We start from the raw sequence: 115,343 nt of genomic DNA, 5'->3' as shown, positions 1-115,343 counted from the left end.
ATTATCGCAGCCACGCCGAGGACATCGGCAAGCTGAAGGTTCGTTCGCAGTCGGGCGAGATGATCCCGCTGTCGGCTCTTCTGAAAGTCGAGCAAACTGTAGGTGCGGAACGCGCCATCCGTTATAACGGCTTCCTTTCCGCCGATATCAACGGCAACCCGGCTCCCGGCTTCTCGTCCGGCCAGGCACAGGCTGCCATCGAACGGATCGCGGAAGAAACCCTGCCTCCGGGCATCGCCTACGAGTGGACCGATCTGACCTACCAGCAGATTCTTGCCGGTAATTCAGGTTTCCTCGTCTTCCCGCTGGCGCTGCTGCTCGTCTATCTGGTGCTGGCTGCGCAATATGAAAGCCTTGCCCTGCCGTTATCGATTATCATGATCGTGCCGATGGGGATCATGGCCGCGCTCACCGGTGTCTGGCTGACAGGAGGTGACAACAACGTCTTCACCCAGATCGGCTTGATAGTCCTTGTGGGGCTATCGGCGAAGAACGCGATCCTGATCGTGGAATTCGCCCGCGAGCTGGAGCTGTCCGGACGAAGCGTCGTGCAGGCGGCGGTCGAGGCAAGCCGGTTGCGTCTGCGCCCGATCCTGATGACCTCGATGGCCTTCATCATGGGCGTGGTGCCTCTGGTGACATCGACAGGTGCGGGTGCGGAAATGCGCTCAGCCATGGGCATCGCGGTCTTTGCAGGCATGATCGGCGTGACGGCCTTCGGCATCTTCATGACGCCGGTGTTCTATGTGCTGATCCGCAAGCTCTCCGGCGAACGCCCGTTGAAACATGCAGGCGCCAAGATCGAAGCCCCGCATCTGGCGCCGGGGGAATAACCCCGGCGTCATTCCTTATGTTTCTAATGAGCGTCTGAATCAAAAAGCGGCAGGCCGAGGCGAAAATGGTAATTTTCGAGTACCGGAGCGCAGCGTACTTAAAGGTACGTGAGCACCGGAACGGAGGCAAATTGCCATTTGCAGACCGGCATGGCGACTTTTGGAACAGACGCTGAGGGCCGGGGCAATCCGGCCCTTCCTTCGTGCAAATTATGGACTGGCATCCGCCGTCGCCCCCAGATCTATCCGTCAATAGATCAAACTCTCTCAACCGCAAGCCCATGCGAAGAGGAGGTTTGCACCTCAGCCGGGCTGGACGGCACGTACCCGCCCGGCCCTCTTTTCCCACGCGACAAGCACAAGGCTGGAGCAAACAATCAACACCGCACCGAATGCGACGTTTGAGGCCGGAACTTCTGCCCAAATCGCATAACCATAGAGGAATGCCCAGATAAGCCCGGTAAATTCAGTTGGTGCGAGCGCCGAGGCTGGTGCATAGCGGAAACCTTCATAAAGAAGATACTGCCCGACCGTTGCGACAAGACCAAGGCCAATCATCAGGATCCACGCTGACACGTCGGGTGTCTTCCACACCCATGGGAAGGAAACCGCGCAAGCGATACCAAACAACAGGCTCGTTGCCCACATCTGGGTCAGGGTTGTTTCAGTTCTGCTGACAAGGCGGATCAGGATGGTGCTCAAAGCCCAACAGAAACCGGCAATCACGCACATGATGGCGGGGATCAGGTTTGGCGAATGGGTTGGGTTGGCGGCGATGAGTACACCCACGAACCCGCCGAAACATGCCACCCAACGTCCAGCTCCGATCTTCTCTTTGAGAATGAAGATCGACAGGAACATCACCATAATCGGCGCTGAGAAGTAGAGCGTCGTCAGTTCCGCAAGGCCGAGATGGCGAGCCGCATTATAAAAGAGCAGCCAGGCAAGCAGCATCAAACCAGCCCGCAGAACAAGCGTATTGCGATATTTGCTTTTAAAGACGGACGGGTGGCCGAGGCGCCAGGCAAGGCTACCGGTGATGATCACAATGACGAGGCTTCGCATGAAAAGAATTTGCGGAACCGCATAATCGGCAACCAGCCATTTGACGATGGCATCTTGCAGGGCGAAGCAGGCATAACCTGCGGAGGCGAGTGCAATCCCGAGGATCGGCTTCGACTCAGCGTTTCCAGAATTCATGATGACCTCACAGTGAAGCGAAGCCGCTATAGCTCACGGCGAGCCACTTGAGAAGGCTTGTTCTGAGGTGCGTCAGGCACAGTCCATCTTGCAAAGGCATAACGCGAGGAGTAAGCAGTTCTCATTCAAACATGCAGCGAGATTATCCGGCAAACTTCAGCGATGGATTTGCGCGCGAGAACGCGTTGAACCAGTGGTCGGAGCACCCCTAGATTATGAATAAAAAAGCGGCTTTAGCCGTGGGCGGCAACGCTGTGCTGGCTGGCATTCTTTTGATGTTGCTCGGCGATTTCATGTTCGCTTTGAACGACGCCATGGGCAAATGGCTTGTAGCCAGTTTCTCGGTCGGTCAGGTTTTGTTGATCCGCTCATTCGGCGCATTCTTTGTGCTCGGCCCGATGTTGTCACGACAACCAGTCAGCGCATTGTTTCAGGTCGAGAAACCTTCGCTGCAACTGGCAAGAGTCGTTTTGGCAACGGCTGACACTGGCCTGTTCTACGCAGCGGTTACATTCCTTCCGCTCGCAGACGTCATGACCTTCTACATGGCCGGACCGATCTATGTGGCGGCCCTCTCCCATTTCCTGCTCGGTGAACGTATCGGCTGGCGGCGCTGGCTTGCGGTCTTCATTGGCTTCATCGGCGTCATCATTGCATTGCGCCCGTCTTCTGCAATGCTCTCATGGCCGTCAGTTTTCGGCCTTCTAGGTAGCATTTCTTTCGCTATGACGCTTGTGCTTGGACGCGTGTTGCGTTCCACACCGGACGCGACGCTGGTAACCTGGCAGACTTTAGGCTGTCTCGTCGTTGGCGCGGTCCTTAGCATTGGACATTGGACGCCCTTTACTACAGGCGAGTTGCTGGCATTGCTCCTGCTCGGGATCGTGGCTTGCCTTGCACATCTGCTGATCACCCGCGCACTCAAACTCGCACCCGCTTCAGTGCTCGCACCATTGCAATATACGCTGTTGCTATGGGCGATCATTTTCGGATGGATGTTCTTCAACGACTTGCCCGATCAGCAAACCCTCTTTGGAGCAGCCATCATCGTGCTGGCCGGACTGTTCATCTTCCACAGAGACAAGGTCAAAAAGGTCACGCCGCTGGTGCCAAATGATGCCAGCCACGGTTAAAGCATTTCCAGCAAAAAGTGCGAAGCGGTTTTGCGTAGGATAATGCACAAAAACAAGTAGTTGCAGCGGCTCCAACGATTCAGTCTTAACTGGAGCTGCTGTACGTAGACCCATTTGTCAATTCGCAGCTGTATCAACCCGAACCACGACAGACATGCCGGGTGCCAGCAGATCGGCATCCGGTTGGCCGTCATCAATGGCGATGCGCACTGACAATCGCTGGGTAATTTTGGTGAAATTACCGGTTGCATTGTCGGATTTGATAACGCTGAATTCCGAGCCCGCTGCTGGCGCAAATGCCTCCAAGTGCCCCCTTAATTCGGCATGACGCAGCGCATCAACCGTAAAGGTCACAGGCTGGCCAACCTTCATGCCGTAAAGCTGGGTTTCCTTGAAATTTGCAATGATCCACTTGGTGTTGGGCACAAGCGAGACAAGCTGAGTGCCGGCCGTCACATACTGACCAAGACGAACACCAACTTCGCCCAGCTTGCCATCGCGCGGAGCAATGATCCTGGTGTTCTGAAGATCAATCTTCGCCAGCTCTACCGTGGCTTCCGCACTGGCAATATCCGCATTGAGGCTTTCACGATTAACAATTATGGATTGAAGGTCTTGTTTGGCGACAGCAAGAGCGGCCTCGGCCTCAGCAACTGTTGCCTGCGCCTGAAGCAGCGTGCCATGCGCAGTATCGGCCGAACTTTGTGTCGTTACACCACGGGGCAGCAAGGCTTCAACGCGCTTTGCATTGGCCTGCGCAACTTCCAAAGCAGCGTTAGCGCCTGAAATCTGTGCCTGCCGCGACTGGATTGTCGCTTCTGCAGAACGCTGGCTTTGTTCAGAATTGGCAAGGGCTGCTTTCTTCGTCGCGAGCGATGCCTCTGCCTGATCGAGCTTTTGCTGGTAGCTTCGGCTGTCGATCTCAAACAGAAGCTGTCCCTGCTTCACGACTTCATAGTCGTTCGCATCGACTTTGGTGACATAGCCCGCGACTTGTGGGCTGATGACTGTGACTTGCCCACGAACATAGGCATTATCCGTCGTCTCAACGCTGCGCTTGAATGGCGGCAATTGCCACGCCCACAGAACCATCAGCACGCCAGCAAGACCGATGATAAGCGCTAAGCCACCGCGAATATATTGCTTCCCAACTGACATTCTCAACAGACCCTAAACTAACTTGCCGTTACTTCTGAGTGGCGGCGGATTTGCATATTTTCAAAAAGCCGATAAGCGATCAGGCATCCGAGCGAGACAATCGCAATGACAGAAATCGCAAGAAATGCATCATTGTAGGAAAGCACCGTTGCCTCGCGTGTGACCTGCTGTCCCAACAGGACCAGCCCTTCGGCCCTGGTCAGTCCCTGATCGGCGAGAACCTTTGAATAGCTGCCTGAAAGCGCCTGAACACGCTGCGCGACGACCGGATTGGACATCACAAGCTGTTCGACCAGATGAGCGGAGTGGTATTTCTCGCGGATCGAAATGAATGTGCTGAACACTGCCGAGCCGATCAGTCCTCCAATATTCTGCGTAAACAGGAAGATGACGATGAAGCTCGTCATGAATGTTGGCCCTTGCTTCATCGCTTTGGTGATGCCAGCCAGCATGGCGGGAGGCAAAAACAGAGCCCCACCAAAAGCAATCAATGCCTGACTGAGATAGGCGTTGTGTGGACGTGTCAGATTGGTCGCGTGACTATCCATGAACGCCCCCACAGCGATGAAGACCAGTGCCAATCCGAAGATGGTCGTGACACGTTCGATATTCATCCACATGCCACAGAACAGGCCTCCCGCAAGTGACGCGGCGAGGATGATGAGATAAAGCCCCTGACTTTGCCCATCCTGTAAGCCAAAAGCTTGAAACAGGCCCACCGCACCTGTCGTCTGTTCAGCAAGCACAATACGAAAGACAAACAGGATCAGCGTGAAGCGCAGAATTTCCGGTGAAAATAGCCAGTGAAGATTCATCAGCGGCTGTTCGCGGTTAATTTCAATCGCGGCAGCGCAGGCAAGTGCGGCGATGGAGATGGCGAGGCAAACGCCGATCCATGGCGCTTCGAACCACCAATAATTTTTGCCCTGAACAAGAATGACGGCCAGAAGGCCGAAGCCGATGGCGATCAATCCATAGGCCACAAAATCCAGCCAATGCAGAACTTTGGCACGCGGAACCTGTGTCATCGGCAACACATATACGACAGCAAAAGCCGCCAGCGACAGGCCTATTTCGACCATATAAAGCTGCTGCCATTGCCCGATATCAAACAGCATCGGCGAAATCACGCGCGCGAATGGCCCAGCAGCCGCTGAGCATGTGAGTGCGAGGCTTAGGCCCCAGGTCATCTTCTTTGCAGGCGGAAAAGCTTCCAGCATATAGAGAAAGCCGATGGTCGAAACGGGCGCTGCGGCAGCACCCGCAATGAAGCGGATCGGAATGGCCGACCAGATATCATAGACCAGCAAATGCAGTAACGATGACACGAGAAAGATTGCGATAGCAATTTCCGCAAAGCGACGAAGCCCAAACTGCGTGCGTATCTTGACCAGCAAAATAGTGAGACTTGCATAGGGCGCCATGTAGGCCGCAATAAGCCACGAGGTTTCTGTCAGGGTTGCGCCCAGCGAACCTTGAATCTGCTGCGTATTGGCCGAGATGAAATACATGCTGAGGCCGCGCGTCGACCACATAAGAACAGACGCTGCGATATAAATTGCAGACATATAAACCGGCATATGCGGAACCGCAGGCGTAGGAACCTGCTGTTGGCTCGGCATTGTCGGTTTATCATCACCTCTCTCAGACATAGCGCATCACCTGTCTTTATCAGTGAGCGCCGTTTCAACGGTCTGGCTGATTTCCTGAAAGACAGTGAGCGCTGTTTCGAGGGCTTGCGGGGAGATCCTTTGCAATAATTCTGCACGGATGGCTTGCGTGATGGCCTGAAGCTGTTTGACCTGTGCCTGCGCTTCGTCCGTGAGCTCAATGCGCTTGGCGCGCCGATCCCCTTCTACAGCAGCACGATAGATAAGCCCCTGTTTTTCCAAACCATCGAGAAGCCGAACCACAGATGGATGCTCTATTTCAAGCGCATCTGCCAGTTCGCGTTGGTTCCAGTTTCTTTGCTCCGCAAGAAGCAGAAGCACGCGGGCTCTTGCAAGTGTCAGCCCCCGCTCGCGAACACGGGAGTCAAAAAGATTGCGCATTTTTCGGGCCGCAGTGGAAAGACCCATAGTGAATGCGGCTTCGAGCTCTTGCTTGGTCAGAGACATTGTGTAGCTATCTATAATATGAGTAGCTACATATATAACTCCCAATCAATCAATGATCAATACTGTTCTAATTTTCTGCGCGCTAATGAAAGAACCGTTCGGCCAATCTGATTATTTTTTACGCCTCGGGAATAAAATCGGCTTTCCGATTGTCTTACGTCATATCGCATGTCGCGATTGGAAATTTGTGTGAGGCAAACCATGAAAACCGCAACTTTTATGTCTGTTTTGGCAATTGCAACGGTAGCGGCATCTTCCGTGCTGGCGGCACCCGCAGTCAAGGCAATGGACACCTCCAAAGGACAGGTTCTGGCTGGTTCAAAAGATATGACGCTCTACACTTTTGACAAAGATAGCAAAGGCATGTCCAACTGCTATGATACTTGTGCAACCAATTGGCCGCCCTTCATGGCCGCAAAAGGTGCCAAGGCCTCTGGCGCATATACGCTTGCAAAGCGCAAGGATGGCAGCGAACAATGGGCGAAAGACGGAATGCCGCTTTATTACTTCATAAAGGACAAGAAAGCTGGCGATGTGACTGGAGACGGCGTTAATGGAGTCTGGCACGCCGCAAAGCCATGAGGCTGATTTGAGCCGTCCCGCTCCCGACAGTTTTGAGGGCCAGCTTCTGGCCCTCCTGCCGATCATGCGGCGCTATTCGCGCAGCCTTGCGAAATCGGACGCCGAGGGCGAGGATTTGCTGCAAGACTGCGTGACCAAAGCGCTATCCCGGCGCAACCAATGGCGTGGCCTCAATCTGCGTGGGTGGATACTCACGATCATGACCAATCTTTATCGCAACAGCTACAAAAGCAAAGCGCGCACCCAATACGAAACGCTGGACGCAGCCGAGAACATAAGCGCTGCCACTGCGGACGATGATCCATTCCAGTTGCAGCAGCTTGAAGTGGCAATCAACAGCCTGTCAGAAGATAATCGTGCCGTCTTGATGTTGATTGTTGTCGAGGGATACAGCTATGGCGAGACTGCGGGAATACTCAAAATCCCCGTTGGCACGGTCATGTCGCGCCTTTCGCGTGCACGGCAACGCCTTGGGGAACATATGAACGGCACGAATGTGGTAACGCTTCGGAGAAACAAATGACAAACCGCAATTCTCCGATAAGTGAAGTGGAACTCCTTAGTTTCGTGGATGATCAATTGTCCGACGACGAAAGAGCCCGTATCGCCAAAGCTCTTGAGAACACCCCCGAACAGGCCGCATTGGTTGAGGAATGGCGCAAACAGAACGAGGGCATCAGACAGCTATTTGGCGGTTATGCGCTCGAAAAAACCAGTGATGTCGGACTGATCCGCTCAACGACCAAACAACACAATTGGCAATATCGCGGGGCAATTGCCGCATCTATCCTGACCGCCTTGGCCATCGGTTGTATTGGCGGCTTTATGGGCTCTCGCCTCTATGACGAGCCAAGACAGATTGCAAATGTGGAAACCCTGCCGGAACAGGCACAGGCCGCTTACCTTGTCTATGCAAGCGAAGTGCGCCATCCGGTCGAAGTCTTCTCCGAGGAAGAGGCACATCTGACAACATGGCTCGGGAAAAGGCTTGATATTCCCGACTTTAAAGTTCCTGATCTCAACGCGCTTGGCTTTCAGCTCGTCGGCGGCCGACTTCTGCCTGTCGATAGCAAACCCGGGGCGTTCTTCATGTATGAAGATGCGACCGGAAAACGTCTTTCAGTTATTGTCGGCCGAAATCTCGAAAATCGTGACACGAGCTTCCGTTTTGCATCAAACGACGGGGTGGAAACCTTCTACTGGATCGATGGCGAACTCGGTTACGCAGTAAGCGGAGAAATATCGCGCGATCAGCTGCGGCAGATCGCTGAAGAGTGTTATCGTCAGTTCCCGGGCTGAAATAATAAAGACAAGTAACTATAATAGACGTTCTCTAAAGACAGGCCTCCGAAAAAGGCTATAGCGTGCAGACTGACAGAACGCACGCAAACAAAAGAACTATGGGGAACCCGTGTGCTTAAATTCCAGAACTCTGTTCTTGAGCTGATCGCAAGGGGTAAGCCTCTGAAGCAGACGCTTATGCGGCTGTGTCTTGAAATGGAGACGCTGATCGCAGATGCCAGTGCGATGGTTTGTTCTGTCGATAGCGCAGGCATGATGCATTTGCTTGCAGCACCCAGCATCCCCGACAGTTATAGCGACGTGCTTGACGGAACTGTTGTCGGACCAGAAGTAGGCTCTTGCGGAAGCGCGATTTATCATAACGCTCCCATTAGTGTTGACGACATCGAGAATGATCCGAAATGGGCAACATACAAAAAATGCGTGCTGCCATTTGGTTTGCTCGCGTGCAGTTCAGTGCCGGTGCACAACGAAGCGGGAGATGTAGTCGGCGCGCTGGCCGTCTATTTTCACAAAAAACACATGCCCTCGGCTTACGAAAGAGAAGTCATCGATACAGGTGCAACTCTCTGTAATCTCGCGATGGCGCGCGAAATGCGCATTCTCAATTATGAGCGCCGGGCGACTGTTGACGAGCAGACAGCGCTTCCCAATCGCGCCGCCTTCGACGACGCCCTTTCACAATTGCGCTGTGAATTGGCGGGTAGTTGGGCGTTGTTTGTCATCGATATCGACAATCTGAAGGTCACAAACGATACCTTTGGCCATGAAGTCGGCGATTTTCTGATTAACACCATCGCAAGCCGCATTTCAGCATCAATGGCACCAGACATCACCTTCCGTACTGGCGGTGACGAGTTTACAGTCGTCATCCAGAGCCATAACGCGCTTTATGACCTTGACCAGACTGCAGAACTGATTTTCAGTGCACTCTCCTCGCCCGTCGAATTTGACGGCCAGACAATCCTGCCCCGCGTGACAATCGGCGGCGCAGTTCTCGCTGCGCAAGACACACAACCGCTGATCGTACGACGCAATGCTGATTTTGCGCTCTATCACGCCAAAGAAAATGCGCGCGGCGGGTTTGTGCGTTATCAGCCCAATGTCGACACGCGCATCGTCCATCGACGCAATTCAATACGGGAAGTGCGTGAAGCACTCGATGAAAAGCGCATCACCGCCCATTATCAGCCTTTGATGCGGCTCGATACGAGAGAAGTTATCGGCTTTGAAGCACTGAGCCGCATGACCACAAAGTCTGGCGACATACTGCCAGCGTCGGTATTTCAGGAGTCGTTCTCGGATGTGCATATCGCATCCGAGATAACACAATATATGCTCACGATCGTCGCGCAGGACATACGGCGCTGGCTCGACATGGGACTGCCAGTTCAGCATGTCGGTGTAAACGTCACGGCGGCCGACTTCTATGTGGGCGATCTTGCGGCCTTCATTTCAAAGACCTTTGGTCGCTACGATGTGCCACTCAGCCATCTTATTATAGAAGTGACCGAAAACGCCTATATCGGCCAACGAGATGATGTTGTCGCATCAGGCATTCGAAACCTCCGTTTGCTAGGCGTCCGCATCGCGCTTGACGATTTTGGTACAGGCTTTGCCGCTTTGGCTCATCTCCTCACCGTTCCCGTCGATATCATTAAAATCGATAAGTCGTTTGTGTGCAGGCTCGCGCCGGGCGACCCGAGTGTGGCGATTGTGAAAGGCATTGTGCAGATCGCTGGCGACCTGAAAATCAAGCTGGTCGCAGAGGGTGTAGAGACCATGGCTCTCGCCGAAACGCTCCAGCAGATGGGGTGCCAGTTGGGTCAGGGGTATGCTTTTTCAAAAGCTGTCAATTACGATAAAGCCACCACATTGCTGCTCGAACGCGGCCAGTATGTTGAGCGCCATCCAATTGCGGAACCGAGACCTTTAAAAGCAATAAACTGAAGCCTCTTACCCTGCTGTGTGATCCAATTTCAGAAAGCCTTCGTATGAGGCTTCATGAATACAAACGTTTCCTTCGGCTCACAGACGTGGCACAAGAAAGCACAGCGCAATTTGCAGCTTCTGGCATTGCCACGTTTGAGCATACGGGATTCAATAGGGATGAACGAACGGACTGCTTCTGAAAATCAGCCCTCTCTGGAGGAATTGATGCTGGCGGTCAGTTCTCGGCGTGACGTGGACGCATTTGAGGCGATTTTCAAGCATTTCGCGCCGCGTGTTAAAGCCTATATGGCCAAACTGTCTGCCGATACGCAAACAGCGGAAGAATTGATGCAAGAAACAATGATTACGGTCTGGAACAAGGCAGACCAGTTTGATTTTTCCAAAGGAGCGTTGTCGACCTGGATCTTCGCGATTGCACGCAACCAGCGCATTGATGCAGTGCGGCGTACCCGCCGACCAGAGTTTGATCCCACAGACCCTGCCTTTGTGCCTGATGAAGAGCAACCAGCCGATGTGAGGATTGCGGAGCAACAATCGGCGAGCCAGTTGCGCGCTGCCATGGCAGATCTGCCGAAAGAGCAAAGCGCCTTGCTGGAGCTGGCATATTTCGAAGAGAGCACGCACAGCGCCATAGCAAAAAAGCTCAACCTCCCCTTGGGAACAGTAAAATCCCGCTTGCGACTTGCGTTCACCAAATTGCGCACCGCACTCGATAATTCGGGAGAACGCTGATGAATATCAATCATCATCTCAGCGACGAACTTCTTTCGAGCTACGCAGCCGGCACTCTCGCCGAAGGCTGGAGTATTGCTGTTGCAACGCATCTGGCGCTTTGCCCTGCATGTCGTTCCCGTTTGAATCATTTTGAGCATATCGGCGGGCAGCTTCTGGACACCGTCGAGCCACAAGAAATCAAGGAGGGTTCGTGGGACGCTATTAAAAGTAAGCTTGCAAACCCATCTCTGCGCGAACCAAAGCCAACAATAACCTCAGCTTCAATTGCAGCACCTGCAATTCTGCCTGAGCCTCTTAGATCGTATGTCGGTGGTGATCTACCAGACCTGAAGTGGAAATCGCTCGGGCGTGGTGCCTATCAGGTGCCTATTGCGATCAATGATGGTGAAACGAATGTGCGATTGCTTAGAATTCCGGCTGGCAAGCCTGTGCCGGAACATGGCCATGGCGGGCGTGAACTGACGCTGGTACTTAGCGGTAGTTTCCACGATGGGACCGGCCTCTTTGCGCGAGGCGACATAGAGGAGGCCGATGCTGATCTCGTGCATCAACCCATCGCCTCACCAGATGGGGATTGTATCTGTCTTGCGGTGACAGATGCCCCGCTCAAATTCCAAAGCTGGCTGATGCGTATGGTCCAGCCTTTGATTGGGATTTAAAAAAGAGTGGCAAGAATGCCACCTTTTTCATCTAGAGCGCATCCCGAGAAATGGGAACCAGTTTTCGGAACAAGATGCGCGTAAAAACAAAGAGATAGAGCATTTCCAATGTTTCGATTGAAACTGGAAATACTCTAGTTCAACACGATAATTGCAGCGTTCAAAGCCGTCGCAAGCGATAGCCAGACGAGATAAGGCACAAACAACAGCGCAGAGATACGATCAGGCTGCCATGCGCGAATAATGAAAAGCAGCACGCAAAGCCAAACACCAACAATAACCACCAGTCCGAGCACTGTCAGATGCGCTCCGAAAAAGACCGGTGACCAGAGAAAATTCAGCAGCATCTGACCAAACCAAGGTCCGCGACGCTGCCATCCCGTATCGCTTATCCATGTACGCCAACCGGCGATAGCTATGAAGATATATAATATTGTCCAGACAGGACCAAACGCTGCATTGGGCGGCGTAAACCATGGTTTCTGTAAAGACGCATACCATTCGCCCGGCGGAAAGCCGATACCGATTGCCATTCCTATGACAACAATGGCAAAGGCAAAGACGGCTAGGAGACCTAATTTCTGCATATGTTTATTCCGATCTATCCGCTGATCCGCGACGTTACCCAATAGCCAATATAGGCCGACACTGCAGAGAGAACAGTGCCCCAGATCAAGTCAGCAATCGTCAGAGTCCACGACCAGTTCTTTAACGTCGCCTGATTGGTCAGATCGTATGTTGCGTAGGCGACAAACCCCAAAAGCGCACCATGAATGAGCGTAACGGTGGCACTACCAGCCAGAAGGCCCGGGCGTACCGCAAAAAACACCAGTCCGAACACGAAGATCACATAGAAAACAATAGCCGGTGCCAGGCGAAAGCCCGGCACAAGCATATCGCCCATGACAGGACGATAAAACACATTTGCCATGTTGGAGAGCCAGACTGAATCAATAGCCAGAAAGGCGATTGCCGTGACCAGATAGGCCGTAAGATAGGTTTTCATCAATATCATTACTCTCTCAATTGATGCGGGACCAACCAACATTCCGGCATAAAAGACCGGCCAGAACGCAGCCATTGGTTGTCATTTTATCGCCGTCCACCTTCACGCTGATTTTGTAGGTCAGGTTGCGCTGCGGATCGAAGGCAGTGCCCGAATATTGGCCGTCCGCTGTTTGATTGATACTCATGACCAGTCGGTCACCGGTCTTTTCCTTGGCCGTTCCGGGCTTGATCCACGTGTTGGTGGCGCAGATATCCTTGCCGCATTCGGCGATGCAAACGCGCGCCTTGCCATCGCCCCGCGCCCAGTTACCACTAATATCAGTAGCCTGCGCCGAAACGGGAAATAACAGTATCATCATGGTAATCGTCAGTATCCATTTCATCGACGCCTCCTGCATCAGTGGACCCGATTTTTATTCATGCTCAATCGTATAAAGGCCGACATTGATCGCGCCTTCCTGAAACCCACCTTCGCAATAGCAAAGGTAATATTCCCACAGCCGCCGGAACCGATGATCGAAGCCCAGCTTTTCGATTTCCGACCAGTTGGACACAAAACGATAGCGCCATTCTGCGAGGGTCTGAGCATAGGAATGACCGAAGTGTTCCACTTCTTTCAGCACCAGTCCGGCCTTGGCGAGATGCCGCTCCAACACCTTGTCTGAAGGTAGAAATCCGCCCGGGAAAATGAATTTCTGGATGAAATCTGCCTTGCGGCGATAATCCTCAAAGCGGGCATCCTCTATCGAAATAATCTGCAACACGGCACGACCATCTGCCTTGAGACAACGCTTCAGCGTCGCAAAATAATCAGGCCAATAGGCTTCACCAACTGCCTCAAACATTTCGATGGAGACGATGCGGTCGAACTGACCTTCAACATCGCGGTAATCCTGAAGATGCAGATCAACTGCATCGCTTTGGCCGGTCTCAGCCACCCCTGCATTCGCCCATGCAAGCTGAGACGGAGACAAGGTGATACCAGTTACGTAGGCATCGCCATGTTCCGCCAGATAGCCCGCCAGGGCACCCCAACCACAGCCGATTTCCAGAATTTTTTCGCCGCCTTCGAGTGCCAGCTTTTCTCTAATGCACTGCAACTTATATTCCTGCGCAGTTTCAAGTGTGGGTGTCTTTTCGTTCCAGATCGCCGATGAATAGAGCATCGATGGATCAAGCCAGCGGCGATAAAAATCATTGCCGAGATCGTAGTGAGCCTCAATGTTTTTGCGGCTGCCGCGCTTTGTATTGGCATTGAGCAAATGCCCCAACCGATGCATCAGCCGCATCCAGCGTGATCCGCGCAAAGTGGAAAGCAACGTGTCGCGATTGCGGGCTGCAAAACGGATGACGGACGTCAGATCAGGTGTTTCCCAGTCACCATCGATATAGGCTTGAGCAAAACCGATATCGCCGCCGGTCAACAGACGGCGCAGCGAGCGCCAGCTTTTGATTGCAATGTTGGCTTCAGGACCGGGGACGGTTCCTTGTGCTGAAATAATTTTTCCCGAAGGCAGTGCAATGACCAAACGACCATGACGGACCTGATTGAGCAGTCGCCGCAATATGCGCGAGGATGGGCTCAAGCCTGCATGAACCGACGTGGGCGCAGCCGGAAAATGAGAGAAATCGTCTAGCTGGCTCATGCTGCCCTGTTCCTCTGCGGTGGATTTTCAGTCCGAATATGGGTGACGGGAAACTGTGGTGGCTGCGGGCGCTTACGAAACCCTATGCCTTTCGCCCAAATTTTCAGCGCTTCCCAGTGGATGCCGCCGACAACACGCAAGGTGAGAAACGGGATGGTAAAAAAGGCACGTAACAGCGCCGCATCGCTCAACTTTACCCGGCGGGCGAGATGACGTGCAGTCAGCAACAGCCCTTCATCATCGAAGCTGTTGATCCTGATCATGAGTTTGTCTGCCGGTGACAGCACTTCAAACTCATAGCGCAGCTTCATGTCCATGAAGGGTGAGACGTAAAACGCCTTGTCGCAGCTCTGAACGATCCGACCGTTCTGCTCGCCATCGACAGGGATCATATAGCCGTGGCGCTGTTTGAACGTATTGTCGACTTCCCACAAAATGGCCGTCAACTCGCCCCCGCGATTGTAGCAAAAGAAGACGCTGAGCGGATTGAACGCCCAACCAAGAATCCGCGGCATTGTGAGCAATCGAATGGCACCGCCATCCGGCTCAATGCCTGCACCGCGCATGGCATCTTCCACCTGCTCGCGAAGCGGTGTCACTGAACCGTTACCTCTGTCTTTCTCGTGGAAAGAAAAGAGATTGAAGCGATTGACCGAAAACAGCCTCAACCTGCTGTGAAGGGCTTCCAACTCGTCTAGATCAAGCAATAGCGAATAAATCTTGTAGCCAAGCTTATGAACCTTTGGCCGCAAGCGCGTATGGGTGACGTGGCCGGGAAAAAGCGCAGATTGGAAGAGCTCGGTCATCCCAGCGCCCTTTCCCTGGTGGGTACAGCATGGCGGACGATGCGTGCACTTTCCTGCTCTACCTGCCATGGACGGCGCAATCCGCCCAAGTCTTCAGCAACCGCCAATCCTGCCTGAAGACCGTCTTCATGAAAGCCTGAGCCAAAATGCGCCCCGCAGAACCATGTCCGCCGTCGGCCTTGCAAAGACCAGATTTCCTTCTGCGCGCGATCGGTCGCCATGTCGAAAATTGGATGCTCATAGATCTCGCGGCGGATGACCAGATCCTCACGCAGCGCACGACATGGGTTGAGCGTAACAAACATATCAGGAGCTGCGCCCAATGGCTGCAAGCGGTTCATCCAATAGGTAATAGATGGCTGCGATGGTCCCGTTGCTGAATTGGTCAGATAATTCCAGCTCGACCATGCTGCGCGGCGCTTGGGCATAAGCGAGGCATCGCGGTGAAGCACAGCTTCATTGCGGGAATATTGAAATGCCCCAAGAATGTGGCTTTCCTCAACGCTTGGATCGTCAAGCATTCGTAGCGCCTGATCAGCATGGGTTGCGATAACCACATCATCAAATGCATAGGAAACACCGTTTCCATCGACCAGCTCCACTGCATTTCCAGAGCGCCGCACTGTTTTAATCGGTGTTGAGAGTTTGATGTTGTCCGCATAAGGCTTCGTGATACGCTTCACATATTCGCGGCTACCGCCTTCCACCGTTCGCCAAATCGGGCGCCCCCGCAGATCAAGCAAGCCATGATTGCAGCAAAAGCGCACAAAGCTTGCAGCCGGATAACGCCCGACCTCCATGGCAGGCGTGGACCAGATCGCAGCCGCCATTGGATAAAGATGGTCCTCACGAAACGCTCTGCCATAACCATTTCGTGTCAAATAATCATCAAGTGAATTGCTGCCCATCATTTTCATATCTTTGGGCGCATTGCGATAAAAGCGCAAAAGATCGCGGATCATCGACCAGAAGCGTGGGCTTACAAGATTGGAGCGTTGGGCGAATAAACCCAGTCCCGTACCACCCGAATATTCGTAGGCGCCATTTCCGACTGAAACCGCAAAAGACATGTTCGATGAGACTGTAGGGACTTCTAGCGTGCGGAAGAGTGCTGTCAGGTTTGGATAGGTTACTTCATTATAGACAATGAACCCCGTATCAACCGCGACGCTTCCGGCGCTGCTTGCAAATTCGACAGTGTTGCTGTGCCCGCCGATGCGGTTTGCCGCTTCAAACACAGTGACATCATGGCGTTGCGAGAGGAGCCACGCAGCCGACAATCCGGAAATCCCGCTGCCGATAACCGCGATCTTGAGACGTTTAGAGCTGCCGGGATGGTTCGTGATATCCATAAGTCCCTCTCTTCGCAGTGTCTTTGCTGCATTTTCATCGTCTTACGTTTTGAGAAGGGAATTGGTTCAATCCTGTGCCGAAATTTTTTCATTTTTTCAGCGGACTAAGGAAACCAAAAGGCAAGACTGAACGTATTGCATGTAGGAAATGCACTCATGACCAAAGGTCTGTCATGCAACTCGGTCTGCTTTTGATTGTCGCGATAAGCCTGTCTGCCATCATGGTTTTTGCATGGGCGCTTCAGCAGAAGACCGGCAAAAGCGGCTGGATTGATGCGATTTGGTCGTTCTCAGTGGGTGTGGGGTCTGTTATCGCCGTCCTTCTAGCAAATGCGTCGTGGCAGCGCCGTTCAGCGATCCTGCTCCTTATTCTTATGTGGTCGCTGCGTCTTGGTTTGCACATTACCCAGAGAAGCATGGGACATGGTGAAGACCCGCGTTATGCAAAGCTTATGAAAGAATGGGGCGCTGATGCTTCAAAGCGCCTTTTCTGGTTTTTACAAATACAGGCATCGGCCGCATTCATTCTGGTTCTGGCAGTCTATCTTGCGGTAATAAGCCGACCCGACTTTCCGCATTTTTGGGACGCTATTGCGGTTGCAGTCATCGCAATAGCGCTCACGGGCGAAGCGCTTTCTGACGCGCAGCTCGCACAGTTTCGCAAAACACCAGAGGCCAAAACCGAAGTCTGCGAAACAGGTCTATGGGCCTATTCGCGACATCCAAACTATTTCTTCGAATGGCTGTTCTGGTGCGCGTGGCCACTGATGGCGATCACCACCTCGCCATGGAGTTGGCTGTCGTTGCTCGCGCCTATTCAGATGTATTGGCTGCTGGTGCATGTCTCAGGCATCCCGCCGCTCGAAGAACACATGCTGAAATCGCGCGGTGAAAATTTCCGCGCCCTTCAACATCGCGTCAATGCGTTTTTCCCCGGACCCCGAAACAATTCACACGGATCAGGAGCCTCAACATGAATATGCTGGCATATGCAATCAATGCGGCAGAACGCGTTCCTCTGAGTGACACGATCACGCTAGCCGGTATCGATTATCTCTGTGGCCGCACCAAGCGACGGCTGGCGGAAACGCCGGAAGATATCGAACAGGATTTTCTTCAAACCATGAAGAATTTTCCTGTTGCCACCCATACCGATGACGCCAATCGCCAGCATTATGAATTGCCCCCGCATTTCTTTGAACTGGCGCTGGGGCCACAGCGCAAATATTCCTGCTGTCTCTATCCCGATAAAAACACCACCCTCGAACACGCCGAAACCTATGCGCTAAGCGAAACCGTGCGCCATGCCGACCTCAGGGACGGAATGAATATTCTGGAGCTTGGCTGCGGCTGGGGTTCCCTGTCGCTTTATCTCGCTGAGAACTTCCCCAATTCCCACGTCGTTTCAGTCTCCAATTCTGCACCACAGCGCACCTATATCGAAGCACAGGCAGCGACGCGTGGTCTTAAAAACCTCACGGTCATCACAGCAGATATGAACGGCTTTTCAATCGACCAGCGCTTTGATCGGGTGGTTTCGGTTGAGATGTTCGAACATATGTCGAACTGGCAATCATTGTTTGAACGCGTCCGCGGATGGCTTCATGCGGATGGCAGACTGTTCATCCATGTCTTCACCCACCGCGATCGCTCCTATCGCTTCAATCATGAAAATCCTGCCGACTGGATTGCCCATCACTTCTTCACCGGTGGCATCATGCCCGCCTTCGATCTCCCCCACCGCTTCGGCGATCTCTTCATGGTCGAACAGGACTGGCGCTGGTCGGGCAGGCATTATCAGCAAACAGCTTTGGATTGGCTCAAGAATTTCGACAATTCGATTGATCAGATCAGGCCAATTCTGCAACAGGTTTACGTGCAGGATGCTGGCCTCTGGGAACGCCGCTGGCGGCTTTTCTTTCTCGCAACTGCCGGGCTATTTGGCCATGAAAATGGTGATGTCTGGGGCGTCGGGCACTATCTTTTGAAGCCTGTCAAATAAGGATTATTCTATGATTGCGAATGTGCTTGTCTGGTTGCGCAACGATCTGCGTCTTGCCGACAACCCTGCCCTTCATGCCGCGGTTAAGCTCGGTGGCAAGATCACAGCGCTTTATGTACATGAGACCAATCAGCAATTGCGCTCGCCCGGCGGAGCTGTGCTTTGGTGGCTGGAGCAGAGCCTTAATTCGCTTGAAAAGAGTCTCAACGAACGCAATGTCAATTTGCTTGTAGCGCGAGGCGAAGCACTCGATATCATCGAAAAACTGATCGAAGAAAACGGCTTTGATGCCGTTTTCTGGAACCGGCGTTATGCTCCGCAGGAGCGGGACGTTGATTCAATCGTCAAATCCAGATTAAAAGACAAAGGCCTCAATGTTGAATCCTTTGCTGGCAATCTTCTGTCGGAACCATGGGAGATCAAAACAGGTGGCGGCGGTCCTTATCAGGTCTTCACACCCTATGCCAGAACGCTACGTCAGCAGGGTGTAACCCGACCACTCTCCTCGTCTGACTGGAAAGCCGAGCAATCTACGGGCAGGCAAAAACGGGAAGCTTACAAGCAACCGTTCTGGTCAAAAAAGATGATTGGTTTGTGGGAAATAGGCGAAGCGGCGGCTATTGATCAGTTATATCATTTCTTCGATGAAACTACTCAAAACTATGCTGGCGATCGTGACCGGCCTGATGTCGAAGGAACCTCCAAACTCTCGCCGCACCTCCGCTTTGGAGAGATCAGCCCACGACAGGCATGGTACGCAACGCTGTCGTTGATGGATGAGCATCCAAACACCCAGACCGGTGGCGAGAAGTTTCTTTCCGAACTGATCTGGCGCGATTTCCATTATCACCAGCTCTATTATCGTCCTGACATTGCCGAAAACGATATGCGCAACACGCTTGCCGATATTCAGTGGCAAAGTAACCCGCAAGCACTGGGGGCATGGAAGAAGGGTAATACCGGTATTCCGATGATTGATGCCGGTATGCGTCAGCTTTGGGCCACAGGCTGGATGCATAACCGCGTACGAATGCTTGTGGCATCGGTGTTGAGCAAAAACATGCAGATCGACTGGCGTGAAGGCGAAAAATGGTTCTGGGATACGCTTGTTGATGCCGATATCGCCAGCAATCCTGGAAGCTGGCAATGGGTTGCTGGTTGCGGCATGGATGCGGCCCCCTATTTCCGCGTGTTCAATCCCGTTCTACAGGGTGATAAGTTTGATACCGGTGGTGCATATGTGCGCGAATGGGTGCCGGAAATCGCATCCCTGCCAGATCGCTGGATCCACAAGCCGTTTGCGGCGCCGGAAAACGTTTTACGAGAAGCGGGGATCGTTCTTGGGAAAACTTACCCACTTCCCGTCTTCAAGGCGCCGAAGGCAGGGAAATAATCCCGATCAGAACTTCTGCATTAACCGACGCGCAGCGAGCTCGCTGCGCTTTAGATCTTTGTAGATATCGCGCTTGGCAGCATGGAATTCGCTGACCAAGCCTTTCTGCGGCTCAATTGTTTCAGCAATGGCGCTCATGCTGGCTGCAACTTGAGACAAATCGCTTTTCTCAAAAGCGCTCGCACCTGCGATACCAGAGCCAAGCAGAACTGGTTCTGCTGAAGTCGGCAGGGCCACTTCCAGTCCCGTTGCATCGGCCAATATCCGGCGCATGAGCGCGCTTCGTGCAGCGCCTCCACTGACGATTATCGAGCGGATGGGAATATCCTTGGCAGTCAGTGCGTCTAGAATGTCTGCTGTGCCATAAGCCAGTCCGCAAAGGCCAGCGACTAACAGACGAACCAGATTCTCGCGGGATGCATCAAGCTTGATACCCGTGATCGTGCCAGTGGCTTCGGGATCGGCATCTGGTGCACGATTGCCCAAAAACTCCGGCACGACATGAAGCCCCTTTGCCAGAAGCGCCACTTTTGAAAGCTCCCCCGCAGCATCGATAGCGAGTTGTTCAAGATAATCGAGGAGCGACAGGCCTTTGGCTGCCGCTTCCTTCTCGGCCTCGGCCTTGTAAGGATGCATACCAACCAGATAATCAGTCGCTGCACCAAATGCCGACTGCCCGCCTTCATTGAGCCAGAGGCCAGGCATCATCGCACCCCAATAAGGACCCCAGACGCCATCCACAAAGGCAGGCTTCTCTGTAACACTCATCGTGCAGGCGGAGGTGCCGATAATCAGCGCCAGCCGTGAGCGCATATCGACAGCGCTATCGCTATCCGCACTGCCTGCAATGGTGCCTACACCACCTGCATGGGCATCGATGAGAGAGGCGCCGACAGCCGTACCAGCAAGAAGTCCAAGTTCCTTTGCAGCCTGCTCAGTCAGGCCCTGCCCCAATGGGGCCGCAATATCAACGATGTCAGTTCCTATGCGGGCAAAACCTTCATCGGCCAGCACACCAAGACCGATAGTGCGGAAATAGTCTTCATCCCAGCGTTTTTCATGGCCAAGATAGGTCCATTTGCAAACCACCGTACAGAGTGAGCGCGAATGGCTACCAGTTGCACGATAGGTGAGATAATCAGGCAAATCGAAAAAAAGGCCCGCGGTATTGAAGGTTTGAGGGTTGTTTTCCTTCAACCAGAGCAGCTTCGGTGTTTCCATTTCTGGCGAAATGCGGCCACCTACATATTTCAAAACGGGATGGGCTGTCGCGTTGATGCGTTCGGCTTGTTCGCGGGCACGATGATCCATCCAGACGACGATATTTCGTTCCGCTTCTCCTGCAGGGCTCGCGGGCAATGGATTGCCCTCTTTGTCGAGAATAACCAGCGAACAGGTGGCATCAAAACCAATGCCTTTGACGGATTCCGGGGCAATTTTTGCCTGCTTCAGCGCTGCCGCCACTGAGTTGCAAACAGCCTGCCAGATATCGTCCGAGGATTGCTCGACGATATCCGAGCCCTGCTTCCACATACGAATATTTTGCTTAGCACTCGCAAGCAATTCTCCATCGCGTGTAAAGAGCCCTGCCCGTGCGCTGCCCGTTCCGACATCAACACCCAGAAATACGTCCACCTTACGCCTCCCATGCAAGCATGGCGCGCCACAATCAGCGCACCATGCAGCGTCTTGGCTACAACATCGGCCAGAAAATCGGAACCGGTTTTTTGCTGACCTATTGCAGCGAAGAACCGTTTGCGCGTGTTCCGCAAAGATGAACCTCAATGCCCAGCTGATGCGCGAGACTGGCCTTAGTCAGCATTGCGTTATCAGCGGCTGACACATCACGCGCATAGACCACCTGAATATGGTTGGCCTTGTGACGCGCCATCATCTGATCGCGGGTTACGCCATAAAGCACGCCATGCATCATCGGCCATTCGCGATTGGTGAGATCCCAGCGCCTTTCGGTCTCTTCAGAAGAGAGCGACACCGCTTTACCGCGGCCAATATCCATTTTGAGACGCCCGTCTTCAACATAGATACGCGACCATATAAGTTCACCCGGCCTGGCAATGCCACGCAGAGTGCCACCACCTTTGGCGAAGAACATGGGTGGCTGCCGCACAGAATCCGAGCCACGATAACCGCCCTCATGATGCGCCGGTGGTGCTGCACCTGAAATCTCGAACACCCAGACGTAATCGCCCGTCGTGCCACCATGATCCGCATCGCCCCAACGCAGATCATGGAGTGTCGTTTCGACAGGTTCCCCAAGAGCGCGATGCAGACGGTTGATCATCAAAGCATCAAGACCGGCGCATTCATCCACCTCATTGAAGTGAACCACAGCCTTGCCGTCACGGATGATCTGCCCTTCCGCATTTCGCACTGGCGGGCGATCCTCATTGTTGAGCAGCCCTTCAACAAGATCGGACGCCGGGAGCAAGTCTCTCAAACCCTGCTGATATTGAATGCCAATTGTTTCGCACCCAAACTGCTCTGCCATGCGCACAGCAGCAATATAGGTCTGGCATTGACCAATCACCTGCGCTTCCGTCAACTCCTGCGCATCGTCTTTGCCAAGATGAAAGGTCATCCCGGCATCGAGCAACCATTGATAAGCCTGCCGGGCCTCATCCTGCGAAACATTGATTGCCGCATGATAAAGCGCTGACTGCGACAGGCGCTCTTTGAAGACGCCCAATGGAAACAACAGTTCGTCGGGAATGATCGCATTATACATTCCCATGCAGCCTTCATCAAAAATGCCCATAATGGATCGATTTTCAATGAGGTCTTTGGCGATGTGCGAAGCCTGTTCGACAAGATGCGGCGGCACATGCGCGTTATCAAACTGCGTCACATGCGATGTATCATGTGAGGCAATCTTGCCGGTTTTCAGCCACTCATCAAGCTTGTCGAGAAACCACTGATCCGTGAAATCCTCGCTCCAGAGCGACGCATATTCAACACCCGCCTTGGTCAGCGATCCGTTGAGATTGAGCAGCCCAACCAAACCGGGATAGGTTCCCGACCAGTTGGCAACTGTCAGGATTGGTCCGCGATGAGCAATCAATCCGGCCAGAACGTTCTGCGAATATTGCCAGACTGCCTCGGCAACAATCAGCGGCGCATAGCGATCAATCTTGGAGAAGACTTCAATGCCCTGCTTTTGCGTTGCGATGAAACCGTGGCCGGTTTTTCGATCAACGCCATGTCCGCGCGACGCTTTCCGACCCAGTTTTTCGATTGCCGCTACAAGGCGGCTTTCCATATTGGCCTGTTCGGGCCAGCATTGAATGTTTGCGCTTTCACGCAAGTCACCGTTGGCGACAAGAATGATATCCTGCATGTGGTCTCCTCCTCTGGAACCGATGCTTTGTCCTCAACAAGCAGTTCAACTGCTCTGATCAGACAGGACCGGTTGATCCCAAAGGCCAGACGCTCTGCAGCTTCTCACCCGACAAAATGCGTTCACGGCATTGGATTTCACCATCGCCATTGGCATCTGCGTCGTCCGCTATGACGGCAACCAGTTCTTCCGGGATAACCACGACACCGGAGATATCAGCGAAGATCACATCTCCCGGACGCACGCGAACGCCATTGATGTTCAGCTCAACCTGCGACTTGGTTGGCTCCATTCGTCCTGATACACCGACCGGACTTACACCGCGCGCGAACAGCGGGTAGTCGAGCTTCTTCACTTCGGCGATATCGCGTACCGTGCCATTGACGATGGTTGCAGCGGCGCCTGCTGTTTTTGCACCTGTCGACATCAGCTCGCCTGTACCCGAGCCTTCGGCACAAGACGCATCCACCAGCAAAATACCGCCATCAACGACTGAATCAATCGTGCCGTGATAGACATCCTGTGGCTGACCGGTCCGTGTGCTTTTTTCATAAAGAACAGTGTGGACGGGACCGCAAATAACCTGACCAGGCTTCAACACGCTTTGCAGGCTGAGACCCTGCAGAAAGCCATAGAAGCCGTGCTTGTCCATGACGTCCTGAATGTCGCCGGAGTACCAGCGCGAAAGACGCTTGATGGCATCCCAGTTGACGCGCGAATAATCATAGCTGCTCATTGTTTCGTTCTTCCGTTTTAGCCCGTTTCAGGCCTGTTTCTGGATTGTCTGATCGCCTGTTCGAGATAAGCTGTGCTGTTGGTGATGTGTTCACGCATTGCTTCGCGCGCATCACCGGCTTTACCTGCTGCGATCAGCCCGTAAATATTCTCATGTTCTGCAAGCCCCGCACTCAACTTCTTGCGCGGGACCCGGCTTGAAACCTTGATCACTTCTGAAATCAGCGAGTGCAGGTTTGCATGTAAGGAAGACAGAATTTCATTGCCCAAAGACTGAACCAGCGCCCTATGAAAGGCCGCATCACCCTCTGCAAAGCGGGAAAAATCATTATCCCCGGCAGACTGGCGCATGACATCGAGCGCTGCTGTGACGCCATCGCGCAACTGCCCCTCACCCGATGCAAGTCGCCCAGCCACATCCACTTCGATCAGACGACGTACATCCATCGCCTGAACGAGATAGGAGGAATCACGCGCAAAGAGTGATCCAACAGACGAGACAAGCGAATCCATGAATTCGCCCACATCATCCCGCACCACCTCGGCTCGCTCACCGTGCTTGCGGCGCACAAGACCTTTGGTCTCAAGAACCTGCATGGCTTCGCGAACGGATCGCGTGCTGACACCGAATGTCCTGCCAATTTCCGCTTCTGACGGAAGACGTTCTCCGACTTGAAGTTCCCCTGACAGAATGCGTGCCTCGATCGTTGCAACAATATGCATATGCAGCTTGCCGCGATCGACATGTGGAGAGACCGAACCTATCACCATTTTACAGCTCCGAAGCCCGAGATAAGGCACTTCTTTATAAATTAGAGTTATGACATATGTCATATGTAAAATCGCATTATATGTCAAGTTTTCGACATATTCGCAAGCAAATCCGGCTCCCATTCAGTCAGGGAAAACCTCAACAATTACCAGGCTGTAAAGCCACCATCCACCACGACATTCGAACCGGTCATGTAAGACGAAGCATCGGATGCCAAGAAACGGATGATGCCGTTATATTCATTGATCTCGGCCTGACGACGCATTGGCACGCGATCAAGGAAGGCATCGATGAATTCCTTATCGAAACTTGCGGTCTTCACACCACCAAACGAAATCAGGTTCACACGAACGTTCTTTTCACCCCAATAGGTGCCAAGATAGCGCGTAAGATTGATCAGGCCCGACTTGGAAGCCGCATAGGAAATCGCCTTGATAAAGGGAACGCCATCGCGCTTTTCACGATAGGCGTAAAGTGCCTGATTGGGTGAAACCAGACCATAGATCGAGCCAACATTGATGATCGAACCCCGACCTTCAGAAGCCATGTGGCTGCCGATAACCTGACTGGTCAGCATAACGCCGGTGAGGTTGGTATCGATGATGTCATCCCAGAATTTCTGCGGATAGACCTCGAACGGTGCATTCTGCTCTGCTGAACCGTCTGGCTTTGAATCGATGCCCGCATTGTTGACAAGCACATGTGGCACACCCCAATCGGCGATCAACTGCTTGGTCGCAGCTTCCAGCGCGGCCTTATCCGTGACGCTTGCTTCATAGACACGAATGCGGTCTTCAAGTCCGGGAAACTTTTCAGCAATCTGCTCACGTGTGAACGGGCGACGGCTGAAGATCGCCACTTTTGCACCGGCTTCGGCCAGCGACTTGGAAAACTGCGTTCCCAGCTGCCCAAGTCCGCCTGTTACAACCGCAACGCGATCTTTGACGCTAAAAATATCAGTCATTATTGTGTTCTCCTCGCAGATTTTATGCCTTGGCCGACGTGTCGATGGCTTCGCGTGCGCGACGGTTTCCTTCATTGAGGAACATCACATCATTGCCCATGATGATCATGTCCACGCCCTTCTTCTTGAGCGCAGTCACGCTTTCAGCAACCGGCGGAATGCATGGGGCCATAACCTTGATGTCGCGCGCATGGCACTTCTCGATGAGCTCGCTCAGCTTCTCATCGACTTCCGGATGCGACATCGAATAGTCGATAGAAATGCGGCGCGAGATTGAGTAATCGGCTGGGCCGAAGTTGATGACGTCAATGCCTTCGACATCGAGAATTTCATCGATATTGTCGAAGAACTCAAAGCTCTCAGCCATTGGGATTACAAGCTTATTGGCGTTCTCACGTTCCATATAGGACGACCATTGAAAGCCCGGTCCGGCAAATCCTGCGGCACGGCAGGACGCATCACCACCACGACGACCATAAGGTGGGAATTTTGCAGCGCGCACGATAGCGCGGGCCTGTTCCGCTGTATTGACCTGCGGTACGATAACGCCGGTTGCGCCGATTTCGAGCGACTTGCGGATATCCCATTCATTGGTGCCGCGAACGCGGACCAACGGTGCAATACCCGACAGAAGTGCTGCCATCACCAGCTTTTCCATATGGGTATCGATATTGACCGGTGTATGTTCGGCGTCAATGAATGCGAAATCCAGACCCCAGTTGCCAGCAACTTCGATTGCTGTCGTCGAACCGGTGTAGAATGTCGTACCGAATGTCGCTTCGCCATTGCGTAGCTTTTCGGCCAGTTTAAGATTTTCAACTACAGGCACTGCTCTCTCCTTGAGTCAGTTGTTATGTGGGGAATAGAATTTAGTTGGATCACTTCACGTCGGAGGCAATAAAGGCCTGCAACTCCGGCGTTTTAGGATTTGCGAAAAGGTCTTCGGAAAGGCCAGCCTCCCAGACTTTGCCCTCGTGCATGAAAACGGTATGGGTCGCGACACGACGGGCAAAACCCATCTCATGCGTGACTAGAAGCATGGTCATGCCAGTTTTGGCGAGTTCGGCTATGGTCTTCAAAACCTCACCGGTCAGCTCCGGATCAAGCGCCGAGGTCACTTCGTCAAACAGCATGACTTTCGGCTTCATCGCCAATGATCTGGCAATCGCTGCGCGCTGCTGTTGCCCGCCGGATAGGGAATCCGGATAAGCGTTTTTCTTCTCAAGCAGGCCGACTTTCGACAACACTTCATCGACCAGCGCATCTTGCTCCGCCTTGGGCACGTTTTTGACGATGCGTGGCGCCAGCTTGATATTTTCAGCGACCGTTAAATGGGGGAACAGATTATAGCTCTGGAACACCATCCCCACCTCCTTGCGCAAATCGCGCAGGCGTTTGTTGGTGCCATCCAGCTTGTGTCCAACCACCTCAATCGACCCGGCGTCAAACAACTCAAGCCCATTGATGCAGCGAAGCATGGTGCTCTTGCCCGAACCGGACCGCCCGATTACCGCGACTGTTTCGCCCGGTTCGACCGAAAGGTTCACGCCCTTCAACACAGGAAGATATCCGAAAGATTTTTGCAGGTTATCAATGCGCAGCGCTGGCATTTTTCTGCTCCTTTAATTTCTCGCTCCACCACGACAACGGATAGCAAAGGGCGAAATACATCACCGCAACAGTCAGAAAGACGTGGAAAGGCTGGAAGGTCATATTATTCAGAAGCTGTCCGGCACGGGTGAGTTCGACAAAGCCGATCAGGGCCGTTACCGAGGTATTCTTGATCACCTGCACCATGAAACCAACAGTTGGTCCGAGAGCGATGCGGAATGCTTGCGGCAAGATCACATAACGCAGGGTTTGTGGTCCGCTGAGCGCGAGTGAATCCGAGGCTTCCCACTGGGCACGCGGAATGGATTCAATACATCCGCGCCAGATATCCGCCAAAAAGGCCGTCGTATAAATCGTCAGCGAGATCGCTGCGGCAGCCAGTGGCGGGAAGTAGAACCCAAGGAAGCTCAAGCCGTAGAACGACAGGAACAACAGGATCAGAAGCGGCGTTGCCTGCACGAGCTGGATATAGCCCATGATGATCCAGCGCAGCCATTTTGGTCCCAGCGAGCGACCCAGCGCAAAGAGCAATCCCAGAAAACCGCCGCAGACAAAAGTGATGAGTGAAAGACCGACCGTCCACCAAAGGCCTTGGATCAGGAACTGTATGCTTGTCCATCCGAATGACTGGATCATGGCTTTTGCTCCTGTACGTCGAGCATCAATGCAGCCGTCTCATTGCTGACATCCACGCGGCGGCGGAACAGCCAAAGGCCAAACAGCATGTAGATGAAGCGGAAAAAGAAGGTGATACAAATATAGATGGCAGCCACGATCAGGAAGGTTTCAAGACTTCTGAACGTCTGGGACTCGATGGTCCCCGCCGCCATGGTCAGTTCTTTTGCTGAAACCGCCGACACAATTGAAGTGCCCAACAAAGTCAGCGTCAGCTGTCCCGTTAGTGCAGGATACACAATCTGCAAGGCTGGAACCAAAACCACATAGCGCATGACCTGCAGCTGCGACAAACCAAGTGCCAGTCCAGCCTGAATCTGGGTCTTCGGAATTGCAACCAGACCAGCGCGAAATATCTCCGCCGAATAGGCGCCAAGATTGAGCGACACCGCAAAAATTGCTGCCTGATTGGCATCGAGTTTGATCCCTGTATAAGGCAAACCGAAATAAATCAGGAAGAGTTGCACCAGAAGCGGTGTGTTGCGGAATGCTTCGACATAGATCGCGCCGATATTCCTGCCCCAACGCGGACCGTTAAACCGCAGCAGAGACACGGCAAGACCGATCGTCAGGCCGATAGCGATCGCCTCCGCAGACAGAATTATCGTGTTGATTGCGCCGGTTACAAGCTCTGGAGCTCGGGCAAACACCGGAGCGAAGTCCATCACATAGGCCATTGTGTTGATCTTTCAGAGTTAACAGCGGCGCTAAAAGAGATGACGAGACGCCGTAACACTTTAACTTTTATGCTTATTCTTCGGTCGATCCAAACATCGCACAAGGAACACGGCATGAAGGAACGGGATGTCGCATACATTTCGGCATGCGACGCCGATCAGACAGAAAGGACTTAGAATGTCGGGAGTTTTCCACCCGGAATTGGGCCACCAATCCACTTTTGATGGAGTTCATTCAGACGGCCCGTAACTTCTTCGTAGTAGATGAAATTATTCAGCCACTGATGAAGCTCAAATGCATCCTTGCGCGTGGCCATAGACCAGTAGAGCGTAAAGATCGGCACATCTTTCTTGATTTCAAGATTGGTGAGGTTCCGCTTTTTGATGATGTCTTCGGCAACCGTTGCAACTGCTGCTGTGGCATCAACCTGCCCCGAAATCAGCGCCTGCATTGCAAGCGCATCGTCATCGAAACGGACAACTTCAAGCCCTTCGATGCCATAACCACTTACCGCAACATCCTGCGTACTGCCCTTCGGCACCGAGATGCGCTTGCCTGCAAGGTCCTGCAAAGATTCAACCTTGAGGTCTTTTGCAGCAATGAAGCGCATTTCATAAGCGCCATAAGGGTTGGTCATCAGAAAGGTTTTGGCGCGTTCTGGCGTTGCTGTCATCTGCGCAATCAGAAAGTCTACACGACCGGACTCAAGCGCTGCCGAGCGCGAAGCATTATTTACCGGCACGACTTCCAGATTAACGCCGAGCGCCTTTGCGGCATCACGTGCGACTTCGACGAGAAACCCGTCGGTTTTGCCGCTTGCATCAACCGTGTCGTATGGCGGAATGCCTGTCAGCACACCGACCGTGACAGTTCCTTTTCCGGTAATGTCAGACAAAGATTGCGCCATGACTGATGATGCACCAGCGCACAAGGCAGAAGCGAAAGTTGCAGCAAGCGCAAAACGCTTCAACAATTTCGAGATCATGATTTCCTCCAGCTTTTTCTGCCCAAGCACCGTCCCATGGCACTTCGACATTTCCTCCCGCAGTGCCTTTTATTCTGCCCTGATCCTCATCAGGCTGACACAGCATCTGTCATATGACTTATGTCATAAGTTGAGTCAAGCTTCTTTTCCGCGCTTTTGCGCGAGAAAGAAACGTCTCTGGCTTATCCAAGAGGGTAATATTGTGAGAATTTGGCCATAAGAAACCCGGCCTCACCATCCGATGGAATCAGATTAATTTATAATATTATCAAAGTATTATCGATCAGATCGGCGCATCTCACGTGCGGGAAAATAGATGGCGGAGACCATCAAAAACGTTAGGTTCTTTATAAGAAAGTATCTAGCGGAGTGCTTCAAGTTCAGCGATGCGCGCAGCACTATCCTGCTCCAAAGCCCGCGTCATTTCGCGGATAATTGTTTCAGCCAGCACGAAAAGCGCTGCCGATGAGTCCCATGCGGAAGGCACGGTAATACGGCCTGCCAATACGTGGCGTGCCACGCGCGCGATGGGTGAAAGCCACTGATCCGTAATCAGGACGACTTCAACGCCTCGCCCCCTTGCTTTCTCAGCAAGCTTCAACAGACTGTCCTGATAACGGCGTATATCGAAGACGACCAGAACATCTCTTTTGCCCATATCCAGCAAACGATCCCGCCACACACTTTCCTGTCCGCCAAGATGAAACACATGTGGGCGAATAATCGACATATGCGCCGCCATATATTGCGCGATCGGATCGGTGAACCGTCCACCGATCAGATAGACATTTCCCCTGGAATTGCTCAGTGCCGAAACCACTTGCCGCAACTGCTTCTCGCCTAAGTGACGGAAGGTCTCGCGAATATTCTCCAGCGTATGTTCCACTGCCGGATATGCAGCATCCCTGCCCTTTTCGGGATGCTCGTTACGGTGATGCGGCGATTGAAGCTGCGCTGCAAGTTCGTCCTGCAACCGAGCCTGAAAATCGGGGTAATTCTGAAAGCCAAGGCGATTGACGAACCGCAGGATCGTTGGTGAGCTGACACCGGCCTGTGCGGAAAACTCAGCCACAGTTTTAAGCCCCAGCATGGGATAATTCGCGATCAATGTTTGTGCTGCACTGCGTTCACCAGCAGGCATCGTATCAATACGCTCATTAATCAGTTCCGCGACGCTCGTGCTCGTCATTGCGGCATTTTCCATTCTGGCAGCTCTTTTCAAATTCGGGCAAAATTGTGTTTGACAAATTATCATACGACGTATCAAATAATCCGCAATAGCGCATAATTGTAAAAAACGTAACATAAGTTACAGCGCGGGGAACAAGCAGAATGACGGACGAGCGAGATAATCGCGCGGCTACTGGAGCTATGTCTTTTGAGCCGTATTTTGTCATAAACGAGGAAGGGAAAAGCCCCTATCTCTTCGTTTGCGAACACGCATCCAATTTCATACCGGACAGCTTCGACGGACTTGGGCTCGACGCGGAAGCTCTCAACGCGCATATCGCATGGGATCCCGGCGCGGTTGAAGTTGCGAGGCATTTAAGCGCCGCACTCGATGCTCCTCTTGTCGAAGCCGGCCTTTCGCGCCTGCTTATCGATTGCAACCGCCCCCTCGATGCGCGGGATCTTATTCCTGAAATCAGCGAAACAACGGTTGTTCCGGGCAATCACGAACTCGGCTCGGTGGAAAGAACCGCGCGGATTGATCTATCGCACAGACCGTTTCACCGCCGGATCGAAGAGGTCATCAATGCCCGCGCAGCACGCGGTCAGGCATCATGGGTGGTAACCATCCATTCTTTCACCCCGATCTATCGCGGTGTTTCGCGTCCCTGGCAAATTGGCATCATTCACGATCAGGACGACCGGATCGCGGCACCACTGATTGCTGCTTTAAAGCAGGACAGGAGCCTCAATGTCGGGGTGAACGAGCCCTATTCACCCGCTGATCGGGTCTATTACACGCTGGAGCGTCATGCACGACCACGCAATACACCGTGCGCGATGATTGAACTCCGCAACAATGAAATCACGAACAAAGACACACAGGATGCCTGGGCCGCGCGGCTCGCAACAATCTTTACAGATATTGCGAAGACGCTGGACCCTCAACTTCAACTCACCAGACCGAAGGCCTGAAGGAGCGGGAAATGCCGAAGCCGATCAGACTATTCGTCAAATATGTTGATGCGCTGAATTATTATGTCGGGCGCTTTGCCATGTATCTCTTTTTCGTACTTGGCGCCTGCCTTCTTTATTCAACCTTTTCGCGCGTTGTACTGGGTGTGCCGGTGAACTGGGTACTGGAAATGTCCCAGTTCCTTCTCTCTGCCTATTATCTGCTGGGTGGAGCCTATGCCATGCAGCAGGGCGCGCATGTGCGTATGGATCTGTTCTTTGATCGCCTGAGCCCACGCAGGAAGGCGATCACCGATATGATCACCATTCTCTTCATCATCTTCTATCTGGGAGTGATGGTGATGGGCGGCATCTCATCCACCAATTACGCGATCGTCTATAGCCAGAAGAATTATACGGCCTGGGCACCGGTCTTGTGGCCGATCAAACTCATCATGACAGTGGGCATCTTCCTTCTGCTTCTTCAATGCGTCTCGAATTTCTTCAAGGACTGGGCCTCCTGGCGGGGGAAACCAATCGAAACCATTGCAGGCCCTGCGATTGAGGAAGGCCACCACATATGAGTTCCGAATTCATCACACTTTTCATGTTCGCCACGATGATGGTGCTGCTGATGACAGGTCAGCGCGTCTTCGGTGTGATCGGATTTGTGGGCACAATCGCAGCACTTCTGCTCTGGGGCAAGGGTTCCTTCGAGATGCCCTACAATGCCACATTCGCGGTGTTGAACTGGTATCCGCTCATAACTGTGCCGTTCTTTGTTTTCATGGGCTATATGCTCTCGGAATCCGGCATCGCCAGCAATCTCTACCGCATGTTCCATGTCTGGTTTGGAGGCATTCGCGGTGGCCTGGCCTTGGGAACCATTGGCCTGATGGTCATCATTTCCTGCATGAACGGATTGAGCGTCGCGGGCATGGCAATTGGTGCAACCGTCGCACTGCCTGAACTTCTCAAACGCGGTTATAACAAGGTCATGGTGACGGGCGTCATTCAGGCAGGCAGTTCGCTCGGCATTCTGATCCCACCAAGCGTCGTACTGGTGCTTTATGCCATGATTGCACGGCAACCGGTTTTACAGCTCTGGTTGGCGGGTATCGGGCCAGGTCTACTGATGGCTGCCCTCTTTTCTATCTATATTTATATACGCTGTCGCATAAATCCCGAGCTTGGGCCAACCTTGCCCAAGGAAGAACTCGAGCGGATTACATGGGGCGAACGGATCTCGTCGCTTCAGGTCGGGCTGCTTCCGCTTGTCATCTTTGGCACCATGATGGGGCTGTTTCTGACAGGCGTTACAAGCCTCGTTGAAAGCTCGGCTATTGGAGCACTGCTGGCAACTCTGGCAGCGTTGTTCACCAAACGTCTGACGAAAGTTGTTTGGGAAACCACAACGCGTAATACGCTGACTATTACCTGTATGTTCCTCTGGATCATTCTGGCTGCACTTTGCTTCTCGTCGGTCTATGACGGCCTTGGTGCAGTAAAGGCAATCGAGCGTCTCTTGCTTGGCACCTTTGATTTGTCCCCCTGGACAATTCTGGTCCTGATGCTTTTTTCCTTCATCATATTGGGCATGTTCCTTGATGACACAGCTATGCTGGTGATCGTAGCGCCTCTTTATATTCCGTTGGTAAAGAGCTTGGGCTTTAATCCCATCTGGTTTGGCATTCTCTACACCATCACCTGTCAGATCGCGTACATCACACCGCCATTCGGGTACAATCTCTTCATGATGCGGGCGTTGGCACCAAAAGAGGTCACGCTGATGGATATCTACCGGTCCATCGTGCCATTCTTCTTCCTCATGGTGCTGACCATCATCATTCTGATGATCTTTCCGCAGATCGCGATGTGGCTGCCCAATTGGTATATGGGCAAATAATGGGTCCAATTGCGAGGGTTCAGGGGGAACGCATAAGCATGAACGGTCAAAAGAGCCACCAATGGCCAAACCGTTAAAATAGCAGGGAACTTCAAACACTTAATGGGAGAATGGGCATGAGTGAGAATAACAAGCTTAACAAACGCGACTTTCTCAAAAAGGCCGGACTGACAACGGTGGGGGCCATTGGCGCCACCACACTTGCGACGCCTTATGTACGGGCTCAGAGCCCGATCAAATGGCGTCTGCAGACCTATGCGGGTCCGGCACTCGCAGAACATGTCATCAAGCCGTCTATCGACGCCTTCAACAAGGCTGCAAATGGCGAAATGGTGATCGAACTCTATACCGCCGACCAGCTCGTCCCGCAGGGCGAACTCTTCCGCGCTGTTCAGGCCGGTACAATCGATGCAGCGCAAAGCGACGATGACTCCATGGCCTCGCCAGTCGATGTCGCCGTATTCGGGGCCTATTTCCCGTTTGCGTCGCGCTATAGTCTCGACGTACCTGCACTCTTCAACTGGTACGGTCTCAATGAAATCTGGGAAGAAGCGTATAAGGAAATCCCGGGCGTCACATGGCTCAGCGCCGGTTCATGGGACCCTTGCAACTTTGTGACGACAAAGCCGATCCGCAGCGTTGCGGATCTTAAGGGCCTGCGCGTCTTCACCTTCCCCACCGGCGGTCGCTTCCTGACAAAATTCGGCGTCGTTCCGGTCACATTGCCATGGGAAGATATCGAAGTCGCCATCCAGACCGGCGAGCTTGATGGTGTTGCATGGTGCGGTGCGACGGAGGCCTATACGGTTGGTTGGGCAGACATTAACAAATACTACCTCACCAACAACATCAATGGCGCTTGGGCCGGTTCCTATTTCGCGAATACTGAAAAATGGGAAGCCGTGCCGGACCATCTCAAGACGCTGTTCCGCCTTGCTATGGATTCATCGCACTACCATCGCCAGCATTGGTATTGGTGGGGTGAAGCGCATTATCGCACCACCGGCGGCAAGCTCGAACTCACCACCATTCCAGAATCTGAGTGGAAACAGATCGAAGACGCAGCCCTTGAGTTCTGGGACGACGTTGCCAAGCAGAGCGAACGCAATGCCAAGGTGGTCGCGATCCTGAAGAAATATCAGGAAACCATGCGCAATGCGGGCGCGCCTTATCGCTACAGCTAACAATTCAGGGCGTCGCGCAACAATGCGCGGCGCCCATGATTTTTTCCCGTGAGGAGCGAAGCATTAAATGGCCGAACAGTTGACTTTCGATACACTGAAAAAAGCCGTCGCAAATGACGAGATTGATACCGTGCTTGCATGTTTTGTTGACATGCAGGGGCGTCTGATTGGCAAACGCTTCTACGGACCATTCTTTGTGGAATCCGCCCACGATGAAACGCATGGCTGCAACTATCTTCTGGCTGACGACATCGATATGGAACCGGTGCCGGGTTATGAAGCTGCAAGCTGGGACAAGGGCTATGGCGATTTCGTCATAAAGCCCGATCTTTCAACGTTGCGCCTCGCACCATGGCTGGAAAAGACGGCAATTGTTCTCTGCGATGTGCTTGATCATCATGATCACGAAGACCTTGCGCATTCACCGCGCGGCATCCTGAAAAAGCAGCTGGCGCGCCTGCATGAGCGTGGTTATCGCGCCTATTTCGCGTCAGAGCTGGAATTTTACCTCTTCGATGAGACTTACAAAACGGCGCGCGCCAAACACTGGCACGAGATGGAGACCGCCTCTCCCTATGTGCAGGATTATGTGATCCACCTGACCACCAAGGAAGAGCAGGTTCTGCGCGCCATGCGCAATCATCTTGGGGCTGCGGGTATTCCGGTTGAGAACTCCAAGGGCGAATGGGGCCCCGGACAACAGGAACTCAATGTTCGCTATGCCGAAGCGCTGGAAATGGCCGACCGCCATGTCATCATGAAAAATGCCATGAAGGAAATAGCCGAGGCACACGGCAAGTGCATCACTTTCATGGCTAAGTATGATTATTCCAGAGCTGGAAGTTCAAGCCACATCCACAATTCCATCTGGAGCGCCGACGGCAAGGAACCACTATTCTTCGATCCCAAAGCACCCAATACCATGACACCGCTGATGCGCTCATGGGTGGCGGGGCAGCTCAAATATGCCGTCGATTACACCTATTTTCTGGCACCCTATATCAACTCCTATAAGCGCTTTCAGGCTGGTACATTCGCGCCGACGAAGATTATGTGGAGCCAGGACAACCGCACGGCAGGTTTTAGACTTTGCGGCGAAGGCACCAAAGGCATTCGTATCGAGTGCCGCATCGGCGGTGCTGATCTTAACCCCTATCTGGCTTTTGCCGCGCTTATTGCGGCAGGGCTTAAGGGCATCGACGAAAACCTCGAACTGGAAGATCCGTTCGTGGGTGACGCCTATAGCGCGGTCAAGCTCAAGGAAATTCCTTACACCTTACGCGAAGCAGCAGAGGCTCTCAAAAACTCGGCATTCCTCAAGGAAGCGCTCGGAGAAAGCGTGGTCAATCACTATGTCCACACCGCTCATTGGGAGCAGATCGAATATGACCGCCGCGTTACCGATTGGGAACTGCATCGCGGCTTTGAACGGTATTGACCTGCGGTCACGAAACAGACTGAAATACAGAATGACTTCATACAAAGGAACTGCCCGATGAGCGGCACAGCCAAGATCATCTCCCCAATTGATGGCTCGATTTATGCGGAGCGTCCTTATGCGAGTGACGCCGCGATCAACGCTGCAGTCACTGCAGCACGGCAGGCGCAGGTCAGATGGGCCGCAACGAGCATCGCAGAACGGGCCAGCTATTGTCGTGCGGCATTGGATGTACTTGCCGCAATGCAGGAGGCAATCATTCCTGAAATTGCCTGGCAGATGGGCCGCCCAACGCGCTATGGCGGCGAGAACGGCGGCGTGCAGGAGCGCGGCCAATATATGATCGACATCGCCGACGAAGCGCTGAACCCTTATGTACCCACGCAGAAGGATGGTTTCCGTCGTTACGTAAAGCACGTTCCGCTTGGCGTTGTTATGGTCATTGCACCGTGGAATTATCCTTATCTCACTGCAGTCAATACCATCATTCCGGCCCTGATGGCGGGCAACAGCGTGATCCTCAAACACGCCACGCAGACATTGCTGACCGGCGAACGTTTTGCGCAGGCTTTCGAGAAGGCGGGGATTCCAAAAGGTGTCTTCCAGAATATTGTTCTGGATCACGCATCGACTGAGAAGCTGCTCGCATCCGGCAGCATCGACCATGTCAATTTCACCGGCTCCGTTGGTGGCGGACGCGCCATCGAAAAAGCTGCGGCAGGCACTTTCATGTCGCTTGGGCTGGAACTTGGCGGAAAAGATCCGGCTTACGTTTTGCCGGACGTCAACCTCGATTATGCCGTCGCCAATCTGGTCGATGGCGCGTTCTTCAATTCCGGCCAGTGCTGCTGCGGCATCGAACGTATTTATGTGCACGAGGCCGTTTATGACCGCTTCGTCGACGGCTTCATCGATCTCACAAAGCAATATGTCGTTGGTAATCCACTGGATAGCACAACAACGCTTGGGCCGATGGCGCAGGCACGCTTTGCTGATCTCATTCGGGAGCAGAAGGCCGAAGCTTTGCGCAAAGGCGCTAAAGCCCATGTAAACATGACAGTCGGCAATGACGTTTCCGGTTCGCCTTATATTGCGCCGGAAGTGCTCACCCATGTCGATCATCAGATGAGTGTCATGCGTGAAGAAAGCTTCGGCCCCATTGTTGGCATCATGAAAGTGCGCAATGATGAGGGAGCGCTCGCACTGATGAATGACAGTATTTATGGCCTCACCGCTTCACTCTGGACAACCGATACCGATCACGCGGCAGCACTCGGCGACCGTATTGAAACCGGCACTGTATTCATGAACCGTTGCGATTATCTCGACCCCGCACTTGTGTGGACCGGTGTGAAGGATACCGGCAAAGGCGCTGCCCTTTCACCCATTGGTTACGGCAATCTCACGCGGCCAAAATCCTTCCATCTGCGTGAAAAACTCTGACCAATTTGTCTGACGTATTTACCTCACGCAAAACCGCATCAGACTTTTGCTGGAAATGCTTTTAATATCTGGAAAGCGATCGACATGACCACTTTGACTGCCAAATGGAATTTCCCGACCACCGTGCTTTTCGGGCCGGGCCGTATCAAGGAACTGCCCACTGTCCTGAAAGCAGCGGGTATTGAACGCCCACTCTTTGTCACAGATCCCGGCCTTGCAAAGTTACCAGTCGTCGCTTCCACACTCGCCATTCTTGATGCGGCTGGCGTCAAATATGCGGTTTTTTCCGATGTGAAGCCGAACCCGGTCGAAAGCAATCTTTATGCTGGCGTCAAGGTTTTCAACGAAGGCAAGCATGATGGTGTGATTGCATTTGGCGGAGGTTCGGCGCTTGATCTTGGCAAGCTTATCGCATTTCAGGCAGGCCAGACCCGCGACGTCTGGGATTTTGAAGACATTGGGGACTGGTGGACACGCGCTGACAGCAACGCAATTGCACCGATCATTGCTGTGCCAACAACCGCTGGAACGGGCTCGGAAGTTGGTCGCGCTGGCGTTCTGACCAACGAAGCAACGCACACCAAGAAAGTTATTTTCCATCCGAAAATGCTGCCCGTGACCGTCATTGCCGATCCGGAACTCTCAACCGGCATGCCGCCCTTCATCACGGTCGGCACCGGCATGGATGCGCTGGCACATTGTCTGGAAGCTTATTGCGCACCGGGCTTTCATCCGATGGCTGACGGCATTGCTGTTGAAGGCATCCGTCTTGTGTTTGAAAATCTTCCAAAAGCCTATGCCAATGGCGCGGATATCGAAGCACGTGCCAATCTGATGGCTGCGGCCTCCATGGGGGCGACGGCTTTCCAAAAGGGGCTTGGCGCAATCCATTCCCTCTCCCACCCCATCGGTGCGCTTTACGACACACATCATGGTATGACCAATGCCGTCTTCATGCCCTATGTGCTCAAACACAACCGCGCGGCTATCGAAAAGCGCATTGAACGCCTTGCCGATTATCTTGGCATCAAAGGTGGCTTCGACGGCTTTGTCGATGCCATCATGAAGCTGCGCAAAGACCTCGGGGTACCGAATACTTTGCCGGAATTCGTCAAAGGGCTCGAAATGGACGCAGCGCGCAAAGACTTGATCGCCGAAATGGCTATTGTCGATCCAACTGCTGGCGGCAACCCGATTGAGCTTACAAAACAGGGTGCGCTTGATCTGCTGAATGCAGCCCTGACTGGAAAACTCTGACCGGAATCCGGTCAGAGCATTTTCAAATTTATAGCATTTCCAGCAAAAGTGCGAAGCGCCTCCGCAGGGAAATCAGTTCGCCGGACTGATTTCTTTTCCTGCTGCGATGCGTCGGATAATGCGTAAAAACAAAGAGTTACAGCGGCTCCAACGATTCAGTCTTAACTGGAACCGCTGTAAGCGTAGTTGCGAATTCGCGGCTACGCTTTTTGTTCGACCAGATCGCGTCGTTCCCTGGCTTCCGCATCAAGCTTTTGCGCTTTCTCAACAGAGAGCACAGATACCGTTGTGATCAGGCAATAAAGCGCAGTAATCACGGCAACTGGCCAGGCGGAATCGTACCAGCTCACCAAAGCTGTTGCGAGCAGCGGCAGCGGGCCAACAAAGAGCGCACCAGTCACTTCTCGTGCAAAAGCAATCGCACTGTAGCGAACTTCTGTTGGGAAAATGTCGCAATAAAACGATGGCTGAACGCCGAACGAAGAACGCGCGCCAATCGCATGGCCGATGATAATCAGCACCACTGCAGTCCAAGGCGTGCCGGCACCCAGAAGCTGGAAATACACCAGCGAGTAGATTGCGGCAGCAGCAGACCCCATAGCCATGATCGGCACACGACCAACGCGGTCAGACAGAGCGCCAAATACCACGCACATAACTGCACCGAACGCACTTGAAAGCATCACACCAATAAGGATGATTTCCCGCGGGAAACCGAGCTTCGATGTCGCATAGGCCAATGTGAATGTCTGAAACACATAGGACAGGTTTGGCGCGAAATTTGCACCCATTGCCGCAAGCATTGTTCTTGGATGATCCCGAAGCACTTCGAGCACCGGCAGTTTCGCGTCGCGACGCTCTTCCTTTACCTGCAAAAACTCAGGCGATTCAGGCACTTTCTGGCGAATATAGATGCCGAGGAACAGCACCAGGCCGCTTAACAGGAACGGTACGCGCCAGCCCCAACTCATGAAGGCTTCTTCCGGCAGAAGCGTGAAAAGCGCAAAGACGCCTGCTGCAAGAATTGTCGCCACATCAACAGCTGCGGCAGGAAGACTTGCAAAGAAGCCACGGCGATTACCAGCAATCTCACCCGCCATGACCACAGCGCCCGCATATTCTGCACCTGCACCAAGCCCCTGAACGACGCGAAGAGCCAGCAACAGGATCGGTGCCCAGATGCCAATTGAATCGTAAGTCGGTAGACAACCGATCAATGTGGTGCTGATACCCATCATCAGAAGGGTAAGCATCAGCACAGGCTTGCGTCCGATGCGGTCGCCCATCCAACCAAAGATGATGCCGCCCAGCGGACGCACCAGAAAACCGACCGTATAGGTCGCAAAAGACGCAATGATACCGGTTGTCGGATCAAATTGCGGAAAGAACAGATGGTTGAAGATCAGCGCTGCAGCCGTTGCGTAAAGAATGAAGTCATACCATTCAATGACGGTACCGATGGTGCTGGCAAAAATTGTACTGCCAAGCGCCTTCTGCTTGCTCATAGTTTCGGTTGTCAAAATCCCTCTCCCTCGATTTGACGTATATAAAGCCCCCCGGCCTTTGTTAGCGCCGCTTGAAAACCGGCGCTCTTTTCTCCTTGAACGCCGCTCGCCCCTCCTGCGCATCAGCAGTTGCAAAGCAGATCGTTTGCAGGTCGCGCTCATACTCGATGGCTTTTTCAAGCGGCATCGAGACAGCTGCTTTGAGGTTGAGCTTCGCGGTTTCAGCAGCAATCGGCGCGCGCGACGCGATCACATCTGCGATTTCACGGGCACGCTTGAGCAGATCGGCCTGCGGCACGACTTCACTCACTAGCCCCCATCGTTCCGCCTTCTCGGCTGAAATCGGGTCGCCTGTCATAATCATCAATGCTGCATTAGATGCGCCGATGGAGTGCGCCAGATGAGCGGCCATACCACCGCCACCGATCCAGCCAAGCTTGATCTCCGGTGCTGCAAACTGCGCATTATCCGAAGCAATGCGGATATCGCAGGACATCGCCGTTTCCAGCCCACCGCCAAAAGCATAGCCATTGACCGCTGCAATCGACGGTTTGAGAAGCGCGCGGAATGCATCGCAGTAATCCGGGCGATTGCGGAACTGCCACGGCGTCTCATAAGTATCGAGTTCGCGAATATCCGAGCCCGCACAAAATGCGCGCTCTCCCGCACCCGTCAGAATAACGCAACGAATGGTGTTGCTGTCGTTGCATTCAGTAACGGCAACCACAATCGCATCTGCCATTTCTGGCGTGACGGCATTGAGTTTTTGCGGACGGTTCAAGGTGATGATGGCAACAGCACCATCCACTTCAAATTTAACGTCTTGGGTCATAGCAATCTACCTTTCACCGGCATTCACGCGCGAAGCGACATAAAGAGACTGAAGCTCATTCAGGACATCGGAGGCCGAGCGCTTTTCATCAAAAGCCGCCCCCAAAAGCGCCGAAGCTTTGCCCTGAAAGGTGATATAGCCATCATGGCGCGGGCGCACATAAGCCTGCTCGAGCGTATCCGCCGTGTTGCGATAAAAATTGCCCCATCGCCGGTTCACCCGCTCGTCGTGCCAGGCATCACGGCGCGAGGGCTGGCCTTCATGATCCGGGATAAATCCTGATTGCGCTTCACGGCTCATCAGCCACAAAAGATGGGCTTTGAGCGACGAGGTGATATGAGCGCGACGAGAAACACCAATGCCCGTGCCGCCCAGTGTCGAGCCCGGACGTCCATCGGCATGAGCGCGCGGTGCATTGTGAAATGCGATGGCTTGCCCACTCTGCGGGGCCGCATAGTTTACATAGCCATAGACCAGCGGACATAGAGCCACGTCGTCATGCTCGGCCATATGGCCAAGAATGCCGATAGGATTTTTATGTCTAACCGATGCAGGGCTGCGTGCGGCAAGCTCTGCCATCAGATCATAGACCTTCCGTCCGACATTTTCTGAAACGAGAATATCGGGGTCTTTTTCAGCAGGTGGCTCGCCAAAAGCTGCCGCAATGGACAAAAACGACAGGCAAGCATGTGGACCAGCAATGGAAAGCGCTACCTTGCCAGTGTCACGCGACAGACGGGCAACATCATCCCATGTCGTAGGAACACCCTCTACGAGATCAGGCCGCAAAGCCATAACCTGCGTTGCAGCATCAAGCGGCAGTGCCCAGTGCTTGCCCGCAAAGCGGTAGCTCGTCAAAGACGGTCCGATGCTGGCTTTGCCAAGTTCCGCAACGGTCTCAGCGCCAAACACGTCTTCAAGCGAAAGCAGGCAATCGCCAGCAAGCGCTTCGCCGACATGCGGATGATCGAGAACCACGAGATCATAACGCGCGCAGAGATCAGCAATCGGGTGGGATTCAAAACCTTCAAGCGGCTGCTTGTCCCAATGGATTTCCAGACCCGCATTGATGACATCCGGCAATTTTGATGCCGCCGCCAATGCATTATAGCCGCGCGGATGATCCCAGGTCAGAGCTTTAATCACCTGCATTTCAGATGTGCCCCGACACGATAGCGCCCGATTTCTCAAGTGCTTCAATCTTGTCTGCCGCATATCCGGCTTCAGCCAGCACATCCCGCGTATCCTGCCCGGTTACGGGTGCTCCGCGATCAACCATCGACGGCGTTTTGGAAAAGCGGATCGGGAAGCCCGGCGTCTTTACCTTGCCTTCGGTCGGATGCTCATATTCGACAAAGGTGCCGTTATGCCTGATCTGCTCGTCGTCCACGAGATCGGCATAGCCATAGACAGGCCCGCACCAGATATCGGCTGCGCGCAGAAGCTCCAGCCATTCGGCAGAGGTTTTCGTTTTCAGCTTATCGCGTGTCTTGGCAAAGATTTCATCGCGGCGCGCCCAGGTATCAACCTCATCATTCATGGTGAGGAAACTGTCTTCGCCGATCACTTCACCCAGCGTTTTCAGCTTCGGAAAAGCGACGATGATAAAGCCGTCAGACGTTGCAAAAGCACCGTAAGGCGCCCGGATATAGACATGGGCATGTGGCTCTGCCGAACGGTTTTGCGGCTTGCCACCGACGGTAAAAACCGAAAGCTCCTGCATCTGAATGGTGGTGATCGCGTCGAGCATATTGACCTGCACCAACTGCCCCTCACCTGTCCGCTCGCGATGGAGAAGCGCTGCAAGCGCGCCTTCAAAAGCAGTATAAGCTGTGATCGCATCAACGAGATATTGCCCGGCGGCAGTTGGCGGTTCGCCTTCACGGCCTGCGGAAAGCATGGCACCCGACATGCCCTGCAAAACGAGATCCTGTCCCGGACGATGGACATAAGGACCATCTTCGCCATAACCGGAAATCGAAACATAGATCAGCTTCGGATTGATCTTCACCAGCGACTCGTAATCGACGCCAAGGCGCTTTGCGACGCCCGGACGATAGTTTTGCAGAAACACGTCGGCAGTTTTCACAAGGTCAAGAAGCACCTGTTTTCCGTCTGGTGATTTCAGATCGACCGCGAGCGAACGCTTGTTACGGTTTAGCGACAGGAAAGAGACATTAACGCGATTGCCTTCGGCACCGCCCGCCGCCACATGGCGCTGCCATTCGCCTGTCGTCGGCTCAACCTTCACTACGTCGGCGCCAAGATCGCCCAGCCGTTGCGCCGCAAATGGCCCCGCCATCGCAATTGAACAATCCAGCACACGATAGCCTGATAAAACACCCATGGCAGCTCCACTCCCTGCTCAAATCCATTTGGGTCAGAACCTATCCAAAATTTCTGCGTTGTCTATAGTGAGCGCTAACATTTTTATGTTCATATCCTCATAATTTTTGCTATAGTTCTATTTTATAAATTAGCGCTCACATTTCCCAACTGGCGGTGTGCGGCTCGAATTCATGCTGCATGTGACTGAAAATGGCTGCGAAGTGCTAACGGACTTCGAGCATCAGATGGCTATTTAGCCACTGGCCCTGATCTTGAGCTCAAAACCAACATCGACAATCGTGTTTGTCGATGTTTCGCCACGCATGGCTTCAAGCAATAGCTCACCCGACCGCCGTCCGATTTCCGCGGAAGGCACTGCAACGGTCGTCAATGGCGGCAGCAGATGACGCGAAAGTTCAAAGTCACCAAAGCCGGTAATCGCAAGGCGTTGCGGCACCTTGATGCCGATGCGCTGCGTCTCCAAAAGCGCGCCGGAAGCAAGAATATCACTTGAAAACATGACAGCATCGGCTTCCGGATATTGAGCTAGCGCCCGTCGCAGAAGATCGACACCCGAAGCCATGGCAATCGGCATTTCAGTTGCCACCGTGATGCGTGGTTTCTCATCCGGGAACTGTTGCTCCATCGCCGCTTTGAATGCGGCACGGCGTTCGGCAGCACGGCTGTCGCCTTTCCGAACCACACCGGCAAACACGATATAGCGCCGACCCGTGTTGATCAGATGACTGACCATCTCGGTGATCGCCGCCGTATTGGAAAACCCAACCAGCCGGTCGATTGGTTTATCGGTAAAATCCCAGCCCTCAACGACAGGAATTTCCGCACGTTTGAGCAAAGCGACGCTGCGCTTGCTATGGTGTGTGCCTATCAGAAAAACGCCATCCGGTCGCCTACCGAGAAGGCTGCGAATGATTTCTTCCTCGCGCTCCAGTCGGTAATCGGTATTGCCTAAAAATATCTGATAACCGGCCTGATGCAGCACATCGGAAAAATGCTGGATCGTGTCAGCAAAAACAGATGCGGACAGCGTGGGTATGATCGCCGCAACCGTATTGCTTTTATGCGATGCAAGATGGCTTGCCGCGAGATTATGGACGTAGTGCGTCTTCTCGATAGCATCCTGAATGAGCTTCCGCTTCTCAAGCGTTACGGAATCCGGAAAACGCAACGCGCGCGAAACAGTCTGCATGGAAACCCCTGCAGCCGCAGCCACATCTGCCATGGTCACGCCAGAGCCTTTGCGGCGCTGTTTTCGCGGTATTGACACTTCAGCGCTCACAGATAGAACGGCCTGACACAGACGGGAGTGCCAATTTCGATGCGTTTGCCCGTATCGGTCAAATTCCCCGTCTCCTTGTCGATTGCGAAGATCGCAATGCAATCTCCATTCTGGTTTGCGACCAGAAGCCAGTTACCATCCGGTGTCAGCGTAAAATTACGCGGTGTTGCACCACCCGTAAAGCTGTGACCGAGCTCAGCCAGGCTGCCATTTTCCTGATCCACACGAAATGCTGTGATCGTGTCATGACCACGGTTCGAACAATAAAGAAAACGACCATCGGGTGAGAGGTGAATATCAGCGCCGTGCGACTCAACATTCGCTGGCACCGTCGGCAGCGTCTGAACAAGGCGCATCTCATCGCCGCGACGCGCAATCAGTGAAACTGTGGAATTCAGTTCATTGGACACATAGACAAACCGGCCATTAGAATGCTGCGCGATATGGCGAGGACCAGCGCCGGGTGCCGTCGCAACACTGCTCAGCCTCTTGAAACTGCCATCACTATCAAGGTGATAGGCAATGACTTCATCAAGGCCAAGATCAGCAGACAGGAACATGCCGCCTTCCGGTGTTTCAACCACGCAATGCGGGTGGCTGCGTTCCTGCCGATCAGCGACAGGTCCAATTTTACCCTCGTGACGAACGCTATGTGCAACCGGCCCGAGACTACCATCTGGCTTTACCGGCAGCGCAACAAGCGACTGATCCGGCCCGCCTGATCCCATCGCATAATTGGCGACGAGCACAAACTTGTCATCACGTGTCACGGTATTGTGCGCAGTTATGCTGCCTTGGGCACTTTGCTTGTTGAGATAAACAAGTTCACCCTTTTCGGCATCAAAACGATAGGCGCTGACCGTTCCCTCGTGCCAGCTGAACACTTCGGAATTTGCATAGATCACGCCTGTATCCGGCGAGACACTCAGGAATGTCGGATTATCAACGGACGGCGTAGCGCAAATATGCGATGCATCTCCTGTCGTCGTATCGAATGCGTAGATGGAAAGACCTTCGCCACGCGCACCCTGAAAATAAGGGGCTTCGCGGTTAAGCGACCCGACCGCCAGATAAAGCTTTCTCACGCATTCCTCCAATGCAAATTCGTCCCTAATGCATTACCCATCCGCCATCGACATTCAAGGTCTGACCGGTGATAAATCCAGCTTCATCGGAAGCCAGGAACATCAAAGCCGAGGCAATATCCCGCGATGACCCGCGACGCTTGACCGACTGATGCTCCAGCACAAATTTCGTGTAGCCTTCCGGATCGGGATGGATTTTCTCGGCATCAGTTGGAAAAGCACCCGGAGAGATTGCATTGACTGTAATGCCATAAGCACCGAACTCGCGTGCCCAGGCACGCGCAAGTCCGATGAGCGCGCCCTTTGATTGCACATAAGGCGAAAGGAGTGCCCAGCCGCCATAGGCAGTCACGCTGGCGATGTTAATGATGCGACCCCAGCCCTTTTCCCGCATATGCGGCAGCGCCACCTGGACGCAAACAATGCCCGCATCGACATTGATGTGCTGCACTTTCTGCATTTCCTCAAGCGTATAGTCTTCAAACGACTTGGATGGATAAATCGCAGCATTGTTGATGACGACATCAAAGCCGCCAGCTTCGTTTGAAATCGCTTCCAATGCTGGGCGAAGTGCCTGCAAGTCAGACAGATCAAGTGTGTGAATCGAAAGCCCGGCAAGGCCTTCGGCCTCGGCCTTGCTTTGCAGCTCCTCTATCTTTTTTGGATCATGATCGATAGCCACAACCCGTGCGCCAGCGCGCAGAAAACTGAGCGCGGTTTCAAGACCGAGACCACCGGCAGCACCCGTATAGAGAATGGTTTTCCCTGCAACCGAAAACGGCGATGGTGCGGTCATGAGCGGCCTCCAATTGCAATGTGATTGCCGGATGGTGCCGGATAATCGTCTACAGGTTGTTTCGCGATTGCAGTAATGCGTGCTTCACTCGCCGCCATGTCAGCGGCATCACCCAAAACTCGGAACGTACTGTCGTAACGGCGTTCCTCACCATATTCGAGCCAGATCAGCTCGCCGCGGTCGCGGGCCGCACCATGTCCCAGAACGTGATTGGTCGCAGGTTCGATGCCGAGCGCATATTGCCCGGCCTGCAGGTTCTGCCACTCATACATGCAAGGGAACTGGTCCTTTCGGGTAACGACTTCAAAGCCGATGCCAAGCCGGTCATTGACCAGCGCAACCGGCACTTCGCCATTGGCATCGGCACCCATTTCATGCTGCCAGACCTGCTCATGAAACTGCATCTGCGGTGCAGGCAACGTGCGATAGCCGACGCCCTGTTTTTTGTAGTCTTCTCCGGCATGAGCCGCCCAGACCACATCCCTGACAGGCGCCAGATAACGCGAGCCTTCGGCCAAAACGGGGTGCCCGACATTGATGTGATAACAATACATATGCGGCGTGCGATAAAAGCCGCGATTGGTCACGCGATCCGTGAGCTTGATATCGTTTGTACCAGCCTTGATTTCGATGCGGCGCGTCAATTCCAGATGCTCGCCAAAAACGGTTCCCTGCGTGACGACACCCTCGCACCAGAGAAAACATTCGTCGCCTTCCCAGCGCTCACCATAGCCGGTCAGTTTCGCAGGAATGGTGCCGACACGGCCATGAATGGAATGCTTGATCGTCTGACGCGGCTTGTAATTATAATGGTCCGCCACCTCGTCATACATGAAGAGGATATGGTCGAGACCGCATGTCACCATCAGGCCGGAGAAAGAACGCATCCAGCCAAGGCCGCCTTCCCCCTCATATTCATGCAGTCCCGGATGGCGGAAACCGGACGGTGAGTGCCAGCCAATCGCCATGCCGCGATAGTCGCAATCGGCAATATCCAAAGCACGATCAACAAGAACAGTGAAACGTAAGCCTGTGCCCGAACGGAACTCCAGCATTCTTATGCCGCGTTCCAATCCATCTTCCAGCACCATCAGGCGAACGCCTGCAAATTGTGCAAACGAACCACTGCAAGCTGCAATATCGCGACGCGATCTCGCCTCACCAAAAAGCTTCACCATTGTCGAACCTTAAATAATCTGGCCTATAGCCAATTCATTCGTAAAGCGGCCAGTGCTCAAACGCTTGTCTACAGCACTGACCGCCCACCCCCCACGGTGTTAAAGTCCCTGCGCGCGCAGCTTCCCATCAAGGAACTTCTTCGCGCGCGGCACATCGGCCTCATCGAGATGTTCGATAATCATCGGAATATTTGGATGCTTCTGCGCAAGGCGCTTGAGGTACAGGTCGTAGTTCAGCGAACCAAGACCCGGAGCTGGCAGTTCGATTTCACCAACGCCACGGAAAGTATGGCTTTCAAGCGCATCCGCATCGCCAATGTCGGCGTGCTTTTCTGTCTTGTCATCGCCTGAGCGCTTGACGTCTTTGGCATGACCGATCTTGATCTTGTCGCTTAGCGTATCAAAGACCTGATTAAGGATTTCATCCATGCGATCAATGTTATGCGTCTCAAAATAATTGGTCGGGTCCATCAGCAGGCCAAGGCCCGGATGATCAACCTGCGCAAACATCTTGACCGTTTCTTCGACCGAACCAACAACGTTGTTCACATAGGTTTCGAGCAGGAACACAGCACCATGATCATAGGCAAACTGTGATAGATCAGCGATGACCTTGCGGCATTCTTCAAAGCCTTCTTCGGTCTTGTTCTTGGGATGATGAACCCAATCAGACTCGGTGTTGTAGGTGCCGGTTTCCGAAATCACATAGGGCGTGCCGAGATATTGCGCGTGGCGGATAATCTCTTTGAGATAGCCCACGCGACGCTCGCGCTCTGCCTTGTCCGGATGAATGATGTTGGTGTAGCCGGAAATGCACGAAATCGGCAGATTGTGATCGCGGAATGTCTCGCGGATTTTGACGCACTTGTCCTTGGTGATCTGACCAGCACTCAGATCGATATCCTTGAAATGCATGTCCAGCTGGACTGTATTGAAATCGAGCGCCCGGATTTTTTTGGCTGTTTCCTCAAGCGAATAAGGAAAATAGCCGCTGAAAATACCCACCTGCATCATGATCGAAACCCTCCCGTTAAGATTATTTGTTAACGCGCATCTTTTCCGAAAACCGCTTCACACTTTTCGGGATGCGCTCGTCTACTTAATTGATATCTCGGACAATCTGACCGTCCGGCCTTCATCAATCGACTTGTAGCCAGCCTCGATGAGCGCAACCGTTTTCACATTGTCTGCCACTGACAGTGCTGGCGGTTTGCCAGACTGAATGGCGTATTGCAGCTGCTCCATCACACCAATGAAAGCATGCGGGAACCACATGGTTTCCCATTTCGGGCTCACCCATTTGCCGTCCGTCGTCTTTTTGGAGGCATAAGTCAGTGTCGATGGCGAGCCATCGGGCCAGCCAATCGTGCCCTGTGCCACACCATCTGTGCCCTCGACCCGCCATTTGATGTAAATATCGCTGTCAAAGCCCTCTTCGCGCGGTCCGGACCAGACGTCTTCCATCGAAACAGCCATAACGCCACTTGGGAACATCAGCGTCGAGACAGTGATGCCGTCCTTATGCGCGAATTTCGTGCGCGGATCAGTCCGCGTCAGCGTGGTGATCGTTTCAGGCTCACCAAACAGGAAGCGCAGCACATCGAGATGATGCACGCTCATGTTAGACAGCGTCAGGCGGTCGTAATCTTCGAGAAAGCCCTGCCAATGTGGGATCGCGCGCATCTCGATGGTGGCCATGACAGGCGTGCCCAGCTCACCCTTGTCTAGAATTTGCTTCAACACACGCATCGATTGGTCGTAGCGCATGTTCTGATTGACCGAGAGGATTTTGCCAGCCTTTGCCGCCTCATCGCGAAGGGCGATGGCCTCCTCAAGCGTCAGAGCCAGCGGCTTTTGTGCGAGAATGCCTTTGATATGTGGCTGAGCAAGCGCTTTGCGAATAAGCGTGGGCTGTTGATCCGGCGGATAAGCAATATCGAGGATTTCGATTGCTTCATCGGCGATCAGCTCTTCAGGCGTGTCGTGAACCTTGGCGATGCCCCAGCGCCTGGCGACCTCTTCGGCCTTTGCCCTGGTGCGCGAGGCGATTGCCGCGACCGTAAAGCCCGCTTCCTTATAGGCCGCAAGATGGCATTCGGCCATGATCATGCCTGCGCCGATACAGCCGATTTTGAAGTTCCGAACCCGCACCTGCGGATCAGGAACAAAGCCCCGCGCTTCGCTCATTGCATCCTCCCTATATATTTCCAAGCCCACATCTCATCGAAAACCCGACAAGCAGGGCCGTCCTCATCCGAGGAAAATGCCAACCTCCATTGGCAACTTGAGGATTAATGAAGATTCAATGCAGGAGTGTCAACATCATATAAAATCATTTTAAATCATTTAACATCGAAATTGACTAAATTCTTGAACGCCGTCTTAAATTTTGACATTCGTATATAAATTATGATGGTTTTTGATGACATTATATCGCAGTAAAGCCAAATTCATGAGGAAAACACGTATCCGATACACAACAAGCCTTGCATCTTGTGCAAATCGAAATACATCATTTTCCATCATTTTGATGAGGAGTCTGATTTGCGTTCCACGGTGAGCGACATTGCCAGAACAGCAGGCGTTTCCAGCGCCACGGTTGATCGTGTACTGAATAACCGCGAAGGCGTGAAAGAGCGCACACGCGAAATCGTGCTCGAAGCCGCACGCAATCTTGGCTACCTTCCCGGCAGCGCGCCTCGCAACACGCACCTCACCGACCGCATCAAGCTGGATTTCGTTCTACCAGCAGGTACAAACACCTTCATTGCCAATCTGCGCGACCAGATCGTCAGGCAAGCAGCTTTGAGGCCGGAAATAGAGCTTACAATCCATAGCGTCGAAGGTTTCAACCCGGATACGCTTGCGCACGCCCTTGAAGGCCTCAAGGGACATACACAAGGTATCGGTGTTATTGCACTGGATCACCCAACCGTGCGCGAAGCCATGCGCGCACTCGCCGAATCCGGCGCTCATATCGTCACCATCGCGTCTGACATTCTCCATGTGCCGCGCGTCGGCTATATCGGCATCGATAATCGTGCGGCTGGCCGTCTCGGCGGCTATATTCTCGGTCGTTTTCTTGGCCTGCAGCCCGAAAACAAGATCGCGCTCTTTGCCGGATCGCTTTCCTATCGCGGCCATGAGGAACGCGAAATGGGCTTTCGTCGTGTCATTGCGGAAGAGTTCTCGCACTTGAATATCGTCGAACTCAAAGAGATCGAGGACAGCCGCGAGAAAGCCTACACGGAAACCATGGCTTTGCTGAAGCGCCATCCCAACCTTGCCGGCATCTATAATCTCGGCGCAGGCAATCAGGGTATCGGACAGGCGCTGATGGATTCAGGAAAATCGGATTCGGTTATTTTCATCGGCCATGAACTGACCGAAAGCACCAAACGCCTGCTGCTGAACGGCACGATGGATGCTGTCATTGATCAAAACCCGCGCGTTGAAGCACGCGAGGCGCTGGCTACTTTAATGAGCAGCATCAAAGGCGAGCCATTCGACCAGCAGCCACCCCGCGTTCAGGTGATCTTCAGAGAGAACATCCCTGAAAATTAAAGCGCATCCCGAAAAAGGTTATTTCGTATAAAGGGCGCGCGAGCGCTCCAGATGACGCAGCATCGCAGCTTCCGCACCGTCAGAATTTTTGGCCGCAAGCATGTCGATAATTTCTTCGTGTTCGACCAGCGTATATTTCTCTTTCCCGGTCCAGATCAGCATATGCGTATGATATTCACGCAGCCAGGCAAGCATCGCTTCACTGACGCCAACGAAGATCGGATTGCCTGAAATCTTCGCGATCCGAATATGAAACTCCATATCAGCAGAAATAAATGCATCGGCATCACCCAGCGATTCCCGCTGGCGCTCCACGATGGCGCGAAGGTCCGCAACGTCTTGTTCGCTGGCCTTCTGAGCTGCTTCACGCGCAATTCCACGCTCGAAGAAAATACGTGCACTTTTAAGATGCTCCAGCGTATCCAAGGATTGCGCCAGCATGATCTTCGCAGTCGGATCCACCTGCTGGAAAATTGAGCGTGCAGTCAGCTTCAAAACCTTGGCACGCTCACCATGCGAGATGTTGACCAGCCCCATCTTGGCAAGTGACTGCATCGCCTCGCGGATCGCGGGACGTCCGACGCCAAAACGTTCCATCAGAACACGCTCGGATGGCATCTCGTCGCCCGGCGTAAGCTCACCGGAAGTAATCATGTTTTCGAGCCGGTCGAAAACTTCGTCGGATAGTTTGCGGCGAATGATGGGTTCAATTGCTTGGGTCATTGCGTCTCACTGCTCATGAGCTTTTCTCCCTTATGCATCTTCAAACGCTCTGAGGAAAGCCGTTACCCACACTCTCGTGACCGGTTAACAATTTTCCGCTTGCAGATATTGGAATACTCATTATACCAGTTCGCACTCAAACACCATGCGCTTATTCTAGGCGCAACAAAAACCGTGAGTGACGACAATTCCGATGAACATCTGTTTGACCTATCGCATTGAGACCACCGGCAGCATCGAACAGATGGCAGCCAAGATCGCGAGCGATCAGTCGACCGGCACTTTCGTCGCTATTCCAGGAGAAACCGAAGAGTTGAAGGCGCGGGTTGCAGCACGCGTGCTCGATATTCGCTCGCTTGAAGACGCAACGGTGCCTGCATGGCCGGAGCTTGAATCCGGTCACGGGCCGATCAAGCGCGCCGATGTCGATATTGCCTTTCCGCTTGATGCTATCGGCACCGATTTAGCAGCGCTGATGACAATTGCCGTTGGCGGCGTCTATTCGATCAAGGGCATGACAGGCATCCGCGTTGTCGATATGAAGCTACCGGAAGCCTTCAAAAGCGCGCATCCCGGCCCACAGTTCGGCATCACCGGAAGCCGCCGTCTCACCGGCGTTGAAAAGCGTCCGATCATCGGCACCATCGTCAAGCCAGCACTCGGTCTGCGTCCGCATGAGACAGCAGAACTCGTAGGCGAACTGATCGAATCTGGCGTCGATTTCATCAAGGACGATGAAAAGCTGATGAGCCCGGCCTACTCGCCGCTTAAAGAGCGCATCGCCGCGATCATGCCGCTCATTCTCAATCACGAGCAGAAGACCGGTAAGAAGGTCATGTATGCCTTTGGCATCTCCCATGCTGATCCTGATGTCATGATGCGCAACCACGACATGGTGCTAGAGGCTGGCGGCAATTGCGCCGTGATCAACATCAACTCGGTTGGCTTTGGCGGCATGAGCTTCTTGCGCAAGCGCTCAGGCCTCGTGCTTCATGCCCACCGCAATGGCTGGGATATTCTGACCCGCAATCCGGGCGCCGGCATGGATTTCCGCGTCTATCAGCAGTTCTGGCGCCTGCTCGGCGTCGATCAGTTCCAGATCAACGGCATCCGCGTCAAATATTGGGAGCCGGACGAAAGTTTCGTCAATTCGTTCAAGGCCGTCAGCACGCCATTGTTCACGCCTGCCGATTGCCCGCTTCCTGTCGCCGGTTCCGGGCAATGGGGCGGACAGGCACCGGAAACCTATGAGCGCACGGGCCGCACGACAGACCTGCTTTATCTGTGCGGCGGCGGCATTGTCAGCCATCCGGGTGGCCCGGCAGCCGGTGTTCGCGCCGTGCAACAGGCATGGGAAGCAGCAGTCGCGGGCATCCCGCTTGAAACCTATGCAACGGACCATCCTGAACTTGCAGCTTCGCTCGCAAAATTCGGGAAAGGTGGCGAGTAATGTCACAGGCTTCCAACGAACTGCTGCTGTCCTACTACGGTGACGATCTCACCGGCTCGACCGATGTTATGGAAGCCATGGCTTCCAACGGCGTCGACACTGTGCTGTTCATGAATGTGCCGGACGAAGCGCTTCTTTCGCGCTTTTCACACTGCAAGGCTATCGGTCTTGCAGGCACCAGCCGCAGTGAAACGCCGGAATGGATGCAGGAAAATCTCACGCCTGCATTCAACTGGCTCAGAAGTCTGAATGCTGCGATTGCGCATTACAAAGTCTGCTCGACATTTGATTCCGCGCCACATATCGGCAATATCGGCAAGGCCGTGGAAATCGGCAAAGCAATCTTCGATCAGGCCTATGTGCCGTTGATTGTCGGTGCGCCGCAGCTCAAGCGTTACACATCTTTCGGCAATCTCTTTGCCGCCTATCAGGGCGAAACCTATCGTATCGACCGTCATCCCGTCATGAGCCGCCATCCGGTCACGCCGATGCATGAAGCAGACCTACGCGTGCATCTGACAAAGCAGACCGCACTGAAAACGGTGCTTGCTGATCTCATAGCGCTTTCAGCTGCAGATGCGGATGAGCGTGTAAACGTGATTGTCAAAAATGCTGACGGCATGTTGTTGCTTGACGTCGACAGCCATGAAAGCCAGTTGCAGGCAGGCGAACAGCTCTGGCGTTTGCGTTCCCGCGACGGCTGGTTCGTTGCTGGTTCGTCGGGTGTTGAATATGCGCTTCTGGCCGCATGGGCCAAGGCCGGACTGATCGGCGCGAAAAAAGAGTTTCCGCTTCCCGGCAAGGCTGACCGCATCGCGGTCGTTTCAGGAAGCGTCTCACCGACGACAGAACGTCAAATTCGTCACGCGACGGCATCAGGCTTTACCGGCATTGATCTTAACCCGCTCGATCTTCTCGGCGAAAACGGCAATCAGGCAATCGAAGCTGCCATTGCTGACGGCCAGAAGGCGCTCCAGCACGGCAACAGTGTGATCCTCAACACCGCCCTTGGCCCTTCGGCTGACCGAGGCACAGAAATCGACAGAATCGCAGGCAGCCGCCACAAGCTGGCCCGCAGCCTCGGCTTCATCCTCCGCAGCCTTGTCGAGCGCGAAAGGCTTACCCGCGCAGTCATTGCAGGCGGCGACACTTCGAGCCACGCATTGCGTGAATTGCATGTCGATGCACTCACCACGCTTTTGCCGCTTCCACAAACACCGGGGTCGCCGCTTTGCACGGCGCACGGCGCTCACGCCGCCACCAACGGCCTCCAGATTGCCCTCAAGGGCGGTCAGGTCGGTTCTGACGGTTATTTCAGTCAGATTCGCGACGGCCTGACCGCTTGAATCTGGAATACTCATTGACTGGTTATACCAGTTACGCTACCAAAAGTCTGGGAAGGAACTACAATCATGACAGCTATCGCTTTGTTCGGAGCGGGCGGCAAGATGGGCTACCGTCTGGCCAAGAACCTCAAAGGTTCGCGCTTTGACGTACGCCACATCGAAGTCAGCGACGCAGGCAAGGCACGCCTGAAGAACGACCTCGGCATCGATACCATCGATGTTGATGCGGGTCTTGAAGGCGCGGAAGTCGTCATTCTGGCTGTGCCGGATACCATCATCGGCAAGGTTGCAGCAGGCATCGTAGACAAGCTGAAGCCGGGCACCATGGTTGTTGCACTCGACGCAGCTGCACCATTTGCCGGCCATCTGCCAGAACGCGCCGATCTCACCTATTTCGTGACCCATCCTTGCCATCCGCCGATCTTCAACGACGAAACGGACATGCAGGCAAAGAAGGACCACTTCGGCGGTCTGTTTGCAAAGCAGCACATCGTTTCGGCTCTGATGCAGGGTCCGGAAGAAGCTTATGCACTGGGCGAAGAAATCGCCAAGGTCATCTGGGCACCAGTGATGCGCTCGCATCGCGTAACCGTTGAGCAACTCGCAATTCTCGAGCCCGGTCTTTCGGAAACCGTTGCAGCTTCGCTTCTGGTTGTCATGAAGCAGGCCATGGATGAAACAGTTCGTCGTGGCGTTCCTGAAGAAGCAGCACGCGACTTCCTGCTCGGCCACATGAATGTTCTCGGCGCTGTCATCTTTGGCGAAGTCCAGGGCGTATTCTCCGATGCCTGCAACAAGGCAATCGAATTCGGCATTCCTGCGCTGATGCGCGACGACTGGAAGAACGTTTTCGAACCGGAAGAAATCGCAGAAAGCATCCGTCGCATTACGTGACGTTATCCGGGAGGGCGTAATGCGCCTTCCCCTTTTTACCGCCTCTTGGGAAACGGGGCTTGATTTGGGAGGAAAATATGAAGTTTACACGCAGGACAATTGCGCGCGGTTTTGCGATTGCAGCCGTCTCGGCAACATTGGCGGGCAGCGTAGTCATGCCAGCATGGGCCGCTGATCTGATTGCAATCATCACGCCATCGCACGACAATCCATTCTACAAAGCTGAAGCCGTGGGTGCTGAAGCCAAAGCCAAGGAACTTGGCTACGAAACACTGATCCTTCAGCATGACGACGATCCAACCAAGCAGTCGCAGCTCGTCGATACGGCCATCGGTCGTGGCGCAAAGGCAATCATTCTCGACAATGCTGGCTCGGAAGCATCGATTGCCGCCGTTCAGAAGGCCAAGGATGCCAAAGTCCCTTCATTCCTGATCGACCGTGAAATCAACGCCTCAGGCGTTGCGGTGTCACAGATTGTCTCCAACAATTATCAGGGCGCCCAGCTCGGCGCGGAAGAATTCGTGAAGCTGATGGGCGAAGCTGGCAATTATGTCGAGCTGCTCGGCCGCGAATCCGACCTCAACGCTGGCACCCGCTCCAAGGGTTATCACGACGTCATCGATGAATATCCTGACATGAAGATGGTTGCGCAGCAGTCGGCCAACTGGAGCCAAACCGAAGCCTTCTCCAAAATGCAGAGCATTTTGCAGGCAAACCCTGACATCAAAGGTGTGATTTCCGGCAACGACACCATGGCCATGGGTGCGTGGGCAGCGCTTGAAGCTGCAGGTCGCAAGGACGTCATCGTTGTCGGCTTCGACGGCTCCAACGATGTCCGCGACTCCATCAAGGCCGGTGGCATTAAGGCAACGGTTCTTCAGCCAGCCTATGCTCAGGCACAGATGGCTGTCGTTCAGGCTGACGAATTCATCAAGACCGGTAAGGGCCCTGCTGAAGAAAAGCAGCTGATGGACTGCGTCCTCATCAATCCTGACAACGCAGACAAGCTCGAAACTTTCGCTTTGAAGGACTAACTCCCAAGGCTTGCGACATCGGGAGCGCCGACAAATGTTAGCGCTCCCGAAATGCTCCTAATACCGAGGATAAATTCATGTCAGTGCTGAAGTCAGCTTCCATTATCCTGCTGGCCTGCGGTGTCGCGCTTTCGGGTTGCAAAATCATCAAGACGCCGACAGCAGAAGAAGCCGCAGAAGCACGCGGCGATAATTTCAATCCCGATCGTTCGGTTGCCGACATTTGGGACTCAAAAGTTAAGCCGTTTTTTACCGAGAAAACCGCAACCCTTGATGAAGTGATGCAGGCAGCAAACACAGATGCGGATGCAGCCGGAGCGAAATACGGTCATCGCGAAAAGCAGGGCAATGCCCCCTGGACCTTTGCAGCCAGGCTTGAAGGCACAGTGGTCGCCGCTGAAACAAAGTCACGTGCCGCCTATGTCGATGTCGACAGCAATGGCGATGGCAAGGCCGATGCACGCGTGCAGATCGGGCCGACCGTTCGCGGCAGCGCAATCCGTGACAGCCTGTCCTTTGTGAATTTTAACGAGTTTCGCAATCAGATCGACTGGGCGCAATTTGGCAAGGCTTTCAACACCCGCATCAACGATGACGTATTGTCCAAGCTGCCACGCGAAGAACTCATTGGCATGAAGGTGAAGGCCGAAGGTGCTTTCCCGTTGCCATCGAAGGGCCAGCTTCCTCTTGTGACGCCTGTTTCCATCTCTCTGGAGAAGTAAGCCATGGAGACGGAATTAAACGAGAAAAACGATATCGTCCTCAAGCTTGAGGATGTTTCGAAGGTCTATTCAGGCATTGTCGCGGTCAAGCGCGCCAATCTTGAATTGCGCCGTGGTTCGGTCAATGTGCTTGTCGGCGAAAACGGTGCGGGTAAATCCACGCTGATGAAAATCATCGCAGGCGTTGAGCGTCCGACCATGGGGAAGATTATTCTCGATGGCGAGGAAGTGTCATTCGACAGCCCTGCCGACGCGCAGAAGCGCGGCATTGCGATGATCTTTCAGGAACTGAACCTGTTTTCAAACATGACGGTGGCCGAGAATATCTTTGCCACACGCGAGATCACACGCGGTTTGCGTGGCATTGATCACAAGGCGCAGGTCGTCAAGGCCAATGAATATCTCGACCGCCTTGACGCAGGCATCAGTGCAACTACGCTCGTCGCCGATCTGCCAATCGGTCAGCAGCAGCTTGTCGAAATCGCCAAGGCTATTTCGCTCGATGCACGCATCGTCATCATGGATGAACCGACATCGGCCCTTTCTGCAGCCGAAGTCGATATTCTGTTCAAGGTGATTGCCGAGTTGAAAAGCCAGGGCGTTGCAATCGTCTATATTTCGCATCGTCTTGAAGAACTGATGCGGATTGGCGATTACATCACGGTTCTGCGCGACGGAAAAATCACCGGCCAGGAAGAGATCAAAAATATCGATACGCAATGGATTGTGCGTTCGATGATCGGCTCCGATGCCAAGGACTTCGCCAAGCCTGTGACCCACAAGATCGGTGCAGAACGGTTTCGCGCTGAAAACATCACCCTGCCGCGTGCGACGGGCGGGCTTGCAGTTGATGACGTCTCCCTGACTGTGCGTGCAGGCGAAGTTCTGGGTATTTACGGCCTTATGGGCGCGGGACGTTCCGAGTTTTTCGAGTGTGTGATGGGCCAGCATGGACACTCCACCGGCCATATCTATATCGATGGCAGGCAAGTGAAGGAACGCGATACGACCCGTCGCATCCGGCGCGGCCTTGCCCTCATACCGGAAGATCGTCAGCGCGAAGGTCTGGTACAGATTTTGTCGATTGCCAGCAATTTGACACTGGCAAGTCTTGATCGTTTGGCGCGCTTCTTCCACATCACGCCCAAGCGTGAAAAGCAGGCCATTCAACAGGCGATCAAAGACCTTTCGATCAAGGCACCAAACCCCGAATTCGAAGTCACTTCGATGTCAGGTGGCAATCAGCAAAAGGTCGTCATCGGCAAGGCGCTGATGACCAATCCGAAAGTCCTTCTGATGGATGAGCCATCGCGCGGCATCGATGTGGGTGCGAAGGCCGATGTCTTCCGCACCATGCGCAGGCTTGCTGCCGAAGGTCTATCCATTCTTTTTTCAACCTCTGATCTGGAAGAGGTCATGGCGCTCTCCGATCGCATCGCAGTGCTCAGCAATGGGAAACTGGTCGCCATATTCGACCGCGATAAAGCGACGGAAGCCGACATTGTTGCCGCTTCGGCCAAGGGCCACGGGCACACACATGACAACGACCACAACAAACAAACAAGGGAACTCGCGTCATGACAGCCAACACGACGACGGCCGCCACTGACTCAACCTTTAACAGCGGCTCGGCCCTGCTGACGCTGATGAAACTGAGAACCTTCATCGCGCTTTTTGCGGTGTTCATCTTCTTCTCATTCGCAGCACCGAACTTCCTTTCAGCCGCCAACCTGATCCTGATGTCGAAGCACGTTGCGCTTAACGCTTTTCTTGCAATGGGCATGACCTTCGTCATCATCACAGGCGGCATCGACCTTTCGGTCGGCTCCATTGTCGGGCTTTGCGGCATGGTTGCCGGTGGTCTTCTGATCTACGGTATCGATCTAGGCATCGGCTATACGATCTATTTCAACATCATCGAAATCTCGCTGATCACGCTGGCTGTTGGTGTCGCAGTCGGCTTCATAAATGGGCTATTGATAACCAAACTGAATGTTGCGCCCTTCATCGCGACACTCGGCACGCTTTATGTAGCGCGCGGCCTGGCGCTTCTGTCCTCGGACGGTCAGACCTTCCCGAACCTCGTGGGCCGTGAAGACCTGGGCACAACCGGCTTCGCCTTCCTTGGATCGGGCAGCATTCTCGGTCTTCCGGTATCGATCTGGATTCTGATCGTCGTCGCATTGGCCGCAGCCTATATCGCGCGATACACGCCGCTTGGGCGGCAGATTTTCGCCGTCGGCGGCAACGAACGTGCGGCGCGCATGTCGGGTATCCGCGTCGACCGCGTAAAGATGTTCGTTTACATGTTTTCGGGCTTCTGTGCTGCGATCGCCGGGCTTATCATCTCGTCCGAACTGATGTCATCGCATCCGGCAACGGGTAACTCGTTCGAGCTGAACGCCATTGCAGCGGCCGTTCTCGGCGGCACTTCAATGTCGGGCGGGCGCGGCACCATTGGCGGCACAATCATCGGTGCATTCGTCATCGGTATTCTCTCCGACGGTCTGGTCATGATGGGCGTATCGTCCTTCTGGCAGATGGTTATCAAGGGCCTTGTCATCATCATTGCCGTGGTGGTTGATCAGGCACAGCGCCGCCTCCAGCAGCGCGTTACACTCATGCAAATGGCAAAAGCGGGTTAAAAATGGCAGAATTGAATGGCGCTCTCATCGGTTGTGGTTTCTTCGCAATCAATCAGATGCATGCATGGAATGATGTTTCAGGTGCCGAGATTGTGGCGATCTGCGACCGCGATCCTGAGCGGCTGAAGATTGTCGGCGACCAGTTCGGCATCGAACGCCGCTACACAGATGCGCAGGCGCTGTTTGCAGATGGCGGCATTGATTTTGTCGATATCGCCACCACCGTTTCAAGCCATCGTGCTCTGGTGGAACTTGCTGCCGCCCACAAGGTGCCAGCAATCTGCCAGAAGCCCTTTGCCAAGACGCTTGATGATGCAAAGGCCATGGTGAAGGTCTGCGATGAAGCAGGCATTCCGCTCATGGTGCATGAAAACTTCCGCTGGCAGACGCCTATTCAGGCGGTGCACAAGGCACTCGACAGTGGCGTCATCGGCACACCATTCTGGGGACGTTTCTCCTTCCGCTCGGGCTTTGATGTTTTCTCCGGCCAGCCTTATCTTGCGGAAGGCGAACGCTTCATCATCGAAGATTTAGGCATTCATACGCTTGATATTGCACGCTTCATTCTGGGCGATGTGACCAGCCTTGTTGCTCGCACAAAGCGTGTGAACCCGAAGATCAAGGGCGAAGATGTAGCCACCATTCTCATGGACCATGAAAATGGTGCTACTTCCATTGTCGATGTGAGCTACGCCACCAAGCTCCAAACCGATCCTTTCCCGGAAACACTCATTGAAATTGACGGCACCGAAGGCTCGATCCGGCTTTATCAGGGTTATCGCCTTGAAGTGATTACGCCGAACGGCACCACGGTTTCCGACGTTTCGCCAAAACTGCTTTCATGGGCCTCACGTCCATGGCACAATATTCAGGAAAGCGTTTTTGCCATTCAACAGCATTGGGTGGACAAGCTGGAAACTCGCGAAGAAACCTCGACATCGGGTGCCGACAATCTCAAGACTTTCGCGCTTGTCGAAGCCGCCTATGACAGTGCCGCAAGCGGCAACCGCGTCGACATTACGGCACTGCTCAAATGAGCAACGTCGATCCTTTCCTGCTCTATGGAACGCGAGAAGTCGAAGCTCAGCCAACGCGCCTAAAAGCGGGCTTGCTTGGCCTGGATTTAAGCGACGGCAATCTTCGCACCATCAAATACGATGGCGTCGAGGTTCTGCGCGCTGTTTCCTATCTGGTGCGGGATCGCGACTGGGGAACCTATAATCCGCAAATCCATGATCTGAATGTCGAGCAAAACGACAGCGGCTTTATCGTCACCTATCAGGCACGTTGCGAAGGCCCGGATGTGACCCAACTCACCATTGATGTTCGCATTCAGGCAGAGATTGGCGGCACGCTCACTTTCGATGCCGTAGCGAATGCAACGACAGGCTTTGAAACCAACCGTTGCGGCTTTTGCATCCTGCATCCAATCGTCGGCGTTGCAGGCGCACCTGTGAGCGTCGAGCATGTAGACGGTACACTCAACAACACCCGCCTGCCCGATCTGATCGAACCATGGCAGCCTTTCAAGGACATGCGCGCGATCACTCATGAGGCCATGCCCGGCGTTACGGCCGAATGCCGCATGGAAGGCGATACGTTTGAGATGGAAGATCAGCGCAACTGGTCCGATGCATCTTACAAGACCTATGTACGTCCGCTGGCTCTGCCATGGCCTTACCAGATCGAAGCCAAAAAACCCCAGCATCAGCGCATCGTGCTTAATATTCACGACACGCGCAAAGCAGCATCACAAGCGGGCACGATTGCGGAGCCGGTGAGCATCTCGCTTGGTGATGTAAGCGGCAGAATGCCGAGTATCGGCATTATCATCACACCGGAAGAAGCCAAAGCAAGCCTTGCTGCAATTGATCTGTTGCAGGAAATTGGCCCGCAGGATTTGTTGTTTCATTACGATCCGCTGGCAGGGCACAAAGGTTCAGCCTTTGCCGATTTTGCAGCCTTGGCTGCGAAGCATAGTGGGCGCGTTTCGCTCGAAATTGCATTGCCTTGCGAGAAGCCGCTCATTGATGAGACGAAGACCATCGCTTCTGACATGAAGGCGGCTGGTTTTACCCCGGATTCAATCATTGTTTCACCGGCTATAGACCGGCAGTCAACACCGCCCGGCAGCGAATGGCCACCCTGCCCCCCGCTCGAAGATGTCTATGCGGCAGCAAGAGCAGCCTTCCCGAATGCGCGGCTTGGCGGCGGAATGCTGAGCTATTTCACCGAACTTAATCGCAAGCGCGTTCCGGGCAAGCTTATTGATTTCGTCACCCATTGCAGCAGTCCAATTGTTCATGCCGCTGATGATCTGAGCGTTATGCAAACACTGGAGGCGCTGCCATTCATCACCCGTTCGGTGCGGGCTATCTACGGCGACAAGCCCTATCGCATCGGGCCGTCGACCATCCCCATGCGCCAGAACCCTTATGGCAGCAGGACGATGGAAAACCCGAATGGCAAGCGCATCGCTATGGCCAATCGCGATCCGCGCCATAATGGGAAGTTCGCGGAAAGCTTCGCATTGGCCTATGCCATATCGGTGCTGAATGCTGGCCTTGATAGCCTGACGCTTTCAGCCCTCACCGGCCCGTTCGGGCTTATTGCGGATGATAATGAACCCGTCGCTATCGGTGAAAAGCGCCCTTTGTTCAACGCTGTAAAAGTGCTTGCACAGCTTACCGGGAAAAACTTCAGGCTGTGCCAGTCTTCGCGTCCATCGGACGTTCTGGCAATGGCAGTAGAAGAGAATATCTGGCTGGTCAATATTACACCACATGAACAGGATGTGGTCATTGCAGGTGGCAAGACAATAACTTTGCCACCTTATGGCGTGCAGTTGAGCGTGATCTAAAAAACGGGCCAATGGCCCGTTTTTTCATTTAGACACTCGGATATTGAGCGTCCGTCACATGCTCCATCCAATCTACGACTTTACCGTCAAGCTGCTCCTGAATGGCAATATGGGTCATCGCATTTTTTGGTGACGCACCATGCCAATGCTTTTCATTTGGCTCAAACCAGACGACATCGCCGGGGCGGATTTCTTCAATCGGGCCGCCTTCACGCTGAACAAGGCCAAGTCCAAAGGTCACAATCAGTGTCTGACCAAGCGGATGTGTATGCCATGCAGTACGAGCACCCGGCTCAAATGTCACTGTTGCAGCTGCAGCACGCCGCGCATCATTGGGCGAAAACAAAGGATCGATGCGAACCTTGCCCGTGAACCAGTCTGCCGGGCCAACACCGGATGGCACAGATCCATTTCTTTTGATTTCCATAGCGTTCTCCTGTCCGAACATAAGATAGCGCCATGACATGGCAAAGAAATAGCAAAACGCCGATCTAGAGCGCATCCCGAAAAGTGTGAAACGGTTTTCGGACAAAGATGCGCGTTAAAACAAATGATTAGAGCGCTAATCTGGTTCAATCAGATCAGCGCTCCAATCACCGGCGTTTATCAATTTGATTTGAATGCGTTAGCGCCGTTTCGCTGGAGTATTTCCGAGCTTCATGCCGTGGCGCTTGCCAAGTTCGGCAATTACCAGTTCCAGCTCCTGCGCCTTCCGAGCAGCATCCCAGCCAAACTCCACTGCAAGAATATCGGCAATTGCCACAAGATTGGCACTCGACAGCGCGCCGTCAATCGCCAGCGTCGTGCGCCGCAGAACCACGTCGGAGAGATGCACGACAAGCTCATTGCGCGCAATCCACGCAATTTCCGCTCGACTGACGCTGTCCGTATCGGGCAGAAGTGTAGTACCAACCTTTGCCTCATCCTGAATGATCGGCAAGGCCGTCGTGCCATAACGCTGCAAAAGTGTCTCGACTCGTTCAGCACCAAGCCCGGTTTCTTTGGCGTGTTTCGCCACCCAAGCGGCGCGTGCGCGGTCGTCCGCCGGATAATCCTTGCCGCCACCGATGGTCAAAGTGCGCGTTGATTTGAGACGCTCGCGGCCAAACCGCTTGAGCACCGTATCTGCCACTTCTTCCGCAAAGCCACGGAACGTCGTCCACTTGCCGCCAACCAGCGAAATGATCGGGAACGGACGGCCTGTATCCGGCTCAATAACCGGTGCGGAATGATCGCGGCTGATCAGCCCCGGTTCCGACGCATTGGACGCAGGCAGCGGACGAATGCCGCTATAGGTGTAAACGATCTGGCTGCGATCGAACTTCAGCTTCGGCAGCAGCGAACGCAGGCTTTCAATGAAATAATCGATTTCCTTGTCTTCCGCGAAAACCTCATCAGGGTTGTTCGCCGGAATATCGGTTGAACCGACCAGCGCAAGACCATGATAATCATAGACAAGGCAGATACGACCATCATCCGCCTCGAAATAGATCATGCGGCCCTTGAGGCTCTTCACCAGCTCGGGATGATCAATGAGGATATGCGACCCCTTGGTGCCGCCGATCATCTTGGTTTCTTTACCAAGCGCCGCATTGACATGATCGATCCACGGACCAGCCGCATTGATAACGATCTTCGGCTTAACCGAGAAAGTCGCGCCATCCGGCCCTTCAAAGCTTACTGCGCCGTCGTTGGCTGCAACAATTGCCGTGAAATTGGCTGCCGCACTTTTCGGATTAGCCTTCAGGCCATCACTGACAAGCTCATAAACCAGACGTTCTGGCTTACTCACCCATGCATCATAATAAATGCCACCACCAACGATAGACGGTGTCATATAAGGCATTTCCTTCAAGGCACTCTTCTTGAAGAGAAAATTATGCTTTGGCATAACGCGTTCACGCGCACCAAAATAATCATAAAGACCAAGGCCGATCTTGATGAGAACTGCACCACGGCTGCGTGGTGCGGTCGTTGAGCCGAACAGGGTACGAAGCGCTGCGGGAATACCCTTGGTCCACGAGAAAACCGGGATGAAGGTCGGTAGCGGCTGGACATTATGCGGCGCGTTTTTCAGCAGGATATTGCGCTCGACCGTCGATTGCGCCACGAGGCCAAATTCACCGGTTTCGAGATATTTGAGACCGCCGTGAATAAGGCGCGACGGGGCCGCACTCGTGCCGGAGCCAAAATCGCCTTTATCGACGATGAAACAGCTCACGCCCTGCTCACTCAGATCACGATAAAGGCCCGCGCCGTTGATGCCCGCCCCCAGAATGAGCACGTCAACACCATCAGTTTCGAGCTGGCTGATGCGGTTCTTCATATGGGCACTATTTACGAAATCGTTCATTTCACTGTCTTCGCTGTATTTCAATCTGTAAGCGCGTCAATTTTCGGCCAGATTGGCCCCATCGCAGCGGCGATTTCCCTGAACAACGCATAACGCTTTTCATATTGCTCGCTGCGTGTGGCATCCGGAACATAAGTTCGGCCAATCGCATCAAGATCGCGCGGGTCGCTGTAAACGTCAGAGAAAACACCTGCACCCTTGCCCGCACAAAGTGCGGCGCCCCATGCTGCCGCTTCATCCGTATCGGTCACTGTGACCGGCATACCCAGCACATTGGCAAACATCTGCGCGAATGATGGGCTGCGCGAAACGCCACCAGTCAGGCGCGCTGCAGAAATTTCAAAGCCGTCTTTCAGATGGTCGACGTGGATGCGGTGATTGAAGGCAATGCCCTCCCAGACTGCGCGCAGCATATCACCACGTTCCTGCCAGCCGCGAAGTCCGAAGAACGCGCCGCTCGCCATCGCACCGTAGGGCGAGCCGAACAGATAGGGATGGAACAGCGCGGTTGAAGGCTTGGCCAGTGCGGCATCAATTTCCGGGCGCAGCATGTCATGGATCGAACGGCCGGTTTCTTCAGCTTCACGACGTTCCGCCGGGCAGAGCTTATCGAGGAACCAGTCGTAATTTGCGGTGGAAGCAGGCGAAATGGACATGTTGTTCCATTCGCCCGGTGCAATGCCATTGCGGCAGAACCAGCTCTTATCGACGTTGGGCTTGGATGACAGCGTTTCATTGATCGAATAGGTGCCAGCCACGACCGCAACTGTGCCAATCTTGAGACCGCCAACACCGAGCGCCGAGGCCGTCACATCATGCAGGCCGCCAACAACGGGCGTTCCAGCAACAAGGCCGGTTCGGCTCGCGCATTCCTGAGAGACCCCTCCAACGATTTCATCCGAGCGCGACATTGGAGGCAGCGCATCCCAAAGTGCTTCGAGGCCGAAAAGTTTGAGCGCGTCTTTGGAATAGTCTTGCGTTTCGTAATCAGTGAAAGACGTCGATGCCTCGGTGCGATCAGTGCCGACTTCGCCCGTCAGGCAGAAGCGCAGCCAGTCCTTGCAGGCAATCACATGACCGATGCGCCCATAGCGTTCCGGCTCGTTTTCCTTGACCCAGGCCAGAATAGCGGAGGGAGCCGAAGCGTGTGGTAACTGACCGGTGATCGCAATCGACTGTTCAGCAACAGGGCTGCTCACCCAGCGTTCGGCCACGTCAACGGCACGGCTATCGAGCGACAGAATGCCTTTGCCGAGCGGGTGGCGATCCTTATCGAGCATGTAGATACCGTCGCCGTGCGCGGTTGTGGCAATGGCGAGAATATCAGAGGCAGGGCGTCCGCTTTTTGCGAGTGCTTCGACAATTGCATCCGCAGTCGCATTCCAGAATTCATCCATATCGCGCTCAACATGACGAGCTTTTGGAAAATATTGAGGTACGCGGCGGCGGGCAACGGCAAGCGTCGTTCCATCAACGTCGAATATTACGGCCTTGGTGACGGTCAGTCCGCTATCAATTCCCAACAGAGACGGCATGGATCGTATTTCCTGATATGTATGCGATGAAGTACTGAGGCTTATTCTCTTGTTCCGCCAGAACTGGCGATAACCACATTGATGTTCTGCGACTGCATGCGTTCGATATGTTCATGCGGAGTCTTGTCATCGACAATGACAACATCGAAATCATTAAGCGCGCCGAAATTATGCAGTGCCCGGCGCTCAAACTTTGAGTGATCGACAAGCAGCACGCGCTTTGCAGCGCAATCAAGCATAGCGCGCTTGGTTTCGACCATTTCCGGCGACTGGTGAAACAACAGATCGTCGGTAATGGCAGCAATCGAAATGAACGCCACATCGGCCCGCAGGCGACGGATTTCATGGATCGTCATGCCACCGACAAAGGCATTGCACCAGTTATAAAGCTGTCCACCGAGACCAAGCAGCGTGACATCTTTCATATCGCGCACTTCATTCATCAGGATCAGCGAATTGGTAATGACAGTCAGCGGCCCCTTGCCCGGAAGATAGGGGACCATCTGGAGAACGGTTGTAGAATCGTCGAAGAAAATGGCCTGGCCCGGCTCTACGAACTGCATTGCCGCTTCGGCAATGCGCTTTTTCTCTTCGGACTGGCGTGCGACGCGATAAAGGTCGCTCGCTTCAATGAGACTTGTCGGTGCTGCGGAAACAACGCCGCGCGCCTTGCGAAACAGACCGCGACTGACGAGTTCGTCAACATCTCTGTGCGCAGTCATCAGGCTGATGCCGAAACGCTCGGTGAGATCCTCGATCCTTACCGATCCTTCGGACATAATCATTTCAGCAATTTGCTGGCGGCGAACCAATTGACGTGCATGCCGACTATCGTTCGGCACCTGCTCCGTCATCAGGTTTTCAATGCTTGCTTTATTGCTTGTAACCATGCCTATCACTCGCCCCCAGCCCGCTCAATTTATTGACCGGTTCCGATTCATAGCATCGGTACGAAAAATTGGATGGGGCACGGAATTGGATCCGCGCCCCATCCACACAGTTCTTACTGTTCGAGAACGAACGGAGCAGTGTACTTGTCAACATTGTCCTTGGTAATCAGGAAGCAATCGAAAAGCTGCTTTTCCTGGTCAACGCCGGTCTTGCCGGTCTTGATGAAGTTGTCGGCCTGCTTGACAGCAGCTTCCGAGAAGATCGCAACTGGCTGCAGAACGGTGTACTGAAGTTCACCAGCCTTGATCGCAGCAACTGCGTCTGGCGAACCGTCGAAACCACCAACCTTAACCTTATCGAGCTTGCCAGCCTTCTTCAGAGCAGCAATTGCACCGAGAGCCATTTCGTCGTTACCGGAGATAACGCCGATGATGTCCGGGTTTGCCTGAAGCAAAGCCTGCATCTTGTCGTGGCCCTGAGTACGGTTCCAGTTGGCAACGTCCTGACCAGCCTTTACGAGGTCTGGGTACTGCGAAAGAACGGTTTCATAGCCGTTCGAACGAGTGGCAGCATTGTTGTCCGACGGCGAACCGAACAGTTCAACATACTTGCCTTCTTCACCAACGCTCTCAACCCACTGCGTTGCACCAAGTGCAGCACCCTGTGCGTTGTTGGAAACGAGCTGCGCCTTGGCAAGGCCTTCCTGGTTGATTTCAGCATTCACGAGGAACACTGGAATGCCAGCTGCGACAGCGCGCTTGACTGCGCCAACCGAACCGTCAGCATTTGCCGGATCGAGAATGATCGCGACCGACTTGTTGGTGATGGCTGTATCGATAAGGTTGCTTTCGGTGTTGGTGTCGCCCTTGTGACCGCCAACAACAGCCGAATAGCCGAGGCCTTCAGCGGTTTTCTTGGCGATTTCGCCTTCGGTGTACCAGTATGGGTTGGAAGGATCGTTGACCACGATTGAGATCAGACCTTCAGCCCATGCTGTGCTCGCGATAAGCGGCAATGCTGCAGCAGCAGCAAACAGAACGCGCATACCCTTCTTAAACATGTCTCACTCCCGTAAATATTATCGTTGAGTTATGCCGGTTGCCCGGCGTTACCATTTCCAGTGGGCGAGATTTCAAACTGATATCGCCGTCTTGGAACCTTTCGATACCCCCGAAGAACCGGCTCCGCCCGGAACGGTGAGCGGAGCCGTAATTATCAACGCCGGGAATATTGAATGCTGTTGAGCAGAACTGCGAGCACGATAACCGCACCGGTAAATACAGTCTGCCAGTAGGACGATACGCCAATGATCACGAGGCCATCCGAAAGGAAACCGATAACGAAGGCGCCCAGAAGCGTGCCCAGAATTGTACCGCGACCACCCGTCAGCGCTGCGCCACCAATCACGACAGCGGCGATTGCCGTCAGCTCGTAAGTGGTGCCTGCGGTCGGACCAGCCGAAGTCAGCTGCGAGGACAGAACCAGACCAGCGATTGCAGCACAAATGCCCGAAATCACATAGACCGAAATCTGCACGCGCTTGACTGGAACACCGGAAAGTTCGGCTGCACGTTCATTGCCACCCGAAGCATAGAGCCAGCGGCCAAATGCGGTGCGGTTGAGCACGACTGCTACGATGATGGCGAGAACAGCAAGCACGAGAACGCCAATCGGCACACCAAAAAGCGTGTTGAAGCCGAGCCATTCAAAGCCGGTATTGCCGAGTTCCGGGCGACCACCGAGATTGTTATAGGTCAGACCGTTGGTCATCAGAAGTGCCACGCCGCGTGCGCAATAAAGCACACCGAGCGTCGCCACGAAGGCTGGAACACGCAGATAAGCGATCAGAACACCGTTCACCGCACCAACAAATGCGCCGAGGGCACAGGTGATGATGACAACCGCCCAAACCGGGAAATAAAGGATGACGCCCAGCTCCGGAATATTGACGCCTTGCATAAGGAAGCCAGCGACAACGCCCGCAAGACCAAGTGTAGAACCGACCGAAAGATCAATACCGCCGTTGAGAATAACCAGCAGCATACCAATCGCCAGCAAGCCGAAAATGGCCACATGCGATGACATGATGAGGAAGTTATTGACGGTAAAGTAATAAGGCGAAAGGAACGAGAAGGCTGCGATGATCGCGATCAGCGCAAAAAAAGCACGACCTTCGAGCAGCAAATGCACGATGCTGGTTTTCCGCTTCACCCCATTCGGAGCTGCTTTTTCTTTTGTAGTCGTGACTGACATTCTATCAGTGCTCCATAACTATTTAATGGCCGACCATAGATTCGCCCGAGGCGGCCATGATCTTTTCCTTGGAGACATCGGAGCCGAATTCGGCCGAGATGCGTCCACGGTGCATAACGATGATACGATGAGCGATGCTGAGGCATTCGCCGACTTCGGATGTCGTATAAACGACTGCAAGCCCGTCCTTGGCCTTTTCAGCCAGCAGCTTGAACACTTCTGCCTTGGCACCAATATCGATACCGCGGCTTGGTTCATCCAGAAGGATAACCTTCGGCTCAGTTGCCAACATTTTGCCGATAACGACCTTCTGCTGATTGCCGCCAGAAAGCGAACCGATTGCGGCTTCGCCACCATCCGTCTTGATGTGAACATTCCTGATCGACTGATCGACGATGTTCTTTTCACGCTTCGTCGAGGTGAAAAGGCCTTTCGTCATTTCGCCAATGCTTGCCAGCGAAAGATTGCGGCCAACCGTCATCGTCTGCACAAGACCATCACGCTGACGGTCTTCCGGCACCAGAACCAGACCCTGATCAATGCGCTGAGCAATCGTGAGGCCTGCAACATCCCTGCCTTCAAGCAGAATGCTGCCCGAATTGGCCTTGAGGCGACCTGCAACCGTTTCAAGAAGTTCGGTACGACCTGCACCCATCAGACCGTAAATACAAACGATCTCACCGGCGCGCACATTCAGCGACATATTATCGACAAGCGCGAAATCACCGGACTTGTCCTGAACCGTCAGACCTTCCACGGAAAGCGCGACATCGCCCCATTCGTAACCGGTTGGAGGCGAACCAAGATCGAAGTTTTCGCCGACCATGTTGCGAACGATCCATTCCAGATCAATCTCAGCACGCGGTGCATAAGCGGTCATTGCACCGTCGCGCAGAACCACGGCATGATCGGTGATCTGCAGTGCTTCTTCGAGATGATGGGAAATGTAAACAATCGCCACGCCACGCGCTGTCAGATCACGAATGACCTTGAACAGCACCTCCACTTCCGAAGCGCTTAGCGCTGAAGTCGGCTCATCCATGATCAGAATACGGGAATTGACCGAAAGCGCACGCGCGATTTCGACAACCTGCTGCTGACCGAGGCGAAGCTCTTCAACTGGGGTCAGCGGATCGATGTCTTCTTCGAGTTCTGCCAGAAGTTCGCGGGTCAGACGTTCTTCTTCTGCGAAATTGACGCCCGTTGCACCGCGGATTTCGCGTCCCATGAAGATGTTGTCACGCACATTCATATTGGGCGCGAGACTCAGTTCCTGATGGATGATCGAAATACCACGGTCGCGTGCTTCGGTTGAAGAGTTGAACACAACCGGCTCACCATCGAGAACAATCGTGCCAGAAGTCGGCTGGATGACACCCGACAGAACCTTCATCAGTGTCGACTTGCCAGCGCCGTTTTCGCCAAAAAGCGTGGTGACCTGACCGCGACGGATTTCGAAGTTCACGCCCTTGAGCGCGTTGATACGCCCATAAGCCTTGGCAACATCGTGTGCGGAGAGAACGACTTCGCCGTGCTTGCCTTCAATTGTCTTCCTGTCAGGGCTCATTTTACTTCAAGCCCCACTGGCGTAACCAGCCAGTTCTTCGGATTGACCAGCTTGAAAACGCCAGTCACTGAAACCGTCTTGCCAACGAGATTGTTGACGTCAACGCCTTCGAGAACCTGCTTCTTCATCTCATTATTGAGCGCAGAACCGGCATTCTGGAATTCGATCTGGTTCTTGAACTGGCCAAATTCAATTGTGCCGGTCGCATCGCGCAGATCGGTGCCGTTTACCGCCGGACCAGTCTGGACGCGGATTGCCATGCCTTCAGGGAAACCATCGACCTTGATGACATTATAATTCGACTTACGCTCTTCAACGGTGCCAGTGAACTTGACCGGGATAACCGGGTTCACACTACCTACACCATATTTCTTGCCAGCTGCATCCTTGTCGGCAACAAGTGCAGTGCCAACTTCGACCGCTTCCGCAGCGCGTTCTTCAACGCTTGCCTTGACCTTCGGAAACTCAGCAGCACCATAGGCTTCAGGGGAGAAGGCCTGCTGGCGCACATCGGCTTCAGAACCGATCTTCACAACCTTGGTGTCAAATCCAATCGCACCGACAACCACCACCGCAGCGACCACACTCCAAAGGACTGCGCGGTTCAGCCTGGCTGGCTTCTGTGAAACTTGATTAGCTTGTGTACTCATAATCAAACGCCTTCAGCAAATTCTGCCGGATTGTCGTTGTAAAAAAACGGATTACGCGGCTGGATTTACACCGCTACTAGACTGCACCCGCGATAATGCACCGGCTAGCGACGGCTAAACGGATTCTCGCACAGGCGGCCATGGGAGTGAGAAATTTAATCATAACGATCCTCCACATAGTTCCCTGGCTCCGACCCTCCGCGCAGCATGGAAACAGATGCGCCGCGACCATATGCTATGATAGCGGCGTGTTATCAACTTCAATAATCATGTTATAAACACCAATATCTGTCAATCAGCTGTTTTTGAAACTCGCCCCGTTTCATACAATTGCGGGCCAAAAACTCACAATACCGCTGGGAAATCCAGTATCAAAAGATAGCCTTCGATGATGGACACTGTGGGACAAGCTTGTTTCCGCAGAACATCGCTCAGGCCAGAAATATCTAAATTATTTCTTTAAAAACAATGATATAATTTCCAGGCACCCTATAGTCAGTGTCATTATATCGACTAAATCCTATAAGAATGGCTGAGGCTGAGGTTCAGGAATTTCGCTACAATCACCTTTTGGTGAAAAAAAATGCTTATCAACGAAAATTTTACAGACAGCTCGATATCGTTATGTTATCTCGATCATACGCAATAGCTCTTTTTCATTAAAACAAGAGCCGCGAGCGACAGAATTATAGTCGCGGGAGGAATCCAAATGTCCCTGAATGAGCACTTTGGGAAAGCGTATTTCAGCCATGCGTGGTAAGGGTGATATAATCATCGGTATCGACGCGGGCACATCCGTCGTCAAGGCAGTGGCGTTCGATCTTAGCGGTCGTCAACTGGAATCGGCGGCTGTCCGCAATACATACGAAACCGGAGAACATGGTGCCGCGACTCAGTCTTTGTCCCAGACATGGGAAGATTGTGTAAGTGCATTGCGCGGCCTGTCAGAAAAAGTCCCTGGCCTGAGCGCTCGCACCGCCGCCATTTCCGTCACCGGTCAGGGTGATGGCACATGGCTTGTCGGACGCGATAATAAGCCGGTCGGCGATGCCTGGATCTGGCTTGATGCCCGCGCTGCCAATACAGTTACGAAACTTGCTGCAGGCCCGATGAACCGTGCGCGCTTTGAAGCGACCGGCACCGGCCTCAATACCTGCCAGCAAGGTACACAGATGGCGCATATGGACAGTTTCGTGCCGGAACTCCTCGACAATGCCGAAGTCGCCCTGCACTGCAAGGACTGGCTTTATCTCAATCTCACCGGCGTCCGCGCTACAGACCCCTCGGAAGCCAGTTTCACATTCGGCAATTTCCGCAATCGCCAATATGACGATGTGGTTATTGAAGCGCTCGGCCTGAAAAAGCGCCGTGGTCTGCTGCCCGAAATCGTGGACGGAACTCTGACGCAGCATCCGCTATCCCCCGAAGCAGCAACTGCCACAGGACTTCTGGCCGGTACGCCGGTGAGCCTTGGCTATGTCGACATGGTGATGACGGCGCTTGGCGCTGGCGTTTATTGCGGCACCGCGGATGCGGGCTGCTCGACTATCGGATCGACCGGCGTTCATATGCGCGCAAAGCCTGTTTCCGACATTCACCTGAATGCAGAAGGCACGGGTTACGTTATTGCCCTGCCAATCCCCGGTATCGTCACGCAGGTTCAGACCAATATGGGTGCGACGATCAATATTGACTGGATTTTGCAGATTGCCGCCGACCTCATGTCGACCGCAGACAAAAAAGTCTCGCTGAGCGACCTGATCCCGCGCCTTGATGAATGGTTCAATGCAAGCCGCCCCGGTGCGTTGCTTTATCATCCTTATATCTCCGAGGCCGGAGAACGCGGACCGTTCGTCAACGCTTTTGCGCGTGCAGGCTTTATCGGCCTTTCAAGCCGCGACCGTTTCCCCGAACTGGTACGCTCGGTCGTTGAAGGGCTCGGCATGGCAACACGCGATTGCTACGCCGCCATGGGCGGAATGCCAGCGGAACTACGCATCACAGGTGGTGCGGCACGTTCGCGTGCGCTTCGCAGCACGCTTTCGGCAGCCGTCAATGCGCCGGTTCGTGTTTCCTCACGTGAAGAAGCAGGTGCTGCAGGCGCTGCCATGATGGCCGCAGTCGCAATTGGCGCTTATCCAAACATGGATGAGTGCATCGCCGAATGGGTCGCGCCTTTGCTGGGAGCCGGTGAAGCACCCGATGCCGTGCAGGCACAGCGCTACGCGGAACTGTTCGGCGCTTATAAGGACGCCCGACTGGCGCTGGCGCCAATCTGGGACAAACTTGCAGCTGATCGGTAATTCGACAGTCGGCTGAGATGACATATTATTTTGCCGGAATTCCGGCATCCGAAGGAGCATGAAATGGCTGAACCGGAAACCTGCGATCTGTTTGTGATTGGCGGCGGTATCAATGGTGCGGGCGTTGCTCGCGATGCGGCTGGGCGCGGCCTCAAGGTTGTGTTAGCGGAAAAAGACGATCTCGCGGAAGGCACCTCGTCGCGCTCCGGTAAACTTGTGCATGGCGGCTTGCGTTACCTCGAATATTACGAATTCCGTCTTGTGCGCGAAGCTTTGATCGAGCGCGAAGTTCTGTTGAACGCCGCACCGCATATCATCTGGCCGATGCGTTTTGTTCTGCCACACAGCCCGCAGGATCGCCCGGCATGGCTCGTGCGTCTTGGCCTGTTCCTCTACGACCATCTCGGCGGTCGCAAGAAACTACCCGGCACCCGCACGCTTGATCTGAAGCGCGACCCGGAAGGCACGCCGATTCTCGATCAATATACCAAGGGCTTCGAGTATTCCGATTGCTGGGTGGATGACGCTCGCCTCGTCGTTCTGAATGCTGTTGGTGCCGCTGAAAAAGGCGCGACCATTCTGACCCGCACGCCGGTTACATCTGCGCGTCGCGAAAAAGGCGGCTGGATTGTCGAAACCAAGAACCGCGATACCGGCGAAATGCGCAGCTTCCGCGCGCGTTGCATCGTCAATTGTGCAGGCCCATGGGTTACAGACGTTATCACCAATGTTGCTGGCTCGAACTCTTCACGCAATGTGCGTCTGGTCAAGGGCAGCCATATCATCGTGCCAAAGTTCTGGTCGGGTGCGAATGCCTATCTGGTTCAGAACCACGACAAGCGCGTGATCTTCATTAATCCATATGAAGGCGATAAGGCGCTCATCGGCACCACCGATATCGCTTATGAAGGCCGCGCCGAAGACGTCAGCGCGGATGAGAAAGAAATCGATTACCTGCTCACCGCAGTAAACCGCTATTTCAAAGAAAAGCTGCGTCGCGAAGACGTACTGCACAGCTTCTCCGGCGTGCGTCCGCTGTTCGATGACGGCAAGGGCAACCCATCGGCTGTTACCCGCGACTATGTTTTCGATCTGGATGAGACCAGCGACGCCCCTCTCCTCAACGTGTTTGGCGGCAAGATCACCACATTCCGCGAGCTCGCAGAACGCGGTATGCATCGTCTCAAGCACATCTTCCCGAGTATGGGCGGAGACTGGACGCATGATGCACCATTGCCGGGCGGCGAAATCGCCAATGCCGACTTTGAGACTTTTGCAAACAGCCTGCGTGACAGCTACCCATGGATGCCACGCAAACTGGCTCTGCATTATGGTCGTCTCTATGGTGCGCGCACCAAAGACGTAGTTGCAGGTGCATCTGATCTTAACGGTCTTGGACAGCATTTCGGCGGCAATCTCTATGAGGCTGAAGTCCGCTATCTCGTGTCGAAAGAATGGGTGAAGACGGCAAATGATATCCTCTATCGCCGCACCAAGCACTACCTGCACCTGACCGAGGCCGAACGGGCCGCATTCATTGCATGGTTCGACAACGCTAAAGTTTCTGCTTGAGGTTATCATGGCCCTTACGCTTTCGCTGAACACCAATCCGCTTGTGAACCGCTTTGCAGAGCCGGATGATCTGATCGAGACCGTTGCGCGCGACCTGCGCCTGCGCGATCTGCAGCTCACGCACGAGTTCATCAATCCGAGCTGGCAGGCTTCCACCATTCGTCGCCTGACGCGCGATATGGACAAGGCTTTGCAGCGTACAGGCGTCCGCGTAACATCCGGCATGACCGGCCCTTATGGTCGTCTCAACCATTTCGGCCACCCGGATGCGGAAGTGCGCCGTTATTATATCGACTGGTTCAAGACCTTTGCCGATATTATCGGCGATCTCGGCGGCAAGTCGGTCGGCACACAGTTTGCGATTTTCACCTACAAGGATTTTGACAATCCTGAAAGCCGCGAAGATCTTATCAAGATCGCTATCGACTGCTGGGCGGAAGTTGCCGAACATGCCAGCCGTGCCGGTCTTGAATATGTGTTCTGGGAGCCGATGAGCATTGGCCGTGAGTTTGGCGACACAATTGCTGAGAGCATCAAGCTTCAGGATCGCCTCACGGCTGCCAATATGGCAATCCCCATGTGGATGATGGCCGACATCGACCATGGCGATGTGACCTCGTCGAACCCGGACGATTTCGATCCGTATGCATGGGCGCGTGCCGTGCCGAAGGTCTCACCGATCATCCACATTAAGCAGAGCCTTATGGATAAGGGTGGTCATCGTCCTTTCACGGCGGCCTTCAATGCAAAAGGCCGTATTCAGCCCGAGCCGCTGCTCAAGGCGTTCGCCGAAGGCGGTGCTGTGGACAATGAAATCTGCCTTGAGCTGTCGTTCAAGGAACGCGAGCCAAACGACCGTGAAGTTATTCCGCAAATTGCGGAAAGTGTGGCCTTCTGGGCACCGCACATTGACACGGGTGCACGCGACTTGAAAATATAACCTCAAGAAAAGAATAAAGAATCGGGAGCAGGCAGCGCGAAAATGGCAGATTCAGACGATTCCTTAGCCCTTCGTGCAGCCTGGCTCCATTTCATTGCTGGTATGACCCAGTCAGCGGTTGCAAAGCGGCTCGGAATACCTTCCGTGAAAGCGCACCGCCTCATCGCTAAGGCGGTCGCAGACGGTGCGGTTAAGGTAACAATCGATGGTGATATCACCGAATGCATCAACCTCGAAAACCAGCTCGCCGAACAATATAACCTCGAATATTGCGAAGTCGCACCTGATCTCGGCGAAGAAGCCTTACCGCTCCTATCCCTAGGTAATGCTGGTGCAGAATTTCTGCGCCGCGAAATCGAGCATGGCGATCATGAGGTGATCGGCCTTGGCCATGGCCGCACGCTTTCAGCAGCCGTCAATCATATGCCTCGCGTGGCGGCCAAGGATTTGCAGTTTGTATCGCTGCTCGGTGGTCTGACACGAAATTTTGCTGCCAACCCACATGATGTGATGCATCGCATTGCCGAGAAGACAGGCAGGCCCGCTTATGTGATGCCGGTGCCTTTCTTTGCCAACACGGCTGAAGATCGCGAAGTGCTGCTGGCGCAAAAGGGTGTCACCAGCGTCTTTGAAATGGGGTGCCGCGCGGAGCTGAAAATCGTCGGTATCGGCACAGTCGACGCACACGCGCAGCTCGTCACATCCGGTGTGATCGACCTCTCCGAAATGGAAGAGATCGCGGTGCGCGGTGCCGTCGGTGAAATGCTTGGGCATTTCTTCGATATCAACGGCACGCGGCTTGAAACTGGCCTGACGGCTCGCACCATCGCGGCATCGGTGGAAAATGCCGATATGAGCCGTATCATCGGACTTGCGGGCGGTCTTTCCAAAGCCGACGCTATCCGCGCAGTCCTCAAAAGCGGTCGCCTTTACGGGCTGATCACCGATGAACGCACCGCAAAGGCGCTATTGCAGTAAAAACAGCATCGATCAACAAAATATCACAAAATCACATTTTATATGGATTGTTTTGTGATTTTGTGATTTAAGTTTGTGCAATAAACAAACATGCTCTGGGATCGGAAATTCCGTGAAACGCGACGAACGAAGACAGGCGATCATCAATCTGCTGATTGAAAATCATGCGGTCGATCTCGATGATCTTTCCGAGCGTTTTGCAGTTTCCAAGATGACCATCCATCGCGATCTGGATTCGCTTGAAGAATCCGGTGTGCTGCGCAAAGTGCGCGGTGGTGCGACTATGGATGCGGGTTCTCAGTTTGAAAGCGATTTCCGTTTTCGCGTCCAGCAGGATAACGAAGCCAAGATCGAGATGGGCCGCGCGGCCCTTGACCTGATCGAACCCGGCATGACCGTGATGATTAATGACGGTTCCACCGCCGCAGTTCTCGGAAGCATGTTGATCGAAAAACGCCCGCTGACGGTGATTACCAACAATGCGGTCATCATCGAAAATCTCAAGGGCGAAGGCGGCATCAACCTGATCGCGCTCGGCGGCGTATTCTCGGCAAAGTTCAATGCGTTCTTTGGCTTGCTGACCGAGGAGGCCCTATCAAAACTCAGCGCAGATATTGCCTTCATTTCCGCGCCTGCGATCAATGGACGTCTCGTCTATCACATGGATGAAAACGTCGTCCGTACCAAGCGCGCCATGACCGCGTCGGCAACCCGCACATGCCTTTTGGTCAACCACCAGCGTTTTCGCCGCACGGCCTTGCATGTAATGGCCGACCTTGGCGACTTTGATGCCATCATCACGGATAAATCACCGGGTGATTCACTTGTGGCCGAACTTGAGCCGGCAGGCATCAAACTGACAATTGCAGAATAGGTTCTGCGCAATCGCATTTACATAACAAGAGAGAACATTCGAGCATGTCGAAATTCTGGGTAGGTACGAGCTGGAAAATGAACAAGACGCTTGCGGAAGCACGCGTTTTCGCGAACGCACTGAAGGACGCCGATGCTGACCGTTCGGCAGACATTCAGCGCTTTGTCATTCCACCCTTTACCTCAGTTCGTGAAGTCAAAGATATTCTGGCAGATACGTCCGTGAAGGTCGGCGCGCAGAACATGCACTGGGCTGATCAGGGTGCATGGACCGGCGAAATTTCGCCACTGATGCTCAAAGATTGCAATCTCGATATCGTTGAACTCGGCCATTCCGAGCGTCGCGAACATTTTGGTGAAACCAATGAAACCGTTGGTCTCAAGGTTGAAGCAGCCGTTCGCAACGGCCTGATCCCGCTTATCTGCATTGGCGAAACGCTGGAAGACCGCGAAAGCGGACGCGCAGCAGAAGTGCTGGCAGAAGAAGTCCATGGTGCACTTTCCAAGCTTTCTGACGAGCAGAAAAAGGCCGAAATCCTATTTGCCTATGAGCCGGTATGGGCAATTGGTGAAAATGGCATTCCAGCCTCGGCGGATTATGCCGATGACCGTCAGGCCGAAATTATTGCTGTTGCCGAAGGCATTCTTGGCCGTCGCGTGCCTTGCCTCTATGGCGGCTCGGTCAATCCCGGTAACTGCGAAGAACTCATTGCCTGCCCGCATATCGATGGCCTGTTTATCGGCCGTTCGGCATGGAACGTGGAAGGCTATCTCGACATTCTGGCCAAATGCGCCAAGAAAATTCAGGCTAATTAAAGGAGTTACCCCATGAAAGTAGCAGTAGCAGGCGACAGCGCCGGTGAAGGTCTGGCCAAGGTTCTTGCAGATTATCTGAAGGATCGTTTTGAAGTGTCCGAAATCTCCCGCACGGACGCTGGCGCAGATACATTCTACGCAAATCTCTCGGACCGCGTAGCATCCGCAGTTCTCGACGGCACCTATGATCGTGCAATTCTGGTTTGCGGCACCGGTATCGGTGTTTGCATTGCCGCCAACAAGGTTCCGGGCATCCGCGCAGCGCTGACCCACGACACCTATTCGGCAGAACGTGCAGCCCTCTCCAACAATGCGCAGATCATCACCATGGGCGCCCGCGTTATCGGTTCGGAAGTTGCAAAGACCATTGCTGATGCGTTCCTTGCACAGACTTTTGACGAAAATGGCCGTTCGGCTGGCAATGTTGACGCGATCAACGAAGTCGACGCCAAGTACAACAAGTGCTGATTGTCTAAAGCAACGTCCCAAAACACAAAAAGCGGCGGGTTTTCCCGCCGCTTTTTTTGTGTTGAAGCTAGACTATTTTAGCTGAACTTCGGATCTAGCGAACCATCGCGATAACGCTTTGCCATATCCGACAGCGGGATCGGACGAATTGACTGAGCATGGCCAGCGGTGCCGAACTGCTCGAAGCGATCCTTACAAAGCTTGGTCATCGCAGCCATTGCAGGCTTGAGATACTTGCGCGGATCGAACTCGCTTGGATCCTCCTGCAGCACGCGGCGGATTTGACCTGTCAGCGCCATACGGTTGTCCGTGTCGATATTGATCTTGCGCACACCATGCTTGATGCCGCGCTGGATTTCTTCAACAGGCACACCCCAGGTTGGCTTCATCTTGCCGCCATACTTGTTGATGATTTCCTGCAAATCTTCCGGCACCGAAGACGAACCATGCATGACAAGATGCGTGTTTGGCAGCTTGCGATGGATTTCTTCGATCACATTCATCGCAAGCACGGAACCATCAGGCTTGCGGCTGAATTTGTACGCGCCATGCGATGTGCCCATAGCGATTGCCAGTGCATCGACCTTGGTTTCGCGAACGAATTTCACGGCTTCATCCGGATCGGTCAGAAGCTGGTCGTGCGAGAGCTGACCTTCCGCACCGTGACCGTCTTCTGCTTCACCCATGCCGGTTTCGAGCGAACCGAGAACACCAAGTTCACCTTCAACCGAAATGCCGCCAAGATGAGACATTTCACTGACCTGACGGGTAACGGAGACGTTATAATCCCAGTCAGCAGGGGTTTTTCCGTCAGCCTTGAGCGAACCGTCCATCATGACGGAGGTAAAACCAGCCTGAATTGCGGTCATGCAGGTGGCGGCTTCATTGCCGTGGTCGAGATGCACGCAAACAGGAATATGCGGATAGATTTCGGTGACCGCATCCATCATATGGCGCAGCATGATATCGTTCGCATAAGAACGCGCGCCGCGCGATGCCTGCAGGATAACCGGCGCATTGGTCGCATCCGCCGCTTCCATAATGGCGAGTGCCTGTTCCATATTGTTGATGTTGAATGCCGGAACGCCATAGCTGTGTTCAGCAGCGTGGTCGAGCAATTGCCGCAGCGTAATACGCGCCATCTGAGTTTCCTTCTAATTAGTTGCGCATCCCGAAAAGTGCGAAGCGGTTTTCGGAACAAGATGCGCGTAAAAACGATCAGCTAGAGCATTAAATGCTCTAGCTTTGCGAACGCGCGTAATACTCACCGAGAACATCGACCTCTTCCGCGACGCCAAACACCAGCGCGCTGCGCTCGTGATAGGTTTCGGGGACGATATCGAGGATCGGCGTAGAACCGTTGGTTGCCTTGCCGCCAGCCTGCTGGCTGAGGAACGCAATCGGATTGGCTTCATAAACAAGGCGCAGACGGCCCTTTTCGTAGCCCGGACGTGCATCGTCCACGTAGAAGAAGATACCGCCGCGCTGCATGATGCGATGCATGTCGCCGACAGCCGCACCCAACCAGCGCATATTGAAATTGCGTCCGCGCGGGCCGTCTTTGCCGTTGTAGCAATCATCGACATAGGCCTTCATGCCAGCCGAAAGATGACGATAAACGGATGCGTTATAGGCGAGATCAGACGTGCGCTCAGGCAGCATAGCGTTCTTGCGGGTGATCTGGAAAATGCCATTCACCGGATCAAGCGTTGCAAAAAGTACGCCTTCGCCGACCGAGAAGGTGAGATCGATCGAGTTGCCGAACGACACATAGCCTGCTGCCAGCTGGCGATTGCCGGGCTGAAGGAATGGCTCTGCCGTATCCGCCGGGAAAATCGAGAAAATGGTGCCAAGCGGCGCGCCGAGGCCCACATTGCCGGAACCATCGAGCGGGTCGATTGCAACGGCAACCAGACCATCAGCCTTACCCGGAACCGGGAGGTCGGCCTCCTCGGAGAGAACCGATGCAGCACCTGCCGCGATCAGCAATTCAACGAAGAGATTGTGCGAACCAACATCAATGCTCTTCTGCTGATCCTGATCACTATTGACGCCTACGAGCTTGCCCGGATCGCCAGGAAGCGAACCGCGCGCGATGCGACCGGCAAGACGACCTGAACCTGCGAGAATGGCCTTAATTACGTTGCTCGTTGCAAGACGCAAGCCATCCTGACCTGCCCAGGCATCAAGATAATCGCCAGCCGCCTGCGTATCTACACGGTCACTATCGCCAGCCAGAACCAGCGGTGCAAAATTTCCTGCCATCGTCATTCGCCCTGCTCCCGAAGAAGAGACAGTTGCAGCACGTTGGAAGTGGGGGAAACGGAATTCATTTACTGGCAATCTCCATGCAGATGTCTTCAAGACACGCCCGATAGCGGGCCGAGACACGGAGGACGTAACACCGTTCTGATATCATCACAATAATGTGGATAACATTATAACGATTTAAATGTGATAATATGTTTTAAAATGATGTTAATTACGGATAAGCTACGTCATCTCCGCACTCGATAAGCATGCGGAAGACCTGAAAGCGAGTCGATGACCCGCTCTATTTCAAATATTGAAGCGAATTTTGGTGTTTCAACGCAAATGTGCGGTAGCAACCTAAATGGCCTACTGCCGGATCAACCCTGCTTTTTCTTGTCGGGATCAAAAGTCACAAAGAAACGAAAAGCCGACCAAAGGCCAAGTGCGCCAAAAAGCATGGCCCAGCCGACACTGCCCATCCAAATCTCGAATGCGGTCCAGGCAAAACAGCTCCCTGAGATTAATACCCGAGTCCATAAAGGTCGAAATCGCGGGTCATCAAACTCAAACATTGGCCAACCTTGTTATGGTTTCACGTCTCCGGAACATCGCTCCGGAGAATATGCGCCATGTTTAACCAGTTTCCGGGCATCTCGTAAGTGCTACATGTTCAATTCGACCGGTATTTTGTGATATCCGTCTCTGCACCCAGATCAGAAAGACACAGCCGCGGCCCGGCACGAAGCTCAGCAGACAATGATCAGGCCGCTTCAGCGCGCGGTGCCATCGCTCCAGTCATTAATGCCACTGCATCCGACATCGAATATTCTTTCGGATCGACCACCGTCAAACGACGGCCAAGACGATGGATATGGATGCGGTCGGCCACTTCAAACACATGCGGCATGTTATGTGAGATCAGCACTATAGGCATACCACGCGCCTTCACGTCCTGAATAAGCTCCAGAACGCGGCGGGATTCCTTCACACCAAGCGCAGCCGTCGGTTCATCCATAATGACAACTTTGGAGCCGAAAGCTGCAGCACGCGCGACCGCAACACCTTGCCGCTGTCCACCCGACAATGTTTCCACGGCCTGGCCGATGTTCTGAATGGTCATCAGCCCCAGTTCCGAGAGTTTCTCACGGGCAATCTTTTCCATTGCACCACGATCAAGCATTCGCAGCCATGAACCGAGCGGCCCTTTGCGGCGAATCTCACGCCCAAGAAAGAGATTGTCCGCAATGGAAAGTGCCGGGGAAAGAGCAAGGTTTTGATAAACCGTCTCAATGCCCGCATTGCGCGCTTCCATTGGAGAATGGAAGCTCACTGGCTTTCCATCCAGCATGATTTCGCCTTCATCGGGGCGAACAGCACCGGACAGTGCCTTGATGAGCGAAGATTTACCCGCGCCGTTATCGCCAATGACGGCAAGGACTTCTCCCGGATAAAGATCAAAATCGGCATGATCGAGGGCTGTAACACGTCCGTAACGCTTAACCAGACCGCGTGCGGAAAGAACAGGCGTAACTGAGGGTTTCATGCGGCAGCCTTTCTGATCCATTGGTCAATCGCAACGGCGGCGATAATAAGAACGCCAATCAGGAGATAGGTCCATTGTGGATCTGTGCCCCAAAGGCGCAATCCGAGCGAGAAAACGCCCACGATCAGCGCACCAAACATTGTGCCAAGGATCGAACCTCGCCCGCCAAAGAGCGATATTCCGCCAATCACCACGGCAGTTATGGATTCAATATTGGCAAACTGACCCGAAGTTGGTGAGACTGAACCAAGCCGCCCGATCATTGCCCAGCCAGCAAGCGCACAGATAAGCCCGGCCAGAACATAAACTGACATCAGGATCGGCTTGACCGACACACCCGCAAGCTGTGCCGCTTCCGGATCATCGCCAATAGCATAGACATGACGTCCCCAAGCAGTGTGGTTCAAGACGAACCAGAGCACCAGCACCAGCAGAACCATGGCGATAACACCATAGGTAAAGACGGCGCCGCCGAAACGAATGCTTTCACCAAAGAACTGCAGGATGGGAGCCTCGGCAGTAATTTCCTGTGCCCGGATGGTTTCATTCGACGAATAGAGGAAGTTGGTAGCGAGGATCACCTGCCACATGCCCAACGTGACAATAAATGGCGGCAATCGAACATATGCGATCAAAAAACCATTGATGAAGCCACACAGCGCGCCAGTCGCAAAGCCGAACAAAATTGAGAGTTCGGCGGGCAGACCATAGCGGAATGTAAATTGTCCCATCACGACTGATGACAGCACCATAATAGCGCCAACTGAAAGATCGATACCGGCAGTCAGGATCACCAGAGTTTGTGCCGCCGCCACAATGCCGGTGATCGCAACCTGCTGGAGAATGAGTGTCAGCGCGAAGGCGGAAAAGAATTTCCCACCCAGCGTAATGCCAAATACCAGCAACGAAATCACGAGCACAATCAGTGGCACAGCCGCAGGATTGTGATGCAGAAAATGCCGGAGTCGATAGAGCACCGAGTGATCGCCATCATCAAATGATGCAACATCACTCGCACTTCGCGACAATGCGCTTTCATACTCCTGCATCGATGGCTTTACGGGGGCGGAGGTCGCCTCTGGCTCGCTCATGTCAGTCTCCTGCTGTCTGGTGCAAGAGCATCCGGCAGAAACTGCCGGATGCGAAGGTTCGCTAAAGCATTTCCAGCAAAAGTGCGAAGCGATTTGCATCGGATAATGCGTAGAACAAATAATCAGAGCACTTCTTCTGCTTCATCAAAAACCGAAGAGCTCCGAGCTGTTAGCCCCAGCACTTGCCAAGGGCAGTTTTGGTGTCGATCGACTCCACACCCTCAACAGGCTTGTCAGTGACCAGCGCCACACCGGTATCGACAAAGGTCTTACCTTCGGTCGGCTTTGGTTTTTCGCCGGTGTCAGCGAATTTCTTGATCGCTTCGATGCCAAGGGCAGCCATCTGGAGCGGATATTGCTGCGATGTTGCGCCGATCACACCGGCTTCAACATTCTTGACGCCAGGGCAACCGCCATCAATCGACACGATCAGAACATCTTTTTCACGCCCCACCGCCTTCAATGCTTCATAAGCGCCAGCAGCAGCCGGCTCATTGATTGTGTGGACGACATTAACGGTCGGATCTTTCTGGAGAAGATTTTCCATGGCGCGACGGCCACCTTCTTCATTACCATCGGTAAGGTCGCGACCTACGATACGTGGATCATCTTCATCGCCGAGCTTAGTCTTGTCCTTCGGGTCAATGCCGAAGCCTACCGCGAAACCCTGATCGCGCAGAACGTCGACGCTTGGCTGTGAAGCGGTGAGATTCAGGAAGGCAACGCGCGCATCCTTGACCTTATCGCCAAGCGTTGCTGCAGCCCACTTGCCTACCAGCTCGCCTGCAAGGAAATTGTCGGTCGCGAAAGTGGCATCAGCCGCATCGGCTGGCTCCAGAGGCGTATCAAGCGCAATGATGAGCGCACCAGCATCGCGCGCTTTTTGCAGCGATGGTACAATACCTTTTGTGTCGGAAGCAGTGATCAGAATACCCTTGGCACCATCTGCAATACAGGTTTCGATAGCAGCAACCTGACTTTCGGAATCGCCATCGATCTTGCCTGAATAGGTCTTGAGATTGACGCCAAGTTCCTTGGCTTTGGCAATCGCACCTTCCTTCATCTTGACGAAGAAGGGATTGGTATCGGTCTTGGTGATCAGGCACGCGCCGACATCGGCAGCATTGGCCGGACCGACCGCAGAAGCGGCAACACCAAGCGTGAAGGCAGCAACCGCTGCCGAGAGAACTGTCTTCTTCATGAGCTCCTCCCAGAGTGTAACCGGTTCCTCTTCCCCCGGCGTAATGAAAACAAAACACGGCTTCGTAAGAGAGTCAATTAATAAATCCACTTGATTTATTAATTTGCTGTGTCACTCTTCAGGTGAAAGATTGAGACTAGCCAATTTGTCAGGCAGATGCAGCTGGCACCTAAGTTAATGTTTTTATTTAACATACTCTACAAATGAGGGCTTTTTCTGCTTCGTCGAATGGAGTAGGCCAATCGATATCAGCGCATGTCTCCCAAAGGTGAGAACCGGTTTTGGAAGAAAGACAAGCATCAAAAAAAACTAAAGCGTGACATCACGCTTTAGAATATGTGGCCCCCTGGGAGAAGATATGGTCAGGCACACTTCAGAACGCAGTTCTGATCAACACGGCGGACCAGCCGCGGCAGGCTCCGCCATGCCGCAATTTGCCCAAGCCGGAGCAAGCATCAATCGCGGCTCCAACCAGATCGGTGTGCGTGCTTACAACGAACGCCTCGTTCTTGCTCTGGTGCGCCGACATGGTTCAATGGCGCGTGCCGATATCGCTCGCAAGACCGGGCTATCCGCACAAACCATTTCAGTGATCATCCGCGAGCTGGAAAAAGACGGCCTGATCACACAAGGCGAACGCGTCCGCGGGCGTGTTGGACAACCTTCCATGCCCATGCGGCTTGCTGCAGATGGCGTCTTTTCCTTTGGTCTGAAGATCGGCCGCCGCAGCGCCGAGATCATCTTGATGGATTTTCTTGGCAACATCCGCCAACGCCGCCACATCACCTATCGCTGGCCTGTGCCAGATCAAATCCGCAAGTTCTCCTTCGATAGCATCAAAGCGTTTACTGCCGCTCTTGATGCAAACAAACGCGAACGCATTGCGGGCCTTGGCATTGCGCTTCCTTTCGAACTCTGGAACTGGGTGGAGGAAGTCGGTGCGCCCGCCGCAGATATGAATGCCTGGCTTGATGCCGACCTGATCAACGATTTCGGCTCCGCCTTGCCGTTTCCGGTTTACCTACAGAACGACGGAACAGCGGCCTGTGGTGCGGAACTGACATTCGGACGCGGGCCCGAATTTACAGATTTCGTCTATTTCTCAATTGGGTCATTCATTGGCGGCGGCGTAGTTTTGAACAACACGCTCTACCCTGGACGGACCGGTAATGCTGGCGCTCTGGGTTCGATGCCCATGCGCATGCGTGGAACAGATGACGCGCGCGAAACCATGCAATTAATCGACACCGCGTCGCTCTTCGTGCTCGAACGCATGTTGCAGGAGAACAATATTTCTTCTGATGACCTTTGGCTTTCGCCAGAACATTGGCACGATTTCGGCACTTTGCTCGATGAATGGATCGCATTGGCTGCGCGTGGGCTCGCCCATGCAGCGGTTGCAGCCGCAGCCGTGATTGATTTTCCTGCGGCAATTATTGACGGCTGGCTGCCAGAAAACGTTCGCCACAGGATCGTTGAAGCCACAAAGCTCGAGCTTACGCGCATCGACCTGCAAGGCCTTTCAGCACCCGAGATCATCGAAGGGAAAGTCGGCGTTCATGGAAAAGCGATGGGCGCTGCGAGCCTGCCGCTTTCCCATCGCTATCTTTTCGACCAGAGTGTCCTCTTCAAAGACAGCGTATGATCTTGTCTGCATAAAGTCAGCGCCAAATCTCGCTTGCCACTTAGAATGAATATTGGAAGCGCACTTCTGTCCGAGCGCATCTTGGCCAGCATTCGCAGACATCCTAACCACCCCACAAGACTGCTCTTTATCCGGGTAGGTGTTCCAAGAAGTACACCTTCTTTGGGCATATAACAGATGACGTAATTCTTCCATCTCCTGCCAGATGTGCAAGAAAATTATGTCCGTATGGCACTTTGCCTAAAACATACTGCCCCTCTTTGGGGCGAACCAGTCCTTCTGCCAGGCGAAAGCTACCATCTCGCCAAACGATATCCGCGGCCCATGCCCGGCCCAAACACTGATGGGCAACACTTACATCGCCCGCAACCAACGCTTCACGCACGCGGGTGGACGAATATTCTGATTGCAGTGGAACGATATCAACACAGATGCCAACACTCTGTGCCAGCTCTACCAACGCTGCACAATCACCTTTCCGCCCTGCACCGAAGCGAAAATTTTCACCGACAACGATATGGGACACATCCAGCTTTTTATGGAGGATATCTATAACAAAAGCCTGAGGCGTCAGCGCTGCAAACTCTCTGTCGAATGTCGGTTCGAAAATATAATCCAGACCCAGCATTTCGGCTACCCGATGCTTTTGTTCGGGAAGCGCCAGCCTTTCGATAACAGTATCAGGATTAAAGAACTGGCGCGGATGCGGCTCGACCGACATGATTGCAACCGGATATGCTTTACCCGCAATCTGCTGCGCCTTTCTGATCAGAAATTGATGGCCTAAATGAAAGCCATCAAAATTCCCCAACGCAATCACTCCCCGTGCAAGATCAGTTCCCGTCAGGATACCGTCCCGCACAACCTGAATCGGCTTGATGATCGGCTGCAAAGCAAAGCCGCGTTCGATAAACATGCCTCAAACCCAACGCTTAGAGCACAATCCGACCGGAGTGAAACAAGGCTCGATAAGATTATGCTTCAATAAAAGGGGTTAGAGCGCGGTTCGATCTGCTTCAATCAGATCGAACCGCGCTCTAACGTGCACCACGTACAAAGCTTTCACCCAGTGCCTGCGGAAGATTGGCCTTTCTGCCTGCAATCAGAAGTACCAGCATCACCATGACGAATGGCAGCATCTGAATGACGTCCGTTGGCACATTAACACCTGCAACCTGCAAGGCAGTCGCAAGCGACAGGCTCGCACCAAAGAGAAGCGCTCCGCCCAATACCCACAACGGCTTACCCCGCGCCAGCATCGCAAGAACAATAGCAATGAAGCCATTGCCGTGACTCATGAACGGAATAAATACACCGGCAACCGCCACAGACATGAAAGCTCCGCCAAGTCCGGCAAGTGCTCCGGTTATCAATACAGCAGTGCTACGGGTGCGCACGACGTCCACGCCCGTTGCATCCAATGCCGCTGGCTTATCACCCGCCGCCTGCAATGCCGTACCCCAATGCGTCATTCTGTAAATCCAGGCAAAAACAGCCACCAGCGCAACAGCCAGATAGACAATCGGATTGTGGTTAAACAGGATAGGGCCTACCACTGGAATCTCAGACAAGGGCCAGATCGGCCATTTGGCAGCACCATCAAGGCGAGGATAACTGCGTGAAAACTGCACAAAATGCAGAAGTGCAGTCAGGCCTTGCACCGCCAAGGTAAGCGCGATGCCGATAACTATCTGATTGAGACCCAGCCGAACGCAAAGCAGAGCCATGAATGCTGCAACAAAGGCACCGGCCAAAGCCCCACCAATGAAGCCAAGCCCCATATTGCCGGTGCTCCATGCAACGAGAAAGCCTGCATAAGCGCCAGCGAGGATCATGCCCTCAAGGCCAATATTGAGCACACCGGCCTTCTCGGAAAGCTGCTCACCTAACCCCGCCAACAGCAGCGGCGTTCCCGCAGCAATCGCTCCGAGGAACAAGGTGATGATGAAACTTTCGGTAAAAAGTGACACTGTCGTCTCCTCAGATCTTCGCGCGGTATTGGCGATTTTTATCGAAATACTCAGCCAGTGCCAGCGTGATCAGCAGAAGAGCCACGATGACCAGAGAGAAGAAGCTCGGCACTCCAAGACGACGTGCGGCACTCTCGCCGCCAATCGTCAGCGCAGAAAACAAGAAGACATAGGCGATTGATCCAAAGCCGTTAAGCCGGGCAAGAAACACCAGAGGCACGACAGTAAGGCTGTAAGCCGGGTTCCAGTCTGCACGCACATTGCCTTGTGTGCCCAGAATATCGACCGCACCGGAAAGACCGGCCAGCCCCGCCGAAATGGCAAAGACCGCAATCGTCAGCTTAGGCACCGACAAACCCGCATGAACGGCAGCTCGTGGATTAGCACCAACCAGACGCAGTTTCATGCCAAAAGAGGTCTTGGTCATCATCAGATGCATGGCGATGATGACAACCAAACCAACAATCAGCCCCGAAGAGATAGTCGTATCAAACAGTTTTGGCAGTCGCGCATCCACAGGCAAGGTACGGGTTTGCGGTGTGGTGGTTGAAGGATCGAGAAATGCCAGCTTCACCAGCACATTGGCGAGCGAGACACCAAGAAAGCTCATCATCAATGTTGTGATGATTTCATTAATACCATGCCAGGCTTTCAGCATTGCGGGGAGCAGCCCCCAAAGCGCACCGATAATCAATCCTATCAGAAGACCAAGCGCCAGATTAAGCCAGATCGGAACGCCTGCCGCATGCATCAGCGGCGTTGTGGCGGCAACAATAACAGCCGCCAGCAAAAATTGCCCGTCACCGCCCAGATTCCAGATGCCTGCACGAAAAGCGACAATCAGGCTCGCTGCGATCAGGAGAAACGGTCCCATACGGGTCAGCGTTGCCGACAGGCCCGACGGCGACAATATTGCCCGTTCCACAACATAGGCATAGTAGCTCAGGGGATTGACGCCCATGGCAAGAAGGATCAGCCCTCCTAAAACCAGCGCGGCAATCAGTGGGCCAATGCTGACAGTCAGTATTTTGCCCCAGGCCGCAAAGGGCGAACGGATAGTCGGGCCCGCCACTCCCGCCGTACCAGCCTGTTGATCGCTCATTCTTCTTCTCCGGTACTCATAAGGCGGCCGATTGCATCGCGTGCGCCCACACCATTTTGAACCGTGCCTACCAACCTGCCCTGATCAATCACAGCGACCCGATCAGCAAGTTCAAGCAGCTCATCAAGGTCCGTTGAAATCAGCAAAACTGCTTTGCCTGCGTCTGCCGCATCGCTGATACGCTGGCGGGTGGCACGAATATTTTTTACATCAAGACCGTAGGTCGGCTTCGCAAAAATAACCGCCTCCGCCGAGCCGGTCAGCTCACGTGCCAACAAAACTTTCTGAATGTTTCCCCCAGACAATGTTCCTACGGGCGTCTGGACATCCGGCGTGCGAATATCAAAATTCCGCACATGTTCCTGAGCCTGCGAACGAATGGATTGCGGCTTTTCGATACCTTTTTTCCAGAAAGGTGAGGCTCCAATATCCTTGAGCAAAAAGTTAGTTGCGACAGCGAATGCGCCAACAGTACCTTCGCCCAATCGGTCGTCAGTCACATAACGCAGCCCTGCTGCGCGACGTTCTCCCACTGTAAGAGAACCGATTTCGGCACCATGCAGCTTCACACTTCCCGAGGAAGGCGTCTGTCCGGCCAAGGCTTCCGCAAGCTCTTTCTGACCATTGCCATCGATGCCGGCAATGCCGAGCACTTCTTTCGATCTCAGCTCAATTGAAACGTCACGAACTGGAATACGTCCCGCATTTGAATTCAGCTTTGAAACCTCCAACACCACGGGACCCAACTCACGAGTGGCGCGATAGTCGCTGGCGCTATCGTCCGTTGCGGACTGGCCAAACATCAGACGGATGATATTGGCCGTATTCTGCTGATCACTATTGGCATTGAGTTCATCAGGGGTGATAGCACCGGCATTTTTACCAAGGCGTAACACCGAAATCCTGTCACCATATGCAAGTGCTTCGTTGAGCTTGTGCGTGATGAAAATGACCGCAAGCCCCTCGGCAACCAGTCGGCGCATTAACTCTCCTAGAGAAACAGCCTCATTGGGGGTCAGCATGGCGGTCGCCTCATCAAGAATAAGACACCTGCTGCCGCGCATCAAAGCGCGCAAAATTTCGACCTGCTGACGCTCACCAAGGGAAAGGCTGGAGACCAGCGCAAAAGGATCAACACGTAAACCGATGCGGCTTGCAGTTTCATCGATACGCTTTGCAATGCCGCTGCGATCCGGCTTACGCCACCATACCCCACCAAGGGTAAAATTATCGACGACCGTCAGGCTTGGCACCAGCATCGAATGCTGAAACACCGTGCCTATTCCTAATGCGAGGGCATGGCGGGGAGACGTTATATTGACAGCTGAACCATCAATCTCGATACAGCCGTTATCTGGCTGCTGAAGCCCCGACAACATGCCAACCAATGTAGATTTTCCAGCACCGTTTTCGCCAAGCAGAACATGAACTTCGCCCGGCCAAATATCTGTGCTGACATTGTTATTGGCTATAACGCCGGGAAAGCGCTTGGTAATACCACGCAGCCCAACAAATGGCTTTGTACTGGAATTCGGAGGAAAGGCCGCGTTTGTCACTGACGCCTGCATTTCAATATCCTTCATGCAAATCCGCCTCATCACACCGTGTTGGATCAACTAAGAATGCGATCCAACACGGTTTTCGTGAGTTGCGCACGCCATCATTCGACCCATTTTAATGGCAGTATGACGAACGCAATGAGACGAGTTTAAGAGCAGGCTGGCTCACTTGGAGGCGACAGTTTTTACCAGTGCATGAACACTGTCCGCATCAAACTTCGGCTCTACCTTTATGGCTCCAGAAACAACCTCGGCCTGCAAGGCTTCCATTTCTTTCCAGACATCATCCGGTATGTTCTTGGTCTTCAGAAGACGAAGACTGCCATCACTGAGTTTGATGTTATAGTTGCGGCTACCGTACTTTCCGTCCTTCAGATCCTTGATCATGTCGACGTAAACCGGCGTCAGATCCCAGATAACGGATGAAAGAAGATTGCCTTTATCAATTGACGTCTTATCGCCGATAACATCGATGAAATAGGCTTTTCCGCCATCGGTGGCCGGCGTCGTTTCAACGGCCTGCAACATGCCGAAACTCGAACCGTTGCCCTGTCCGAAGATAATGTCGGCACCAGAGGCTATAACGGTTTCAGCCACACGCTTACCACCGGCGGCATCAGCATAAGCAGCCGGTCCGATCACGGCATAGCGAACTTCAACGGCTGGGTTCTCTGCCTTCACGCCTTGCGCAAAAGCAACCGACATATTGTTCCACGATGGCGGCTCACCGGATACGACGATGCCAACAACCTTGGTTCTGCTCATCTTGGCGGCCAGTCGTCCTGCGAGATAAGCACCGTCGCTGCCAGCCGCCGTGTAATCAGCGATCTTGCCTTCAGCAAGCTTGTCCGGGCTGTCGACGATAGCGACTGGAATATTCATTTCGGCACCAATTTCTGGTGCGGCTGTGTTGTAACCGGATGCGTGGGCAATCAACAGACCAGCGCCATCTTCAGCAAGTTCGCGCAACGTCGGGCGAACATCGCCATAACCCAGATTTTCGGCAACAACCACCTTTACACCAGCGGCCTCGCCTGCTGCCTTCGCAGCATCGACCCCCTGCTGGTTCCAGCCCATATCGGTTCCCATTTCCGGGGCCAGAATGGCGATGGATGTAATTTCCCCGGCCAAAGCACTGCTTGCCATCCAACCACTAAGGGCAAGAGCCAGCACAGCACCACTGACTGTTCCTGTTATTTTTTTTCTCATTTTATTGTTCCCATTTATAGATTTTTATTGACTATTTACTCAATACCGGATGATTTTTGAAGTATAACCCGGAGCAGAATTTCAAAATGAAAACTCACCTCACCTTTCTTGCTACAGCAATTCTTGGCTTAAACGCAGCATCTGCCGCGGTTAACCACCAGTCGCTTGATATTACGGTCGAAAACAGTGGCAAAACCGCATTGGTATGCTCCGCTTCCATCGCGCATTGGTTTTCAGCCGACCTTGGTGAGGTCAGCCCCGGCGCCAGCCGATCATTCAGCTTTGGCGTCGACGTAAAAACGGGCAATGTCTTCCAGCTGAACGCAGTGGGTAACGAAATGGCAGTGCAGCGCATCTGGTGCGGCCACAAAGGCAATGACTGGGCAACCCGAGCAGAAATTCCTATGGAACGCCGTGCTGGCGTCAGCCCGGATCCAATCCGCTTGCGCTGCGCAGCAGACGCGACGACAACCCGATGCACCGCCTCGTAACGGAACCCATTCAAGCTGACTTTTAATCCACCACAGCCTTGCATCTGACTCCTCAGTTCCGGAAGGGACGGTCTTTGAAGCAGATCACTCACGCGACCCCAGCAATTCAAAAACCGCAACCCCGATTGACAGTGCGAGAATACGATAGCATGATCATACCGTAATACAATAATGAAAAATCAACTCGGGGCGATTTTACGATTATTCTCTTAATTCGTTGTATTTAAATAGAAAAATCTGAGATTGCGTCAGCAGCATTCACGAGAGAGTAAAAAATGCGCACTGCAATTGTGACTGGAGCAAGCCGTGGACTGGGTCGGGCCTTTGCCATTGGACTGGCAAAAGACGGATTCGCACTGAGCCTTTGTGCTCGTGATATGGCGGCGTTGGAAGAGACTGCAGCACTCGCCAGCGCGGCAGGTTCGCCTCAGATCATTCTCGTTGCCGCCGACCTGTCAAAGGTGGGAGCTGCTGAAAAAGTCGTATCCGAAACGCTTACTGCAACCGGACAAATTGATGCCCTGATCAACAACGCTGGCGCAACCAAACGAGGTGATTTCTTATCGCTGACCGACGAAGATTTTCATGAGGGATTTGCACTCAAGTTCCATGCGACCGTTCGGTTTTGTCGGGCTGCATGGGATGCCTTGTCTCAGAGCAAAGGTACTATTGTGAATATATCGGGCGTTGGAGCGCATACGCCTGAGCCGGATTTTACCATTGGTGGATCGGTTAATTCGGCGCTCATCAACTTTACAAAAGCGATTTCCAAGCGTGCGCAGGGGACAGGCATGCGGATCAACACGCTCTGTCCCGGTCATATCGTGACTGACCGCCTCGGACGCCGGATAGAAGTATTGGCAAAAGAACGCAATATTTCCATTGAAGCTGCGCGCGAAGAAATTCGCGAAGCCCAAGGCATACAACGTTATGGCGAGGCAGATGAAGTTGCAGACGTTGTGCGCTTCCTGTGCAGCCCGGCCGCTGCCTATGTGCATGGAACGGTCATTAATGTGGACGGTGGCGCAACGCCGGGGATATGACAGCGGCGTTAAACGCCCGAGGAAAAATAGGGGTCCTAAATCGGACCCCTATTTCATGATGTATTGGGAAATATTAGAGCGCATCCCGAAAAGTGTGAAACGGTTTTCGGATAAGATGTGTGTCAAAACGCGCGCTAATGCCCAGACAGGACAAGTGTCTGCACTGGCATCATCACGGCTTGTATTCGCAGGATCATGGCATGAACGAGCCCCGTGGCGTCGACAGCATGCAGGAATATGGACCGTAGCGTACCGGCTTTACCAGACTGCAACTCCTCATGATTGCTCGTATACGCGTTGGCCACACAACTGCTGCCCGGTGGAATGCCTGCAAGTTGCCCTTCATAGAGAGGCTCCAGGGTTACGGTGATGGTTCCCGGCTTCGCCAATTGTTGAATGTCGACCAGTTGATCGCTGGCTCGCACCTGTCCACCTGCGATAACGTCCTGCACCTCGGTTACGACCATAGGAATAATCGTGAATGGCTTTCCGATACACGTTGCCTCGGCAATCATACCGGGCTTCATGACTTGTGCTTCGATCTGTCCAAAGCCTGCTACAAGGGCAGTTCGGCCTGCTGTTTCCGGCACCAGTATGCCGGCCGGGCGGAGCAACGGATTGACGACTTCACCTGCACGCAAGGTGAATTGTTGAACGGTTCCCGAAACGCCCGCCTTCACGATCGCTTTATTCAGTTCAACTTCCGCCTCGGTAGCTGCAGCCTCAATGCTTGCCCTCTGCGCTGGAAGCAATGAGGTGATTTTGGTTTCGAGCGTCTGCTTGCTGGCGGTTGCTGCTGCCAGTTCGCTACCTTTGCCATCGGCTATGGATTGCAGACGTTCAATATCCTTACGGGCGACGATGTTTGAGTTGCGGCGTTGCAGTTCAAGTTGCGTGTTTACATCGTTCTGTGCCTGAACGAACGCAATCTCACCTTGCTTAATCAGGGCATCGGCAGCCACAAGATCGGTTTTGGCGACAACCATTTCGGCGTCGATTTCTGCAATGCGTTTACGGGCTGTTTCCAGCGCAGCCTTTTGTTTGCTGTCATCGAGTTTGAAGAGCGGTTCGCCAGCTTTCACCTTCTGGTTTCGCGAGACATACACTTCATCAACACGTCCACCTATTTCCGGAAGGATGGTAACGGTTCGAAATGCAGCCGTTACGTTAGATGTAGACGGATGATAATAGAAGATCATCGTGATCAGGGAAATTGTGAGGATGAGGCACGCAGTGATCCCCCACCTGAGTTCGAACCACATGGAGTAGATCGTGATCTCGTGACCGATCCGTTTTCCCTGACGATACCGGCGGTAAAGATAATCCGGAAAGATAGTGATCATTGAGCAAAGCAGGAATTCAAACATTATTTCTGCTCCTGCTTGTTCTGATCAAGGGGCAATTCCGTGTCGGGCACAACTGTTGACGGGGTCACGCTTTGCGAGGACGGCGATATCGTTTGTGGTGCAACATTATCGCTGCCGCCAACAGTTGGCGCTGGATCAGAGGGGGGAATTGTCAGGTGAAGCCCTCGCCGTGCAATGGTACGCAGAGACCTTGCCATGGATGTTACCGGCGACAGAAAATCCGGAAGATCCGTCATTGCCAGCAAAAGCGCTGCAATCCAGAAGAGCTGATTGTGGGTGAAGAGCGCTATCAAACCCAATACAGCAACAAGCTGAAGCTGAATTTTGTTGGTCTGATGAGCGATGTGCTCAGGGAGAGCATGAAGTCTCAGATAGAGAACTCCAGTTAAGAAAACCACGCAGATAAGGAAAATAATGACGATGTTCAAAAGCACATCGGTTTGTCCCGGGGACGTTATAAATACGGGTATGTGTCCGACCGCTGCTTTATGCACGGCATCTGCTGATTGGTCCATGTTGCCTCCAGCCTTTGTTTGTTGGCGTTCCATGCGCTTCACCGGATGGTGGCGATAAGGAGCGCGGCTGTTCACCAACAAATGTGCCCGAAAAATGTCGGGCGGACTTCATTATATCAAATCGCAAGAACGTTGTGGGAATTTCAGCTGAGGATTGGGAAAGTTACCAAATGGAATGAGGAATTATAAAGAAAATAAGCTACTGTTCACGCTGAGAATACCGATTTCCGTCTAACAATCGAGTCAGAGCGAGATAAAGCCATGGTTCTGGTTTAGGCAGAATTTAACACTCGCCCATCCATAGATAAGCCCGGCTTCTCCAGATCGCACACATTTTCTGACCGTACAGAGCGCCCCTCATACATGTCGATGTGCAGATTGCCGAGCGGACACAAATCCGCGAACGGCCAACCCCTGGTTCATATGTCCCAAAAAGCAATTCGCCAATGACAATCGGCGACAATAGAAGTTTTTGCAGAATTTGCAGTATAATCACGCCTAGAAATAAGGCCGCATCCCGACAACCATTTTAAACTTGTCGGGATGTGCTCTCAATCAAGCGTCAGCCTCTTCGGCCAGCCGTTCACGTAGAATGGCAATTGCCACCTTACCCGCATTCATCACATGATACGCGGCCGCCTTGCGAGCTTCCTTACCGCGTCTCGCGGCCAGATGACCGACAACTTCTCCAAGTTCAGCCAAGCTGTCACGTGTACGGCCCGGAGCACCCAGCGATGTCGCACGCAAAACCATGACGCGCGCGTTCAGCGATGAGAGCGTATGGCCAAGCGCTTCATTATGTGCACCGAAAATCAGGCAGTCATAAAAAGCATTCTTGGCTTGCAGGCGCTCCAATGGATCGGTGATTTTATCGCCTTGTTTGAGCACCTCAAAAGCGGCTTTGAGAGCTTCTATATCTTCATCGGTTGCATTGCGTGCAAACAGCTCACAAGCCAGCCCTTCGAGCTCGACACGGACCTGATAAATACCTTCGGCTTGCTCTGGCTTCAGACGTGCCACAATCGGCCCGCGATGCGGAACGACTTCAACAAGACCTTCACTTTCAAGCTGACGCAGTGCTTCGCGCACAGCCGTACGGCTGACGCCCGTCATTTCACACAAATCGCGCTCAGTAATACGCTGGCCTGCCGTAAAATATCCCACCGCGATCGAATTGCGGATACTTTCCGTAACACTGTGCCGCACAGGAGCAGCAGCTTTTACCACTTTAAAATCAATAGGCGGGGTTCGCCCGTTCATGGATACAGTCATAAGTTTATACCCCTTTTGGTGTATGGGGACCGGTATTACCGTATTACTATACGCTAATTGCTTGTTTTGAAAGCATCAGATTTCTGACCATGCCTGTTTAACGTGCATCCCGAAAAGGGTTAAACGGCTTTCAGAAAAAGATGCACGTTAAAACAACGAATTAGAGTGCCGATATGTCTTAATGAAATAGGCGCTCTAATGTGCAAAACCTCAGTCTCGTGCTGCTTCTATGACCGCCATAGCTGCCGCAACCCCTGCTCCCACATCAATACCCTTTACACCTGCGGCCTTGAGGCCACCGGCAATTGCTGCAACGGAGATAAGCGAATAAGGAGGGCGGGCAGTCGGCCCCATGTGCCCGATCCGGGTCAGTTTTCCAAGTGTTTCACCACGACCCGATGAAAACACAACCCCATAGAGATCACGGATTGAAGCACGCAGCTTCGCTTCATCAATGCCGTCGGGAATTGCAACTGCCGTACAGGTTGCCGAAGCAATCTCCTCCCGCGCAGCCCATAATTTCAACCCTGCTGCCTGCACCCCAGCCCGGCAGGCTTTTGCGGTCAGGGCATGACGTGCCCAAACATTTGCTTCACCTTCATCCAGATAAATATCAAGCGCTGCATCAAGTGCATTGATCTCGGAAACCGAAGGCGTGAAAGGAAATGGCCGGTCTGCCCTGTGCGCCTCTTTCCAGTCAACAATCGAAAGAATTGATGCGCGCGGCGCATCAGGATTAGCCGCCATTTTCTCCCATGCAGCTTCGCTCACATGCAACAGCGTCAATCCGGGTGGACAACCCAGACATTTATTCGGACCAGTTACAAAAATATCGGCAAATGATGTCTCTGGCAGAACATCCATTCCACCAAAGGCCGAAACGGAATCCACAATGAACAGTTTGCCTGCGGCTCTTACAACTGCGCCAATCTCGGCAACCGGATTAACCGTGCCGGACGGCGTATCATGATGACAAATCGAAACCACCGCAACATCAGGTCGTTTCTTTAAAAAGTCCGCGACCGCATCAGCAGAAAGCACTTCATTATAAGGCACTGCGAGTTCTACGACTTCTTTTGCGTAACGTGCAGCCCAATAGCCAAAGCCCTTGCCATAAACACCCGATACGAGATTAAGCACCACATCGTTTCTGGTGATCAATGAAGCAGCAGCGGCCTCCAGCCCCAATACAGGCTCCCCCTGAAGGATTACTGGCGGCGTTTTTGTGTGAAAAGCTCGCTGCACTTTTGCATTCACAGATTCGTAGAATGCCAGGAATGCCGGATCATAATCATAGAGAACAGGTCGCGACAGTGCCTGCAGCACTGCCGGATAGGCATCCACCGGGCCTGTGGTCAATGTAAAGATCGGATCGGCAATTTTCCCAAGGCTCGTATGGCTCATGTCGCTCTCCCATTCATGTCCGTAGTGTCTCGTGTCATTGCGAGAAAAGCTGCACCATCGGCAGCATCTTCAATTGCTTCTAGCGAAGTGATCAGCTCATCGGCATCCAGATCAATGCCACGCCAGCCAATCTGCGCGCGAAATTTTACGGCAAGATCGGCATCTGTCATTGGATGATCCAACCCGCCTTTGGCAGCATCAATCCTGCGTACAAGCTTGCGCCCATCATTCAGCGAAAGACAAACCTCAGCAGCTTCAAATGTAAAGGAAAGATCATCTACGAAAGATAGCTTTGAAGCCAAATCCTTCAGTTGCGCATCCTGCACCGCTTGATCGGAAAAAGCCTCAAGATCGGCCCGGCCCCACAACAAACAGACCGCCACGGCATGTTGTGCGCTCACCTGCGAAAGTCTTCCCGTGGTGACATTCGGGCGATCCGTGCGTTGGCGAAGAAGCGGATGCCCCGTCAATGTTATCGACGTAATTGCGTCGGCGCTGAAATCCTCCTGCGCATGAAGAGCAAGACAGGCTTCGATAACAGGATTGAGAACAACCCCGCATGGATAAGGCTTGAAGGTGTTCTTCAAAATTTCCCAGCGGCTTCCCAACCCATCTGTCAGGGCTGCAAAATCCGGGGCATCTGAATGCAACGCCAGAAAGCCTCTTGGACCCTCAAGCGGCGCTGCGGGACCAGTATAACCTTTGGCGGCCAGCAATGCCGACATCAGGCCAGCGCGCGCGGCCTGCCCCACTGAGAGGCTTTTCGACATGGTGCCAAGCGTTTCAACCGAACCCGCACCCTGCGCCAAAGCATGCCCTAAAGCATCAACGAGCTGTGCCGGGGAAAGCTTCAAAAGCCTGCCCGCAGCAAGGGCTGCACCAAAAGCGCCGCAAGTCGATGTAATATGCCAGCCGCGCGCATAATGAACCGGGTGTAAAGCATTGCCCAACCGACAAGTAACCTCTGCTCCGAGAACGAAAGCCTCAATCAGTTCCGATCCGGTTACCGGCTTTCCCTCTGCTGCCAGTGTCTCAGCTAACGCCAGAACAGCCGGTGCAACAGGGGCAGACGGATGGATAACCGTCGGAACATGGGTATCGTCGAAATCAAAAATATTGGCAGATGCCGCATTGATATAGGCCGCCCACAGCATATCAGCGCGTTCTGAACGCCCGATCAGGCTTGCCGTGGCGGGGCCGGAAAAAGCTGGCAGCATTGCCACCAGCTTCCGGATTGCAGCTTCATTTGAACCGCCTATCGCCGTACCGACCATATTGAGCAGCGAACGCCGTCCGGCGGCGCATACTGAATCAGGCATTGCCGGTGGCGAATGAACAAACTCGGCGATTGTGGCACTCAGAGCTATCATGTCAGGCGCCAGCAGCCTTGCCGCGCACCTGCGTATCCGCCCACTGCTCCAGCGGACGGATGATCGCAGTCATATCTGCATCCGGCCCCAGATCAGCTTTGGTAATGGAAAACAGCATACGCACGGCATTGCCCACCAGCATCGGCACACCAAGACGTTCGGCTTCTTCCAGGCAAAGCCGAATATCTTTGAGAGAAAGTGCAATTGCGAAACCGAAATCAAAACTACGCGGCAGAACAAAACGCGGAATCTTATCAACACTTGCCGAAGTGCGACCCGATCCGGCATTGAGTACTTCGATCATGACATCGGCATCAAGTCCGGCCTTTGCACCCATAACCATGGCTTCGGAAGTGATTGCGAGTGCAGCCGCAGAGCAGATATTGTTGATGAGCTTCATAACCTGCGCCTTGCCGGGTTCTTCGGCAACACGGATCACTTTGCCAAGTGCCAGAAGCATCGGCTCAACAACAGTGAAATGTGCGGTTGGACCGGCCGCCATCAAAGCAAGTGTTCCCTTTTTTGCACCTGCAACACCGCCCGAAACAGGGCTGTCAATCAAGGCAATACCTGCTTCATACAGGATGTCGGCCAGATCCATTTCGGCCTTTGGCCCGGTGGTCGAGAGATCGACTACACGCTTTACAATACCAGGATTGGCCGCAATCGTGCGCCCGACAGCAAGCACAACTTCAGGTGTAGGCAAAGACAGGAAAATGGTTTCAACGCGAGAGCCAAGCTCTTCAAGACTGTTAGCAGCATCTGCACCGGCAGCAGTCAGAGCTGCCACCGCCGCCTCTGCACGATCATTGACGACAAGCGTATAGCCTGCACCAATGATGCGCTCTGCCATTGGGCGTCCCATATTGCCAAGCCCAACAAAACCCACTTCAGACATTCCACTCTCCTGTTATCGTGGTCTCGCTGTCAGGCAAAAGACCAGCCATTATCTACCGGTATTGCTGCTCCATTGACCCCCTCACTCGCAGAGCCGCAGAGGAAGAGCGCAAGAGCCGTAACCGTATCCATTGGGATAAATTTTCCGCCCGGCTGGCGGGTTGAAAGAAAAAGACTCGTCGCCTCTTCTTCGCTTAAGCCTTTTTCAGCAGCCAGCACCTTGATGCGACCAAGCGCTGAATCTGTCGCCATCAATCCCGGACAAATTGCATTGCAAGTGATCGCAGACGATGCCAGCTCAAGCGCCACAGTGCGCGTCAGGCCAATCATTGCGTGTTTGGTGGTGACATAATCCGCGCGCTCTGCAAGTGCGATCAGACTATAAACTGAAGCCATATTGATGATCCGTCCCCAGCCACGCTCGCGCATGTCGGGAAGGCAAGCCCGTATCAGCCGAAACGGTGCAGAAAGATTGACCTCCAGCGCTCGATCCCAGTCAGCATCCGCAAGTGATTGCACAGGCGAAATTTTACGAATGACCGCATTGTTGATGAGAATATCGATTGCACCAAGATGCTCTTTGGCATGTACAGCCAGTTGGTCTGCAGCACCCTCTTGCGATAAATCAAGCGCCACCGCACCGACCGGCTGGCCCGTCTCGTGTGCCAAAGCCGCTGCAACATCGATGACTTCCGGTCGAATATCGGTGAGGAAAATGCGGTTTCCCGCTTTTGCAAAAACCCGCGCGAGCTCAAGCCCCAACCCAAGCGCTGAACCTGTGATCAGCACACCGCGACCTGTTGCCGAGCTCATCGCGCCAGTTCCTCCCACGTCAAAACCGGCTCGACGTCTAATCGAACAACAATGCCTTCAAGCGCTTCCGATGGCGCGCAATAGGCGCGCATGACCGCCGGATCATGACCCGGCACAATATAATCAAGAGTCGGAGCCAGCTCGATTAACCGGGCATAGCCGAGAATGAGTGCTGCCTCGTCAAACAATACGGGAAACGGATTTTCACGCTCCATATTGGCGTAAAAATGCGTTGCATCGGATGCAAGAACCACCCAACCGCGCTTCGTATAAACGCGAACCGCCTGCAAACCCGCACTATGCCCTGGCACTGAATGCAGCCATATGCCGGACGCCAGTTCCTTGTCCCCGCGGTGAAACTCAATCCTGCCCGCATAAAGATTGCGGATATAGGCAACGATGTTATCCACATCGAACGGCGCACGCGCTTTCGGATCGCACATACATGGGCCTGTCGCATGCCCGGCTTCATCGACCTGAAGATGAAAGCGCGCCGACGGAAAATCTCCCAGAGTTCCGGCATGGTCATAATGCAGATGCGTGAGAATCACCTCACTGACCTGTCGGGCATCCACATCCATGAGTGCAAGCGCATCAACAGGACGACGCAAAAGCGTGCGGCCCCGCCCATCCGCTGCTTGCTGCCCGAACCCCGTATCAATGACATAAATTTCATCATCTCGACGCGCCAGCCAGATGAAGTAATCGAGATTTTCACCCGATTCATGCGGGTCTGCATAAAGAAAATTATCTTTGGCCGTCCGTCCCGTATGTGTGGCGTAACGAAGTGCGTAAAGCTCAAAAGGCGTTGGTTTCTCGTTAAAATCTGCCGCAGGAGCCGTCATCATTTGCCCACTTTACGTTGATGTTTGCCAAAAACTATCGAACTTTGTCTTCAGTATGACCGTAATCTTGTCATACAATCTATTGACAGGTCAAGTCCGGCATGTCTAACCTTGGGACAATCAGAACGGCACAATCAATCTGAAGCCAGGCGACAAAAACGAAGCAGCCGTCCTGCCCACCTTAACGGAGAGATGCATGACTCGTCCCGAATTTAGCGGTGAACAATTCCAGAAAGGGCTGAAGGTCAGACGCGAGGTGCTTGGCGATGGCTATGTTGCGCCTTCGCTGGCCAATGCAGACGATCTGACGGCGCCATTGCAGAAGCTTGTTACGGAATGGTGCTGGGGTGAAATCTGGACCCGCCCGGGGCTGGAACGCAAGACCCGCAGCTTTCTCAACCTTGCAATGCTGACCGCATTGAACCGTCCACATGAAGTGAAAATCCATGTGCGCGGCGCCCTGAATAACGGTGTCACGGAAGAAGAAATCGTAGAAGTTATTCTTCAGGCCGCGATCTACTGTGGCGTACCAGCCGCCCTCGATTCTATGCGTGTCGCGACGGAAGTCATCCGTCAGATGCGCGACGAAAAGGCCGTAAGCGCCTGATCCCGATACCGGAAACGCTCAATAAAAACGGGGAACACCCGCGATTCCAATTGCAATAGGAGGCCCATGTGACACAGGGAACAGCAGCAAAACTCGCAAGCCAGCCGCATAAGCTGAAAACCGGCGAAGAATATAAAGAATCTCTCAAGGATAACCGCCAGATCTGGGTTGGCGGTCAGAAACTGAATTCCGTTTATGACGAACCCGCACTCGCGAAAGGTATCGACCTTCTCGCATCGATGTTCGATGATCAGTTCACTGAAGAACATGCCGACGCCACCACCTATTATGATGAAAAGGCAGGCGCAGTACTAAGCCGTTCGTGGCAGATTCCGCGCACCAAGGAAGATCTCGCCGCGCGTCGCCGGATGATCGAGTACACCTCGCTCAAGACAGCAGGCACCTTTGGGCGCCCACCGGATCTTGCACCATCGATCGTCGTTGGCCTTTATGCCTATCTGCCAACCTTCAAGAAGAAGAAATCTCTCATTGAAGGGATCGACCCGGACTTTGCAGAAAACATCGAACGTTACATGGAATACGGTCAGAACAACAATCTGACCGCATCGGAAAGTCTCGCCGGACCGCAGGCCGACCGCTCGTCGCCAAAGGCTTCGGAAGCTTCCCTTCTTAAAGCTCGCAAGGTCACAAAAGATGGTGTTTATATCTATGGTGCAAAAACCGTAGGCTCGATTGCGGCTCAGGCTAACGATATTTTCTTCACCAATCTCGGTGGTATTCAGGAAACACCGGCAGATGCTTGCATCTGGGGGTCAGTTCCAATCGACACTCCCGGGATCAAGATGATCTCGCGTGAAATGGTCTCGCAGCCATTGTCGAGCAAGTTCGACCATCCGGTTGCAAGCCTCGGCGAAGAAGCCGACCAGTTCATCGTGTTCGATAATGTTTTCGTTCCGAAAGAACGCCTGTTCAATCTCGGCGACCCAACGGCAATGAGCTATTATGGGCCAGTCTGCGTGTTCGCGCACTGGCATGTCCTGACGCGCCTTGCTGTGAAGGCAGAATTGTTTGTCGGCGCAGGCCAGATGGTTCTCGATTATCTTGGCACAGGCAAAATTCCTGCCGTCCAGATGATGCTCGGACAGCTTGTTGAATATGCGCAGACGCTTCGCGCATTTGTGACGGCAGCAGAAGCGCTTGCTGTGCCAACCGAAGGCGACGTCATGCGTCCGGATGTTGGCATGTTGACCGCCGGTCGCCTTTATTCGATCGAAAACTACCCGAAGATCATCCATATCCTTCAGGAAATGTGCGGTCAGGGACTGGTTATGCGCTTCGGCAAAAAAGCATTCGACAATCCGGAAGTTGGCCACTTCCTGCATGAGCTCCTGCCCGGACATGGCGTTTCTGCCATGGTCAAAGAGCAGTTGATGAACTTCATCTGGGATATGACCTCCGGCTCGCTTGCTGGTCGCGTCGCCCTGTTTGAAAACGTCAACGCAACGCCGGCACCGGCTCTTCGCGCAAGACTTTATAACGAAGTCAAACGCGATGGTTATGTTGCTCAGGTGAAGAAAATCGCTGGCATCGAATAGACCCCGCATGCCCCGTCCGGTGCAAATCGGGCGGGGTTCTTTCTTTCGGGAATATTGGAGATTGCGATGGATCACGCCACGCTTGTCGACCAGTTTTATGGGGCCTACGCATCACGCAATGCGGAAGGTGCCGCGTCCCTTTACCATGCCGATGGCTGGCATGAAGAGGTCGCGATGGGGAAGCGCCGTGAAGGTCATGCAGCACTTGCAGAAGGGCTGACCGGTTTCTGGCGCATGTTGCCGGATGTTGCATGGGAACGCCGCGGTTACATTCGCGCAGGCAATCAGATTGCCGTTCCCTACCATATGACGGGAACCTTTACGCCGCGCGGAGAAGATGCAACCCCGCGCAAGATCTCACTTGATGGTCTGCATCTCTTCGAAATCCGTGACGGGTTACTGACGGGCACAAAAGATATGTGGGACCTGGATCTCTTTAAAGCGCAGATGAGTTGAGACGATGGACGATCTGGCAATAAAAGACGGCATCGCAATCGGCGAACTGATTTCAAAGGGTGAGATCAGTGCGACCGAAGTGCTTAAAGCGAGCATCGAGCGAATAGAGCGGCTTAACCCGCAACTCAACGCGGTTGTGCATGCGCATTTTGATCTGGCCCGGCAGCAAGTTAAAAACGGACTGGCAAAAAGCCTACTTTCGGGTGTGCCGATGCTTCTCAAGAATACCGGCTTTGAGGCGGAAGGCATGCTTCTGTCGAGCGGCTCCGAGTTGCTGCGCAACGTTGTCAGCAAGCGCGATTCCACGATCACCGCGCGCTATAAAGCTGCCGGAATGGTTATTCTCGGCAAGTCCAATACGCCGGAATTTGCTTTGAGTTTCACGACAGAATCCGAAGCTTTCGGGCCAACCCATAATCCATGGGACTTGAGCCGCACGGCTGGCGGATCATCCGGCGGTTCCACCGCCGCCGTTGCAAGCGGCATGGTGCCACTTGCGAACAGTTCCGACGGCGCAGGATCAACACGGCTTCCGGCAAGTCACTGCGGATTGTTCGGGTTCAAGCCATCACGGTTGGTCAACCCCGTCGGTCCAGTTGCGGCAGAAGCTATCGGCGGCATGTCCACGCCCCATGCAGTTACGTGGTCGGTGCGCGACAACGCAGCCATGCTGGATATTTCCGGCGGCAGTGATCTGGGTGATCCATGGGCTTCACCCACCACGCCCGACTGCTATCTCTCAGCGCTGGATAAGACGCCACCTCGCCTGAAAGTAGCGATGATCCTTGACGCGCCTGACGGCAGCCCGATCGCACCGGAAATGATCGAAAGCATTCGCGAAACTGCGAAACTGCTGGAAAGTATCGGCCATCACGTCGAGGAAGTTACGGACGCGGGCTATGATGCAGAAGCTATGAAAGCTGCATGGCGGATTGTCGTTGGCGTCAATGTTGCGTTGGGTGCTACGGGTGGCGATGCCGCATCAGCCAACATCGCCAAGCTGGAGCCGGTTAATCAGGAGTGGGTGCGCGAGGCACTCGCAATTCCCGGTACGCGCTACCTTTGGGCAATCAATCAGCTTCACGCATCTTCACGCGCACTGGCGAAATTCTTCAGCCTATATGATGTCATGCTAACTCCTGCTGCAGCCGAACCTGCGCCCCTTTTGGGTAAACTTGCAGGCAACAGCAAAAGCCTTGATGAATTTTACGATCAATTCTGGTCCCACTCTCCTTTTACGGCTGTTTTCAACACATCCGGCTGCCCGGCAATGTCAGTCCCGCTCGGTATGAGTCCGTCAGGTTTGCCCATCGGATCACATATCGGAGCTGGCTTCGGAAAAGATGCCTTGCTCTTTTCGCTGGCAGCGGAACTTGAATGTGCAGCTCCGTGGGCTGATCGGCGTCCACCCATTTTTGGCTAAGGAAAGCTCTATGAACAACACGGAAATCCTTACCCTTACCGCCCGCGAAACTGCCGCAGCTATCGAGGCTAAACAGTTAAGCGTCCGCGCTGTCACAGAAGCATATCTGGAACGGATTGCAGAAACTGACGGACCAATAAAGGCTTGGCAGTATCTCAACGTCGAGCAAGCCCGTGAACAAGCAGATAGGCTGGATAGAGCTGGCCCCAAGGGACCGCTTGCAGGCGTGCCCATCGGCGTCAAAGACGTGATCGATACGAAGGATATGCCGACCGGCTATGGGACACCAATTTATGAAGGATTTCAGCCGCCTTGGGATGCGCCTGCGGTGCAGATCGCTAAAAATTCCGGCGGCCTGATCCTAGGCAAAACAGTCAGCACCGAACTTGCCATGGCAAGTCCCAACAAAACCCGCAATCCGCACAACCCAGCACACACACCCGGCGGCTCGTCGTCCGGTTCCTGTGCCGCCGTCGCAGCCGGCATGGTGCCCCTGGCGTTCGGCACACAAACGTCCGGTTCCGTCATCCGTCCGGCAAGTTTTTGTGGCGTAACCGCATTCAAACCAACCTTCGGCGCAATCAACACGGTCGGCATCAAGGTTCTGTGCCATGGGCTTGATACGCTTGGTATCATCGCGCGCAATATTGGCGACGCCGCCCATTGTGCAGCCGCACTCAGCGGGCAGTCTGAACTCGCCAGTCTTATACCACCAATTCGCCCCCGCATCGGTATACTGCTTGGAACGCGCCTCGAAAAAGCTGAAGACTATGCGATTGAAACAGTCAAGCGCCTGGCATCCGTGGCCGAAACGGCAGGCGCTGAACTGACCATTATTCCGGCACCAGGCTGGTTTGACGGTATTTTCGATCTCCACGAAGCCGTTATGGGCTGGGAAGTCACGCAATCACTTGCCTCCGAAATCAGTCATAACTGGAATGATCTGACGCCCGTCACGCGCGCAATGTTAGAGGATCAGGGCCGTATTGATGAGCCGCGCTATCGTGCAGCAATGGCAGAAATTCCGGGAATCCGTCACATGATGGATGCAATTCTATCCCGCTTTGATGCCGTACTGACACTTGCAGCCCCCGGCGAAGCGCCTGAGGGTATGGCGACTGGCGATCCGATCTTCAACCGACTCTGGAGCGTTCTGCAAGTACCTCTTGTCTGCTTGCCTGCATCCAAAGGGCCAAAAGGCCTGCCAGTCGGCGTACAACTGGTCGGCGCGCGCGGCGCTGATTATCGCCTCGCCTCGGCAGCCCTTTTTCTGGAAACCGCAATCGCTGCAAAAGGAGGCCTTCTATGAGCCATCCCCCCATTGACCAGCTAACCGATGATTTTCGCACGGCGATGCGGCAACTTGCGGCAACGGTCAACATCATTACAGCCGGAGAAGGCGACACCCGGCGCGGACTGACAGCCACAGCCGTCTGTTCAATGTCCATCACACCTCCTTCAATGCTCGTTTGCGTCAACCGTTTTGGCGAAGCACACAAGGCGATCACATCTGCTGGGAATTTCTGCGTCAATATTCTCGCTGATGCCCAAAGGGAGATCGCCATGCGATTTGCCGGACAAATCGGTGAAATGGGCGAAGACAAGTTTGCACCTTATGGCTGGACACGCCTTGCCACCGGTGCACCGGCACTTGACCACGCAATGGCCAATCTCGATTGCGAAATTGCATCAGTGTCAGAAACTGAAAGTCATTCGATTTTCATAGGTCAGGTGAAAGCCATTCGCTTTGGCCCGGAGACATCACCACTCCTTCATTACAATCGCAACTTCTTCACGCTGGCCAATCAGACCGCGTTATAAAACATCCAACCAAGGGAACTGGCTGCGACCACAAAAAACAAAAATACGGTTGTCCCACAACCGGAACTCTCGTGGATGCAGTTACCAAACAAACGGGCCACGCCCAACGGAGGTATCTATCATGTCTATCAGTGACGCACAGTTTTTGAAGGGCTGGAGACAGGTGCTCGAAATGTGCAACCTGAAAGCTGGTGAGCAAGTCACAATTCTGACGAGCGACGACAGCAACAAGCAGATTGCCTATATCGCCAAGCTTGCCGCTTCTGATCTCGGCGCTGTCGTCACCGAGCTTAACCTCGCACCTGTGAACAGCGAAAAGGCGATCTCCCCCGATAAATCCGGTTATATCGGCAAGACCCCGCTGGATGGCAATGTAGCTGCCCTCGCCTGCCTCAAGGCTTCTGATCTCGTCATCGACACATTGCAGCTCCTGTTCTCAAAAGAACAGGAACAAGTGCTGAAAACCGGCACGCGTATGTTGCTCGCAGTCGAGCCTCCGGCAATCATGATGCGCCAGATCCCTCGCCCGGAAGACAAGTTGCGTGTTCTTGCTGCCGCCAAAAAAATTGGCGCCGCAAAAGAAATGCATGTCACCTCAAAAGCTGGCACCGATTTCCGTTGTCGTCTTGGCCAATATCCGGTGCTCACTCAATATGGCCTTGCCGACGAGCCGGGTCGCTGGGACCATTGGCCAAGCTGCTTCTCGGCTCGCTGGCCGGATGAAGGCAGCGCCGAAGGAACAATCGTTATCGATGAAGGCGACATTCTGCTGCCATTCAAAAAATATGCCCGCTCTCCAATCACTGTCACCATCGAAAAAGGTTTCATTGTCGACATCAAGGGCGGCTATGATGCTGAATTCATGCGCAAATTCATGGAAAGCTTCAACGATCCCCGTGCCTATGCCATGGCACATGTCGGCTGGGGACTAGAGAACCGCGCAAACTGGACGGTGCTGGGCCTCTATAACCCGGAAGCGCAGCTTGGTATGGATGCGCGCTCATTTGCAGGCAACTTCCTGTGGTCATCAGGGCCAAACACAGAAGCTGGCGGTGATCGTGATACGCCATGCCATCTCGATATTCCGCTGCGCAATTGTTCCGTTTCGCTAGACGGTGAAGTGATGACGCTGGAAGGCGCAGTTATTCCTGAAGATCAGAAGTAAGACCATGGCACAATATGATGTGGCAATTATTGGTGCTGGCTCTGCCGGCGCCCTGATAGCAGCGCGTCTAAGCGAAGATCCAGCCCGTAATGTTCTGCTAGTCGAAGCTGGTGGGAGACCATCAGACCCGGACATTTTAAAGCCCTCTATGTGGCCTGCGATCCAGCATCGCAGCTACGATTGGGATTATAAGACGACACCTCAGGAAGGTGCCGCTGGCAGAAGTTTTGCCTGGGCACGCGGTAAAGGCCTTGGCGGATCAAGCCTGCTTCACGCTATGGGCTATATGCGTGGGCACCCGGCAGATTTCGCGGCATGGGCAGAAGCCACGGGCGATGAGCGCTGGAGTTGGGAAGGTCTGTTGCCATCTTTCATGGCAAATGAAGACCATGTGTCGGGCGGCGATGGTATTCACGGTAAAGACGGTCCAATGCCGGTCTGGATACCAGACGACGAAGTCAGTCCACTGACACAGGCATTCATGACAGCAGGCAATGCACTCGGTCTGCCGCGTATCCCGGGCCACAATACCGGCCAAATGATTGGGGTCACACCCAATTCTCTGATGATCCGTGATGGGCGTCGCGTCACCGTTGCTGAAGCATGGCTCACGCCCGAAGTTTGCGCGCGTCCGAACCTGACGATCATGACAGGTACGTTGACCCGCCGCCTTAAACTGGAAAAATCACACGTTTCAGCAATTGAACTCGCAGGCCCGGAAGGACTAGCTACCATCACCGCAAGCGAAATCATTTTGTCCGCTGGTTCATTGGAAAGCCCCGCACTTTTAATGCGTTCTGGCATAGGGCGCGAAAATGTACTCCGCGAAGCCGGTGTCACTTGCCGGGTCAAAGCGCCAGAACTGGGGCTTAACCTGATGGATCATCTGCTTGGTGCGGGTAATCTTTATGCCACTAAAAAGCATTTGCCTCCGTCCCGTCTGCAACATTCGGAAAGCATGGCGTATATGCGTGCCGGAGATTTCTCTGCTGATGGCCAGCCGGAAATTGTCGTCGGATGCGGCGTGGCTCCAATCGTATCCGAGAGCTTTACTGCACCTGCTCCGGGTAACGCCTATTCCTTCCTTTTTGGTGTTACTCACCCTACAAGTCGAGGCGAAATACGCATAACCGGAGATGCACCGGACAGCCCACTTATAATTGACCCTCGATATCTTCAGACCCAAAATGATAGAAACCTGTTTCGAGCAGCGCTCGGCGCCGCACGTGAAATCGGACATCGCCCTGAATTAGCTGAATGGCGTGACCACGAAATACTCCCCAAGCCGCTTGCAACAAGCCAAGACATCGACACTTTTATTGCGAAGGCAGTGATCACACATCACCACCCTTCCGGGACATGCCGTATGGGTAAGGATGAAATGTCTGTCGTTGATGCTGATCTGCGTCTGCGCGGATTGGACAACCTGTATGTCGTCGATGGTTCAGTTTTTCCAAGCCTTACTGCAGGCCCTATCCACGCCGCCGTGCAGGCAATCGCAGAAAATTTCACAGCAGGATTCAAATAATATCATGCAAAGTTAAAGGTACGAAATAATACCAGTTGGGACGCGGAACGCTGACGACGGTTATCCGTCGTGGGGGAGTACAATCTATCTGTCCCTTAAACGTCAAAACGCCCGTGGTTTTGTCCACGGGCGTTTTTGAATTTGGTTGCGGGGGCAGGATTTGAACCTGCGGCCTTCAGGTTATGAGCCTGACGAGCTACCGGGCTGCTCCACCCCGCGTTAAGGGCTTAATTTGTATGACCGGATTTGGTAGTTTTTGCGCTTAGCGCTGATGAATGCTGTTTTGTATGATTATGAGAAGATGTTGATGATTTGTGTGCTTAGCAGACCTGGCAGCGACCTACTCTCCCGTGTCTTAAGACAAAGTACCATTGGCGCTGGAGCGTTTCACGGCCGAGTTCGGAATGGGATCGGGTGCAGCCGCTCCGCCATAACCACCAGGTCGGCGAAGAACACAAATATGAGAAGCTGGTTGTCTTTCGTGCAGATATTGATTTGTTTTTTTTGGCGCTGATAAACAATAAGCACACGACTGTGTGCCGTCGCTTATGCGACGCGCCGTCCGCAGCGAAGCAGCTTTAGCTGCGACAGCGTGAGGACAAACAATTCATCAAGCTACGCTTGATGGATATTGTAAATGAGAATGATCAAGTCGATCGAGCTATTAGTACCGGTAAGCTACATGCGTTGCCGCACTTCCACACCCGGCCTATCAACGTGGTAGTCTTCCACGGCTCTGATAGGGAATACTCGTTTTTAGGTGGGTTTCCCGCTTAGATGCCTTCAGCGGTTATCCCGTCCGTATATAGCTACCCTGCTATGCCGTTGGCACGACAACAGGTCCACCAGAGATACGTCCATCCCGGTCCTCTCGTACTAGGGACAGATCCTATCAATATTCCTACACCCACGGCAGATAGGGACCGAACTGTCTCACGACGTTCTGAACCCAACTCACGTACCGCTTTAAATGGCGAACAGCCATACCCTTGGGACCTGCTCCAGCCCCAGGATGCGATGAGTCGACATCGAGGTGCCAAACAACCCCGTCGATATGGACTCTTGGGGGTCATCAGCCTGTTATCCCCGGCGTACCTTTTATCCGTTGAGCGATGGCCCTTCCACGCGGGACCACCGGATCACTATGACCGACTTTCGTCTCTGCTCGACTTGTCAGTCTTGCAGTCAGGCAGGCTTATGCCATTGCACTCGACGAACGATTTCCGACCGTTCTGAGCCTACCATCGCGCGCCTCCGTTACTCTTTAGGAGGCGACCGCCCCAGTCAAACTACCCACCATACACGGTCCTGGACCCGGATAACGGGCCGCAGTTAGACATCCATATAGATAAGGGTGGTATTTCAAGGATGACTCCACAATGGCTGGCGCCACTGCTTCAAAGTCTACCACCTATCCTACACATGTCGACACGAATGCCAGTGTAAAGCTATAGTAAAGGTGCACGGGGTCTTTCCGTCTAACCGCAGGAACCCCGCATCTTCACGGGGAATTCAATTTCACTGAGTCTGCGTTGGAGACAGCGGGGAAGTCGTTACGCCATTCGTGCAGGTCGGAACTTACCCGACAAGGAATTTCGCTACCTTAGGACCGTTATAGTTACGGCCGCCGTTTACTGGGGCTTCAATTCAATGCTTGCACATCTCCTCTTAACCTTCCAGCACCGGGCAGGCGTCAGACCCTATACGTCGTCTTGCGACTTCGCAGAGCCCTGTGTTTTTGGTAAACAGTCGCTACCCCCTGGTCTGTGCCACCCTCCAATAGTTGCCTATAGAAGGGTCACGCTTCTTCCGAAGTTACGCGTGCATTTTGCCGAGTTCCTTCAACGCAGTTCTCTCAAGCGCCTTGGTATTCTCTACCAGTCCACCAGTGTCGGTTTAGGGTACGGTCTATATGCAGGAGCTATTTCCTGGAACCGCTTCGCTGCACATTCAATCCAATAAGAATGTACAACACACGCAATCCGTCACTACCTGCAGGCCCACGAATATTAACGTGGTTCCCATCGACTACGCCTTTCGGCCTCGCCTTAGGGGCCGGCTAACCCTGCTCAGATTAACTTTAAGCAGGAACCCTTGGACTTTCGGCGAGGGAGTCTCTCACTCCCTTTATCGTTACTCATGTCAGCATTCTCACTTCCGATACCTCCAGGATGTCTCACGACTGTCCCTTCACAGGCTTACGGAACGCTCCGCTACCACGCACATACGTGCATCCACAGCTTCGGTGTATGGCTTTAGCCCCGGTACATTTTCGGCGCAAAGACCCTTATTTAGACCAGTGAGCTGTTACGCTTTCTTTAAATGATGGCTGCTTCTAAGCCAACATCCTGGTTGTTTTGGGATCCTCACATCCTTTCCCACTTAGCCATAACTTAGGGACCTTAGATGGTGGTCAGGGTTGTTGCCCTCTTCACGACGGACGTTAGCACCCGCCGTGTGTCTGCCCAGTAGTACTCCCCGGTATTCGGAGTTTGATTAGGATCAGTAAGACGGTGAGTCCCCATAGCCCATTCAGTGCTCTACCCCCGGGGGTATTCGCTGGACGCTCTACCTAAATAGATTTCGCGGAGAACCAGCTATCTCCAAGTTTGATTGGCCTTTCACCCCTAGCCACAAGTCATCCCGATCTATTGCAACAGATATGGGTTCGGTCCTCCAGTACGTGTTACCGTACCTTCAACCTGCTCATGGCTAGATCACTTGGTTTCG

General features: G+C 53.7%; 104 protein-coding genes, 1 tRNA gene and 2 rRNA genes (2 of these 107 cut by a window edge). 46 read left to right on the top strand and 61 right to left on the bottom strand.

All coding sequences use genetic code 11. The annotated features are described in order from the left end of the window. A protein-coding gene (locus ACSME1_RS15745) for an efflux RND transporter permease subunit (protein ID WP_024900214.1) crosses the window boundary here: on the top strand, positions 1-833 show its 3' portion. It extends 2,353 nt beyond the left edge of the window; the window shows 833 of its 3,186 coding nt (coding positions 2,354-3,186); its start codon lies off the left edge, out of view; the stop codon is at positions 831-833. 303 nt (positions 834-1,136) lie between these two features. Here ACSME1_RS15745 and ACSME1_RS15740 read toward each other — a convergent pair whose 3' ends face one another. Continuing rightward, the gene (locus ACSME1_RS15740) at positions 1,137-2,033 is read right to left on the bottom strand and encodes a DMT family transporter (protein ID WP_105707580.1); all 897 of its coding nucleotides are present in this window, start codon (positions 2,031-2,033) and stop codon (positions 1,137-1,139) included. Between the two features lie 215 nt (positions 2,034-2,248). Between ACSME1_RS15740 and ACSME1_RS15735 the strand changes: the two genes are divergently transcribed. Continuing rightward, on the top strand, positions 2,249-3,166 hold the full coding sequence (locus ACSME1_RS15735; protein WP_024900212.1) for a DMT family transporter: 918 nt from the start codon (positions 2,249-2,251) through the stop codon (positions 3,164-3,166). A 117-nt stretch (positions 3,167-3,283) separates the two neighbouring features. Here the strand turns inward: ACSME1_RS15735 and ACSME1_RS15730 are convergent, their stop codons facing one another. Genes ACSME1_RS15730 through ACSME1_RS15720 form a run of 3 tightly spaced genes read right to left on the bottom strand, consistent with a single transcriptional unit; the run spans position 3,284 to position 6,441 of the window. Continuing rightward, positions 3,284-4,324 carry an HlyD family secretion protein gene (locus ACSME1_RS15730; protein ID WP_100557235.1) on the bottom strand — a complete coding sequence of 347 codons (1,041 nt, stop codon included), beginning with the start codon at positions 4,322-4,324 and terminating at the stop codon, positions 3,284-3,286. A gap of 17 nt (positions 4,325-4,341) precedes the next feature. Next, positions 4,342-5,976 carry an MFS transporter gene (locus ACSME1_RS15725; RefSeq protein ID WP_105707578.1) on the bottom strand — a complete coding sequence of 545 codons (1,635 nt, stop codon included), beginning with the start codon at positions 5,974-5,976 and terminating at the stop codon, positions 4,342-4,344. Positions 5,977-5,982: 6 nt separating this feature from the next. Continuing rightward, complete coding sequence (locus tag ACSME1_RS15720; RefSeq protein ID WP_036568653.1) at positions 5,983-6,441, bottom strand: MarR family winged helix-turn-helix transcriptional regulator; 459 nt, start codon at positions 6,439-6,441, stop codon at positions 5,983-5,985. A gap of 201 nt (positions 6,442-6,642) precedes the next feature. Between ACSME1_RS15720 and ACSME1_RS15715 the strand changes: the two genes are divergently transcribed. The 6 genes from ACSME1_RS15715 to ACSME1_RS15690 all read left to right on the top strand — a co-directional run bounded on the left by ACSME1_RS15715 (position 6,643) and on the right by ACSME1_RS15690 (position 11,672). Continuing rightward, positions 6,643-7,023: a COG4315 family predicted lipoprotein gene (locus ACSME1_RS15715; RefSeq protein ID WP_024900208.1), complete on the top strand. Its 381-nt coding sequence runs from the start codon at positions 6,643-6,645 to the stop codon at positions 7,021-7,023. Next, complete coding sequence (locus ACSME1_RS15710; RefSeq protein ID WP_105707576.1) at positions 6,995-7,546, top strand: RNA polymerase sigma factor; 552 nt, start codon at positions 6,995-6,997, stop codon at positions 7,544-7,546. Before ACSME1_RS15715 ends, ACSME1_RS15710 begins: the two co-directional genes overlap by 29 nt. Next, on the top strand, positions 7,543-8,322 hold the full coding sequence (locus ACSME1_RS15705; protein WP_435654972.1) for an anti-sigma factor family protein: 780 nt from the start codon (positions 7,543-7,545) through the stop codon (positions 8,320-8,322). Before ACSME1_RS15710 ends, ACSME1_RS15705 begins: the two co-directional genes overlap by 4 nt. 114 nt (positions 8,323-8,436) lie before the next feature. After that, the gene (locus tag ACSME1_RS15700; protein WP_024900205.1) at positions 8,437-10,275 is read left to right on the top strand and encodes a sensor domain-containing phosphodiesterase; all 1,839 of its coding nucleotides are present in this window, start codon (positions 8,437-8,439) and stop codon (positions 10,273-10,275) included. Between the two features lie 159 nt (positions 10,276-10,434). Beyond that, positions 10,435-11,010 (top strand): sigma-70 family RNA polymerase sigma factor, encoded by a 576-nt coding sequence (locus ACSME1_RS15695; RefSeq protein ID WP_024900204.1) that lies wholly within the window; start codon positions 10,435-10,437, stop codon positions 11,008-11,010. Then, positions 11,010-11,672 (top strand): ChrR family anti-sigma-E factor, encoded by a 663-nt coding sequence (locus tag ACSME1_RS15690; RefSeq protein ID WP_024900203.1) that lies wholly within the window; start codon positions 11,010-11,012, stop codon positions 11,670-11,672. Before ACSME1_RS15695 ends, ACSME1_RS15690 begins: the two co-directional genes overlap by 1 nt. Positions 11,673-11,806: 134 nt before the next feature. Here the strand turns inward: ACSME1_RS15690 and ACSME1_RS15685 are convergent, their stop codons facing one another. Genes ACSME1_RS15685 through ACSME1_RS15660 form a run of 6 tightly spaced genes read right to left on the bottom strand, consistent with a single transcriptional unit; the run spans position 11,807 to position 16,484 of the window. After that, entirely contained in the window at positions 11,807-12,259 is a 453-nt protein-coding gene (locus tag ACSME1_RS15685) for a TspO/MBR family protein (protein ID WP_024900202.1), read from the bottom strand. Between the two features lie 14 nt (positions 12,260-12,273). Beyond that, positions 12,274-12,678 carry a DUF2177 family protein gene (locus tag ACSME1_RS15680; RefSeq protein WP_024900201.1) on the bottom strand — a complete coding sequence of 135 codons (405 nt, stop codon included), beginning with the start codon at positions 12,676-12,678 and terminating at the stop codon, positions 12,274-12,276. A gap of 16 nt (positions 12,679-12,694) precedes the next feature. Beyond that, entirely contained in the window at positions 12,695-13,063 is a 369-nt protein-coding gene (locus tag ACSME1_RS15675; RefSeq protein WP_024900200.1) for a DUF2147 domain-containing protein, read from the bottom strand. A gap of 30 nt (positions 13,064-13,093) precedes the next feature. Continuing rightward, the gene (locus ACSME1_RS15670; RefSeq protein WP_024900199.1) at positions 13,094-14,326 is read right to left on the bottom strand and encodes an SAM-dependent methyltransferase; all 1,233 of its coding nucleotides are present in this window, start codon (positions 14,324-14,326) and stop codon (positions 13,094-13,096) included. Further along, a complete protein-coding gene (locus tag ACSME1_RS15665) occupies positions 14,323-15,132 on the bottom strand; it encodes a DUF1365 domain-containing protein (protein ID WP_024900198.1) in 810 nt (269 codons plus the stop codon). Before ACSME1_RS15665 ends, ACSME1_RS15670 begins: the two co-directional genes overlap by 4 nt. Further along, entirely contained in the window at positions 15,129-16,484 is a 1,356-nt protein-coding gene (locus ACSME1_RS15660) for an NAD(P)/FAD-dependent oxidoreductase (protein ID WP_105707575.1), read from the bottom strand. Before ACSME1_RS15660 ends, ACSME1_RS15665 begins: the two co-directional genes overlap by 4 nt. Before the next feature lie 173 nt (positions 16,485-16,657). Here ACSME1_RS15660 and ACSME1_RS15655 point away from each other — a divergent pair, with 173 nt between their 5' ends. From ACSME1_RS15655 to ACSME1_RS15645, 3 genes are read left to right on the top strand one after another with little or no spacing between them, the layout of a single operon-like run. Next, positions 16,658-17,461: a DUF1295 domain-containing protein gene (locus ACSME1_RS15655; RefSeq protein WP_024900196.1), complete on the top strand. Its 804-nt coding sequence runs from the start codon at positions 16,658-16,660 to the stop codon at positions 17,459-17,461. Next, complete coding sequence (locus ACSME1_RS15650) at positions 17,458-18,486, top strand: SAM-dependent methyltransferase (RefSeq protein ID WP_024900195.1); 1,029 nt, start codon at positions 17,458-17,460, stop codon at positions 18,484-18,486. Before ACSME1_RS15655 ends, ACSME1_RS15650 begins: the two co-directional genes overlap by 4 nt. Positions 18,487-18,496: 10 nt before the next feature. Continuing rightward, entirely contained in the window at positions 18,497-19,879 is a 1,383-nt protein-coding gene (locus tag ACSME1_RS15645; RefSeq protein WP_024900194.1) for a cryptochrome/photolyase family protein, read from the top strand. Positions 19,880-19,885: 6 nt separating this feature from the next. On the opposite strand, the gene ACSME1_RS15640 is transcribed toward ACSME1_RS15645, so the two are convergent. The 11 genes from ACSME1_RS15640 to ACSME1_RS15590 form a co-directional block, all read right to left on the bottom strand. Then, complete coding sequence (locus tag ACSME1_RS15640) at positions 19,886-21,514, bottom strand: FGGY-family carbohydrate kinase (protein ID WP_024900193.1); 1,629 nt, start codon at positions 21,512-21,514, stop codon at positions 19,886-19,888. Positions 21,515-21,614: 100 nt separating this feature from the next. Next, entirely contained in the window at positions 21,615-23,234 is a 1,620-nt protein-coding gene (locus ACSME1_RS15635) for a fucose isomerase (RefSeq protein WP_024900192.1), read from the bottom strand. 58 nt (positions 23,235-23,292) lie between these two features. Continuing rightward, complete coding sequence (locus ACSME1_RS15630) at positions 23,293-23,970, bottom strand: RraA family protein (protein WP_024900191.1); 678 nt, start codon at positions 23,968-23,970, stop codon at positions 23,293-23,295. A gap of 17 nt (positions 23,971-23,987) precedes the next feature. Beyond that, positions 23,988-24,740 carry a FadR/GntR family transcriptional regulator gene (locus ACSME1_RS15625; RefSeq protein WP_024900190.1) on the bottom strand — a complete coding sequence of 251 codons (753 nt, stop codon included), beginning with the start codon at positions 24,738-24,740 and terminating at the stop codon, positions 23,988-23,990. 146 nt (positions 24,741-24,886) lie between these two features. Continuing rightward, positions 24,887-25,705 (bottom strand): SDR family oxidoreductase, encoded by an 819-nt coding sequence (locus tag ACSME1_RS15620; protein WP_024900189.1) that lies wholly within the window; start codon positions 25,703-25,705, stop codon positions 24,887-24,889. A gap of 22 nt (positions 25,706-25,727) precedes the next feature. Further along, positions 25,728-26,534, bottom strand: coding sequence for an HpcH/HpaI aldolase family protein (locus ACSME1_RS15615; protein ID WP_024900188.1), 807 nt, complete (start codon positions 26,532-26,534; stop codon positions 25,728-25,730). Positions 26,535-26,583: 49 nt separating this feature from the next. After that, positions 26,584-27,315: an amino acid ABC transporter ATP-binding protein gene (locus tag ACSME1_RS15610; RefSeq protein WP_024900187.1), complete on the bottom strand. Its 732-nt coding sequence runs from the start codon at positions 27,313-27,315 to the stop codon at positions 26,584-26,586. After that, positions 27,296-27,952, bottom strand: a complete 657-nt coding sequence (locus tag ACSME1_RS15605) for an amino acid ABC transporter permease (protein WP_024900186.1) — start codon at positions 27,950-27,952, stop codon at positions 27,296-27,298. Before ACSME1_RS15605 ends, ACSME1_RS15610 begins: the two co-directional genes overlap by 20 nt. Further along, a complete protein-coding gene (locus ACSME1_RS15600) occupies positions 27,949-28,668 on the bottom strand; it encodes an amino acid ABC transporter permease (protein WP_024900185.1) in 720 nt (239 codons plus the stop codon). The genes ACSME1_RS15605 and ACSME1_RS15600 overlap by 4 nt, the downstream gene beginning before the upstream one ends. A 173-nt stretch (positions 28,669-28,841) precedes the next feature. Beyond that, a complete protein-coding gene (locus tag ACSME1_RS15595; protein WP_051514979.1) occupies positions 28,842-29,705 on the bottom strand; it encodes a transporter substrate-binding domain-containing protein in 864 nt (287 codons plus the stop codon). A 310-nt stretch (positions 29,706-30,015) separates the two neighbouring features. After that, positions 30,016-30,858 (bottom strand): MurR/RpiR family transcriptional regulator, encoded by an 843-nt coding sequence (locus ACSME1_RS15590; protein WP_105707571.1) that lies wholly within the window; start codon positions 30,856-30,858, stop codon positions 30,016-30,018. 128 nt (positions 30,859-30,986) lie between these two features. Here ACSME1_RS15590 and ACSME1_RS15585 point away from each other — a divergent pair, with 128 nt between their 5' ends. From ACSME1_RS15585 to ACSME1_RS15555, 7 genes are all read left to right on the top strand, one after another. Next, the gene (locus tag ACSME1_RS15585; RefSeq protein WP_105707569.1) at positions 30,987-31,799 is read left to right on the top strand and encodes an N-formylglutamate amidohydrolase; all 813 of its coding nucleotides are present in this window, start codon (positions 30,987-30,989) and stop codon (positions 31,797-31,799) included. A gap of 11 nt (positions 31,800-31,810) precedes the next feature. Further along, positions 31,811-32,362, top strand: coding sequence for a TRAP transporter small permease subunit (locus ACSME1_RS15580; protein WP_024900181.1), 552 nt, complete (start codon positions 31,811-31,813; stop codon positions 32,360-32,362). Continuing rightward, positions 32,359-33,684 carry a TRAP transporter large permease gene (locus ACSME1_RS15575; RefSeq protein WP_024900180.1) on the top strand — a complete coding sequence of 442 codons (1,326 nt, stop codon included), beginning with the start codon at positions 32,359-32,361 and terminating at the stop codon, positions 33,682-33,684. Before ACSME1_RS15580 ends, ACSME1_RS15575 begins: the two co-directional genes overlap by 4 nt. Before the next feature lie 116 nt (positions 33,685-33,800). Next, positions 33,801-34,868, top strand: a complete 1,068-nt coding sequence (locus tag ACSME1_RS15570) for a TRAP transporter substrate-binding protein (RefSeq protein WP_024900179.1) — start codon at positions 33,801-33,803, stop codon at positions 34,866-34,868. Between the two features lie 67 nt (positions 34,869-34,935). Further along, a complete protein-coding gene (locus ACSME1_RS15565) occupies positions 34,936-36,306 on the top strand; it encodes a glutamine synthetase family protein (protein ID WP_024900178.1) in 1,371 nt (456 codons plus the stop codon). 57 nt (positions 36,307-36,363) lie between these two features. Continuing rightward, on the top strand, positions 36,364-37,749 hold the full coding sequence (locus ACSME1_RS15560) for an aldehyde dehydrogenase family protein (protein ID WP_435654971.1): 1,386 nt from the start codon (positions 36,364-36,366) through the stop codon (positions 37,747-37,749). 84 nt (positions 37,750-37,833) lie between these two features. Then, positions 37,834-39,006, top strand: coding sequence for an iron-containing alcohol dehydrogenase (locus ACSME1_RS15555; RefSeq protein ID WP_024900176.1), 1,173 nt, complete (start codon positions 37,834-37,836; stop codon positions 39,004-39,006). A 200-nt stretch (positions 39,007-39,206) separates the two neighbouring features. On the opposite strand, the gene ACSME1_RS15550 is transcribed toward ACSME1_RS15555, so the two are convergent. The 10 genes from ACSME1_RS15550 to ACSME1_RS15505 form a co-directional block, all read right to left on the bottom strand. Further along, complete coding sequence (locus ACSME1_RS15550; RefSeq protein WP_161662586.1) at positions 39,207-40,526, bottom strand: MFS transporter; 1,320 nt, start codon at positions 40,524-40,526, stop codon at positions 39,207-39,209. Positions 40,527-40,572: 46 nt separating this feature from the next. After that, positions 40,573-41,343 (bottom strand): enoyl-CoA hydratase/isomerase family protein, encoded by a 771-nt coding sequence (locus ACSME1_RS15545; protein WP_024900174.1) that lies wholly within the window; start codon positions 41,341-41,343, stop codon positions 40,573-40,575. A gap of 6 nt (positions 41,344-41,349) precedes the next feature. Next, on the bottom strand, positions 41,350-42,495 hold the full coding sequence (locus ACSME1_RS15540; RefSeq protein WP_024900173.1) for an extracellular solute-binding protein: 1,146 nt from the start codon (positions 42,493-42,495) through the stop codon (positions 41,350-41,352). Between the two features lies 1 nt (position 42,496). Continuing rightward, a complete protein-coding gene (locus tag ACSME1_RS15535; RefSeq protein ID WP_024900172.1) occupies positions 42,497-43,690 on the bottom strand; it encodes a CaiB/BaiF CoA transferase family protein in 1,194 nt (397 codons plus the stop codon). A gap of 234 nt (positions 43,691-43,924) precedes the next feature. Then, the gene (locus ACSME1_RS15530) at positions 43,925-44,959 is read right to left on the bottom strand and encodes a LacI family DNA-binding transcriptional regulator (protein ID WP_435654970.1); all 1,035 of its coding nucleotides are present in this window, start codon (positions 44,957-44,959) and stop codon (positions 43,925-43,927) included. Between the two features lie 8 nt (positions 44,960-44,967). Next, a complete protein-coding gene (locus tag ACSME1_RS15525) occupies positions 44,968-46,056 on the bottom strand; it encodes a lactonase family protein (protein ID WP_105707564.1) in 1,089 nt (362 codons plus the stop codon). Positions 46,057-46,081: 25 nt separating this feature from the next. Further along, complete coding sequence (locus tag ACSME1_RS15520; protein ID WP_105707562.1) at positions 46,082-46,852, bottom strand: SDR family NAD(P)-dependent oxidoreductase; 771 nt, start codon at positions 46,850-46,852, stop codon at positions 46,082-46,084. After that, complete coding sequence (locus ACSME1_RS15515; RefSeq protein ID WP_435654969.1) at positions 46,849-48,030, bottom strand: aldose 1-epimerase family protein; 1,182 nt, start codon at positions 48,028-48,030, stop codon at positions 46,849-46,851. Before ACSME1_RS15515 ends, ACSME1_RS15520 begins: the two co-directional genes overlap by 4 nt. Before the next feature lie 99 nt (positions 48,031-48,129). Then, positions 48,130-49,044, bottom strand: coding sequence for a sugar phosphate isomerase/epimerase family protein (locus tag ACSME1_RS15510; RefSeq protein WP_100557258.1), 915 nt, complete (start codon positions 49,042-49,044; stop codon positions 48,130-48,132). 81 nt (positions 49,045-49,125) lie between these two features. Beyond that, a complete protein-coding gene (locus ACSME1_RS15505; protein ID WP_100557259.1) occupies positions 49,126-50,217 on the bottom strand; it encodes a Gfo/Idh/MocA family protein in 1,092 nt (363 codons plus the stop codon). A gap of 357 nt (positions 50,218-50,574) precedes the next feature. Between ACSME1_RS15505 and ACSME1_RS15500 the strand changes: the two genes are divergently transcribed. Next, positions 50,575-51,594: a LacI family DNA-binding transcriptional regulator gene (locus ACSME1_RS15500; RefSeq protein WP_024900165.1), complete on the top strand. Its 1,020-nt coding sequence runs from the start codon at positions 50,575-50,577 to the stop codon at positions 51,592-51,594. 18 nt (positions 51,595-51,612) lie between these two features. Here the strand turns inward: ACSME1_RS15500 and ACSME1_RS15495 are convergent, their stop codons facing one another. After that, entirely contained in the window at positions 51,613-52,317 is a 705-nt protein-coding gene (locus tag ACSME1_RS15495) for a transcriptional regulator NanR (RefSeq protein ID WP_024900164.1), read from the bottom strand. 193 nt (positions 52,318-52,510) lie between these two features. On the opposite strand from ACSME1_RS15495, the gene oiaX reads away from it, so the two are divergent. From oiaX to apnL, 9 genes are all read left to right on the top strand, one after another. Beyond that, positions 52,511-53,767 carry a 3-oxo-isoapionate-4-phosphate decarboxylase OiaX gene (gene oiaX, locus ACSME1_RS15490; RefSeq protein ID WP_024900163.1) on the top strand — a complete coding sequence of 419 codons (1,257 nt, stop codon included), beginning with the start codon at positions 52,511-52,513 and terminating at the stop codon, positions 53,765-53,767. Further along, a complete protein-coding gene (locus ACSME1_RS15485) occupies positions 53,767-55,113 on the top strand; it encodes a four-carbon acid sugar kinase family protein (RefSeq protein ID WP_024900162.1) in 1,347 nt (448 codons plus the stop codon). Before oiaX ends, ACSME1_RS15485 begins: the two co-directional genes overlap by 1 nt. A 66-nt stretch (positions 55,114-55,179) precedes the next feature. Then, positions 55,180-56,007: a phosphogluconate dehydrogenase C-terminal domain-containing protein gene (locus ACSME1_RS15480; RefSeq protein WP_011982779.1), complete on the top strand. Its 828-nt coding sequence runs from the start codon at positions 55,180-55,182 to the stop codon at positions 56,005-56,007. A 77-nt stretch (positions 56,008-56,084) separates the two neighbouring features. Further along, the gene (locus ACSME1_RS15475) at positions 56,085-57,041 is read left to right on the top strand and encodes a D-ribose ABC transporter substrate-binding protein (RefSeq protein WP_024900161.1); all 957 of its coding nucleotides are present in this window, start codon (positions 56,085-56,087) and stop codon (positions 57,039-57,041) included. Positions 57,042-57,118: 77 nt separating this feature from the next. After that, positions 57,119-57,763, top strand: coding sequence for a DUF2291 family protein (locus tag ACSME1_RS15470; RefSeq protein WP_024900160.1), 645 nt, complete (start codon positions 57,119-57,121; stop codon positions 57,761-57,763). 3 nt (positions 57,764-57,766) lie between these two features. After that, positions 57,767-59,344 (top strand): sugar ABC transporter ATP-binding protein, encoded by a 1,578-nt coding sequence (locus ACSME1_RS15465; RefSeq protein ID WP_024900159.1) that lies wholly within the window; start codon positions 57,767-57,769, stop codon positions 59,342-59,344. Further along, complete coding sequence (locus ACSME1_RS15460; protein WP_010661025.1) at positions 59,341-60,408, top strand: ABC transporter permease; 1,068 nt, start codon at positions 59,341-59,343, stop codon at positions 60,406-60,408. Before ACSME1_RS15465 ends, ACSME1_RS15460 begins: the two co-directional genes overlap by 4 nt. Before the next feature lie 2 nt (positions 60,409-60,410). Beyond that, entirely contained in the window at positions 60,411-61,445 is a 1,035-nt protein-coding gene (locus tag ACSME1_RS15455) for a Gfo/Idh/MocA family protein (protein ID WP_024900158.1), read from the top strand. After that, positions 61,442-63,268: a D-apionate lactonase gene (apnL, locus tag ACSME1_RS15450; protein WP_024900157.1), complete on the top strand. Its 1,827-nt coding sequence runs from the start codon at positions 61,442-61,444 to the stop codon at positions 63,266-63,268. The genes ACSME1_RS15455 and apnL overlap by 4 nt, the downstream gene beginning before the upstream one ends. A gap of 28 nt (positions 63,269-63,296) precedes the next feature. Here apnL and ACSME1_RS15445 read toward each other — a convergent pair whose 3' ends face one another. From ACSME1_RS15445 to ACSME1_RS15410, 8 genes are all read right to left on the bottom strand, one after another. Further along, the gene (locus ACSME1_RS15445; protein WP_024900156.1) at positions 63,297-63,695 is read right to left on the bottom strand and encodes a (R)-mandelonitrile lyase; all 399 of its coding nucleotides are present in this window, start codon (positions 63,693-63,695) and stop codon (positions 63,297-63,299) included. Positions 63,696-63,893: 198 nt separating this feature from the next. Next, positions 63,894-65,621, bottom strand: a complete 1,728-nt coding sequence (locus ACSME1_RS15440; RefSeq protein WP_105707558.1) for a glycerol-3-phosphate dehydrogenase/oxidase — start codon at positions 65,619-65,621, stop codon at positions 63,894-63,896. A gap of 20 nt (positions 65,622-65,641) precedes the next feature. Then, positions 65,642-67,156, bottom strand: a complete 1,515-nt coding sequence (locus ACSME1_RS15435) for an FGGY-family carbohydrate kinase (protein WP_105707556.1) — start codon at positions 67,154-67,156, stop codon at positions 65,642-65,644. A gap of 41 nt (positions 67,157-67,197) precedes the next feature. Beyond that, positions 67,198-68,046, bottom strand: a complete 849-nt coding sequence (locus ACSME1_RS15430) for a DeoR/GlpR family DNA-binding transcription regulator (protein ID WP_100557270.1) — start codon at positions 68,044-68,046, stop codon at positions 67,198-67,200. 113 nt (positions 68,047-68,159) lie between these two features. After that, positions 68,160-69,107 carry a D-ribose ABC transporter substrate-binding protein gene (locus tag ACSME1_RS15425; RefSeq protein WP_100557271.1) on the bottom strand — a complete coding sequence of 316 codons (948 nt, stop codon included), beginning with the start codon at positions 69,105-69,107 and terminating at the stop codon, positions 68,160-68,162. 155 nt (positions 69,108-69,262) lie between these two features. Continuing rightward, on the bottom strand, positions 69,263-70,300 hold the full coding sequence (locus tag ACSME1_RS15420) for an ABC transporter permease (RefSeq protein ID WP_024900152.1): 1,038 nt from the start codon (positions 70,298-70,300) through the stop codon (positions 69,263-69,265). Between the two features lie 22 nt (positions 70,301-70,322). After that, the gene (locus ACSME1_RS15415) at positions 70,323-71,867 is read right to left on the bottom strand and encodes a sugar ABC transporter ATP-binding protein (protein ID WP_024900151.1); all 1,545 of its coding nucleotides are present in this window, start codon (positions 71,865-71,867) and stop codon (positions 70,323-70,325) included. Next, complete coding sequence (locus ACSME1_RS15410) at positions 71,864-72,517, bottom strand: DUF2291 family protein (protein ID WP_024900150.1); 654 nt, start codon at positions 72,515-72,517, stop codon at positions 71,864-71,866. Before ACSME1_RS15410 ends, ACSME1_RS15415 begins: the two co-directional genes overlap by 4 nt. A gap of 749 nt (positions 72,518-73,266) precedes the next feature. Between ACSME1_RS15410 and ACSME1_RS15405 the strand changes: the two genes are divergently transcribed. From ACSME1_RS15405 to derI, 7 genes are all read left to right on the top strand, one after another. After that, positions 73,267-74,820, top strand: a complete 1,554-nt coding sequence (locus tag ACSME1_RS15405; RefSeq protein ID WP_100558028.1) for an FGGY-family carbohydrate kinase — start codon at positions 73,267-73,269, stop codon at positions 74,818-74,820. Between the two features lie 63 nt (positions 74,821-74,883). Further along, positions 74,884-76,392, top strand: a complete 1,509-nt coding sequence (locus tag ACSME1_RS15400; RefSeq protein WP_105707554.1) for a glycerol-3-phosphate dehydrogenase — start codon at positions 74,884-74,886, stop codon at positions 76,390-76,392. A 7-nt stretch (positions 76,393-76,399) separates the two neighbouring features. Continuing rightward, positions 76,400-77,332, top strand: coding sequence for a TIM barrel protein (locus ACSME1_RS15395; RefSeq protein ID WP_435654968.1), 933 nt, complete (start codon positions 76,400-76,402; stop codon positions 77,330-77,332). Positions 77,333-77,374: 42 nt separating this feature from the next. After that, the gene (locus ACSME1_RS15390; RefSeq protein WP_024900146.1) at positions 77,375-78,310 is read left to right on the top strand and encodes a sugar-binding transcriptional regulator; all 936 of its coding nucleotides are present in this window, start codon (positions 77,375-77,377) and stop codon (positions 78,308-78,310) included. Positions 78,311-78,422: 112 nt separating this feature from the next. After that, positions 78,423-79,184 (top strand): DeoR/GlpR family DNA-binding transcription regulator, encoded by a 762-nt coding sequence (locus tag ACSME1_RS15385; RefSeq protein WP_105707550.1) that lies wholly within the window; start codon positions 78,423-78,425, stop codon positions 79,182-79,184. Between the two features lie 44 nt (positions 79,185-79,228). Continuing rightward, a complete protein-coding gene (locus ACSME1_RS15380; protein ID WP_105707548.1) occupies positions 79,229-79,999 on the top strand; it encodes a triose-phosphate isomerase in 771 nt (256 codons plus the stop codon). Between the two features lie 12 nt (positions 80,000-80,011). Continuing rightward, the gene (gene derI / locus ACSME1_RS15375) at positions 80,012-80,467 is read left to right on the top strand and encodes a D-erythrulose-4-phosphate isomerase (protein ID WP_007878291.1); all 456 of its coding nucleotides are present in this window, start codon (positions 80,012-80,014) and stop codon (positions 80,465-80,467) included. Between the two features lie 77 nt (positions 80,468-80,544). Here the strand turns inward: derI and fba are convergent, their stop codons facing one another. The 5 genes from fba to ACSME1_RS15350 all read right to left on the bottom strand — a co-directional run bounded on the left by fba (position 80,545) and on the right by ACSME1_RS15350 (position 86,555). Further along, positions 80,545-81,609: a class II fructose-bisphosphate aldolase gene (gene fba, locus ACSME1_RS15370; protein WP_064321482.1), complete on the bottom strand. Its 1,065-nt coding sequence runs from the start codon at positions 81,607-81,609 to the stop codon at positions 80,545-80,547. A gap of 97 nt (positions 81,610-81,706) precedes the next feature. Then, complete coding sequence (locus ACSME1_RS15365; protein WP_024900141.1) at positions 81,707-82,738, bottom strand: class 1 fructose-bisphosphatase; 1,032 nt, start codon at positions 82,736-82,738, stop codon at positions 81,707-81,709. A gap of 742 nt (positions 82,739-83,480) precedes the next feature. Further along, positions 83,481-84,263 (bottom strand): ATP-binding cassette domain-containing protein, encoded by a 783-nt coding sequence (locus tag ACSME1_RS15360; protein ID WP_024900139.1) that lies wholly within the window; start codon positions 84,261-84,263, stop codon positions 83,481-83,483. Next, entirely contained in the window at positions 84,260-85,354 is a 1,095-nt protein-coding gene (locus ACSME1_RS15355) for an ABC transporter permease (protein WP_024900138.1), read from the bottom strand. Before ACSME1_RS15355 ends, ACSME1_RS15360 begins: the two co-directional genes overlap by 4 nt. Positions 85,355-85,523: 169 nt before the next feature. Then, positions 85,524-86,555, bottom strand: a complete 1,032-nt coding sequence (locus tag ACSME1_RS15350; protein WP_024900137.1) for a substrate-binding domain-containing protein — start codon at positions 86,553-86,555, stop codon at positions 85,524-85,526. A 358-nt stretch (positions 86,556-86,913) separates the two neighbouring features. On the opposite strand from ACSME1_RS15350, the gene ACSME1_RS15345 reads away from it, so the two are divergent. Then, complete coding sequence (locus ACSME1_RS15345) at positions 86,914-88,200, top strand: ROK family transcriptional regulator (RefSeq protein ID WP_105707546.1); 1,287 nt, start codon at positions 86,914-86,916, stop codon at positions 88,198-88,200. A gap of 127 nt (positions 88,201-88,327) precedes the next feature. On the opposite strand, the gene ACSME1_RS15340 is transcribed toward ACSME1_RS15345, so the two are convergent. The 5 genes from ACSME1_RS15340 to ACSME1_RS15320 all read right to left on the bottom strand — a co-directional run bounded on the left by ACSME1_RS15340 (position 88,328) and on the right by ACSME1_RS15320 (position 94,040). Further along, positions 88,328-89,116 carry an FAD synthetase family protein gene (locus ACSME1_RS15340; RefSeq protein WP_105707544.1) on the bottom strand — a complete coding sequence of 263 codons (789 nt, stop codon included), beginning with the start codon at positions 89,114-89,116 and terminating at the stop codon, positions 88,328-88,330. A gap of 121 nt (positions 89,117-89,237) precedes the next feature. Further along, a complete protein-coding gene (locus ACSME1_RS15335) occupies positions 89,238-90,170 on the bottom strand; it encodes a putative B6 ABC transporter permease subunit 1 (RefSeq protein ID WP_024900134.1) in 933 nt (310 codons plus the stop codon). Between the two features lie 10 nt (positions 90,171-90,180). Further along, positions 90,181-91,272 (bottom strand): putative B6 ABC transporter permease subunit 2, encoded by a 1,092-nt coding sequence (locus tag ACSME1_RS15330; protein WP_100557278.1) that lies wholly within the window; start codon positions 91,270-91,272, stop codon positions 90,181-90,183. Next, positions 91,269-92,855: a putative B6 ABC transporter ATP-binding protein gene (locus tag ACSME1_RS15325; RefSeq protein WP_235822366.1), complete on the bottom strand. Its 1,587-nt coding sequence runs from the start codon at positions 92,853-92,855 to the stop codon at positions 91,269-91,271. Before ACSME1_RS15325 ends, ACSME1_RS15330 begins: the two co-directional genes overlap by 4 nt. 141 nt (positions 92,856-92,996) lie before the next feature. Further along, positions 92,997-94,040, bottom strand: a complete 1,044-nt coding sequence (locus tag ACSME1_RS15320) for a putative B6 ABC transporter substrate-binding protein (protein WP_024900131.1) — start codon at positions 94,038-94,040, stop codon at positions 92,997-92,999. An 86-nt stretch (positions 94,041-94,126) separates the two neighbouring features. Between ACSME1_RS15320 and ACSME1_RS15315 the strand changes: the two genes are divergently transcribed. Together ACSME1_RS15315 and ACSME1_RS15310 are read left to right on the top strand one after the other, a co-directional pair. Then, a complete protein-coding gene (locus ACSME1_RS15315; protein WP_024900130.1) occupies positions 94,127-94,531 on the top strand; it encodes a hypothetical protein in 405 nt (134 codons plus the stop codon). A 275-nt stretch (positions 94,532-94,806) separates the two neighbouring features. Then, positions 94,807-95,574, top strand: coding sequence for an SDR family oxidoreductase (locus tag ACSME1_RS15310; protein WP_024900129.1), 768 nt, complete (start codon positions 94,807-94,809; stop codon positions 95,572-95,574). Between the two features lie 134 nt (positions 95,575-95,708). Here ACSME1_RS15310 and ACSME1_RS15305 read toward each other — a convergent pair whose 3' ends face one another. The 8 genes from ACSME1_RS15305 to ACSME1_RS15270 all read right to left on the bottom strand — a co-directional run bounded on the left by ACSME1_RS15305 (position 95,709) and on the right by ACSME1_RS15270 (position 104,060). Continuing rightward, positions 95,709-96,941 (bottom strand): HlyD family secretion protein, encoded by a 1,233-nt coding sequence (locus tag ACSME1_RS15305; RefSeq protein ID WP_024900128.1) that lies wholly within the window; start codon positions 96,939-96,941, stop codon positions 95,709-95,711. Then, positions 96,941-97,489 carry a hypothetical protein gene (locus tag ACSME1_RS15300; protein WP_024900127.1) on the bottom strand — a complete coding sequence of 183 codons (549 nt, stop codon included), beginning with the start codon at positions 97,487-97,489 and terminating at the stop codon, positions 96,941-96,943. Before ACSME1_RS15300 ends, ACSME1_RS15305 begins: the two co-directional genes overlap by 1 nt. Before the next feature lie 522 nt (positions 97,490-98,011). Beyond that, the gene (locus tag ACSME1_RS15295) at positions 98,012-98,728 is read right to left on the bottom strand and encodes a GntR family transcriptional regulator (RefSeq protein ID WP_051514977.1); all 717 of its coding nucleotides are present in this window, start codon (positions 98,726-98,728) and stop codon (positions 98,012-98,014) included. Between the two features lie 210 nt (positions 98,729-98,938). Beyond that, the gene (gene ppaT / locus ACSME1_RS15290) at positions 98,939-100,132 is read right to left on the bottom strand and encodes a pyridoxamine--pyruvate transaminase (protein ID WP_105707542.1); all 1,194 of its coding nucleotides are present in this window, start codon (positions 100,130-100,132) and stop codon (positions 98,939-98,941) included. Further along, positions 100,129-101,502 (bottom strand): MmgE/PrpD family protein, encoded by a 1,374-nt coding sequence (locus ACSME1_RS15285; RefSeq protein WP_435654967.1) that lies wholly within the window; start codon positions 101,500-101,502, stop codon positions 100,129-100,131. Before ACSME1_RS15285 ends, ppaT begins: the two co-directional genes overlap by 4 nt. Before the next feature lies 1 nt (position 101,503). Beyond that, positions 101,504-102,400: an NAD(P)-dependent oxidoreductase gene (locus ACSME1_RS15280; RefSeq protein ID WP_435654966.1), complete on the bottom strand. Its 897-nt coding sequence runs from the start codon at positions 102,398-102,400 to the stop codon at positions 101,504-101,506. Between the two features lie 29 nt (positions 102,401-102,429). Beyond that, a complete protein-coding gene (locus ACSME1_RS15275; protein WP_435654965.1) occupies positions 102,430-103,212 on the bottom strand; it encodes an SDR family NAD(P)-dependent oxidoreductase in 783 nt (260 codons plus the stop codon). Continuing rightward, complete coding sequence (locus tag ACSME1_RS15270) at positions 103,209-104,060, bottom strand: N-acyl homoserine lactonase family protein (RefSeq protein WP_435654964.1); 852 nt, start codon at positions 104,058-104,060, stop codon at positions 103,209-103,211. The genes ACSME1_RS15275 and ACSME1_RS15270 overlap by 4 nt, the downstream gene beginning before the upstream one ends. Before the next feature lie 193 nt (positions 104,061-104,253). Here ACSME1_RS15270 and ACSME1_RS15265 point away from each other — a divergent pair, with 193 nt between their 5' ends. The 8 genes from ACSME1_RS15265 (at position 104,254) to ACSME1_RS15230 (ending at position 112,613) form a co-directional block, all read left to right on the top strand. Then, on the top strand, positions 104,254-104,664 hold the full coding sequence (locus tag ACSME1_RS15265) for a carboxymuconolactone decarboxylase family protein (RefSeq protein ID WP_024900120.1): 411 nt from the start codon (positions 104,254-104,256) through the stop codon (positions 104,662-104,664). Between the two features lie 68 nt (positions 104,665-104,732). Continuing rightward, entirely contained in the window at positions 104,733-106,220 is a 1,488-nt protein-coding gene (locus tag ACSME1_RS15260; RefSeq protein WP_024900119.1) for a 4-hydroxyphenylacetate 3-hydroxylase N-terminal domain-containing protein, read from the top strand. Between the two features lie 66 nt (positions 106,221-106,286). Continuing rightward, a complete protein-coding gene (locus ACSME1_RS15255; RefSeq protein ID WP_435654963.1) occupies positions 106,287-106,676 on the top strand; it encodes a nuclear transport factor 2 family protein in 390 nt (129 codons plus the stop codon). A gap of 4 nt (positions 106,677-106,680) precedes the next feature. Beyond that, a complete protein-coding gene (locus ACSME1_RS15250; protein ID WP_435654962.1) occupies positions 106,681-108,099 on the top strand; it encodes an amidase in 1,419 nt (472 codons plus the stop codon). Positions 108,100-108,109: 10 nt separating this feature from the next. After that, positions 108,110-109,408 carry an amidase gene (locus ACSME1_RS15245; RefSeq protein WP_435654961.1) on the top strand — a complete coding sequence of 433 codons (1,299 nt, stop codon included), beginning with the start codon at positions 108,110-108,112 and terminating at the stop codon, positions 109,406-109,408. Further along, entirely contained in the window at positions 109,405-109,920 is a 516-nt protein-coding gene (locus ACSME1_RS15240) for a flavin reductase family protein (RefSeq protein WP_024900115.1), read from the top strand. Before ACSME1_RS15245 ends, ACSME1_RS15240 begins: the two co-directional genes overlap by 4 nt. Before the next feature lie 121 nt (positions 109,921-110,041). Further along, positions 110,042-111,085, top strand: coding sequence for a 2,5-dihydroxypyridine 5,6-dioxygenase (locus tag ACSME1_RS15235; RefSeq protein WP_435654960.1), 1,044 nt, complete (start codon positions 110,042-110,044; stop codon positions 111,083-111,085). A gap of 4 nt (positions 111,086-111,089) precedes the next feature. Further along, entirely contained in the window at positions 111,090-112,613 is a 1,524-nt protein-coding gene (locus ACSME1_RS15230; RefSeq protein ID WP_435654959.1) for a GMC family oxidoreductase, read from the top strand. A 142-nt stretch (positions 112,614-112,755) separates the two neighbouring features. Here the strand turns inward: ACSME1_RS15230 and ACSME1_RS15225 are convergent. The 3 genes from ACSME1_RS15225 to ACSME1_RS15215 form a co-directional block, all read right to left on the bottom strand. Then, positions 112,756-112,832: transfer RNA gene (locus tag ACSME1_RS15225), tRNA-Met, on the bottom strand. A gap of 108 nt (positions 112,833-112,940) precedes the next feature. Then, positions 112,941-113,055: ribosomal RNA gene (gene rrf / locus ACSME1_RS15220) — 5S ribosomal RNA — on the bottom strand. A 201-nt stretch (positions 113,056-113,256) separates the two neighbouring features. Beyond that, positions 113,257-115,343, bottom strand: a 23S ribosomal RNA gene (locus tag ACSME1_RS15215); it runs 821 nt beyond the window's last position.

It is taken from the genome of Brucella pituitosa (assembly GCF_965577835.1).
Classification (GTDB): domain Bacteria; phylum Pseudomonadota; class Alphaproteobacteria; order Rhizobiales; family Rhizobiaceae; genus Brucella; species Brucella pituitosa.
The sequence above is the reverse complement of the archived record's forward strand: the minus strand, read 5'-3'. Positions and strand labels throughout refer to the sequence as shown.

Bases quoted from the DNA above. Each gene is read 5' to 3' on its own strand.
- ACSME1_RS15740 (WP_105707580.1), bottom strand. From the start codon at position 2,033: ATGAATTCTGGAAACGCTGAGTCGAAGCCGATCCTCGGGATTGCACTC.
- ACSME1_RS15400 (WP_105707554.1), top strand. From the start codon at position 74,884: ATGGCTGAACCGGAAACCTGCGATCTGTTTGTGATTGGCGGCGGTATC.
- ACSME1_RS15650 (WP_024900195.1), top strand. From the start codon at position 17,458: ATGAATATGCTGGCATATGCAATCAATGCGGCAGAACGCGTTCCTCTG.
- ACSME1_RS15230 (WP_435654959.1), top strand. From the start codon at position 111,090: ATGGCACAATATGATGTGGCAATTATTGGTGCTGGCTCTGCCGGCGCC.
- ACSME1_RS15735 (WP_024900212.1), top strand. From the start codon at position 2,249: ATGAATAAAAAAGCGGCTTTAGCCGTGGGCGGCAACGCTGTGCTGGCT.
- ACSME1_RS15265 (WP_024900120.1), top strand. From the start codon at position 104,254: ATGACTCGTCCCGAATTTAGCGGTGAACAATTCCAGAAAGGGCTGAAG.
- ACSME1_RS15410 (WP_024900150.1), bottom strand. From the start codon at position 72,517: ATGAGTACACAAGCTAATCAAGTTTCACAGAAGCCAGCCAGGCTGAAC.
- ACSME1_RS15695 (WP_024900204.1), top strand. From the start codon at position 10,435: ATGAACGAACGGACTGCTTCTGAAAATCAGCCCTCTCTGGAGGAATTG.
- ACSME1_RS15295 (WP_051514977.1), bottom strand. From the start codon at position 98,728: ATGACTGTATCCATGAACGGGCGAACCCCGCCTATTGATTTTAAAGTG.
- ACSME1_RS15435 (WP_105707556.1), bottom strand. From the start codon at position 67,156: ATGCCGTCTCTGTTGGGAATTGATAGCGGACTGACCGTCACCAAGGCC.
- ACSME1_RS15570 (WP_024900179.1), top strand. From the start codon at position 33,801: ATGAGTGAGAATAACAAGCTTAACAAACGCGACTTTCTCAAAAAGGCC.
- ACSME1_RS15655 (WP_024900196.1), top strand. From the start codon at position 16,658: ATGCAACTCGGTCTGCTTTTGATTGTCGCGATAAGCCTGTCTGCCATC.
- ACSME1_RS15425 (WP_100557271.1), bottom strand. From the start codon at position 69,107: ATGTTTAAGAAGGGTATGCGCGTTCTGTTTGCTGCTGCTGCAGCATTG.
- ACSME1_RS15625 (WP_024900190.1), bottom strand. From the start codon at position 24,740: ATGGTGATAGGTTCGGTCTCTCCACATGTCGATCGCGGCAAGCTGCAT.
- ACSME1_RS15715 (WP_024900208.1), top strand. From the start codon at position 6,643: ATGAAAACCGCAACTTTTATGTCTGTTTTGGCAATTGCAACGGTAGCG.
- ACSME1_RS15245 (WP_435654961.1), top strand. From the start codon at position 108,110: ATGAACAACACGGAAATCCTTACCCTTACCGCCCGCGAAACTGCCGCA.
- ACSME1_RS15240 (WP_024900115.1), top strand. From the start codon at position 109,405: ATGAGCCATCCCCCCATTGACCAGCTAACCGATGATTTTCGCACGGCG.
- ACSME1_RS15285 (WP_435654967.1), bottom strand. From the start codon at position 101,502: ATGATAGCTCTGAGTGCCACAATCGCCGAGTTTGTTCATTCGCCACCG.
- ACSME1_RS15480 (WP_011982779.1), top strand. From the start codon at position 55,180: ATGACAGCTATCGCTTTGTTCGGAGCGGGCGGCAAGATGGGCTACCGT.
- ACSME1_RS15710 (WP_105707576.1), top strand. From the start codon at position 6,995: ATGGAGTCTGGCACGCCGCAAAGCCATGAGGCTGATTTGAGCCGTCCC.
- ACSME1_RS15465 (WP_024900159.1), top strand. From the start codon at position 57,767: ATGGAGACGGAATTAAACGAGAAAAACGATATCGTCCTCAAGCTTGAG.
- ACSME1_RS15310 (WP_024900129.1), top strand. From the start codon at position 94,807: ATGCGCACTGCAATTGTGACTGGAGCAAGCCGTGGACTGGGTCGGGCC.
- ACSME1_RS15430 (WP_100557270.1), bottom strand. From the start codon at position 68,046: ATGGTTACAAGCAATAAAGCAAGCATTGAAAACCTGATGACGGAGCAG.
- ACSME1_RS15275 (WP_435654965.1), bottom strand. From the start codon at position 103,212: ATGAGCTCGGCAACAGGTCGCGGTGTGCTGATCACAGGTTCAGCGCTT.
- derI (WP_007878291.1), top strand. From the start codon at position 80,012: ATGAAAGTAGCAGTAGCAGGCGACAGCGCCGGTGAAGGTCTGGCCAAG.
- ACSME1_RS15315 (WP_024900130.1), top strand. From the start codon at position 94,127: ATGAAAACTCACCTCACCTTTCTTGCTACAGCAATTCTTGGCTTAAAC.
- ACSME1_RS15320 (WP_024900131.1), bottom strand. From the start codon at position 94,040: ATGAGAAAAAAAATAACAGGAACAGTCAGTGGTGCTGTGCTGGCTCTT.
- ACSME1_RS15420 (WP_024900152.1), bottom strand. From the start codon at position 70,300: ATGTCAGTCACGACTACAAAAGAAAAAGCAGCTCCGAATGGGGTGAAG.
- ACSME1_RS15475 (WP_024900161.1), top strand. From the start codon at position 56,085: ATGAAGTTTACACGCAGGACAATTGCGCGCGGTTTTGCGATTGCAGCC.
- ACSME1_RS15595 (WP_051514979.1), bottom strand. From the start codon at position 29,705: ATGTCGAAGTGCCATGGGACGGTGCTTGGGCAGAAAAAGCTGGAGGAA.
- ACSME1_RS15685 (WP_024900202.1), bottom strand. From the start codon at position 12,259: ATGCAGAAATTAGGTCTCCTAGCCGTCTTTGCCTTTGCCATTGTTGTC.
- ACSME1_RS15635 (WP_024900192.1), bottom strand. From the start codon at position 23,234: ATGCAGGATATCATTCTTGTCGCCAACGGTGACTTGCGTGAAAGCGCA.
- ACSME1_RS15620 (WP_024900189.1), bottom strand. From the start codon at position 25,705: ATGACTGATATTTTTAGCGTCAAAGATCGCGTTGCGGTTGTAACAGGC.
- ACSME1_RS15580 (WP_024900181.1), top strand. From the start codon at position 31,811: ATGCCGAAGCCGATCAGACTATTCGTCAAATATGTTGATGCGCTGAAT.
- ACSME1_RS15235 (WP_435654960.1), top strand. From the start codon at position 110,042: ATGTCTATCAGTGACGCACAGTTTTTGAAGGGCTGGAGACAGGTGCTC.
- oiaX (WP_024900163.1), top strand. From the start codon at position 52,511: ATGAACATCTGTTTGACCTATCGCATTGAGACCACCGGCAGCATCGAA.
- ACSME1_RS15665 (WP_024900198.1), bottom strand. From the start codon at position 15,132: ATGACCGAGCTCTTCCAATCTGCGCTTTTTCCCGGCCACGTCACCCAT.
- ACSME1_RS15565 (WP_024900178.1), top strand. From the start codon at position 34,936: ATGGCCGAACAGTTGACTTTCGATACACTGAAAAAAGCCGTCGCAAAT.
- ACSME1_RS15680 (WP_024900201.1), bottom strand. From the start codon at position 12,678: ATGAAAACCTATCTTACGGCCTATCTGGTCACGGCAATCGCCTTTCTG.
- ACSME1_RS15560 (WP_435654971.1), top strand. From the start codon at position 36,364: ATGAGCGGCACAGCCAAGATCATCTCCCCAATTGATGGCTCGATTTAT.
- ACSME1_RS15510 (WP_100557258.1), bottom strand. From the start codon at position 49,044: ATGATGCAGGTGGGTATTTTCAGCGGCTATTTTCCTTATTCGCTTGAG.
- ACSME1_RS15415 (WP_024900151.1), bottom strand. From the start codon at position 71,867: ATGAGCCCTGACAGGAAGACAATTGAAGGCAAGCACGGCGAAGTCGTT.
- ACSME1_RS15280 (WP_435654966.1), bottom strand. From the start codon at position 102,400: ATGTCTGAAGTGGGTTTTGTTGGGCTTGGCAATATGGGACGCCCAATG.
- ACSME1_RS15300 (WP_024900127.1), bottom strand. From the start codon at position 97,489: ATGGAACGCCAACAAACAAAGGCTGGAGGCAACATGGACCAATCAGCA.
- ACSME1_RS15405 (WP_100558028.1), top strand. From the start codon at position 73,267: ATGCGTGGTAAGGGTGATATAATCATCGGTATCGACGCGGGCACATCC.
- ACSME1_RS15575 (WP_024900180.1), top strand. From the start codon at position 32,359: ATGAGTTCCGAATTCATCACACTTTTCATGTTCGCCACGATGATGGTG.
- ACSME1_RS15330 (WP_100557278.1), bottom strand. From the start codon at position 91,272: ATGAGCGATCAACAGGCTGGTACGGCGGGAGTGGCGGGCCCGACTATC.
- ACSME1_RS15645 (WP_024900194.1), top strand. From the start codon at position 18,497: ATGATTGCGAATGTGCTTGTCTGGTTGCGCAACGATCTGCGTCTTGCC.
- ACSME1_RS15660 (WP_105707575.1), bottom strand. From the start codon at position 16,484: ATGGATATCACGAACCATCCCGGCAGCTCTAAACGTCTCAAGATCGCG.
- ACSME1_RS15505 (WP_100557259.1), bottom strand. From the start codon at position 50,217: ATGAGCGAAGCGCGGGGCTTTGTTCCTGATCCGCAGGTGCGGGTTCGG.
- ACSME1_RS15395 (WP_435654968.1), top strand. From the start codon at position 76,400: ATGGCCCTTACGCTTTCGCTGAACACCAATCCGCTTGTGAACCGCTTT.
- ACSME1_RS15380 (WP_105707548.1), top strand. From the start codon at position 79,229: ATGTCGAAATTCTGGGTAGGTACGAGCTGGAAAATGAACAAGACGCTT.
- apnL (WP_024900157.1), top strand. From the start codon at position 61,442: ATGAGCAACGTCGATCCTTTCCTGCTCTATGGAACGCGAGAAGTCGAA.
- ACSME1_RS15520 (WP_105707562.1), bottom strand. From the start codon at position 46,852: ATGACCGCACCATCGCCGTTTTCGGTTGCAGGGAAAACCATTCTCTAT.
- ACSME1_RS15440 (WP_105707558.1), bottom strand. From the start codon at position 65,621: ATGAACGATTTCGTAAATAGTGCCCATATGAAGAACCGCATCAGCCAG.
- ACSME1_RS15345 (WP_105707546.1), top strand. From the start codon at position 86,914: ATGGTCAGGCACACTTCAGAACGCAGTTCTGATCAACACGGCGGACCA.
- ACSME1_RS15350 (WP_024900137.1), bottom strand. From the start codon at position 86,555: ATGAAGAAGACAGTTCTCTCGGCAGCGGTTGCTGCCTTCACGCTTGGT.
- ACSME1_RS15590 (WP_105707571.1), bottom strand. From the start codon at position 30,858: ATGGAAAATGCCGCAATGACGAGCACGAGCGTCGCGGAACTGATTAAT.
- ACSME1_RS15540 (WP_024900173.1), bottom strand. From the start codon at position 42,495: ATGCAGGTGATTAAAGCTCTGACCTGGGATCATCCGCGCGGCTATAAT.
- ACSME1_RS15730 (WP_100557235.1), bottom strand. From the start codon at position 4,324: ATGTCAGTTGGGAAGCAATATATTCGCGGTGGCTTAGCGCTTATCATC.
- ACSME1_RS15365 (WP_024900141.1), bottom strand. From the start codon at position 82,738: ATGACGATGGCAGGAAATTTTGCACCGCTGGTTCTGGCTGGCGATAGT.
- ACSME1_RS15390 (WP_024900146.1), top strand. From the start codon at position 77,375: ATGGCAGATTCAGACGATTCCTTAGCCCTTCGTGCAGCCTGGCTCCAT.
- ACSME1_RS15250 (WP_435654962.1), top strand. From the start codon at position 106,681: ATGGACGATCTGGCAATAAAAGACGGCATCGCAATCGGCGAACTGATT.
- ACSME1_RS15360 (WP_024900139.1), bottom strand. From the start codon at position 84,263: ATGAAACCCTCAGTTACGCCTGTTCTTTCCGCACGCGGTCTGGTTAAG.
- ACSME1_RS15605 (WP_024900186.1), bottom strand. From the start codon at position 27,952: ATGATCCAGTCATTCGGATGGACAAGCATACAGTTCCTGATCCAAGGC.
- ACSME1_RS15675 (WP_024900200.1), bottom strand. From the start codon at position 13,063: ATGAAATGGATACTGACGATTACCATGATGATACTGTTATTTCCCGTT.
- ACSME1_RS15515 (WP_435654969.1), bottom strand. From the start codon at position 48,030: ATGGTGAAGCTTTTTGGTGAGGCGAGATCGCGTCGCGATATTGCAGCT.
- ACSME1_RS15545 (WP_024900174.1), bottom strand. From the start codon at position 41,343: ATGACCCAAGACGTTAAATTTGAAGTGGATGGTGCTGTTGCCATCATC.
- ACSME1_RS15630 (WP_024900191.1), bottom strand. From the start codon at position 23,970: ATGAGCAGCTATGATTATTCGCGCGTCAACTGGGATGCCATCAAGCGT.
- ACSME1_RS15670 (WP_024900199.1), bottom strand. From the start codon at position 14,326: ATGAGCCAGCTAGACGATTTCTCTCATTTTCCGGCTGCGCCCACGTCG.
- ACSME1_RS15600 (WP_024900185.1), bottom strand. From the start codon at position 28,668: ATGGCCTATGTGATGGACTTCGCTCCGGTGTTTGCCCGAGCTCCAGAG.
- ACSME1_RS15445 (WP_024900156.1), bottom strand. From the start codon at position 63,695: ATGGAAATCAAAAGAAATGGATCTGTGCCATCCGGTGTTGGCCCGGCA.
- ACSME1_RS15340 (WP_105707544.1), bottom strand. From the start codon at position 89,116: ATGTTTATCGAACGCGGCTTTGCTTTGCAGCCGATCATCAAGCCGATT.
- ACSME1_RS15470 (WP_024900160.1), top strand. From the start codon at position 57,119: ATGTCAGTGCTGAAGTCAGCTTCCATTATCCTGCTGGCCTGCGGTGTC.
- ACSME1_RS15585 (WP_105707569.1), top strand. From the start codon at position 30,987: ATGACGGACGAGCGAGATAATCGCGCGGCTACTGGAGCTATGTCTTTT.
- ACSME1_RS15690 (WP_024900203.1), top strand. From the start codon at position 11,010: ATGAATATCAATCATCATCTCAGCGACGAACTTCTTTCGAGCTACGCA.
- ACSME1_RS15495 (WP_024900164.1), bottom strand. From the start codon at position 52,317: ATGACCCAAGCAATTGAACCCATCATTCGCCGCAAACTATCCGACGAA.
- ACSME1_RS15325 (WP_235822366.1), bottom strand. From the start codon at position 92,855: ATGAAGGATATTGAAATGCAGGCGTCAGTGACAAACGCGGCCTTTCCT.
- ACSME1_RS15455 (WP_024900158.1), top strand. From the start codon at position 60,411: ATGGCAGAATTGAATGGCGCTCTCATCGGTTGTGGTTTCTTCGCAATC.
- ACSME1_RS15705 (WP_435654972.1), top strand. From the start codon at position 7,543: ATGACAAACCGCAATTCTCCGATAAGTGAAGTGGAACTCCTTAGTTTC.
- ACSME1_RS15460 (WP_010661025.1), top strand. From the start codon at position 59,341: ATGACAGCCAACACGACGACGGCCGCCACTGACTCAACCTTTAACAGC.
- ppaT (WP_105707542.1), bottom strand. From the start codon at position 100,132: ATGAGCCATACGAGCCTTGGGAAAATTGCCGATCCGATCTTTACATTG.
- ACSME1_RS15555 (WP_024900176.1), top strand. From the start codon at position 37,834: ATGACCACTTTGACTGCCAAATGGAATTTCCCGACCACCGTGCTTTTC.
- ACSME1_RS15255 (WP_435654963.1), top strand. From the start codon at position 106,287: ATGGATCACGCCACGCTTGTCGACCAGTTTTATGGGGCCTACGCATCA.
- fba (WP_064321482.1), bottom strand. From the start codon at position 81,609: ATGGCGCGTATTACGCTGCGGCAATTGCTCGACCACGCTGCTGAACAC.
- ACSME1_RS15485 (WP_024900162.1), top strand. From the start codon at position 53,767: ATGTCACAGGCTTCCAACGAACTGCTGCTGTCCTACTACGGTGACGAT.
- ACSME1_RS15305 (WP_024900128.1), bottom strand. From the start codon at position 96,941: ATGTTTGAATTCCTGCTTTGCTCAATGATCACTATCTTTCCGGATTAT.
- ACSME1_RS15355 (WP_024900138.1), bottom strand. From the start codon at position 85,354: ATGAGCGAGCCAGAGGCGACCTCCGCCCCCGTAAAGCCATCGATGCAG.
- ACSME1_RS15535 (WP_024900172.1), bottom strand. From the start codon at position 43,690: ATGGGTGTTTTATCAGGCTATCGTGTGCTGGATTGTTCAATTGCGATG.
- ACSME1_RS15720 (WP_036568653.1), bottom strand. From the start codon at position 6,441: ATGTCTCTGACCAAGCAAGAGCTCGAAGCCGCATTCACTATGGGTCTT.
- ACSME1_RS15610 (WP_024900187.1), bottom strand. From the start codon at position 27,315: ATGCCAGCGCTGCGCATTGATAACCTGCAAAAATCTTTCGGATATCTT.
- ACSME1_RS15725 (WP_105707578.1), bottom strand. From the start codon at position 5,976: ATGTCTGAGAGAGGTGATGATAAACCGACAATGCCGAGCCAACAGCAG.
- ACSME1_RS15270 (WP_435654964.1), bottom strand. From the start codon at position 104,060: ATGATGACGGCTCCTGCGGCAGATTTTAACGAGAAACCAACGCCTTTT.